Annotated in this window: 69 protein-coding genes, 2 tRNA genes and 1 pseudogene (1 of these 72 only partly in view); 42 read left to right on the top strand and 30 right to left on the bottom strand. The window is 68.3% G+C overall.

The window, feature by feature from the left end; genetic code table 11:
* Positions 1 to 143 precede the first annotated feature (143 nt).
* The gene (locus Q4A22_RS06340) at positions 144 to 1,016 is read right to left on the bottom strand and encodes a phosphatase PAP2 family protein (RefSeq protein WP_303177887.1); all 873 of its coding nucleotides are present in this window, start codon (positions 1,014 to 1,016) and stop codon (positions 144 to 146) included.
* Between the two features lie 413 nt (positions 1,017 to 1,429).
* Here Q4A22_RS06340 and Q4A22_RS06335 point away from each other — a divergent pair, with 413 nt between their 5' ends.
* Positions 1,430 to 2,596, top strand: a complete 1,167-nt coding sequence (locus Q4A22_RS06335) for an ROK family transcriptional regulator (protein ID WP_303177886.1) — start codon at positions 1,430 to 1,432, stop codon at positions 2,594 to 2,596.
* A 231-nt stretch (positions 2,597 to 2,827) separates the two neighbouring features.
* Positions 2,828 to 4,258: a sugar porter family MFS transporter gene (locus tag Q4A22_RS06330; RefSeq protein WP_303177885.1), complete on the top strand. Its 1,431-nt coding sequence runs from the start codon at positions 2,828 to 2,830 to the stop codon at positions 4,256 to 4,258.
* A gap of 109 nt (positions 4,259 to 4,367) precedes the next feature.
* Here the strand turns inward: Q4A22_RS06330 and Q4A22_RS06325 are convergent, their stop codons facing one another.
* A complete protein-coding gene (locus tag Q4A22_RS06325) occupies positions 4,368 to 5,678 on the bottom strand; it encodes an MFS transporter (RefSeq protein WP_303177884.1) in 1,311 nt (436 codons plus the stop codon).
* Between the two features lie 122 nt (positions 5,679 to 5,800).
* Here Q4A22_RS06325 and Q4A22_RS06320 point away from each other — a divergent pair, with 122 nt between their 5' ends.
* Positions 5,801 to 6,802 carry a zinc-binding dehydrogenase gene (locus Q4A22_RS06320; protein WP_303177883.1) on the top strand — a complete coding sequence of 334 codons (1,002 nt, stop codon included), beginning with the start codon at positions 5,801 to 5,803 and terminating at the stop codon, positions 6,800 to 6,802.
* Here the strand turns inward: Q4A22_RS06320 and Q4A22_RS06315 are convergent.
* Complete coding sequence (locus Q4A22_RS06315; protein ID WP_303177882.1) at positions 6,799 to 7,473, bottom strand: DedA family protein; 675 nt, start codon at positions 7,471 to 7,473, stop codon at positions 6,799 to 6,801. The genes Q4A22_RS06320 and Q4A22_RS06315 overlap by 4 nt on opposite strands.
* Positions 7,474 to 7,772: 299 nt before the next feature.
* Here Q4A22_RS06315 and Q4A22_RS06310 point away from each other — a divergent pair, with 299 nt between their 5' ends.
* Entirely contained in the window at positions 7,773 to 8,933 is a 1,161-nt protein-coding gene (locus tag Q4A22_RS06310) for an esterase family protein (protein WP_303177881.1), read from the top strand.
* A 7-nt stretch (positions 8,934 to 8,940) separates the two neighbouring features.
* On the top strand, positions 8,941 to 9,633 hold the full coding sequence (locus tag Q4A22_RS06305) for a hypothetical protein (RefSeq protein WP_303177880.1): 693 nt from the start codon (positions 8,941 to 8,943) through the stop codon (positions 9,631 to 9,633).
* A gap of 163 nt (positions 9,634 to 9,796) precedes the next feature.
* On the opposite strand, the gene Q4A22_RS06300 is transcribed toward Q4A22_RS06305, so the two are convergent.
* The 3 genes from Q4A22_RS06300 to Q4A22_RS06290 form a co-directional block, all read right to left on the bottom strand.
* Positions 9,797 to 11,047: an MFS transporter gene (locus tag Q4A22_RS06300; RefSeq protein ID WP_303177879.1), complete on the bottom strand. Its 1,251-nt coding sequence runs from the start codon at positions 11,045 to 11,047 to the stop codon at positions 9,797 to 9,799.
* A gap of 408 nt (positions 11,048 to 11,455) precedes the next feature.
* Entirely contained in the window at positions 11,456 to 12,253 is a 798-nt protein-coding gene (locus Q4A22_RS06295; protein ID WP_303177878.1) for a rhomboid family intramembrane serine protease, read from the bottom strand.
* Between the two features lie 101 nt (positions 12,254 to 12,354).
* Complete coding sequence (locus Q4A22_RS06290) at positions 12,355 to 12,909, bottom strand: peptidylprolyl isomerase (protein ID WP_303177877.1); 555 nt, start codon at positions 12,907 to 12,909, stop codon at positions 12,355 to 12,357.
* A gap of 158 nt (positions 12,910 to 13,067) precedes the next feature.
* Between Q4A22_RS06290 and Q4A22_RS06285 the strand changes: the two genes are divergently transcribed.
* Positions 13,068 to 13,982, top strand: a complete 915-nt coding sequence (locus Q4A22_RS06285; protein WP_303177876.1) for a hypothetical protein — start codon at positions 13,068 to 13,070, stop codon at positions 13,980 to 13,982.
* 191 nt (positions 13,983 to 14,173) lie between these two features.
* Here Q4A22_RS06285 and Q4A22_RS06280 read toward each other — a convergent pair.
* From Q4A22_RS06280 to dnaA, 11 genes and pseudogenes are all read right to left on the bottom strand, one after another.
* Positions 14,174 to 15,156: pseudogene (locus tag Q4A22_RS06280) on the bottom strand (Nramp family divalent metal transporter); the annotation flags it as partial.
* A gap of 77 nt (positions 15,157 to 15,233) precedes the next feature.
* Positions 15,234 to 15,306: transfer RNA gene (locus tag Q4A22_RS06275), tRNA-Ala, on the bottom strand.
* A 50-nt stretch (positions 15,307 to 15,356) separates the two neighbouring features.
* Complete coding sequence (locus Q4A22_RS06270; RefSeq protein WP_303177875.1) at positions 15,357 to 15,479, bottom strand: hypothetical protein; 123 nt, start codon at positions 15,477 to 15,479, stop codon at positions 15,357 to 15,359.
* A gap of 46 nt (positions 15,480 to 15,525) precedes the next feature.
* Positions 15,526 to 15,599 (bottom strand) — tRNA-Ile (locus Q4A22_RS06265).
* Between the two features lie 91 nt (positions 15,600 to 15,690).
* Positions 15,691 to 16,191, bottom strand: a complete 501-nt coding sequence (locus Q4A22_RS06260) for a DUF3566 domain-containing protein (RefSeq protein WP_303177874.1) — start codon at positions 16,189 to 16,191, stop codon at positions 15,691 to 15,693.
* The gene (gene gyrA, locus Q4A22_RS06255; RefSeq protein ID WP_303177873.1) at positions 16,188 to 18,875 is read right to left on the bottom strand and encodes a DNA gyrase subunit A; all 2,688 of its coding nucleotides are present in this window, start codon (positions 18,873 to 18,875) and stop codon (positions 16,188 to 16,190) included. The genes Q4A22_RS06260 and gyrA overlap by 4 nt, the downstream gene beginning before the upstream one ends.
* A gap of 77 nt (positions 18,876 to 18,952) precedes the next feature.
* Complete coding sequence (gyrB, locus tag Q4A22_RS06250) at positions 18,953 to 21,019, bottom strand: DNA topoisomerase (ATP-hydrolyzing) subunit B (RefSeq protein ID WP_303177872.1); 2,067 nt, start codon at positions 21,017 to 21,019, stop codon at positions 18,953 to 18,955.
* A 248-nt stretch (positions 21,020 to 21,267) separates the two neighbouring features.
* On the bottom strand, positions 21,268 to 21,861 hold the full coding sequence (locus Q4A22_RS06245; RefSeq protein WP_303177871.1) for a DUF721 domain-containing protein: 594 nt from the start codon (positions 21,859 to 21,861) through the stop codon (positions 21,268 to 21,270).
* Complete coding sequence (gene recF, locus Q4A22_RS06240; protein WP_303177870.1) at positions 21,858 to 23,090, bottom strand: DNA replication/repair protein RecF; 1,233 nt, start codon at positions 23,088 to 23,090, stop codon at positions 21,858 to 21,860. Before recF ends, Q4A22_RS06245 begins: the two co-directional genes overlap by 4 nt.
* 4 nt (positions 23,091 to 23,094) lie before the next feature.
* A complete protein-coding gene (gene dnaN, locus Q4A22_RS06235) occupies positions 23,095 to 24,219 on the bottom strand; it encodes a DNA polymerase III subunit beta (protein ID WP_303177869.1) in 1,125 nt (374 codons plus the stop codon).
* 591 nt (positions 24,220 to 24,810) lie between these two features.
* Entirely contained in the window at positions 24,811 to 26,448 is a 1,638-nt protein-coding gene (dnaA, locus tag Q4A22_RS06230) for a chromosomal replication initiator protein DnaA (protein WP_303177868.1), read from the bottom strand.
* A 425-nt stretch (positions 26,449 to 26,873) separates the two neighbouring features.
* Between dnaA and rpmH the strand changes: the two genes are divergently transcribed.
* The 8 genes from rpmH (at position 26,874) to Q4A22_RS06190 (ending at position 33,231) form a co-directional block, all read left to right on the top strand.
* The gene (gene rpmH, locus Q4A22_RS06225; protein ID WP_012399425.1) at positions 26,874 to 27,011 is read left to right on the top strand and encodes a 50S ribosomal protein L34; all 138 of its coding nucleotides are present in this window, start codon (positions 26,874 to 26,876) and stop codon (positions 27,009 to 27,011) included.
* A 30-nt stretch (positions 27,012 to 27,041) separates the two neighbouring features.
* Entirely contained in the window at positions 27,042 to 27,383 is a 342-nt protein-coding gene (gene rnpA, locus Q4A22_RS06220) for a ribonuclease P protein component (protein ID WP_303177867.1), read from the top strand.
* A gap of 68 nt (positions 27,384 to 27,451) precedes the next feature.
* On the top strand, positions 27,452 to 27,886 hold the full coding sequence (yidD, locus tag Q4A22_RS06215) for a membrane protein insertion efficiency factor YidD (RefSeq protein WP_303177866.1): 435 nt from the start codon (positions 27,452 to 27,454) through the stop codon (positions 27,884 to 27,886).
* Positions 27,883 to 28,866: a membrane protein insertase YidC gene (yidC, locus tag Q4A22_RS06210; RefSeq protein ID WP_303177865.1), complete on the top strand. Its 984-nt coding sequence runs from the start codon at positions 27,883 to 27,885 to the stop codon at positions 28,864 to 28,866. The genes yidD and yidC overlap by 4 nt, the downstream gene beginning before the upstream one ends.
* A gap of 13 nt (positions 28,867 to 28,879) precedes the next feature.
* Entirely contained in the window at positions 28,880 to 29,422 is a 543-nt protein-coding gene (locus tag Q4A22_RS06205) for a R3H domain-containing nucleic acid-binding protein (protein ID WP_303177864.1), read from the top strand.
* Entirely contained in the window at positions 29,419 to 30,150 is a 732-nt protein-coding gene (gene rsmG / locus Q4A22_RS06200; protein WP_303177863.1) for a 16S rRNA (guanine(527)-N(7))-methyltransferase RsmG, read from the top strand. Before Q4A22_RS06205 ends, rsmG begins: the two co-directional genes overlap by 4 nt.
* 269 nt (positions 30,151 to 30,419) lie before the next feature.
* Complete coding sequence (locus Q4A22_RS06195) at positions 30,420 to 31,274, top strand: ParA family protein (protein WP_368410601.1); 855 nt, start codon at positions 30,420 to 30,422, stop codon at positions 31,272 to 31,274.
* A 628-nt stretch (positions 31,275 to 31,902) separates the two neighbouring features.
* Positions 31,903 to 33,231, top strand: a complete 1,329-nt coding sequence (locus Q4A22_RS06190) for a ParB/RepB/Spo0J family partition protein (protein WP_303177861.1) — start codon at positions 31,903 to 31,905, stop codon at positions 33,229 to 33,231.
* Between the two features lie 162 nt (positions 33,232 to 33,393).
* On the opposite strand, the gene Q4A22_RS06185 is transcribed toward Q4A22_RS06190, so the two are convergent.
* The 6 genes from Q4A22_RS06185 to Q4A22_RS06160 form a co-directional block, all read right to left on the bottom strand.
* The gene (locus tag Q4A22_RS06185) at positions 33,394 to 34,566 is read right to left on the bottom strand and encodes an N-acetylmuramoyl-L-alanine amidase (protein ID WP_303177860.1); all 1,173 of its coding nucleotides are present in this window, start codon (positions 34,564 to 34,566) and stop codon (positions 33,394 to 33,396) included.
* A 154-nt stretch (positions 34,567 to 34,720) separates the two neighbouring features.
* The gene (trxA, locus tag Q4A22_RS06180; protein ID WP_303177859.1) at positions 34,721 to 35,056 is read right to left on the bottom strand and encodes a thioredoxin; all 336 of its coding nucleotides are present in this window, start codon (positions 35,054 to 35,056) and stop codon (positions 34,721 to 34,723) included.
* A gap of 76 nt (positions 35,057 to 35,132) precedes the next feature.
* On the bottom strand, positions 35,133 to 36,155 hold the full coding sequence (gene trxB, locus Q4A22_RS06175; protein ID WP_303177858.1) for a thioredoxin-disulfide reductase: 1,023 nt from the start codon (positions 36,153 to 36,155) through the stop codon (positions 35,133 to 35,135).
* A 188-nt stretch (positions 36,156 to 36,343) separates the two neighbouring features.
* A complete protein-coding gene (locus tag Q4A22_RS06170) occupies positions 36,344 to 37,921 on the bottom strand; it encodes a hypothetical protein (protein ID WP_303177857.1) in 1,578 nt (525 codons plus the stop codon).
* Positions 37,922 to 37,986: 65 nt separating this feature from the next.
* Positions 37,987 to 39,642: a murein biosynthesis integral membrane protein MurJ gene (gene murJ / locus Q4A22_RS06165; RefSeq protein ID WP_303177856.1), complete on the bottom strand. Its 1,656-nt coding sequence runs from the start codon at positions 39,640 to 39,642 to the stop codon at positions 37,987 to 37,989.
* 63 nt (positions 39,643 to 39,705) lie between these two features.
* Positions 39,706 to 40,206 carry an NUDIX hydrolase gene (locus tag Q4A22_RS06160; protein ID WP_303177855.1) on the bottom strand — a complete coding sequence of 167 codons (501 nt, stop codon included), beginning with the start codon at positions 40,204 to 40,206 and terminating at the stop codon, positions 39,706 to 39,708.
* Between the two features lie 229 nt (positions 40,207 to 40,435).
* On the opposite strand from Q4A22_RS06160, the gene Q4A22_RS06155 reads away from it, so the two are divergent.
* From Q4A22_RS06155 to dnaB, 10 genes are all read left to right on the top strand, one after another.
* Positions 40,436 to 41,860: a CCA tRNA nucleotidyltransferase gene (locus tag Q4A22_RS06155; RefSeq protein ID WP_303177854.1), complete on the top strand. Its 1,425-nt coding sequence runs from the start codon at positions 40,436 to 40,438 to the stop codon at positions 41,858 to 41,860.
* Between the two features lie 152 nt (positions 41,861 to 42,012).
* Positions 42,013 to 43,272: a glycosyltransferase 87 family protein gene (locus Q4A22_RS06150; RefSeq protein ID WP_303177853.1), complete on the top strand. Its 1,260-nt coding sequence runs from the start codon at positions 42,013 to 42,015 to the stop codon at positions 43,270 to 43,272.
* Positions 43,273 to 43,286: 14 nt separating this feature from the next.
* Complete coding sequence (locus Q4A22_RS06145; protein WP_303177852.1) at positions 43,287 to 44,450, top strand: hypothetical protein; 1,164 nt, start codon at positions 43,287 to 43,289, stop codon at positions 44,448 to 44,450.
* Between the two features lie 53 nt (positions 44,451 to 44,503).
* Positions 44,504 to 44,938 (top strand): TM2 domain-containing protein, encoded by a 435-nt coding sequence (locus Q4A22_RS06140; RefSeq protein WP_303177851.1) that lies wholly within the window; start codon positions 44,504 to 44,506, stop codon positions 44,936 to 44,938.
* A gap of 129 nt (positions 44,939 to 45,067) precedes the next feature.
* Positions 45,068 to 45,373, top strand: coding sequence for a 30S ribosomal protein S6 (gene rpsF / locus Q4A22_RS06135; protein WP_303177850.1), 306 nt, complete (start codon positions 45,068 to 45,070; stop codon positions 45,371 to 45,373).
* Positions 45,374 to 45,496: 123 nt separating this feature from the next.
* On the top strand, positions 45,497 to 46,129 hold the full coding sequence (locus Q4A22_RS06130) for a single-stranded DNA-binding protein (protein WP_303177849.1): 633 nt from the start codon (positions 45,497 to 45,499) through the stop codon (positions 46,127 to 46,129).
* 66 nt (positions 46,130 to 46,195) lie between these two features.
* A complete protein-coding gene (rpsR, locus tag Q4A22_RS06125; protein ID WP_303177848.1) occupies positions 46,196 to 46,432 on the top strand; it encodes a 30S ribosomal protein S18 in 237 nt (78 codons plus the stop codon).
* A gap of 20 nt (positions 46,433 to 46,452) precedes the next feature.
* Positions 46,453 to 46,902 carry a 50S ribosomal protein L9 gene (gene rplI, locus Q4A22_RS06120; protein ID WP_303177847.1) on the top strand — a complete coding sequence of 150 codons (450 nt, stop codon included), beginning with the start codon at positions 46,453 to 46,455 and terminating at the stop codon, positions 46,900 to 46,902.
* A 189-nt stretch (positions 46,903 to 47,091) separates the two neighbouring features.
* Positions 47,092 to 47,403 carry a hypothetical protein gene (locus Q4A22_RS06115; RefSeq protein ID WP_303177846.1) on the top strand — a complete coding sequence of 104 codons (312 nt, stop codon included), beginning with the start codon at positions 47,092 to 47,094 and terminating at the stop codon, positions 47,401 to 47,403.
* 417 nt (positions 47,404 to 47,820) lie between these two features.
* Positions 47,821 to 49,128, top strand: coding sequence for a replicative DNA helicase (dnaB, locus tag Q4A22_RS06110; protein WP_303177895.1), 1,308 nt, complete (start codon positions 47,821 to 47,823; stop codon positions 49,126 to 49,128).
* Between the two features lie 30 nt (positions 49,129 to 49,158).
* Here the strand turns inward: dnaB and Q4A22_RS06105 are convergent, their stop codons facing one another.
* Positions 49,159 to 50,097, bottom strand: a complete 939-nt coding sequence (locus Q4A22_RS06105; RefSeq protein WP_303177845.1) for a hypothetical protein — start codon at positions 50,095 to 50,097, stop codon at positions 49,159 to 49,161.
* 154 nt (positions 50,098 to 50,251) lie between these two features.
* On the opposite strand from Q4A22_RS06105, the gene Q4A22_RS06100 reads away from it, so the two are divergent.
* Positions 50,252 to 51,601: a threonine/serine exporter ThrE family protein gene (locus Q4A22_RS06100; protein WP_303177844.1), complete on the top strand. Its 1,350-nt coding sequence runs from the start codon at positions 50,252 to 50,254 to the stop codon at positions 51,599 to 51,601.
* Between the two features lie 3 nt (positions 51,602 to 51,604).
* On the opposite strand, the gene Q4A22_RS06095 is transcribed toward Q4A22_RS06100, so the two are convergent.
* Positions 51,605 to 52,108 carry an FBP domain-containing protein gene (locus tag Q4A22_RS06095; RefSeq protein WP_303177843.1) on the bottom strand — a complete coding sequence of 168 codons (504 nt, stop codon included), beginning with the start codon at positions 52,106 to 52,108 and terminating at the stop codon, positions 51,605 to 51,607.
* A gap of 507 nt (positions 52,109 to 52,615) precedes the next feature.
* Between Q4A22_RS06095 and Q4A22_RS06090 the strand changes: the two genes are divergently transcribed.
* Both Q4A22_RS06090 and recQ read left to right on the top strand, forming a co-directional pair.
* Entirely contained in the window at positions 52,616 to 53,206 is a 591-nt protein-coding gene (locus Q4A22_RS06090) for a hypothetical protein (protein WP_303177842.1), read from the top strand.
* 79 nt (positions 53,207 to 53,285) lie between these two features.
* Positions 53,286 to 55,130 carry a DNA helicase RecQ gene (recQ, locus tag Q4A22_RS06085; protein ID WP_303177841.1) on the top strand — a complete coding sequence of 615 codons (1,845 nt, stop codon included), beginning with the start codon at positions 53,286 to 53,288 and terminating at the stop codon, positions 55,128 to 55,130.
* Between the two features lie 23 nt (positions 55,131 to 55,153).
* Here the strand turns inward: recQ and Q4A22_RS06080 are convergent, their stop codons facing one another.
* The 3 genes from Q4A22_RS06080 to Q4A22_RS06070 form a co-directional block, all read right to left on the bottom strand.
* A complete protein-coding gene (locus tag Q4A22_RS06080; protein ID WP_303177840.1) occupies positions 55,154 to 56,044 on the bottom strand; it encodes a hypothetical protein in 891 nt (296 codons plus the stop codon).
* A gap of 50 nt (positions 56,045 to 56,094) precedes the next feature.
* Complete coding sequence (locus Q4A22_RS06075; RefSeq protein ID WP_303177839.1) at positions 56,095 to 56,949, bottom strand: alpha/beta fold hydrolase; 855 nt, start codon at positions 56,947 to 56,949, stop codon at positions 56,095 to 56,097.
* A 181-nt stretch (positions 56,950 to 57,130) separates the two neighbouring features.
* Positions 57,131 to 57,604 carry a MarR family winged helix-turn-helix transcriptional regulator gene (locus Q4A22_RS06070; RefSeq protein WP_303177838.1) on the bottom strand — a complete coding sequence of 158 codons (474 nt, stop codon included), beginning with the start codon at positions 57,602 to 57,604 and terminating at the stop codon, positions 57,131 to 57,133.
* Between the two features lie 174 nt (positions 57,605 to 57,778).
* Here Q4A22_RS06070 and Q4A22_RS06065 point away from each other — a divergent pair, with 174 nt between their 5' ends.
* Complete coding sequence (locus Q4A22_RS06065) at positions 57,779 to 59,008, top strand: MFS transporter (RefSeq protein WP_303177837.1); 1,230 nt, start codon at positions 57,779 to 57,781, stop codon at positions 59,006 to 59,008.
* A 117-nt stretch (positions 59,009 to 59,125) separates the two neighbouring features.
* On the opposite strand, the gene Q4A22_RS06060 is transcribed toward Q4A22_RS06065, so the two are convergent.
* Entirely contained in the window at positions 59,126 to 60,925 is a 1,800-nt protein-coding gene (locus tag Q4A22_RS06060) for a DUF262 domain-containing protein (RefSeq protein WP_303177836.1), read from the bottom strand.
* A gap of 173 nt (positions 60,926 to 61,098) precedes the next feature.
* On the opposite strand from Q4A22_RS06060, the gene Q4A22_RS06055 reads away from it, so the two are divergent.
* The 13 genes from Q4A22_RS06055 to Q4A22_RS05995 all read left to right on the top strand — a co-directional run bounded on the left by Q4A22_RS06055 (position 61,099) and on the right by Q4A22_RS05995 (position 85,777).
* Positions 61,099 to 63,972 (top strand): helicase-related protein, encoded by a 2,874-nt coding sequence (locus Q4A22_RS06055; protein WP_303177835.1) that lies wholly within the window; start codon positions 61,099 to 61,101, stop codon positions 63,970 to 63,972.
* 2 nt (positions 63,973 to 63,974) lie between these two features.
* Positions 63,975 to 68,762 carry a restriction endonuclease gene (locus Q4A22_RS06050; protein ID WP_303177834.1) on the top strand — a complete coding sequence of 1,596 codons (4,788 nt, stop codon included), beginning with the start codon at positions 63,975 to 63,977 and terminating at the stop codon, positions 68,760 to 68,762.
* Positions 68,759 to 75,304 (top strand): DEAD/DEAH box helicase, encoded by a 6,546-nt coding sequence (locus Q4A22_RS06045; protein ID WP_303177833.1) that lies wholly within the window; start codon positions 68,759 to 68,761, stop codon positions 75,302 to 75,304. The genes Q4A22_RS06050 and Q4A22_RS06045 overlap by 4 nt, the downstream gene beginning before the upstream one ends.
* The gene (locus Q4A22_RS06040) at positions 75,301 to 77,649 is read left to right on the top strand and encodes a 3'-5' exonuclease (protein WP_303177832.1); all 2,349 of its coding nucleotides are present in this window, start codon (positions 75,301 to 75,303) and stop codon (positions 77,647 to 77,649) included. Before Q4A22_RS06045 ends, Q4A22_RS06040 begins: the two co-directional genes overlap by 4 nt.
* Entirely contained in the window at positions 77,646 to 78,710 is a 1,065-nt protein-coding gene (locus tag Q4A22_RS06035; RefSeq protein WP_303177831.1) for a restriction endonuclease, read from the top strand. The genes Q4A22_RS06040 and Q4A22_RS06035 overlap by 4 nt, the downstream gene beginning before the upstream one ends.
* Before the next feature lie 81 nt (positions 78,711 to 78,791).
* Positions 78,792 to 79,409, top strand: a complete 618-nt coding sequence (locus tag Q4A22_RS06030) for a DUF4396 domain-containing protein (protein WP_303177830.1) — start codon at positions 78,792 to 78,794, stop codon at positions 79,407 to 79,409.
* 104 nt (positions 79,410 to 79,513) lie between these two features.
* A complete protein-coding gene (locus tag Q4A22_RS06025) occupies positions 79,514 to 80,152 on the top strand; it encodes a YdhK family protein (protein ID WP_303177829.1) in 639 nt (212 codons plus the stop codon).
* Between the two features lie 154 nt (positions 80,153 to 80,306).
* Positions 80,307 to 80,429 (top strand): type B 50S ribosomal protein L36, encoded by a 123-nt coding sequence (gene ykgO, locus Q4A22_RS06020; RefSeq protein WP_039100650.1) that lies wholly within the window; start codon positions 80,307 to 80,309, stop codon positions 80,427 to 80,429.
* Between the two features lie 354 nt (positions 80,430 to 80,783).
* Entirely contained in the window at positions 80,784 to 81,803 is a 1,020-nt protein-coding gene (locus Q4A22_RS06015) for an NADP-dependent oxidoreductase (protein ID WP_303177828.1), read from the top strand.
* A 20-nt stretch (positions 81,804 to 81,823) separates the two neighbouring features.
* Positions 81,824 to 83,959, top strand: a complete 2,136-nt coding sequence (locus tag Q4A22_RS06010; RefSeq protein WP_303177827.1) for a bifunctional chorismate-binding protein/class IV aminotransferase — start codon at positions 81,824 to 81,826, stop codon at positions 83,957 to 83,959.
* Between the two features lie 186 nt (positions 83,960 to 84,145).
* Positions 84,146 to 84,304, top strand: coding sequence for a hypothetical protein (locus Q4A22_RS06005; protein ID WP_303177826.1), 159 nt, complete (start codon positions 84,146 to 84,148; stop codon positions 84,302 to 84,304).
* Positions 84,305 to 84,404: 100 nt separating this feature from the next.
* Entirely contained in the window at positions 84,405 to 85,328 is a 924-nt protein-coding gene (locus Q4A22_RS06000) for an NAD(P)H-binding protein (protein WP_303177825.1), read from the top strand.
* Positions 85,325 to 85,777 carry a hypothetical protein gene (locus Q4A22_RS05995; protein WP_303177824.1) on the top strand — a complete coding sequence of 151 codons (453 nt, stop codon included), beginning with the start codon at positions 85,325 to 85,327 and terminating at the stop codon, positions 85,775 to 85,777. Before Q4A22_RS06000 ends, Q4A22_RS05995 begins: the two co-directional genes overlap by 4 nt.
* A gap of 46 nt (positions 85,778 to 85,823) precedes the next feature.
* Here the strand turns inward: Q4A22_RS05995 and Q4A22_RS05990 are convergent, their stop codons facing one another.
* Positions 85,824 to 86,405, bottom strand: a complete 582-nt coding sequence (locus tag Q4A22_RS05990) for a hypothetical protein (protein WP_303177823.1) — start codon at positions 86,403 to 86,405, stop codon at positions 85,824 to 85,826.
* A gap of 395 nt (positions 86,406 to 86,800) precedes the next feature.
* On the opposite strand from Q4A22_RS05990, the gene Q4A22_RS11830 reads away from it, so the two are divergent.
* A protein-coding gene (locus Q4A22_RS11830; RefSeq protein WP_368410595.1) for a YeeE/YedE thiosulfate transporter family protein crosses the window boundary here: on the top strand, positions 86,801 to 86,990 show its 5' portion. 1,268 nt of this gene lie beyond the right edge of the window; the window shows 190 of its 1,458 coding nt (coding positions 1-190); its start codon is at positions 86,801 to 86,803; its stop codon lies beyond the right edge, outside the window.

The raw sequence follows: 86,990 nt of genomic DNA, 5'->3' as shown, positions 1-86,990 counted from the left end.
CGCCGCGCCCCCCGCGGCCGGGGGGCGGCCGCCCCCCGGCGCGGGGCGGGGCGGTCGGGGGGCCCGCGCCCGCCGTCGTCCGTGGAACGGGGTCCGTGCATCCGAGCCGGGAGCGCCGCGGGGCACGACGCCGCGCGGTGTGCTCAGGCGGCGCGGTCCGCCCGATCGTCGTGCCGGGCGCTCGCGGGCCGGACTGTGCGCCGGTCGGCGTGCGAGGCCGTGGCAGACGCGGCTGCAGTTGCGGCGGCGGGTTGCTCACGCGCGGGAACCGGGGTGGTCCGCCGGGTGGCGGGGGCCGCAACGGTGGTGCCGGCCTGGTGCCACGAGAAGCCGTAGGCGAGTGCCGGGACCACCGTGTTCGCCACGGACGCGCCGGCCATGGTTCCCACGAACGCCACGGGCAGGGCCGCGAGGACGTCCAGGGGGTAGTGGGCCCCGGAGTACACGCGGGCGGCGGCCACCACCGCCACGGCCAGGGTGCCCCAGAGGAGGAGCGCACGGCGGCTGCGGGGCCGCCGGGAGACCAGTGCGAGGCCGAGCACGATCGCCACCACGGCACCGGCGTGGGAGGAGGGGAAGGACATGGACCCCGTGACCGCGCCCAGGGAGTCACCGCTCACGACGGGGCGGGGTCGGCCCACCGCGAGCTTCACCAGGCCGACGGCCGCCCACCCGCTCAGTGCGGTGATGCCGAAGCCCGTGGCGTCGAGCGGACGGCGCCTGAGCACGGCCAGCCACCCGATGACGGCCGCGATGATCAGTACCACCCCGCCGTTGGACAGCGCGAGCGCCGCCACGGTGGCGATGGCGTCCAGGAGGACGTTGCGATGCTGGGAGAGCCCCTCGAGCAACGCGGTCTCCCCGTCGGTGATCCGCGGTGAGAGCACCAGCAGACGACCAGCTGTCGCGGTCAGCAGCATCACGACCAGGGGAACGGCCACGCGATGGCGCAACTGCGGCAGGTGCCACGGGGACCCGCCCGGCGAGGGGGAAGAATACTGCGCCGGAGTGGTCATGGGTCAATGGTGACACGAGACACCGAGTGAAACCTGACACGGGCGCGCTGTGGGCCGTGTGGCGCGGACCCGCCGGTGTTCCACGTGAAACACTCACGCAAAAAACAAACAAATAGATTTTTATCACTGAATATTTATATGTATTCGCATTGTCTAGACACGGCTGACCGATGTGTCGAACGGTGGAGTCGCGCGCACGGTCCCTCTGGGCGGAGGGGTTGCGGTGGTCGAACGGTGACTACACTCAGGCCTCAGAAAATCTTCGAGAACGGAAGATGACGATGACGTCCTCTCCACGGTCGAGGCCCCACCGCACTGGCCCCGTCCCCGCCCGGGTTGCACCCGACCGCGCCGCCCCACCCGTCTCTGCATCCGTCCCCGCACCCAGCCCGGTGGGGCGCCCCGCCCATGACGTGGCCACGGCACCGCCCGCCTCCCCCGGCTCCCAGGCCGGGCTCCGGGTGGCCAACCGCCGCCGCGTCCTGGACGCCGTGCGCTCCACGGGAGCCGTGACCCAGGCGAGCATCGCACGGGAGACGGCCCTGGCGCCGTCGACCGTCTCCTCGATCGTCAAGGAGCTCACCGCGTGCGACCTCCTGGTCGCCGCCCCGGAGCACGGGGGGCGGCGCGGGCAGCGCATCCGCTTCAGCCCGGGCGCCGGGCACCTGCTGGGGGTGGACGTGGGTCACCGGCACGTGGAGGTGGCCGTGGCGGACCTCAACCTGGATCTTCCCGCCCGCCGACGCATCGACCTGCCGGGTGAGCACGGCGCCGAGGACGTCCTGCGCACCGTCCGGGAGACCGCGCGCGAGCTGCTGGAGGGGCTGGGCATCGACCCCGGCCGCGTGCTGCACGCCGGACTCACGCTGCCCGCACCCGTGCCCACCGGAGGGCGAAGTCCCCGGACACGCAGCATCCTGCCGGGCTGGGCCGGGACGGACGTGGCGGCCGGCGCGGCCGCGGCACTGGGCTGCCCGGTGGTCGTGGAGAACGACGCCAACGCCGGGGCCGTGGCCGAGCACGCCCTCGGTGCCGGGCGCGGCGTGCGCGACATGGCCTACCTCAAGGTCTCCCACGGCGTGGGCGCCGGACTGGTCCTCGGGGACAGCCTGTACCGGGGTGCCCACGGCTGCGCCGGTGAGATCGGGCACTTCACGCTGGACGAGGGTGCCGGGCTGTGCCGGTGCGGCAACCGGGGCTGCCTCGAGACCTTCGTGTCCGCCTCGGCGGTGCTGGACGTGGTGGCCACCTCCGGCCAGCCCCTTCCCGGGGTCTCCCAGGTGGTCGACGCCGCCCTGGCCGGCGATCCGGGCTGCCGCCGGGTGGTCGCGGACACCGGAGGGCTGCTGGGGGGCGCGGTGGCCCAGCTGTGCAACCTGCTGGACCCGGAGCTCGTGGTGGTGGGCGGTGATCTCGCCCGAGCGGGTGACATGCTGCTGGACCCGCTGCTGGCCGTGGTGCGGCGCCGCACACCGGAGGGCGGCACCCGCGTGCGCGCGGTCCCCTCTCTGCTCGGGGCGGACGCCCACCTGCTGGGCGCCCTCGTGCTGGCGCGAAGCCGAACACCGCTGCCGGTGTGAGGTGGCATCCGGTGACACGACGGCCTGAGTTGTCTTCGACTCGTGGACATTGCCCGGGTCGGGTCCTATCCTTGGGACACTGTCCTTCCCGGCAGCCGCTCCACCTGTTCCGACAGGCACCGCACACCGCCCCGGCGGGTGCAGAGAACCGCGACCAGATCTCCGACCGCGGCGCGTTCCCGGGCGGGGACTCGTGAGCATCGGACTTCAGGACAGCAAGGGAGCTGCGGGATGAGTCATCCGGCACAGGCACACGCACCGGAACGTCATCAGACGAACACCGGTGCGGTCGTGCGCATCACCACCGTGGCCGCGTTCGGCGGCCTCCTCTTCGGGTACGACTCCGCCGTGATCAACGGCGCGGTCTCCTCCATCCAGTCGACCTTCGACGTGGGACCCGGCCCGCTGGGCTTCGCAGTCGCCGCCGCCCTCCTGGGTGCCGCGGTGGGCGCGTTCTTCGGGTCGCGGATCGCAGACCGCGCCGGGCGCATCCCCGTCATGAAGGTCGCCGCGGTCCTGTTCCTGCTCTCCGCGATCGGCTGCGCGCTCACCCAGAGCATCGAGTGGCTCGTCTTCTGGCGCGTCGTGGGTGGCATCGGCGTGGGGGTGGCGTCCGTGATCGCCCCCGCCTACATCGCCGAGGTCTCCCCGGCCCACCTGCGCGGGCGGCTCGGCTCCCTGCAGCAGATGGGGATCGTACTGGGCATCTTCCTCTCCCTGCTCGTGGACGCCCTGCTGGCCAACTGGGCCGGGGGCGCCTCGCAGGAGCTGTGGCTGGGCCTCGCGGCGTGGCGCTGGATGTTCCTCATCATGGCCGTCCCCGCGGTGCTCTACGGCATCGGGGCCTTCATGATCCCCGAGTCCCCGCGCTTCCTGGTCTCGGCGGGCCGCGAGGACGAGGCCCAGGAGGTGCTCTCCCGGATCCACGGTGACGACGCCGTCCAGGCCCGCGTGGAGAAGATCCGCACCACCGTCAACAACGAGCGCAAGCCCCGCTTCTCGGACCTGCGCGGCTCCATGGCCGGCCTCAAGCCCGTCCTGTGGGTGGGCATCGGCCTGGCCGCGCTGCAGCAGTTCGTGGGCATCAACGTGATCTTCTACTACTCGAACGTGCTGTGGGAGTCCGTGGGCTTCAAGGAGTCCGACTCCTTCGCCATCTCCGTGGCCACCTCCGTGGTGAACGTGGTGGTGACCATCGTGGCCATCTTCCTGGTGGACCGCGTGGGACGCCGCCCGCTGCTGCTCGTGGGATCCGCGGGCATGGCCGTGACCCTGGGCGTCATGGCCATCGTGTTCGCCACCGCCAGCAAGGTCATGGTGGACGGTCAGCTCACCCCGGACCTCGGCCCCGTGGCGGGCCCCGTGGCGCTGATCGCCGCCAACCTGTTCGTGGTCTTCTTCGGCGTCTCCTGGGGCCCGCTCATGTGGGTCCTGCTGGGCGAGATGTTCCCCAACCACATCCGCGGTGCTGCGCTGGCCGTGGCCGGTGCGGTGCAGTGGATCGCCAACTGGGCCGTCACGGTCACCTTCCCGTCCCTCTCCAACTACTCGCTGGGACTGACGTACGGGATCTACGCGTTCTTCGCCCTGGTCTCGCTGGTCTTCACCGTCAAGATGGTGCGTGAGACCACCAACGTGGAGCTCGAGGACATGCACGACTAGTCCCCACGCTCCTCCCCACGACGCCCCGGCCCGCGCTCCCAGCGCCCCGGGGCGTCGTCGTGCCCGGGCCCCGCGGTCCGGTGTCGCGGGGCTGTGTCGCGGGAGGGTGTCAGCGCAGGGGGTGCTCGGCCTGGTCCCGGTGCATCCGGCCCGCGACGACCGCCAGCACCCCCAGGGCAGGGGTCAGCAAGGCAACTCCCCAGAAGATGGCGACCGGGGGGAGCACCTGGGAGACCGGACCCGCCACGGCCATGGAGACGGGCATCAGCAGCAGGGACACGAAGAAGTCCAGGGAGGAGATGCGGCCCAGCATGTGCCCCGGGACCCGGCGCTGCAGCAGCGTGCCCCAAATGACCTGGCCCGCACCGCCGGTGGCGCCGAACACGCACAGTGCGAGCGCCATGACCCACCAGGAGTGGGTCATGCCCACCAGACCGAACGGCAGGGTGCCGAAGCCCCAGAGCCAGACCATGGTGGTCAGGTACTTCCTGGGCAGCTGGAAGGACGCCATGATGCCGGACCCCACGGCCGTGGCGATCCCGTACAGCCCGAGCATGGCGCCGTAGCCCGCCACGGTCCCACCCAGCCGGTCCACCACGAGGAACGGGACGAGCACCTCGAGCGGCCCGGTGAACAGGAAGATGGCGCTCATGGCCCACAGCAGGGTCCACAGCAGCCACGGTGTCCGCAGGCAGTAGCAAAACCCCTCGACGATGTCACGCAGGATGCTCGACCCCGCACCGGACCCCTCGGGTGCCGGGGACGGCGGCCCGGGAACCGGTGACCCAGGGTCCGGTGCACCGTTGACCGGGACCGCACCAGCCTCCCGCCCCGGGAGCCGCAGGCGCAGCATGAACGTCAGGGCCACGGCGTGGCACACGGCGATGGCCAGCACGGATGCCCCGGGCAGTGCCAGACCGGCGAGCAGCCCTCCCACGGCGGGTCCGGCGGCGAGCTGCAGCAGCGGGCGGGCGGTGCCCTCCACGCCGTTGGCCGCCAGCAGCTGGCCGGGCGGCAAGATGCGGGGCAGCGCCGCCGAGTAGGCCGGGTAGAAGAACCCCACAGCCCCGGAGAACACGAAGGCGGCGGCGCCCAGGTGCCACAGGGCCAGGGATCCGGTCCAGATCAGGACGGACACCGTCAGGGCGGTGACCAGGTTGGCCGCCTCCACGCAGCGCAGGATGAGACCCAGCCGGAACCTGTCCGCGGCCGCGCCGCCCAGCAGCACGAAGATCACCATGCCCACCGCACCGGCCGCCGTGACCAGGGAGAGGTCCACCGCGGAACCACCCAGTGCCATCACGCGGGCCACGAGGGCCACCGCCCACAGACCGGACCCGAACACGCTGGCGGCCATGGCGGTCGCGAGCACCGTGTAGGCGGGGGACGAGAACGGTGCGAGGGCGCGGGGAAGTCTCACCGTCACAGGCTACCGGGGTCGCCTGTCACACCCCCGGTGCGATTCCCGCAACACCCGGAAGGTCGTACCGTGGGGACCGCCGGGGTCATCGACCCACCCGCCCGTCACGAAGGAGCACCCGCGTGCGCGCCTCACACGTCCCTTCCACCGGAACCGTACAGATCCAGCAGTGGCCGGACCCCCACCCCACCCGGGACGGTGAGTTCGTGGTGCGGATCGTGGCGGCGTCGGTCTGCGGATCGGACCTGCACTCGGTGTTCCACGGCACCCTCCACCCGGACGCCCCGAACCTGCCCGGCTACCCGGGGCACGAGGGCGTGGGGGTCGTGGTGGAGACCCGTTCCGACCTGTTCCCCGTGGGCACGGCCGTGCTGTGCCTGGCACCCGGTCAGCTCGGGGGAACGTTCGCGGAGCTCATGCTCCTGGACGAGGACCACGCCGTGTCGCTGCCGCAGGAGGTGGACCCCGAGGACCTCACGGAGATGCGCCGCTACCTCATGGCCCAGCAGATGGGCACGTGCCTCTACGCGATGAACCTCTACTGGCCCACGGAGGTGCCCGCCCGCCACGCCGGCACGTGCGTGGTCATGGGCGCGGGATCCGCCGGGTTGTTCTTCCTCCAGGACGCCCTGCGGCGGGGCTTCCAGCAGGTGGTCGTCTCCGACCGGGAGGAGTCGCGGCTGCGGATCGCCCGGGACCTGGGGGCGCGCACGGTGCGGGTGCCGGACGAGAGCCTGCCCGACGTCGTCGCCGAGCTCACGGACGGTGCCGGGGCGGACCTCGTGGTCGAGGCCGTCGGCTCGGACGCCCTGCGCGCGGAGGCCGTGGAGATCGTGGCGCACCGCGGCGTCGTGGGGTGGTTCGGGCTGTACGAGAGCTTCGAGCCGGCACCCGTGCCCGTCTACGAGGTGTTCCGCAAGTGCGTGCGCCTGCAGGGCTCCGTGGCCGCCCAGTCCGAACCCGGTCTCGTGAGCTTCCGCGAGGCGGTGCGCCGGATCCGGGACGGCGAGGTGGCGGTGGACTACTGCCTGGGTCCCGTGCACCCGCTGGAGGAGACGCTCCAGGTGATGCGCCTCGCCGAGCGCGGCGGGGGCGGAGCCGTGAAGTTCACCATCGTCCCCTAGCGGCGCCCGCCGGCGGTGTCCTCCGTGCCCTTGTCCCGCATGCTCACGAGGATCTGGATGCCCACGGGGATCAGTGACAGCAGCACGATCAGGATCGCGATCAGGTCCACGTGGTCGCGGATCAGGGGGACGCCGCCCAGCAGGGACCCGGCGACCACCATCACGGTCACCCACAGGAAACCGCCCAGCACGTTCCAGCCCACGAACTCGCGGTAGGGGTGGCGTGCGGCGCCGGCCACGAGCGGGACGTAGGTGCGCACGATGGGCACGAAGCGCGCCAGCACGATCGAGCGGCCGCCGTACTTGCGGAAGAACTCCTCGGTCTGCGCGAGGTACTTGGTCTTGAGGAACCGGGCGTCGTCCCGGAAGAAGCGGCGCCCGAACCTGTGGCCCAGCCAGTACCCCACCTGGTCACCCGCGACCGCCGCGACGAACGGCACCAGGACCATCAGCCACAGGGGGACGTGGAGCGCCTGGTGGAGCAGTCCGCCGGTGAAGAGCAGGGAGTCACCCGGCAGGAACGGGAACAGCAGTCCCGACTCGATGAACACGATCACGCTCATGCCCGCGAGCGCCCACGGGCCCAGCTGCTCGAGCAGCTGCTCGGGATTGCTGAGGGGCGGCAGCTGCGGCACCAGGAGCCCGGCCGTGTGGATCACATCGAACGTCATGGTGCCCCAGTATGCCCTGCCCGTCACGGCAGGCACGCATCGTCGCCTGCACATTCCCCGGCGTACGACGCCGTCCGCCCGGCTCCCGGCCGCAGGCGCTCCTGGGTGCGCCCCAGGCCCGCGGTGGCCTGCCACCTGGGCATCTCCCGGCAACTCGCTGTCCGCCGCACGGGGAGCACCAGGGACGGAACGGGGGTCCCTATGCTGTCCCAGTACGGTGTCGTCCCGTGCGCGAGCGGACCAACGGGCCCCGCAACGGGCAACCGCCACGGACGTCTACGGAAAACGAGCGGTCTGCAGTGGATTTCTTCGAGCTGACGAGCTGGCCCCTGTTCATCACCGTCACGGTGGCGGCGGTGCTCCTCCTGGCCTACACGGTGCTGGCCCTCCCCCGGAAGCGCAGGCCGGGGGTGGGCAAGTACCTGGTGCAGCTCGTGTGCGTGGTGCTCGTGGTGGTGCTCGCGCTCGCGGGCATCTTCCTGAAGATGAACATGGACAACCAGTGGTACTCGAGCTGGGGTGACCTCTTCTCCGACGGCGGGGGCCCGGTCACCACGGCGAGCGCGGGCGCCGCCCCGGCCGCGGTGACGGCGCTGCGGGAGCTGCCCCACCGGGCGTTCTCCTCCCAGCAGACCCGCCCGGTGGAGAACGCGTCCTTCGGATCGCAGCTGGATCCAGGCAACACCTCCGGCCAGTGGGTGAGCTTCACGATCGCCGGGGAGCGCTCGGGAATCACGCAGGAGGCCACCGCGTGGTTGCCGCCCTCCTACATGGCCCACCCCGAGCGGAGCTACCCCGTGATCACGGCGTTCACCGGCTTCCCCGGGGACGTGAGGACGTACACGAAGGCCATGGACATCGCCCACCACATCCGCGCCGCGGTCTCGGACGGCAGCATGCGGGAGTCCATCGTGGTGATCCCCGACGTCTACCCCGGCAACAACGACACCGAATGCGTGGACAGCACCCACGGGCGGTGGGAGACGTACGTGAGCCAGGACGTGGTCTCGTGGATCCGCGACAACCTCCGCGTCTCCACGGACCGCAGGGCGTGGTCCACCCTGGGCTACAGCGCCGGCGGGTGGTGCTCGTCCATGTTCACCGTGCGCCACCCCGAGATCTGGGCCACCAGCGTGAACCTCGCGGGATACTTCCGGCCCATGTACACGCCGGGCCAGCAGTGGAAGACCGCGGACCCCCGGGCATACGACCTCGCGGGGATCGTGCGCCGGGAGAAGCCGGACGTGCACATCTGGTTCTTCTCCGGCGGGGAGGACAGCATCTCCGTCAAGGCCGTGAAGGCGTTCGCGCCCGCGGTTTCGGCCCCCACGAGCCTGGTGTCGAACGTGTCACAGAGTGGAGGGCACCGGGTGGCGCTGTGGGAGGCGCAGCTCTCACCCGCTCTGCAGTGGCTGGGGCGCACCTCCCCCGCCTTCGCGGCCGCGCCCTCCCAGAGCTGAGGGAAACGTGAATCTCACGGAATATTTCGGCACCGTTCTGGCCACCGCAGCGGCGGGTTTCGACCCGGCGCCCATGGTCATCATGGCGGCTGCGCTGGGAACCGGGATCCGACGGCGCCACACCGTGGGCGCGTCCCTGCTGCTGCTGGGCGGGACCGCCGCGTGGGGCGTGGCGCTCACCCTCCTGGTGGGACCGGGGCTGCAGGGCGTGGACTGGTGGGGTCTTGTCCGCCACGGTGCAGTGGCCGCCTGGATCGAGACCGGCCTCGCCGTGGTGGTCGGCGGATATGCCATCTGGCGGGTGGTCGCACGCCGCCGGGCGCGCGAGAACCCGGCCCCGGAGAAGCCGGGGGCCACGAACCCCTGGGCCCTGTATGCCACGGCGCTCGTGTTCATCGGCATCGTGGTCTTCGACCTTCCGTTCGACGTCCACGTGGCGGTCGCGGCCGCCCAGCCATCCGCCGTGGTGGTGGCCGGATGGGTGATCTGGGCGCTGGTGAGCCAGCTGCCCCTGACCCTGCTGGTGCTCCTCACGCTGCTCGGACGCCAGGAGCGGTTCTCCCGCCTCATGCAGCGCGCATGGAAGAGGGTGTCCCCGTGGGTGAACTCCCTGGTCACCCTCTTGCTCGGAGCCGCCTCGCTGCTCATGCTGCTGGACGCCGGCCGTTTCCTGCTGGCGGGTCACTTCCTGATCGGATGAGACCGCGCGGCACATCCGCCGACGACGCCAGCCCCCTGCCGGGGCCCCTCGCCCCGGGTCTGCGCAGCCGTGGCCTCGGTGTCCGCGGACCCGCCTCAGCCGTGCGTGTCCGCCGACGTCCTCACCGGTGCCCGCAGGGCGTCGTGGGTGCGCACTCCGACACCTAGACGGCGGTCTGGGACGAGGTGACGGGATGCCCGGAGGCCAGGCGGCGGCGTCGGTCGGCCTTCTGACGCTGAACGCCCAGGAAGGCCAGGAGTGCGCCGGCCACGGCGAGCACGCAGGCCACGACAGCCGGGGAACGGTAGCCGAACCCGGCGGAGATCACGGCGCCGCCCAGGAGGGCACCGAGCGAGTTGGCCACGTTGAACGCCGCGTGGTTCAGGGACGCACCCATGAGTTCGGCGGGGCCGGCGGCCGTGATGAGCCAGCTCTGGATGCTGGGCATGATGTACGAGTTGACCAGGGACATCAGGAACCCGGCCACGAAGATTCCCACCGGGGACCCCCCGAGAGCGCCCATCAGCAGCAGGGCGACGGCCAGTGCCGGGAAGCCCACGGCCATGGTGCGCCGGGCGCTGCGGTCCGCACTGACACCCCCGATGACGTTGCCGATGGTCATGCCCACGCCCACCACGGCCAGCAGCCAGGGGATGGCGCCGGCGGGAAGACCCGCGAGCTCGCGTCCCATCTGGGAGAGGTAGGTGTAGATGGCGAAGAACCCGCCGAAACCCACGGCCGCGACCGCCATGACGATCCACACCTGGGGTCGGGAGAACGCGCGCAGCTCGCCGCGGCGGCTCGCCCCGAGCATGGGCTCCTGGCGGGGAACGGTGAGCCACAGACCCACCACCGTGACGGCGAAGATCACCGCCACCGCACCGTAGGCCATCCGCCACCCGTAGCTCTGGCCGATGGCCGTCATCACGGGCACGCCCACCACGTTCGCCACCGTGAGACCGGAGAGAGCCAGCGCCACGCCCTTGGCCTGGTTGCCGGGCCCCATCACGGTGGCCGCCACCAGGGAGGCCAGCCCGAAGTAGGCACCGTGGGGAAGACCGGCGAGGAAGCGCACCACCAGCAGGGACCCGAAGGTCGGCACGAGTGCCGAGGCCAGGTTCCCGGCCAGCAGGATCGAGGCCATCACCAGGAGCATCACGGTCCGGGAGGACTTCGCCGCCAGGAAGGAGATCAGGGGGGCGCCCACCACCACGCCCACGGCGTACGCGCTCACGAGCCACCCCGCGCGCGCGATCCCCGTCTCGGGCGAGGCCCCGAAGATGTCGGGCATGAGGTTCTGGGCGATCTGGGGCAGCAGCCCCATGGAGGCGAATTCCGTGCAGCCGATCCCGAAGCCACCCAGGGCGAGGGCGAACAGCGCGAGTCGACGGCGGGCGGGAGTCAGGTGGGTCATGACCGCGCGGCCTTTCGGGGATCGGGGACGGGAGCGCTCGGAGGGAGAGCGCGCCGAGCGGAGCGGGGGCTGGACGGAGACGATTGAGCAGCAGCCAGGCCCGCGCCGATCGCGCGGGATGCATCCACTCCGGGGCACGAATGGGTGCAACACCGCTTTTTCCTGAATTATTCGCTTCGTCCCTCGCCTGTGGGTGAGATCACCGCGAGGGGTTCTCCCCACCCGGTGCACGAAAGTTGTCCACAGGTGTGGAGAAAAGTGTGAATATCTCGACCAACATGTGCGCTTCTGGGGCCCTGCGGCGCCGGATCCCGTATCCACAGCCGTGTTCACAGCTGTGGAATTACACGTCTGTAAGTTGTTAACAGGTGTGGACAAGCCCTGTGGATAGTTCCGCGTGGATTGCCGCTAGCTGTGCTTTCGCAGCCCTGGCAGCATCAGCAGTCCCACCACCGCCCCGGTCACGAGCCCTCCCAGGTGGGCCTGCCAGGCCACGCCCCCCACCAGGAAGCCGAAGGCCAGGTTGATGGCGATCAGCACCGCGATGGGTGTGATGTCCTGCCGGAAGTGGCGCACGAACACGAACATGGCGCCGAAGAGGCCGAAGATGCCACCCGAGGCACCGATGACCAGTACCCACGGGTTGCCCAGCAGCAGGACGCCCACCGATCCGCCCAGCGCGGACAGCAGGAACAGTGCCGCGAAGCGCCACGCCCCCAGCAGGGGTTCGAGCATCCGCCCGAAGAGGTACAGCGTGTACATGTTGAGCAGCAGGTGCACGGGTGACGGCATGGCGTGGACGAAGGCGCTCGTGAGCAGCCGCCACGGCTGCACCTGGGTGAGGGCTGGCGCGTACCCCAGGATGGTCGAGAGGTCGTAGGGCGTGAACAGCCGGGTCAGCCACTGCAGGCCCCACACGAGCATGCAGAGCCCGATGATGACCCACGTGACGGGCCACCCGGTGCGACGCCGTGGCCGGTGGGGGCCCTGGAGCCCGGGACCCGCCCCGGTCCACTGTCCGGTGGGAACGGGTTCTCCCGTTCGTGGACTGGCGCCCGGAGTGCGCGAGGTCGTCTCCGCGGGACCCGTCCCCTCCCTGCCGGGGAGGTACTGCCCGTAGCGGGGCGCCGGAACGGGCCCGGCGTGGGAGTTCCCCGACCACGGGAGGTCGTGCCGGTCCTGCTCGTCGTGGGGTTCAGTGCTCATGTCTTCTCCGGCATGTGGTGTGGTCCGGGGGATTATTCTCCCGGAGATGGGAGAAGCCCACCCGGAGACCGGGTGGGCTTCGTGCCGTGGTGCGTGGTGGCTCAGAGGGCTTCCACGTCGATGGAGGTGATCACGCAGTCCTCCACGGGGCGGTCCTGGCCGCCGGTGCGCACGTTGTTGAGCTCGTCCACGACCTTCTTGGAGGCGTCGTCCGCGACCTCGCCGAAGATGGTGTGCTTGCCCTGCAGCCACGTGGTGGGAGCGGTGGTGATGAAGAACTGGGAGCCGTTGGTGCCCCGGCCGTTGCGGGTGCCGGCGTTCGCCATGGCGAGCATGTAGGGGGCGTTGAAGTTCAGCTCGGGGTGGATCTCGTCGTCGAAGTTGTAGCCCGGGCCGCCGATGCCCTGACCCAGCGGATCGCCGCCCTGGATCATGAAGTCCTTGATGATGCGGTGGAAGACCACGTCCTTGTAGAGGGGTCCGTCCTGCTTCTCACCGGTGCGGGGGTCGGCCCACTCCTGGGTCCCGTCCGAGAGGCCCACGAAGTTCTTCACGGTCTTGGGGGCGTGGTTGCCGAAGAGCTCCACCACGATGTCGCCGTGGTTGGTGTGGATGGTGGCCTTGTGCGTCGCGATAGCAGAAGTCATGGTTGTCATTCTGGCACGGGCCTCCCGAGGGCGTCAGTGGGGGCCGAACTCGTTCAGCGCACAGTGAAAAGCACCCCGGCTCCCGTAACACCCAGGAGCCAGGCGAACCGCAGAACGTATGCTGGCAGTGGAGATTTACGTGATCACCACCGTAGGAGGGAGACATCATGAGCTTGTTCAAGAGCAAGACCCAGAAGCAGGCCAAGGCGGCCAACAAGGCTGCCGAGTCCAAGGTCGTCAGCGCCGGGGAGTGGCTGTCCGAGGAGATCGGGGAGCTCGGCGAGAAGCTGCAGCACGGTGTCCAGGCCGGCGCCTCGGCACTGGCAAGCGGCGTGGAGGCCACCGGCCCGTACGTCCAGGACGGTCTGGGCCGCGCCCAGGACCTCGGTGAGGACGTCAAGAAGCGGAGCGAGAAGGCCAAGGCCGCGAGCGCAGCCGCCGCAGCCCCCCTCGCAGCCAAGGCCGCCAAGAAGACCGCCAAGGGTCGCGCCGCGGCCCAGGACAAGTACTCGGGCGCCGTGGCCGCGCTGGCCGGCAAGGTTGCAGACGCCGACACCTCCGACCAGTTCGACGCCCTCGTGGCCAAGCTGACCGGTGACAAGAAGACCGTCAAGCGCATCCAGAAGGCCGCCAAGAACTCGGCCAAGGAGTACGCGAAGCAGCAGAAGAAGGCCCAGGGCGGCCACAAGGGCCTGCTGGTCCTCGGCCTGCTCGTGGCCGGTGGTGTGGCCGGTGTCGCCGCGTGGCGCGCCTCCCGCCCGGTCCAGGACCCCTGGAAGACCCCCGCCACCGCCTCGCCGCGCGTGTCCGCCTCGCCGGTCAACACCAACTCCACCGTGGCCGCCGGCACCGGTGTGAAGGTGGACGACGTCAAGGACCCCGCCTCCTCCGTGCGCAAGGAGGGCACCGCCTCCCAGGCGGCCCACCGCGCCACGGACGGCGTGAAGTCGGTGGCCGAGGACGCCAAGCAGACCGTCAACGAGGTCAAGGAGCAGATCAAGGGCTCCAACAAGACCGATGACACCAAGCTCGGCTCCGCGGACAACAACTCCAAGCACAACCCGGGTGGTCCCAAGCACTGAGACCCCGTCCCTCGCCCTCACGGGCGGGTCTGACGAGCACCACGACGCCGCGCTCCTCCTTGCGAGGGGCGCGGCGTCGTCGTTCTCCGCGTGGGCAGAACCGCGCCACAACACGGTGAGAGGAAGATGATCGTCCGGGAGGGGCGGGGAGGCGACGGCGCCTGGAGGGTCGGGGGGGGTGGCGCCGGCACTCAGGACAGGACGCCGGCGATCGTGTCCCAGGTCTGGTAGACGCCCAGCACGATGAACAGCACGGCGCAGACCACGAGCACCACGTTGGTGAACGCCCCGTTGCGCCACTTCTTGGGGGTGCGCGAGGTGTTGAGCAGGCCCAGCAGGGTCACGGCGAGGAACGGCATGAACAGCGCCCCCAGCACCCCGTAGAGCAGGATCAGGAACACGGGCTTGTCCAGGAGCAGCAGGAGCATGGGCGGGAAGGTCAGCCACAGCAGGTAGAACTTGAAGTACTTGCCGCCGTTCCTGGTGTCCGGGTGGCCGCTGGGCTTGTGCCGCACGTTGCCCCAGTAGTCGGCGAACATCAGGGAGACCCCGGACCACACGCCCACCACGGAGGAGAACGAGGCGGCCCAGAAGCCCACCAGGAACGTGACACCGATGACGTCCCCGAAGCGTTCCCGCAGCACCTGGTCCAGGTCCAGCAGACCCTTGTCGCTGGCGCTCACGGCGTAGCCTGCCGAATACAGGACCTCGGCGCCCACCACCAGCATGGCGAGGACGAAGATGCCGGTGACCGTGTAGGCCACGGCGTTGTCCAGCTGCATGACCCGCATCCAGCGCGGCTGGTGCCAGCCCTTCTCCCGCAGCCAGTACCCGTACGCCGCCAGGGTGATGGTGCCGCCCACGCCGCCGGCGAGGGCGAGCGTGTAGACGACTCCCCCGTGGGGGATCACGGGGATCAGCCCGGTGAGCATCCGGGGGATGTCCGGCAGGGTGATCACGGCCAGGCCCACCATCACCAGGAACATGATCCCCACCATGGCGGCAGGACCGGGAACAGTGCGGCCAGGGGCAGTGCCGAGGAGGACATGGCCGTGGCCCCGTACACGAAGCCCCAGATCATGATGTACGGACCGAAGTACCAGGAGGTCCAGCGCTCCAGGGAGCGCCAGCCCTCGAAGATGGTGCGCCCACTCGCCAGGGAGTACCGCCCCGCCGCGCTTTGTCACGCCCGGCGGCAGGACGTGAAAAACCTCCGGGCCCTGCGACAGCAGGAACCCGGAGGTCACGGTGTGGAGCCTAGGAGATTCGAACTCCTGACATCTGCCTTGCAAAGGCAGCGCTCTACCAACTGAGCTAAGGCCCCGTATTCGGTTGTGGCGTCCGTCTCTGGGAAGGTACGCCGTGACCGTGGACTCAGTCCACGGAATCCACTGCGGAGTGCCACGCTTCGCGCTGGGACTCGGCCTGGCGCCAGGACTTGAAAGCTGCGACGGACAGGCCGGCCACGGCGATCACTGCTGCGATGCGGGACTTCACGTGGGGCCTCCGAACGAGTGTTCACTCGCGGTGGGAATTCGATGGGTGGGCGTACCAGGAATTGAACCTGGGACCTCTTCGTTATCAGCGAAGCGCTCTAACCGTCTGAGCTATACGCCCTCAGCGAGTGCCAGCACGATGATGCTCTGGCTGGCCACGCCAAGACTTTACCGGAGTTCCGGCCCCCACGCCAAATTGCGGGGTGCCGGGATCAGTCGTCGGTGAGGGTGACCCCGATGCCGCCGATCAGCGACGCCGCGATGTTGTACAGCAGGGCCGCGAGCACGGACAGCACGGACAGCAGGATCACGTTGACCACGGAGATCACCGTGGAGAACAGCGCCACGTTGCCGAGCGAGAGAATCTTCTTGATGTCTGCTTCCCCCGCGCTGCCGCCGAGCATGGACAGCAGCTCGTTGATGCCCTCGAACATGCCGGTCAGGTTCAGCACGAGCCACAGCACGATGGAGGCCACCACCGTGATGATGCCCAGTGCCACCGAGAGCAGGAACGCCAGCTTTAGCACCGACCACGTGTCCACCTTGGAGACCACCAGCCGGGCGCGGCGCACCTTGGCCCGGGGTGCGGGGCGCACGAGCCCCTTGCCGGAGGACTTGCCGCCGCTCTTGACCGGAGACTTTCCGGACGTCGACTTCTGGGGGGAAGAAGTCTTCGCGGGTTGACCCGCTTTCGAGGCCGAGCTCGCGCTCATGCGTCACCTCCGTTGTCGTGGGATTCCAACGCTACTGCATCGTCCTGTGCTGCGGACGCAGGAGCGCTCCGCCCGGAGTCGTCCCCGTCCCGCTCGACGCCGCCGTCCGGGCCCTCGGTCCCGGCGGCGTCCTCCTCGGCCACTTCTTTCTCGATCTCGCGCTCCGCGTTGCGGGCGACCCCCACGATGCTGTCGTTCGCGCCGGGCTTGGCGAAGATCACGCCCATGGTGTCGCGGCCGCGGGCGGGAACCTCGCTGACGTTGGAGCGGACCACCTTCCCGCTCTCCATGACCACGAGCACCTCGTCGTTCTCGCCCACGATGAGCCCGCCCACGAGGCCGCCGCGGACCTCCGCGAGCTTCGCGACCTTGATGCCGAGACCGCCGCGGCCCTGCACCCGGTACTCCTGGACCGAGGTGCGCTTGGCGTAGCCGCCCTCGGTGACCACGAACACGTAGGAGTCGTCGGTGACCACGTTGGCGGAGAGCAGCTCGTCCCCGGAACGGAACTTCATGCCCGTGACACCCGAGGTCGCGCGGCCCATGGGGCGCAGGGCGTCGTCGTCCGCCGTGAACCGCAGGGACTGGCCGTGGCGGGAGATCAGCATGATGTCGTCGTCCGTGTCCACCAGCATGGCGGAGACGAGCTCGTCGTCCTCCCGCAGGTTGATGGCGATGACCCCGGCGGAACGGTTCGTGTCGTAGTCCGTGAGCCGGGACTTCTTGATCAGTCCGCTGCGGGTGGCGAGCACCAGGTACGGGGCGTCCTGGTAGGAGTGCAGCTCCATGACCTGGGCGATCCGCTCGTCCGGCTGGAACTCCATGAGGTTCGCCACGTGCTGGCCCTTGGCGTCACGCCCGGCCTCCACGAACTCGTACGCCTTGACCCGGTAGACCCGGCCCAGCGTGGTGAAGAACAGGATCCAGTTGTGCGTGCTGGTCACGAAGAAGTGCTCCACCACGTCGTTCCCGCGCAGCTGGGCACCCTTGATGCCGCGACCGCCGCGGTGCTGGGCGCGGTACTCGTCCGCGCGGGTGCGCTTGACGTAGCCGTCGCGGGTGATGGTGACCACCACCTGCTCCTGGGGGATGAGGTCCTCCATGGAGACATCCCCGTCGAAGCCGTAGAGCACCTCGGTGCGACGGTCGTCGCCGTAGTGCTCCACGATGCCCGTGAGCTCCTCCGAGATGATCTCCCGCTGCCGGGTCTCGGAGGCGATGATGGCCTCGTACTCGGCGATCAGCCGCTGCAGCTCCGCGTTGCGGTCCTGGATCTTCTGCCGCTCCAGCGCGGCCAGGCGGCGCAGCTGCATGTTGAGGATCGCCTGGGCCTGCGCCTCGTCGATCTCCAGCAGCTCCATGAGCCCGGTGCGCGCCTCCTCCACGGTGGGCGAGCGGCGGATCAGGGCGATGACCTCGTCCAGCGCGTCCAGGGCCTTGAGCAGACCCATCAGGATGTGCGCCTCATCCTGCGCCTGCTTCAGGCGGTAGCGGGTGCGCCGGACGATGACTTCCATCTGGTGCGTGACCCAGTGGTGCACGAACGCGTCCAGGGACAGGGTGCGGGGCACGCCGTCCACGAGAGCGAGCATGTTCGCGGAGAAGTTCTCCTGCAGCTGCGTGTGCTTGTAGAGGTTGTTCAGCACCACCTTGGGCACCGCGTCCCGCTTGAGCACGATCACCAGGCGCTGGCCCGTGCGGCCCGAGGTCTCGTCCCGCATGTCCGCGATGCCCTGGACCTTGCCGTCCTTGACCAGGTCCGCGATCTTGACGGCCAGGTTGTCCGGGTTCACCTGGTACGGCAGCTCCGTGACCACCAGGCACGTGCGGTTGTGGATCTCCTCCACGCTGACCACCGCGCGCTGCGTGATGGAGCCGCGGCCCGTGCGGTAGGCCTGCTCGATGCCCTTGTGGCCCAGGATCTGCGCGCCGGACGGGAAGTCCGGGCCCTTGACCCGCTTGATGAGCTCCTCCAGCAGGGTCTCGCGGTCCGCGTCCGGGTGCTGCAGGTACCACTGCACGCCGTCCGCGACCTCGCGGAGGTTGTGCGGCGGGATGTTGGTGGCCATGCCCACGGCGATGCCGGCGGAGCCGTTCACCAGCAGGTTGGGGAACCGGGCCGGCAGCACGGTGGGCTCCTGCTGCTTGCCGTCGTAGTTGTCCTGGAAGTCCACGGTGTCCTCGTGGATGTCCCGGACCATCTCCATGGCCAGCGGCGCCATCTTGGTCTCGGTGTACCGGGGGGCGGCCGCACCGTCGTTGCCCGGGGAGCCGAAGTTGCCCTGCCCCAGCGCCAGCGGGTAGCGCATGGTCCAGTCCTGGATCAGGCGCACGAGCGCGTCGTAGATGGCGGAGTCACCGTGCGGGTGGTAGTTGCCCATCACGTCGCCCACCACGCGGGCGCACTTGTTGAACGAGCGGTCCGGGCGGTAGCCGCCGTCGTACATCGTGTAGAGCACACGGCGGTGCACGGGCTTGAGGCCGTCGCGGACGTCGGGCAGGGCACGCCCCACGATCACCGCCATGGCGTAGTCCAGGTAGGAGCGCTGCATCTCCGTCTGCAGGTCGATCTGCTCCACCCGGTCCCCGGTGGACGTGGTGTCCTGGATCACCGTCCCCTCGAGGGCCTCGGGGGTGGCCTCCGGGTCCACGGGGATGCTGCCGTCCTGCGTCTCGTCACTCATGCGTTGCTGTCCGTTCCTTCCGAGCTCTCACGATCCACTGTTCATGCCGGTGGGGGAATATCCGGCGGGTGACATGCCTAGATGTCGAGGAACCGAATGTCCTTGGCGTTCTGCTGGATGAACTCGCGGCGGGACTCCACGTCCTCGCCCATGAGCACCGAGAAGACCTGGTCCGCCGCCGCCGCGTCGTCCATGGTCACCTGCAGCAGGGTGCGGTGCTCGGGATCCATGGTGGTGTCCCACAGCTCGGTGTAGTCCATCTCGCCGAGACCCTTGTAGCGCTGGATGCCGTTGTCCTTGGGCAGGCGGCGGTTCTCCGCGAGGCCCCTCGCCAGGGCGGCATCCCGCTCCGCGTCCGAGAAGACGTAGTCGTGCGGGGCGTTGGACCACTTGATGCGGTACAGGGGCGGCTGGGCCAGGTACACGTAGCCGTGCTCGATCAGCGGCCGCATGAAGCGGAACAGCAGTGTGAGCAGCAGCGTGGTGATGTGCTGGCCGTCCACGTCGGCGTCGGCCATGAGCACGATCTTGTGGTACCGGGCCTTCTCGATGTCGAAGTCGTCCCCGATCCCGGCGCCGAAGGCCGTGATCATGGACTGCACCTCGGCGTTGGACAGGGCTCGGTCCAGCCGCGCGCGCTCCACGTTGAGGATCTTCCCGCGCAGCGGCAGGATCGCCTGGTGCGCGGGGTCCCGCCCCTGCACCGCGGAGCCGCCGGCGGAGTCCCCCTCCACGATATAGATCTCGGAGAGCGTGGGGTCCTTGGAGGAGCAGTCCTTGAGCTTGCCGGGCATCCCGCCGGACTCCAGCAAGCCCTTGCGGCGCGTGGTTTCCCGCGCCTTGCGGGCAGCCAGGCGCGCCTGCGAGGCGTAGATCGCCTTGCGGATGATGTCCTTGGCGGGGCTGGGGTTGCGCTCCAGCCATGCGCCGAACAGGTCGAACATCTCCCGCTGCACGAAGGTCTTGGCCTCGGAGTTGCCCAGCTTGGTCTTCGTCTGGCCCTCGAACTGCGGCTCCGCGAGCTTGATGGAGATCACGGCGGTGAGCCCCTCACGGACGTCCTCGCCCGTGAGGTTGTCGTCCTTGTCCCGCAGCAGCTTGTTCTCCCGTGCATAGCGGTTGATCAGCGTGGTCAGCGCGGTGCGGAAGCCCTCCTCGTGGGTGCCGCCCTCGTGGGTGTTGATGGTGTTGGCGTAGGTGTGCACGGACTCGTTGAAAGCCGTGGTCCACTGCATGGCCAGTTCCAGGGACATCTTCTTGTCCGGGTCGTCCACCTCGAGGGAGATGACGTCCTCGTGGATGAGCTCCGCCTTCTTGGAGGCGTTCAGGAACGTCACGTAGTCCAGCAGACCGTCCTGGTAGCAGTAGACCACCTGACGGGCGCCGGAAGGTGCCGCCGCGGCGTCGTCCGCGCCCGCGGTCCCACCGTCCTGGCCCTCGAGAGGACCGGCGGGGTCCGCGGGAGCGTCCCCCGCGATCTCCTCGCCCGTCTCGTCCGAGGCGCGCTCGTCCGTGAGCGTGATCCGCAGCCCCTTGTTCAGGAACGCCATCTGCTGGAAGCGGGCCCGCAGGGTCTCGAAGTCGAAGTCGACGGTCTCGAAGATCTCGGGGTCCGGGTAGAACGTCTGGGTGGTGCCCGTCTCGGACGTCTCCTCGCCGCGCACCAGCTCCCCCTGGGGGTGGCCCCCGTGGGCGAAGCCCATCCGCCAGACGTGGCCCTGGCGGCGGACCTCGGTGTCCACCCGGGAGGACAGGGCGTTGACCACGGAGATGCCCACGCCGTGCAGACCGCCGGAGACCGCGTAGCCGCCGCCGCCGAACTTGCCGCCGGCGTGCAGGATGGTCATGACCACCTCCACGGTGGGCCTGCCCTCCGTGGGGTGCATGTCCACGGGAATGCCGCGGCCGTTGTCGGAGACCCGCACGCCGCCGTCCGCCTGGAGGGTCACCTCGATGTGGTCGCAGTAGCCGGCGAGCGCCTCGTCCACGGAGTTGTCCACGACCTCGTAGACCAGGTGGTGCAGACCCCGGGGGCCCGTGGAGCCGATGTACATCCCCGGGCGCTTCCTGACCGCCTCGAGACCTTCCAGGACGGTGATGTCGCTCGCGCCGTACTCGTGCTGTAGGGGATCCTCTGTAGCCACGGGGTCTCCGGTCCTCCTGCGTAATCGATGGCGATCGTCGCCCCGCCCACATGAATGCAGCCGATGAGACGGCTCGCGGCTCATCGGCTGGCGGGACGAGAAGATCTGTGGCTTCCCATTCTAACGGATGTTGGTGCAGATGGGGCGCTCTGCGGCCCGCAGACGCCCCCGGACCCCATCACGCGGGGTGAGGCCATTTCCGGGGTGCGAACCGGCTCACGGGATTCTGGCGGGTTTTGAGGTTGTACTCACCCGTAGGTGTCCCGGGGTCCCCTCCCCTGCACGGTCCACCTGCCGCGCCGCCAGCTGGGCCCCACGGGCCCGTGGATCTCCAGCCGGGTGACGATCCCCTCCCCCAGCCGGTCCGCGATGCTGCGCAGGATCTGCGACTGGATGAGCCGCAGCTGCGTGGCGTACGCCGTGGAGTCGCAGCGCACCTGCACCACGGTGTCCGCGAAGTGCTCGGGCCACGAGTGCGCGGCGTTGCGCTCCCCCACCAGCGACGGCCAGTCCGCGAGCACGCTGCTCACGTTCACGGGCGTCTTCCACCCGCGGTGGGTCATCAGGGTGTCCACCACCGACCCCAGCGGCCTGGGGTCCCGCTGCGAGTGGCCGGGGCCCGTGAATCCGCCCATCTGCCGCGGGTCGGCGTCGAGGCGCTCCCTCGCGCGCAACGCCGGGGACCCAGTGCCCTCCTCCATCGCCGTGCCGAACGCGCGCATGTTCTTCGAGGCGGCCGCCGCGGACAGCGGCTTGTCCCCGCGGTCCTGGGCGGCCTTGCGCGCGCGCTGCAGGGCCACGGCCGCGGCGTCCACCACGTCCCTGTGGGGAGCCTCGCTCACGGTGCACCGCCCCCGGTGCCGGGCTGCGCGGCGTCGTCCTCGGATTCCGCGGTGGGCGACGCCGCCGCCGTCCTGACGTGCGCCGCCCCCGGTTCCACGTCCACCACCGTGTGCGAGTGCTCGAGCAGGGCCGCTGGCAGGTCCTCGTCCACGGCCGCCGTGACCAGGACCTGCTCGGCCTGCTGCACCAGGTCGGCGAGCCGGCGCCGACGTCGCGCGTCCAGCTCGGCGAAGACGTCGTCCAGGATGAGCACCGGGGCGGAGCCAGGACCGGGGTCGTCCGCGAGGTGGACGTACCACGACCCCAGGCGCAGGGCGAGCGCCGTGGACCAGGTCTCGCCGTGGGAGGCGTAGCCCTTGGCCGGGGTCTCGCCCAGCCGGATCACGAGGTCGTCCCGATGCGGACCCACCAGGGTGAGCCCTCGCTCGAGCTCCTGACGCTCCGTGCGCTCGAAGGCCTCCAGCATGAGGTCGCGAAGATCCGCCACCGAGAAGTGGCAGAGTGCTTCCTGATCCGCACCCGGGGCCACTGATGAGCTCTCGTAGCGGAGGCCGACGTGCTTGGGCCCGTCCGTGAGCTGCTGGTAGGCGCGGTCCACCTCGGGCTCGAGAGCCTTGAGCAGCTGGAGTCGGGCGCCCATCACGGCCGCGCCCGCCCGGGCGAGCTGCTCGTTCCACACCGCCAGGGTGGCACGGTCCGAGTCGGAGAACCGCCGCGAGCGCCGCGCCGACTTCAGCAGGGCGTTGCGTTGCCTCAGGGCGCGGTCGTAGTCGGATCGCGCCGCGGAGAGCACGGGCCGCATGGCCGTGGCGAGGTCGTCCAGGAAGCGTCGGCGGTGGGAGGGGTCCCCCTTGACCAGGGTGAGGTCCTCGGGGGAGAACAGCACGGTGTGCAGAGTGCCCAGGGCCTCTCGGGCACGCACCGGTGCCGCCCTGTTGATCTGGACCCGGTTCGCGCGGGCGGCGTTGAGCTCGTACTCCAGGACCGTGCGCTGGCCCCCGCGGTTCACCCGCACCCGGATCACCGCCCGCTCCGAGCCCGTGGCGATCAGCGGGGCGTTGCCCGAGACCCGGTGGGAGTCCAGTGCCGCCGCCCAGTCGAGCGCCTCCACGATGTTCGTCTTGCCCACGCCGTTGGGACCCACGAACACCGTGAGTCCCGGGGACAGCGGGAGGTCCAGAGCCGGGTAGGTCCGGAAGTCCAGCAGCGAGAGGTGGTCTACGAACACACGATCACTGGTTGGGCAGGCGGACCGGCATGAGCAGGTACTTGTAGTCCACGTCGTCGTCGCCTCCGGGCTCCTTCTGGGCGGAGAGGACGGCCGGCTTGGGGGGTGCCGTGAAGGAGAACCGGACGTAGTCGGAGTCGAAGGCGTGCAGGCCCTCGGAGAGGTACGTGGGGTTGAAGGCCACGGTGATGTCGTCCCCGTTGAGCTGGGCGTCCAGGACCTCGGAGGCCTGGGCGTCCTCGCCCGTTCCCGCGTCCAGGGCCACCTGGCCCTCGCTGAACGCCAGACGCACCGGGGTGTTGCGCTCCGCCACCAGGGACACGCGGCGCACGGCCTCCACGAGCTCCGAGGTGCGCACCACCGCGGTGATGGGGGTGTGCTCGGGGAACAGGGACCGGATCTTGGGGTACTCGCCGTCGATCAGCAGGCTGGTGGTCCGTCTGCCACCGGACTCGAACCCCACGAGCTCCGTGTTGGGGGCGAGTGCCATGTTCACGTCCCCGGAGGAGCCCAGCGTCTTGGCGATGTCGTTCAGGGTCTTGGCCTTGATGAGCGCCGCCGTGGAGATGGTCGGATCCGTGGGTCGCCAGGTGAGCTCGCGCATGGCCAGCCGGTACCGGTCGGTGGCCAGCAGGGTCATCTTCTCGCCCTCGATCTCCATCCGGATGCCGGTGAGGATCGGGAGGGTGTCGTCCTTCGAGGCCGCGATGTTGACCTGGGCTACCGCGTGCGCGAACTCGTCACCGGCCACCACACCCGAGAGCTCGGGCAGTCCGGGCAGCTGCGGGTAGTCCTGCACGGGCATGGCCGCGAGGTTGAACTTCGACGAGCGGCACGTGAGCGTGACCTTTCCGCCCTCAGCCTCCAGCTGCACCGGGGCGGAGGGCAGTGATCGGCAGATGTCCGCCAGCAGGCGGCCGGAGACCAGGGTGGTGCCCTCCTCGACGACGTCTGCCGTGATGGTCAGGCGCGCGGAGATCTCGTAGTCGAAGCTCGCGATGGACAGTGCGCCATCCTCCGCCTTGATCAGCAGCCCGGAGAGCACGGGCACGGGAGGGCGCGGTGACAGGGAACGGGCAGTCCAGGTGACTGCTTCAGCCAGGACGTCGCGCTCGACCGAGAACTTCACGGAGGTGCCCCTCTTCTGGTGGTGGACGGAAGTGTCGTGTGTGCATCGTATCCGGCCACTCCGTCCCGCCCCGAACATCCAGGACCGGGTGTGCAGCGCGAGCTGCCGGGCCGCTCCTCGGATTCGTGTAATTACAGAAGTTCCCGGAGTCCGGAACCAGCGTGCGCGGGAGGATTTTTGTTATTCGGTGGATCTTTTCTTAAAGGGTAGAAGTGTTAACAACCCCTGTGGATCCTGTGGAAAACTGCCCGCTCCCCAGTGCTTCCAGGGGTTCAGGGTGTTGACCTGGTGTGGAGGAAACGGTCTCCGGCTGTGTGCGCGGAGTGCGCAACTCCCGCGTGATTCCGGGGCTTCCACAGCTCTGCCCACCGTTGCCCCCGGGTTCTCCACCGCAGGTGTCTCGTTGTCCACAGATTTTTCCACATGCGTGCTTTTCCGGCCGTCCACACGGTGCCCACAGGCGCCGCCCATGTTGTGGATCACGGCCCCGCATCCCCCGGATCTCGCGGGTGGTGACTGTGGACGAATCACAGGAAAAAGGGCCCCGGACGGTCGGTCCGGGGCCCTGGGGCAGTGGGAGGACAGGGGGGTTCAGCCCTCCCGGGACTGCTGCTTGATCCTGTTGGTCAGCTCGGTGACCTGGTCGAAGATCTGTCGGCGCTCGGCCATCAGCGTTCGGATCTTGCGGTCCGCGTGCATGACTGTGGTGTGGTCCCGCCCACCCAGCTCTTGGCCGATCTTGGGCAGGGACATGTCCGTGAGCTCCCGCAGCAGGTACATGGCGATCTGCCGAGCCGTCACCAGGGTGCGGGTGCGGGACTTGGACTTCAGCTCGTCCAGCGTGATGTTGAAGAACGCCGCGGTCTGACCCAGGATCGACGCCGCCGTGATCTCCTGCCCGCCGTCGTCCGTGATGAGGTCCTTGAGCACCAGCTCCGCCAGCGGCAGGTCCACCGGCTGCTTGTTCAGGGACGCGAACGCGGTGACGCGGATCAGCGCGCCCTCGAGCTCGCGGATGTTGGTGGAGATGTGGGAGGCGATGTACTCCATGACGTCGTCCGGGGCGTCCATTCCCTCACTGATCGCCTTCTTGCGCAGGATCGCGATGCGCGTCTCCAGCTCCGGCGGCTGCACGTCCGTGATGAGGCCCCACTCGAACCGGGAGCGCATTCGCTCCGCGAAACCGGTGAGCTGCTTGGGGGGCATGTCGGAGGTGATCACGATCTGCTTCTCGTGGTTGTGCAGCGCGTTGAAGGTGTGGAAGAACTCCTCCTGCGTGTGCTCCTTGCCGGCCAGGAACTGGATGTCGTCGATCAGGAGCAGGTCCACGTTGCGGTAGATGCCCTTGAAGGACGAGCCTTCGTCGTCCCGGATGGAGTTGATGAAGTCGTTGGTGAACTCCTCCGAGTTCACGTAGCGCACCCGCAGCTTGGGGTAGAGACGCTTGGCGTAGTGGCCGATCGCGTGCAGCAGGTGGGTCTTGCCCAGCCCCGAGTCCCCATAGATGAACAACGGGTTATATGCCTTTGCCGGGGTTTCCGCCACGGCGAAGGCGGCCGCGTGCGCGAATCGGTTGGACTGGCCGATCACGAACGAGTCGAAGACGTACTTCGGGTTCAGGCGTGCGGAGCTGTCCCACTCGGAGTCCGCGGGGCTCGTGTCGGAGCCGCTGCCGGTGGTGAGCACCTCGCGCTGCTGGGGTGCGGGCGGGGCGGCGTCCGGGTGGCGCCTCGGGGGAAGGTCCCCGAGGTCCGCGGACGCCCCGGGGTGGGAGGGGGACGACCCGTCGTCGAACGGGGTGCCGGCGGGGCGTGCCTGGTCCTCGGCGCCGGTCCGCCGCCCGGCGGAGCCGGGGAAGGACCCGGGCGAGCGCTCAGCCTCGATGTCCGTCAGGGACGGGAGGGAGGTGTCGGTGGAACGGGAGTCGGTGGTGGGGCGGGGGGTGGCGGGCTGCACCTCGAGCTCCGGGTCCACCACGAACGCAACCAGCGTGTCCGCGCCGAACACGCGGCTCACACTCTCCTCCAGGACCTCCGAGATCGGCTTGTGCTGCAGGTAGCCACGGGTGACCTCGCTGGGAACGGCCATCAGGAGTGTGGTCCCCATGAGACCCCGGGGCTCGCACAGGGCGATGTTGCCCCGGGAGCGGCCGTTGACCCGGGGGTCCCCGTTCATGATGTGGAGGCACTCTGCCCACTGCTCCAGCAAATCCTGGTTCTCCTGCGGCATGAGCAACTCCTGACGTGACGGACCGGGACCGCCCAGTTTTCCACAGAGTTGTACACACCGGTGGATAAACTTCGTGGGGGCGGCCGGGAGACTCAGCGTAGAACATGTGTCCGGGCACTTCATAGCCCGGATTCGCGGCGCAGAGGAACTACACCACTGTAGTTCCCGCCTGGGGATAACGTGCCTCCGCGCGGGGCTCCGACGGCGTTTTCCACACCCCTGGGGGTTGCGGTGTGCACATCTGTGGAGGGCTCGGACACGGCTCCGGAATTTGACCCCCCGGACGCCTTTGACTACTGTGAATCAGTCTTGTGCGTGTAGGATCGCGATTTCTGCGTGTCCGCATGCCCCCAGAAACCTACCGCGTGCGCCCTCTGCGACGGATCGCAGCTGGCACACCGTAGTCCAACCTCATGGAGTGACTAATGCCCAAGCGGACTTTCCAGCCGAACAACCGCCGCCGCGCCCGCAAGCACGGCTTCCGTGCCCGCATGCGCACCCGCGCCGGCCGCGCCATCATCGGCGCCCGCCGCAGCAAGGGCCGCGCCAGCCTGTCGGCCTGAGCCCTTCCCCACCCTCGCGAGGTTCGCATCGTGCTGCCCACCAGGCATCGGATGCGGACCTCTGCGCTGTTTTCAGCAACCGTACGTTCCGGCGCCCGCAACGGCCGCCGGAACGTCGTCGTATCCGTTCGCGACGGCACCGGGGAGCCCACGCGCGTGGGATTCGTGGTGTCCAAGGCGGTGGGTAACGCCGTGACGCGCAACAGGGTCAAGCGGCGGCTCAGGGAGCTCAGCGCCGAGACGGTCCGCGATCGTCCCCACGGAACGGATCTCGTGGTTCGCGCCCTGCCGCCCTCCGCCGAGGCGTCCTGGCAGGACCTCGCCCGGGACTACCGCGCGGCGGTCGACGCCGCGGTGCGCCGTCTCCGGTGACGACCACCGCACCGAGGGTCCCCCATGCCGTAACGTTCTTCGCAGGAACCCGGGAAGGAGACGCGGACGTGACACCGGCAGTGTCCCCCGAGCAGCTCCTGGCCCGTGCGCCCCACGAGTACCACGTGGCCGGCGGCTTCTGGCGGGCCGTCCTGCATGCGCCGCAGAACCTGTGCATTGCCGTGCTCAAGCTCTACCGCGCGATCGTCTCCCCTCTCTACGGGGACGTGTGCCGCTACTTCCCCTCGTGCTCCGCGTATGCGCTGGAGGCCGTCACAGTGCACGGTGCGGTGCGAGGGCTGGGCCTGACCGTGAGTCGGCTGCTGCGGTGCCACCCGTGGGCCGCGGGCGGGATCGACAGGGTCCCAGGGGGAGGGCGGCAGTTCCCCTCGCTGGCCGCGACCCCCAAGATCGTTCTGCTCAACCACCCGAATCTCGCGCGTGAGCACATGCGCGACTGCCCGGACCGCCACCGCGCGTCTCAAGGAGCCAACGCTCGATGAACTTCTTCGACATCATCCTCTTGCCTTTCAAATGGATCGTGTCCGCGGTCCTGTGGGCCTTCCACGCGCTGTTCACACTGGTGGGTCTGGATCCGGCCTCGGGCTTCACCTGGGTGCTGTGCATCGTGGGTCTGACCCTGGTGATGCGCACGCTGACCATTCCCCTGTTCCTGAAGCAGATCAAGTCCATGCGCGGCATGCAGGAGCTGCAGCCGGAGATGGCCAAGCTGCAGGCCAAGTACAAGGGCAAGAAGGACCAGCTCTCCCGCCAGGCCATGGCGGAGGAGCAGATGGCCCTCTACAAGGAGCACGGCTCCAACCCGTTCGCGGCGTGCCTGCCCATCATCGTGCAGATGCCCATCTTCTTCGCCCTGTTCCAGGTGCTGCGCTCGGTGCCGCAGGCGGCCCAGAACAACGAGGCGATCCACCTGCTGACGCCCGAGATGGTGCAGCAGTTCGACCGGTCCACGATCTTCGGCGCCCCCCTGTTCTCCACCCTGATGCAGCCGGGCAACGGCAACCACGCGGCCACCATCATCCTGGCGGTCGTGATGATCGTGGCCATGAGCGCCACGCAGTTCATCACCCAGCGGCAGCTGACGGCGCGCAACATGAGCGACTCCGCGAAAGAGTCCCCCATGTACCGCCAGCAGCAGATGATGCTGTACCTGTTCCCCCTCATCTTCGCGATCGGCGGCATCAACTTCCCCCTGGGCGTCCTCGTCTACTGGACCATCTCCAACCTGTGGTCCATGGGCCAGCAGTGGTGGGTCATCCGCAACAACCCCACCAAGGGCTCCCAGGCGGAGCGTGAGCTCAACGAGCGCCGTGCGGCCAAGGGCCTGCCCCCGGTGGGCATGTCCAAGAAGGAGCACGAGGAGAAGCTCGAGGAGCAGCGGGAGCGTGCCGCCGCCGGCCAGCGCACCCAGCCGGTGTCCAAGAAGCGGCAGAGGCAGCAGTCCAAGAAGAACAACGGCTGAGAGGGCACACCCCATGAAGGACACGGACACCCCGCAGGACCCCGCCGCACAGGACACCCCGGCAGCCACCGAGGACTCCGAACTCTCGCAGCTCGAGGAGGAGGGGGAGGTCGCGGCCGACTACATCGAGGAGCTGCTCGACACCGCTGACATCGACGGCGACATCGAGATCGAGGTACGTGACGGGCGCACCTACGTCTCGGTCCTCGCCGAGGACGGGGACGACGCCGATCTGCGCACCCTCGTGGGCGAGCACGGGGAGACCCTCGAGGCCCTGCAGGAGCTCGTGCGCCTGGCCGTGCTCAGCGCCACCGACCGCCGCAGCCGCCTCATCCTGGACGTTGCCGGCCACCGTGACGTGCGTGCTGGTGAGCTTCGCACCATGGCGGACGAGGCCGTCTCCAGGGCCACGGAGGAGGGTGGGCGGGTCCACCTGCCGCCCCTTTCCCCCTATGAACGCAAGATCGTCCACGACGCCGTCGCCGAGGCCGGGCTGCTCTCGGTGTCCGAGGGTGAGGGCGCGGCCCGCCACATCGTGGTCTCGGTCGGCGAATGACCGGGAACACTCGCATGCCGGACCCTCGGGACGAGGGCCGTCCCGGTGTCGGTGTGTCGGACGGGACGGCCGCGCGTTCTGCCCCGGGTCCTCAGCCGGCCCCGGAACTCGGGGACCTGGAGGCGTCAGCCGAGCAGATCTTTGGTGACCGGCTGCCCCTGGCGCAGCGCTACACGGAGCACCTGGCGTCTTCCGGGATTGTCCGGGGTCTTATCGGCCCGCGTGAGGCACCGCGGCTGTGGGAGCGCCACGTGCTCAACTGCGCGGTGGTCCAGGAGCTGATCGCACCCGACGCTCGCGTGGTGGACGTGGGATCCGGGGCTGGACTGCCCGGGCTGTGCCTGGCCATCGCCCGGCCGGACCTGACAATCACCCTGGTGGAACCGCTCGAACGCCGCGTGGTGTGGTTGGAGGAGGTCATTGCGGATCTCGGACTGGAGAACGTTCGTGTGCTTCGCGCCCGTGCCGAGCAGGCCCGGAAGGACGTGGGGCCCGTGGACGTGGTGACCGCCCGCGCAGTCGCCGCCCTGGTGGGTCTCGTGGACATCACGCTTCCCCTGCTCAGGGGCACCGGTGAGCTCCTGGCGCTCAAGGGCCGCAGCGCAGAGACAGAGCTGCAGAAGGCGTCCAAGAAGTTCTCCCGCTTCGGTGTGAGGTCCTCCGAGGTCCTGACCGTGGGCGGGGATCTGCTGGATGAGCCCACCACCGTGGTCCGCCTGTCCCTGTGACCTGGGCCGTTGCCCGGCGGGCCCACCCGGGGTGTCGATAAGCTGTGCGGTGGAACGCACCGGCCACGGAAGGGACGTCGATGAGCACCCCGGAGCACTCTGAGAGAGCAGTCACCCGCGGACATGACTTCGGGTTGCCGCCTGATCCCGCCTCACAGTCGGAAAAAGTTGTTCCTGACCGTGGCAAGCATGTTTCACGTGAAACAGAAGGCCATGTTGGCCTTGCAGCACAAGACGCGGTGGCGGATACCGCCCTGGGGAGGAAACTCGTGGAAGAGAACACACGCCGCGCGAAGCTGAAAAACGTGCATCTCGAGCACCCTGCTGCCACGCGGTACATCACCATCAGCAACCAGAAGGGTGGCGTGGGCAAGACCAGCACGTCGGTCAATCTGGCCGTGGCCCTCGCCCAGCAGGGCCAGCACGTGCTGGTCGTGGACAACGACCCGCAGGGCAATGCCTCGACCGCTCTGGGAATCCCGCACGGGGCGGACGCCGACTCCGTCTACGACATTCTCATCGACGAGGTGCCCGTGGCCGACGTGGTCACCAAGTCTCCCGAGATGGAGAACCTCTGGGTGCTTCCGGCCACCATCGACCTGGCGGGGGCTGAGATCGAACTGGTCTCGGTGGTCGCCCGCGAGCAGCGGCTGCAGCGTGCGCTGGCCGAGTACGCCAAGGCCCGGGAAGAACAGGGGCTCCCGCGGCTGGACTACGTGTTCATCGACTGCCCGCCGAGTCTGGGGCTGCTGACCATCAACGCTTTTGTGGCCGCCACCGAGGTGCTGATCCCCATCCAGTGCGAGTACTACGCACTGGAGGGCCTCAGCCAGCTCCTGAACAACATCAAGATGATCCAAAAGCACCTGAACCCGGACCTCAAGGTCTCCTCCATCCTGCTCACCATGTACGACGGGCGAACGAACCTGGCCTCCCAGGTGGCGGACGAGGTGCGGCAGCACTTCCCCGAGGAAGTCATGGAGACCATGATCCCGCGCTCCGTCCGCATCTCGGAGGCCCCGAGCTACCAGCAGAGCGTCATCACGTACGACCCCAGCTCCACCGGAGCGCTCTCCTATCTGGAGGCGGCCGCCGAGCTGGCGAGTCGGGATCCGCGAGCCTGACTCGGCAGAGTCAGTCCCTTGCGGATTTGGCCCCGATGTTTCACGTGAAACATCGGGGCTTCTTCATGGGGGGCTTCTTTCGCACCACTCCGAGTAATCACAGGTGTCGCCGCTGCGAGCCACGAGATGCACAGCCCCATGCGGAGCCACCGCCCCGGCTACGATGGTGACGAACATCAGCGCGTGAAAGGACTCTCCTGTGGTGGAACGACGTCGCGGTCTGGGACGGGGTCTCGGGGCCCTCATCCCCAGTGGAACACCCGTGGAAGAAGAGGCGGGTGCCAAGGCGAACAGGACTGCGGAAGAAGATTCGACCGCGGAGCGTCGCACCCGTCCAGAGCGCGGAAGCGCTAAAAACTCGGGTGACCGCACTGGCGCGGCTTCCACGTCCAGTCGAGGGCGGGGTACCCGGCGTCAGAGCGCGGAAGCCGAGACGCCCCCCGCGCCGTCTGCATCCTCCACCGGGGCGGGAGCAACAGGTTCGATCGAGCCAGTGTCGGCGGCTGGCGCCGAAAGCGGGAGTGATGGAGGGTCGGATCGCCAGAGCGGCGATGTTTCACGTGAAACATCGCCCGCTGGCCGGAGTTCTTCCGCCCGCTCGGGTCAAGGGACGCGGCGGCGCCGGGACATGGGGCAGGCACTTCGCAGCACCACCTCAGTGAGCCGGCCTGTGGACATGTTCTTTCTTCCGTCGGAGGCCGAACCGGAGATTGAGGAGTCAGAGAGTGACTCACCGGGCACCGCAAGCGAAGCGCAGGAGACCCTTCCCATCAAGACAGGACGGGCCACACCGAAGCGCGAGTCAGCTGATGGCCCCGATGTTTCACGTGAAACATCGGCCCCCGCACCCGCCACGACGGCTGGGGCCGGGGGAGCAGTATCATCCGGGGCTGCGACAAGGAGTTCGCCTGTTCAGCGCGACAGCGCGCAGGAATCGCAGAACGCGAAAGCGGAGCAGGCGCATGAGCCCGTGAAGTCCACAACGGGGGCAGCCACGAAAGCGTCCCCCACCAGCTCGGAAGATGGTTCCGGCGCCCTTTCCAGCGCGGCGTCGGGGCAGCCTGGAGGGCGAGACGCGGGGGAGCCAGCGGCTCGCGAGAACACCCCCGAGGGAAATGCCGCTCTGCAAGCAGTCCCTGGAGCGGTCTTTGCGGAGCTCCCGGTCTCCGACATCCACCCGAACCGGAAGCAGCCACGCCAGGTCTTCGACGAGGACGAACTGGCCGAGCTGGCGTTTTCCGTGCGTGAGCTCGGGGTCCTGCAGCCCATCGTGGTGCGGCCGAGCCATGACGGCGGCGAGCAGTCGTACGAGCTGGTGATGGGGGAGCGTCGCTGGCGTGCCGTTCAGGAGGCAGGAATGAGCACCATCCCTGCCATCATCAGAGACACCGCGGACAACGACCTCCTCCGGGATGCCCTGCTTGAGAACCTGCACCGCGCCCAGCTGAACCCTCTCGAGGAGGCGGCCGCCTACCAGCAGCTGATGGAGGAGTTCGGCGCCACGCAGGAGCAGCTCTCGGAGCGCATCGGCCGGTCCAGGCCGCAGATCTCCAACACCTTGCGCCTGCTGCGTCTGCCCGCCCTGGTGCAGCGCCGGGTGGCGGCGGGCGTCCTCAGCTCCGGCCACGCGCGGGCCCTGCTCGGTCTGAGCGACCCGGTGGAGATGGAGCGGCTGGCTCAGAGGATCGTTGCTGAGGGTCTCTCGGTGCGGGCCACGGAGGAAGCGGTCGCTCTGTCTGGCGGATCCGCCAAAACTCCCAGCAGGCGGAAGGCTCCTGCCACGCGGCACGACGACCGGCTGGGGTACATCGCCGACGCCTTCTCGGACAAGCTCGACACCAGCGTGAAGATTCAGCTGGGAGCGCGGAAGGGAAAGATGACCATCGAGTTCGCCTCGGTGGAGGACCTGAACCGCATCATCGACGTCCTGGACCCGAAACTCGAGCCGGAGTCCTGAGGCAACGCACCGGCTGACCAGTGCGTCGGTGAACGTGCCTAGTCGGGCCGGGTAAGCGCCAAGGGCCGCGATGTTTCACGTGAAACATCGCGGCCCTTCGTCTTTCGGGGAGGAGGCCCCGCCACTCCTGATCCCATGAGTAGCGAGGAGGGCTCCCAGTGCTCATGGGTTCCGGCGGTAGTAGCTCTGGATGTCCTTGAGACTCATGGTGCCCGTGGCCGTGGACTCCGGGGATCGCGTCAGGACACGCTGCAGACCGCACAGAAGGGATTCCGCCAGTCGGGCCCGGTAGGTGTCGTCGCGGAGGTTCGCGGCCTCGTCCTGGTGGGAGAGGTAGCCGAGTGCCACCCACGCGGCAGCCGTTCCCCCGGAGCGCAGAGCGTGCCACTGGCGGCCGTGCGCTCCCAGGTCCTGGGCCCCCGTCCGGGCCACCAGCTCTCGGAGAATCATGGTGGAGGCCAGTTCGCCGATGGGGGCGTGGGGCTGCCCGGAGGCGGGGTCTCCCCAGAAGAACGTGGCAACTCCCTGGGCCTGGGGGGAGCGGTTCCAGTCGCACTGGAGGTACAGCACGAGGGCCGCCGGATGCTCGGCCAGAGCCTCCCCGGTGCTGCCCGCCACGGTCACCGAGGCCGAGGGGGTCTCTGCGGATGTCGTGACGGGGTCCACGAGCAGGGGGGCAGCGCCCACGGTCCGCAGCAGGTCACAGGTGCGCAGTGCAACGTCCCGCGTGATCTCGTCCTGGTCACGGTTGAAGAACTCAGGAGCGCCCTCTGGGTCCTCCTGCGTGATCGCCCCCGAAGGAACCAGGATCACCTCGCGGTCACGCAGGGCCTCGCTGAGGCTCTCGAGGCGACGGTGGTCGCGCAGCGAAAAGGCCTTGGACGAGGTGATCTTCTTGCTCACCCGGGCCAGGCCGGTGAGGGTGTCCAGTGCCACCACACCGTCCGCGGGAAGCCCCAGACTGCTCTGCAGCTCCCGCACGGCGTACTCCGTCTGACGGGTGAACGTGCCGTCCAGGTGGCCGTAGTAGAAACCCAACAGGGACAGGTTGGTCTGCAGCTCCGCCACGTCCTCGCCGTGCAGGGGATGCTCCTCCCGGAAGGAGAGGGGCCGGTCACCCAGACTGTACTGGGCGTCGTTGAGCGCCGACTCCGTCTCGGGGCCCACCACGCCGTCCACGATGAGGCCCTTGTGCTGCTGGAAACCCCGCACCGCGCGGTCCACGGGCCCGTCGAAGACGGAGGGGTCGGACACCGCATCCACTGCGATAGCGGTGTCCGTGGCGCCAGCGCGCAGCAGGCGCTCTCTGAGGCCCACCACCCGCCGGTCGGTCATGCCGTGGCGGAGAGCAGCTCCGTGAGGGGGGTGCGGCACGTGGTTCTCCTCTGGGTAGTGTTCCCGTCCCGGCGGACGGCGGTCTGACATGCATCGTCTCAGAGAAAACCCGGGCCCGTGTCACCGGAGGTGCGACGGGCCCGGGTCGTGGGTGTCACGCGGAGGGGGTGAGGTACTCCCCGAACTCCTTCTCGAGCGCGGACTTGGGCTTCGCGCCGATGGAGGTCTTGGCCACGTCCCCGTTGGCGAAGAGGTACACGGCCGGGATGGAGGTGATCCCGTACTGCGAGGCGATGGCGGGGTTGTCGTCCACGTTCACCTTCACCACGTCCACCTGGTCGGCGTACTCGGCCGCGAGGGCGTCGAGAACGGGTCCGAGCTGGCGGCAGGGACCGCACCACTCGGCCCAGAAGTCCACGATGGTGGGCTTGGAGTTCTCGAGGACCTCGGTGCGGAAGGTGGCGTCGGTGACGTCCTTGGCTGAGCTCATGGTCAGTTCCTTTCGATGGCTGCCACCCGGAGGGCTCCGGAGCGGCACGGGGTGGGTGGTGCGATTGGTTCTGGAATCAGCTGTCCAGGGCCGCGAGGTAGTGCTCCACGTCCACCGCGGCGACGCAGCCGGATGCGGCGGCGGTGATGGCCTGGCGGTAGGTGGGGTCCACCACGTCACCCGCGGCGAACACCCCGGGCAGGGACGTGGTGGAGGAGCGGCCGTCCACGGAGATCGTGCTGTCCACGGTGAGCTCCAGCTGGTCCCGGACCAGGTCCACACGCGGGTCGGAGCCGATGGCCACGAACACACCGGCCACGGGCAGCTGCGCGGTCTCGCCGGTGACGGTGTCCTGGAGGTCGAGCGCCTCCACCTTGTCCTCGCCGCGGATCCCGGTCACCCGGGTGTTCCAGAGGATCTCGATCTTGGGGTCGTCGAACGCACGCTGCTTCATGATGTCCGAGGCCCGGAACTGGTCGCGCCGGTGGATGAGGGTGACCTTGTCGGCGAACTTGGTGAGGAAGGTGGCCTCCTCGATCGCGGAGTCTCCACCGCCCACCACGGCCACCTCGCGGCCCTTGAAGAAGAACCCGTCGCACGTGGCGCACCACGAGACGCCGTGGCCGGACAGCCGCTCCTCGTCCGGAAGCCCGAGCTTGCGGTACGCGGAGCCCGTGGAGATGACCACGGCACGGGCGCGGAGCACGGTGCCGTCCTCCACGGTCACGGTCTTGACCTCCCCGTCCAGCTCCACCGACACCACGTCCTCGTACCGGATGTCCGCTCCGAAGCGCTCGGCCTGCTGCTGCATGTTCGCCATGAGCTCGGGGCCCATGATGCCGTCGATGAACCCGGGGTAGTTCTCCACCTCGGTGGTGTTCATCAGCTCGCCGCCGGCGGTCACGGAGCCCGCCAGGACCACGGGCTTGAGGTTCGCGCGGGCGGTGTAGATGGCCGCGGTGTATCCCGCGGGACCGGAACCCACGATGACGACGTCGTGGACGGCGTCGTCGCCCGCGGGGGCCGCGTCCGCGGGGGCGGACTGCGGGGTGACGTTGAGGTTGACGGCGCTCGAGAAGATGCCGGGCTGAGTGGTCACGGGTAGGAAGCCTTTCCACGGTTCACCGCGTGTGCGGAGGTCGACTACACCCCAGAACGTGGGGAGTGCCCGGAGATATTCCGGCCGCCCGGGGCAGTACCGCCGCGCGGGGTGGGGTGGTGCGTGCGGCGCCGGGCGGAGGCCGTGGGGCAGGTCCCGCGGCGCGGAGAAAGCGCCCCGGGGGCCTCTCAGCGCACCGAGATCTCGCTGATCCGCAGCCCGTACGGGTAGCCGCCGATGGGGTTGGTGAGCCGCGGCAGCTCGGTCCACACCACCAGGACGTAGCCGTGCGGGGTGGTGCGGGCGGCGTCGGAGAGCGGGACGGTGACCTCCGGGCCGGTGAAGGATCCCGAGCCCACCTGCTCCGCGCCGTCCAGGGAGGGCTGGTCCGCGACGTACACGGTGAACTGCCCGCCGCTGCCGTCCGCCTGCTGCACGGTGAGCTCCTGCGCGGCGGCGGGTTCCTTCAGCTGCACGGCCAGGCCCACCGAGTCGGTGAGGTTGCCGAACGTGGCGTTCGAGAAGCCGTAGCTGAGCCAGTACGTGGCGGGGTTGCCGTCCGTGGCCTGGTTCAGCGTGGCGTCCGTGTCCGCCATGAATGCGGGGTTGGGAGTGACCCGGCTCACCGCCGCGACCTCGGGCGAGGCACTGGGGGTCGGCCGCGACGACGTCGCCGCGGAACCTTCCGGCGCGGCCGGTGCGGCGTTCTGCTGCGGCGGTGCCTGCCGGGAGAACTGGGAGGAGAGCGATCCCAGACCGCGGAACCCCAGCACGATGGCCGCCACGAGCAGCAGGGTGAGCAGTGCCAGGAGCAGCCACCGCACGGGAGACCGGTGCTCGTCCCGGGTGGCACCCACGGCGGTGGCACCCGCGGGGCTGGGGTCCGCGGGCACGGGGGTGCTCTTCCGGGCGGGCGAGTCCGCGGCAGCGGCGGTGTTTCCCCGCGCGGGGGTGCCGGTTCCAGGGCGCGGTGACGCGGCGTCGTCGTCGAGCTGGTCGCCAGGGCGGCGGTCGTGCGGGGAGGAGGGGTCCGCACCGGTGGAGCCCGCGGACCGCGGGTCGTCCAGGTGGCCCGGCTTGCCCTCGGTGCGCTCGTAGCTCTCGTAGCGGTTGTCGCCGTCGTAGGTGGGGTCGATGGCCCCTGCGGCCACCGTGGCCCCGGCGGAGCCGTTGCGCGAGGCGGCGCGGTCGAAGAGGGTGGAGCGCACGGACCCGGGGGCGATCCTGCGGGCCATCCCGAGCCGGTTGCGCACGGACGGGGCGGCGGGGGCGTCGTCGTAGTCCTCGTCGGAGTCGTCCCACCGGGTGACGGCCGGGACGTCGCGGGCGGGGTCCTCGTGGGACACGCGCTGCTGCGGCTGCGTGGGGTCCGGCTCCTGGTAGATGTACGAGGAGGAGGACGTGGGGCGGGAGTCGCCGAAGATGTCGTCCGAGAGGGAGTAGTCGTCCGAGTCCTCGTCGGGGCGCAGCAGGGTGTCCAGGAGATCCGTGGCCGGGGCGTAGGAGGTGACCAGGTAGGTGGTGTCCTCGGTCTGACCCATGTCCAGGACCTGGAAGCCGCTGTGCCCCGCGCCCCCGGCCAGCGAGCGTGCGTTGTCCACCACCGTGGACTCGTGGGCCACGGCGGGCACGAGGATCGAGACGCGGCGGCGCAGGATCTGGTCCTCGCCCTGCAGCACGTGGTCACCCTCGGCGGTGCTGCGCAGCGACGCGCTGACCTTGTAGCGGCCCCCCAGGATGGTTCCGAGCGCGATGGGCTGGGACACGGTGGCTCCCTCTGCTTCGGGCGCCGCGACGGTCGCACGGGCGCGAGAACGGACTTTCGGGCAGTCTACCGACGGATCCTCGCGCGAAGCGGGGCCAGCAGCCCGGTGAACTCCTGGACCCGGAACAGCTTCAGCGCCACCGCGTAGACGAGCGCCATGGCGATCCCACCCACGGCGGTGCTCAGCAGGGCGGAGAGCTGCCCGTGCCACGGGAACCCGTCCGTGTTGTACCCGCCCAGCAGCCAGAGCACGACCGCCCCCGCCGCCGCGGAGACCAGGGAGGCCGCCAGGATGCGGGCGTGGGAGGCCACGATGCGGGACAGGCCGTAGTCGCCGATCCGCCGCTTCAGCGCGTAGTGGTAGACCACGGTGGCCAGGATGTTCTGCACCGCGTAGCACGCGGCGATGGCGAAGACCATGTGCTCCGGAGGGAAGACCCGGGCGATCACCACGGCACCCACCACCGTGAACGCGGACACCGCGAGCTGCACGAAGAACGGTGTCCGCGCGTCCTCGCGGGCGTAGAACGCACGGCCCAGCATGAACGCGGTGGACATGAACGGCGCCCCGATGGCGATGACCGTGATGACCTGCCCGATTACCGCGCCGGCGGCGGGCACGCCACCCGAGAACAGCATGCCCAGCGGACCGGCGTACACGATCAGCGCGACCATGCAGAAGACCGTGGCCACTCCCGTGACCCGCAGGCTGGAGGACAGGGAGGACACCAGGGACTCTTTGTCACCCTCGGTGGCGGCCGCGGCCATCCGGTTGAACAGCACCGTGGCAATGGACAGCCCGATCACTCCGTGGGGGAGGGCGTAGAGCATGGTGGCCTGGTCCAGCACCGCGGTGCCGGCCATGGGGGGCGGACCGCCGGGGCCGGGGGCGAGTTCGGGCCGGGCGCCCGTGGGGATGGCCGCGGTGCGGTACAGGGCCATGAACGCCAGGTTGGCGATCACCCCGGTGGCCAGCGTCCACCCACCCAGGCGCCCCGCCGTGGAGAGCCCGATGCCGCGCCAGCCGAAGCGGGGACGGATGTGCAGACCCAGCCGGGCCAGCGGCCAGAAGAGGACGAAGGCCTGCGCAGCCACACCAGCGGTGGCCATCCCCACGAGCCAGAAGGTCTGGGCGGTGCTCCAGTTCTCCAGGGAGTGGGGGTGGGTGCGGAACGGGCCGAACTGCTGGACGAACACCAGCAGGGAGGCGATCGCGATCACGTTGTTCAGCACGGGTGCCCACATGTAGGCACCGAACGCCCCCTTGGCGTTGAGCACCTGGCCCACCACCGTGTACAGGCCGTAGAAGAAGATCTGGGGGAAGGTGATCAGCGCGAACGTGGTGCCCATGGCCAGCTGGGCCTCGGACCAGCCGGGACCCATGAGACGCATGATGGGGCCCACGCACAGCAGCACCGCGCCGGTGATCACGAGCAGCGCGATGACCGCGAGCGTGAGCAGCCGGGAGATGTAGTCCGCGCCCTCGTCCTCCGCCTTGGAGGCCTTGATGATCTGGGGGACCAGCACGGCGTTGAACACACCGCCGGCGATCAGCACGTAGATCAGGTTCGGCAGCGTGTTGGCCAGCTGGAAGACGTCCGCCATGGTCGCGGCCGAGCCGATGGCCACGGTGATGAGGAAGGTCTTGACGAACCCCAGGATCCGGGACACCAGGGTTCCCGAGGCCATGATGGCGCTCGAACGCGCCCCGGAACTTGCCATGGGACAGTGCCTCCTGCACGAAGGGGGGAACCGCCTGCGGCGCAGAACGGCGGTCGGGACACCTTACAACTGGTGGATGATGTACTCCCGGGCGATGTCGGCGATGCGCCGCTCGTTCGGGAAGGAGAGCTTCCGGCCCAGGTCGTGGATGCCGGACCAGGCCACGTCCACGGCCTCGTGGTCAGGGTCGTTCTCGGTGGTCAGGTGACCCCCGGTGGCCTCGAGCAGGAAGTGGTGGACGGTCTTGTGCACGCGGTGCCCGGAGACGGTGAACCAGTAGTCGATGCTGCCCAGCGGGGAGAGCACGCGACCCATGATCCCGGTCTCCTCCTCGATCTCCCGCACGGCGGCCTGCTGGTTGGTCTCGTCCCCCTCGGGGTGGCCCTTGGGCAGGCACCACTCGAGCCGCCCTCCGCGGTTGATGCGCGCGATGATCGCCACCGGGTGCGTGGGATCGGAGAGGTTCACCACGATCCCCCCGGCCGAGACCTCTTCCACCGTGGGCAGCGCGGAGACCGGTTGGTTCGGTCGCCTCTTGGGCGCGCTGGGTACGGGGAAAGCCATGGCACCTACCTTAGCCACATTCCCCCGCCTCACCCCGAAGCGGGTGGCGGGCCCGGGGCGTCCCCTCCCCGTACCGTTCGTGGTGCCGCCGCACCCGCACGCCGGGGCTCGCCCCGCGGGCCCTCCCGGTCGACCGGGCCGTCCCTCTGCGGAGGGCGACGCCGCCGCCCCGCCACCGCGCCGAGCGCCCCGGGCGGGTCGCGCCGGTGGTGCGACAATGGTTGCCATCATGACGCAGCTGCTGGACACCTCCTCCCTCCACCCCGTCTCCCTCGAACTGGGGCGGCTCTTCGCGCGCGCCGGGCACGAGCTCTCCCTGGTGGGGGGACCCGTCCGGGACCTCGTGCTGGGCAGGGACGCCCTGGACCTGGACTTCACCACGGACGCGAGCCCCGACCAGACGCTGGCGCTCGTCCGGGACTGGGCGGACGCCCACTGGGAGATCGGCCGGGACTTCGGGACCATCGGGATGCGCAAGGCGGGGATGCAGCTGGAGGTCACCACCTACCGCGCCGAGGCGTACGACCCCGGGTCCCGCAAGCCCTCGGTGGCGTTCGGCGAGGACCTCGTGGAGGATCTTCGCCGCCGCGACTTCACGGTCAACGCCATGGCCCTGCGGCTGCCGGACATGGAGCTCGTGGATCCCTTCGGAGGCATCAGAGACCTGCACGCGGGAGTTCTGCGGACCCCCGGAACACCGGAGGACTCCTTCACGGACGACCCCCTGCGCATGATGCGCGCCGCCCGGTTCACGTCCCAGCTGGGGCTGACCGTGGCAGATCCCGTGCGGGCCGCGATGTCCGAGATGGCACCGCGGATCGAGATCGTCTCCGCCGAGCGGGTGCGGGAGGAACTGGTCAAGCTCGTCTGCGGGGCACATCCCCGGCGCGGCATCGAGCTCATGGTGGACACCGGGCTCGCGCAGATCGTGCTGCCGGAGGTGCCGGCCCTGCAGCTGGAGACGGACGAGGCGCACCACCACAAGGACGTCTACCAGCACTCCCTCACGGTCATGGAGCAGGCGGCCGAGAAGGAGACCGGCCCGGACGGTCCCGTGCCGGCCCCGGACTTCGCCCTGCGGTTCGCGGCCCTGATGCACGACGTGGGCAAGCCCGCCACCCGGCGCTTCGAACCCTCCGGCGCTGTGAGCTTCCGGCACCACGAGGTGGTGGGCGCCAAGCTCACCCGCAAGCGGATGAAGGCGCTGCGCTTCGACAACGACACCACCAAGCGCGTCACCCGTCTCGTGGAGCTGCACATGCGCTTCTACGGATACGGGGACGCGGACTGGACCGACTCAGCGGTGCGCCGGTACGTGCGGGACGCGGGGGAGGAGCTCGAGCGGCTGCACCGGCTCACCCGCTCGGACGTGACCACGCGCAACAGGCGCAAGGCGTCCCGCCTGGCCGGCCACTACGACGAGCTCGAGCGGCGCATCACCCAGCTGGCGGAACAGGAGCAGCTGGAGGCGGTGCGCCCGGAGCTGGACGGCCAGCAGATCATGGCGATCCTGGGCATCGGTCCCGGACCGAGCGTGGGGCGCGCCTACAAGTTCCTGCTCGAGATGCGCCTGGACGAGGGCGCGGTGGGGGAGGACGTGGCGCGCGAGCGGCTCCTGCGCTGGGCCCGGGAGAAGGGGATCGTGGACTCCTGAGGACCCGCACCGTCACCCCCGCACACATATGAACGCGTGAGCATCTGCTTCACGGGGCAGGGCGCGGCCCGTGCGTTGCGGTGTGACGCGGCGTTCGGGCAGACCCGTGGAACACTGGTGCCCACCCGTCACCGCATCCCAGGAGTCCCCGCATGAGCCTTGAAGGTGCGCGCAACAGGTCCGGAGGCAGCGCCGGACTGGTCCTGCTGGGCCTCGGCCTCTACACGGTCATGATGGCCTACCTGATCCGCATCCCGTGCCGGGTGCCGGACTGGCACGTGGCGGACCAGGTCCCGCAGCTGTGCTCCACCGTGATCGGCGCGGGGGACCTCGCGGTGCGCTCCTCGGACGTGGCGGGCGGATTCTTCACGGGTGGGCCAACCGGGGACCAGCCCGTGCTCGTGGGCATGATCACCACCATCATCGGGTGGTTCGCCTCCAACCTCTCCGCGCTCGTGGGACTGGACGTGGACAGGGGCTTCTACCTGGACCTCTCCCTGGTCCTGCTGGCCCTCGTGTGGCTGGCGGTCGTGGCCGTGGTCTCCTCCCTCAGCGGCAACCGCCGCACGGACGCCCTGGTGATGGCGCTGTCCCCCGTGATCGTGCTCGTGGGGTTCCAGTCCTGGGACCTGTGGGCCGTGCTGTTCATGATGCTGGCCCTGCTCGGCTACGTCCGCGGCAACCCGGCGGTGGCCGGGATCATGGTGGGCTTCGGCGCCTCCGTGGCCTTCTTCCCGGTGGTGGTCCTGCTGGCCGTGCTGATCATGGCCGCGCGGCACCGGTTCATGAAGGACATCGGCTCCGCGCTGCTCTGGGCGGTGGTCTCCTGGGCGGTGATCAACGGCACCTACATGGTCACCGCGTGGGACCGCTGGACGGCCCAGTTCCAGGACGTAGTGCACTCCGACACCGACCAGCCCTCCCTGTGGAACGTGTGGTCCGCCACCGTGGAGCCCCGGACGGGGATCTCGCTGGACACCGGGGGTGGCGCGCAGTTCGTGCTGCTGAGCATGGTCCTGGCCCTGGTGTTCGTCCTGCTGGTGGCGCTGCTCAGCAAGCGGGAGCCCTCCGCGGTGCAGGTGACCTTCCTGCTGCTCGCCCTCTACATCCTGCTGGCCAAGGAGTACTCGCTGACCTACGTGGTGTGGCTCGTGCCCCTGGTCATCCTGTGCCGCCGCAACTGGGTGGAGTTCGCGCTGTGGCAGGTGGTGGAGATGTTCTACTGGGCCACCGTGGTGCTCCCCGCCTCCGCGTGGCCCACCCTGCCGTGGGTGCAGGAGTTCGGGTGGAGCGCCCAGGACCTGCTCGCTGTGGTTCGCTACCTCTTCCTGGTCTACCTGGTGGTGGCGGTGGTGGTGGACGTCTTCCGGGGGCGCAAGGCCGCCGCCCTGGGCGCCTCCGCGGTGCAGTGACGGTGGTGCGCTGAATGACGTCACCCCGTTTCGAGGCGCCGCGGAACGTGGAGCCGCCCTCGTGGCGGAGCCTGCGCCGGCCCATGGTGCTCGTGGTGGTGCTCATGGTCCTCGGGGTCACCGCGTGGTCCTCAGCCGCGAACTACGTCCTCGTCTCCCGGGACCCCGAGCACCCCGTGGACACCTACCTGAGCCAGCTGGAGCGCGGCAGCGCCCGGCAGGTCGTCGCCCCTCTGCTCGTGGCGGGCGGCGCCGGCCTCGCCCAGCTGCCCGGCAACGCGATGTACCGGGCCGCGGCCGGCCGACCGAGCCACCACGAGATCGTGGGCACACACGTCACGGGGGATGTCGCCCGGGTGGCCGCGGACGTCCGCATGAACGACGGCGCCACCGTGCGGCGCGAGTACACGGTCCACCGGGTCGCGGCGTGGGGTCCGTTCAACGACTCGTGGCAGCTGCGGGAGCGCGACAACCGGAGCCTGTCCGTCCACCTCCCCGCCACGGTGGACGCCCTGTCCGTCAACGGCGCCACGGTGCACCCGGCGGCCGCCGACCTGGTGCCCGCCGACACCTCCGACCCCGCCTCCCCGGCCCGCACGTGGCGTCTGGAGGCGCTGCCAGGGGACTACGACGTCGCCCTGCCGCGGGACTCCTACCTCCTGGCCGAAAAACATGCCCCTGCGGTGATAGACATGGCGGACCCCCGGCCGGCCAAGACGGAGGTGAGCTACGAGGCCTCCCCGCGGATGTGGGAGGAGGTCGAGCGGATGGTGCAGCAGGCCGTGGGCCGGTGCGCCAGCGTGGTGCGCTTCGACGCGTCCCAGTGCCCGCTGCCCCCGGAGCTGGAGCGGGCGGCGTCGTCGGCGGGGGGTGGGGGAGCGCAGTCGTCCGTCGCCTCGGCTGCGGTGGCCCAGGGGTTCTCGGGAGTGCGGTGGAAGCTGGACTCCCGCCCGGCCCTGCTGCTGGAGCCGGACGCGCGGGACCCGCTCACGTTCCACGCCGCGCAGTGGCGCCCCGCCACCGCGACCGTGACCTGGCCGAGGGACGGGCGGCAGGTGGAGGCCACCGTGAGGTTCGAGATCCAGGTGAACGCCACGACCACCGGGGAGACGATGGACACCCAGGTGCAGTTGCGCTCAGCGCAGAGCCAGCGGGAGGACGCCCCCCGCCGCTCGTAGAATCGGGGGCAGCAGGCTGCGCTACGGCAGCCGGGGAGGGAAGAGGGTCCGAGATGGCCGAGGAACCGGAGTACTACCGCGCCCAGCCGCTGCCGCCCCGCGACGGCGCGTCCCAGGGGTACCAGCACCAGAGCTACCAGCAGAGGGCGCCGTTCGGTGCCGCTGGCAGTGGTGCCCAGTGGGATCGGCCCCGTCGCCCGGAGGCACCCATGATGGTGAACGTGGTGGGCGGGAGGTCCGCGCTGCTCGCCTACGTGCTGTGGTTCTTCCTGGGGCAGCTGGGCGTGCACAAGTTCTACCTGGCGCAGCCGTTCCAGGGTCTGCTCTACCTGATTCTGGGCGGTCTGGGCTGGGCCACGGTGGGGATCTTCATCGGGTGGTTCTTCCTCATCCCGCTGTGGCTGCTGCTGGTGGTGGATCTGTTCGTGATCCCCCTGCGCGTGGCCGTTCTCAACGCCCGCCTGGCGTACCGCACGGGTGGCTACTGAGTCCCCGCTGTAGTAATGTGGGAAAGTCTGTGTGCCGTGCGTCGTACTGTGCCGGCACCGACATACGCACAGAACCTCCTGCTGCGGAGGGACCGCAGCCGCTTAGCCCGAAGGAGGTGGGTTCTTTACATGCGTGAATACGAACTGATGGTCATCCTCAACCCCGAGGTGGAGGAGCGCGCCGTTGAGCCGACCCTCAAGAAGTTCCTCGAGGTCGTCACCAAGGACAACGGCACCGTCGACAAGCTCGACATCTGGGGCCGCCGTCGTCTCGCCTACGAGATCCAGAAGAAGTCCGAGGGGATCTACGCCGTGGTGAACTTCACCGCGGAGCCGCAGACCGCCAAGGAACTGGACCGTGTCCTGAGCCTGAACGAGGCCGTGATGCGCACCAAGATCATCCGCCCGGAAGAGCAGAAGATCCACGGCAAGTGAGGTGAGCGTGCGGTCCACCCGGACTGCACAGGGCACGCTCACGGCCATCCCTGCGGTGGCCCCGTGAGATGCTTTCCCACCCACTGAGTCTCGTATCCAGCGTCCACACACCCGGAGGTTCACATGGCTGGCGACACCGTCATCACAGTGATCGGAAATCTCACCGCTGACCCCGAACTGCGCTTCACGCCGTCCGGGGCCGCAGTGGCCAACTTCACCGTTGCGTCCACGCCGCGTGCTTTCGACCGGCAGAGCAACGAGTGGAAGGACCAGGAAACCCTCTTCATGCGCTGCTCCGTGTGGCGCGAGGCCGCCGAGAACGTCGCCGAGTCCCTCACCAAGGGCACCCGCGTGATCGTCCAGGGCCGCCTCAAGGCACGCTCGTACGAGACCAAGGAAGGCGAACGCCGCACCAGCACCGAACTGGAAGTGGACGAGATCGGTCCCTCCATGAAGTACGCGACCGCCAAGATCAACCGGAACTCGCGCGGTGGGGGCAACTCCTACGGCGGGAACCAGGGCTTCGGCGGCGGTCAGGGCGGCGGCTACAACCAGGGCGGCGGCCAGGGAGGCTTCAACGACTCCCAGGGCGGCGGCAACGGTTTCTCCCAGGGTGGCAACCAGGGCGGCGGGTTCAACGGGAACCAGAGCAGCCGTGGTGGCCAGCAGCGTCAGCAGAGCGGCGACCCCTGGGGCCAGTCCTCCGGTGGCAACTACGACTGGGGCGCCGACTCCGAGGACGAGCCTCCCTTCTAGACCCGACCAATCCACCCCATCCCGCAGGCACGCCTGCGGGCTCCGCACCAGAAAAGGAGCACCACGATGGCCAAGGCTGAACTCCGCAAGCCGAAACCAAAGCAGAACCCGCTCAAGGCGGCCGACATCACCGAGATCGACTACAAGGATGTCGCCCTTCTGCGCAAGTTCATCTCCGATCGCGGCAAGATCCGCGCTCGCCGCGTGACCGGCGTGTCCGTCCAGGAGCAGCGCAAGATCGCCCAGGCGATCAAGAACGCTCGCGAAGTGGCACTGCTGCCCTACTCCGGCGCCGGCCGCTGATCAGAGAGGACTGAGAATCCATGGCAAAGATCATCTTGACCCAGGAAGTCTCCGGGCTCGGCTCCGCCGGCGACGTGGTGGACGTGAAGAACGGCTACGCCCGTAACTTCCTGTTCCCTCGCGGTTTCGCCACCCCGTGGAGCCGCGGCGCCGAGCGCCAGATCGAATCCATCAAGCAGGCTCGTGCCGCCCGTGAGCTGTCCTCCCTCGAGGACGCCCAGGCGCTCGCCGCCAAGCTGACCTCCACCACCCTGACCGTTCCGGTCAAGTCCGGTGCCGAGGGTCGGCTGTTCGGCACGGTCCGCGCCGGTGACATCGCCTCCGCGGTGGAGAACGCCGGTCTGGGTTCCATCGACAAGCGTCGCGTGGACCTGACCCAGCGCATCAAGACCACCGGCCTGTACCAGGCCGTGGTCCACCTGCACGAGGACGTGAACGCGAACGTCGAGTTCGAGGTCGTCCCCGCCTGATCCCCGCGTCCGCCACGTACCCCCGGGTCGTGGCACGCCTCCCGGGCCCGTTCACCGCGGACTGGGGAGGCACGGACCGCGGATCGTGGGACGATTCGCGAGAACCCCGTGGAACATCCGTTCCACGGGGTTCTTCCATGTCCTGCTCCGTTCAGCGTGCCGACAGGCCCCCGTGGGAGGATGCACGCCATGATCACGAGTGAGAAGCGGGCCGGCACCGGCCGGGTGCTGTTCTGGGTGGGCGCGGCGAGTGTGGTGCTCACTGTGATGTTCTTCCTGGGCGGCTTCGCCCTGGGCAACTCCTTCGGTGCGCAGGCCGCCATGACGGTGCTGCTGACCGGGCTCATCCTCAGCGTGATTGCCTCCCTGACCTCGGCCGTCATCGCGGTGGCCGGCATCGTGGCCTTCCCGTTCCTGCGGGGGAGGTTCATCGGGCTCCTCGTGCTGGCACTGCTGTGCTCCCCCCTGCTGTGGCTCCTGTGCCTCGTGCTCCTCAGCTGAGTTCTCCACCGGACGGGGCCGTTTTCCACAGACGTCTCCACATGCTGTGCACACCGTCGCGCGGCGTGTTCCACACCTTCTCCACAAAGTTCTCCACAGGCAGTGGACAGCCGCTTCCGTGAGCCGTCCGGCCGGGGACGACGCCGCCCGGGCCGGTTCTCCTGCGGCCTCCGTGTCGCCCCTGGTCACGGACCCTGTGGCGGAAGATCCGCGGGGTGGGGTGCGGTGGGGAGGCGGGGCGCCGTCGTCGTCCGGTGCGGCGGCTGGGAGCAGGGGCGGAACAGTGCCGTTATGCGGGTCGGCGGGGGGTGGGAGAATGAACGGGTCCGCCGGGTACGGCGGGTGCTCCCACCGTGACGAAAGTGAGTAAGGGTGTCCGAATACACGTCCGGGCCGCGCGAGGACTACGGCCGCACCATGCCGCACGACAACCAGGCCGAGCAGTCGGTACTGGGCGGGATGATGCTCTCCAAGGACGCCATCGCGGACGTGGTGGAAGTGCTGCGGGGCGTGGACTTCTACAAGCCGGCGCACGAGAACATCTACGACGCCGTGGTCTCCCTGTACGGGCGCGGCGAGCCGGCGGACGCGATCACCGTGGGGGACGAGCTCACCAAGAACGGTGAGATCGAGCGGATCGGCGGAGTGGCGTACCTGCACTCGCTCATCGCATCGGTGCCCACCGCGGCGAACGCGGGCTTCTACGCGGAGATCGTGCGGGAGCGCGCGGTGCTGCGGCGGCTCGTGGAGGCCGGCACCAAGATCGTGCAGCTGGGCTACGCGCACGACGGCGAAGTGGACGACATCGTCAACGAGGCCCAGGGCGAGATCTACCAGGTGGCCGAGCGGCGCACGGCGGAGGACTACGTCCCGCTGAAGGACGTCATGGAAGCCACCGTGGACGAGATCGAGGCCGCGGGGAGCCGCTCCGGCATGCAGGGCGTGCCCACCGGGTTCCACGAGCTGGACGACCTCACCCACGGGTTCCAGGGCGGGCAGATGATCGTGATCGCGGCCCGACCCGCCATGGGCAAGTCCACGCTCGCGCTGGACGTGGCGCGCTCGGCGTCCATCAAGCACGGCATGGCCTCCGTGATCTTCTCCCTGGAGATGAGCCGCAACGAGATCGCCATGCGCCTGCTCTCAGCGGAGGGCACCCTGAACATGCAGGACCTGCGCGCCGGCACCCTGCAGGACGACCAGTGGGCCAAGATCGCGCAGATCATGGGCAAGATGAACGAGGCGCCGCTGTTCATCGACGACTCACCCAACATGTCCCTCATGGAGATCCGCGCCAAGTGCCGGCGGCTCAAGCAGAAGCACGACCTCAAACTGGTGATCCTGGACTACCTCCAGCTCATGAGCTCCGGCAAGAAGGTGGAGTCCCGCCAGCAGGAGGTCTCCGAGTTCTCCCGTGCCCTCAAGCTGCTCGCCAAGGAGCTGGACGTGCCCGTGGTGGCCCTGTCCCAGCTGAACCGTGGCTCCGAGCAGCGCCAGGACAAGAAGCCGCAGGTGAGCGACCTCCGCGAATCGGGCTCGATCGAGCAGGACGCGGACATGGTCATCCTCCTGCACCGTGAGGACGTCTACGACAAGGAGTCCCCGCGCGCGGGTGAGGCGGACGTGATTGTGGCGAAGCACCGCAATGGCCCCACCAAGACGATCGTGGTGGCGTTCCAGGGGCACTACTCACGGTTCGCGAACATGGCGCTCGAGGGTTTTTAGGCCTGGAGGGCATCCACCGGAAATCCCGGATCAGACCCGATAAACCTTGCCGGTCTCATTCCAGGTCCACAATTCCATATCTAAAGAATATACAAAATCTACAAGATCTTGCTCCGGGATGTGCGGAACCACGACGGCGCATTGAACCTCTGGGCCGTCAATGAAGCGTCGATAGTCTAAAAGTTGACCCACGGCCATGCGAATGTTCTGACGAGATGGGGAACTTTTGACCTCGAAAAGTATTCGTTCATCTGGGTCCCAAACGTCGGTGTAGAGGGTGTTGCGTGACCCCGGTGGCCGGATAGCCAACCGAAACTCGACCTGGAGGGCCTCTCTGAGGCGGTCCTCAATTTGCCGTTCCTTACGTTCCACGGACATGGCGGACGTCTCATTGCGATGGACAATAACTGCCTTCGTCTGCTCCGCGGGTACCTCGAGGGCAACGGGAGCGTCGGCAGGTCGAGGAACCCGATGGTTTTCGAAGTCAGGATCAGGTATAACCAACGTATCGTAGCGTTCAAGCGTAAATACTATGACTGAGCGCATCTTTCCATCTGAACCAACTGAGCGCTCTAACCGCCACCCCCGTGTTGAGTCGGTACGAAATCTCCCAACATATCGGTGTAATTTCTGTTGTGTCTTGCCGGCGGTACCTTCCGTGAGGAAAAGATGGATCTCCGCGCCAGTCGTTTCAGAGTTGGCAATAGCCTTGTTTCCCGCTGAAAACTTCTGGTCCCCTGAGGCGCCACGGCCCGTATAGTCAAATATTTGTTGATCTTCGGTGACCCACCCGTCATAGTTATAGCCGTGGTTTTTAACGACGGATGGATCTGAAAACAGAAATATCAACCGCCCCCCGCTAGGGGTGAGGATACCGCCCTGGATACCCCCGCCGTAATCATCATTAATCTGTTGCCGTGTGACTATTGATCCGGGGGGCAGGTCAAACGTTTTTTTCTTGCCGTTCATGCGGCGATTATATATATAAACCTTATTTACATGTACACGTCGACACGCCAGCGCGATTTTGCGGCCGTAGGGCCCGGGCCGGTGTGGCCAACCTCCCACCCAGGGCTCCCGCCTCACCTCGCCCGTCACGGGTCCACACCACTACGCTCGTCCAGTGCTCACCACCGAACAGGCTGCTTACAAGCTCGCTTTCCAGATCGCGGATGCCCTGATCCGCAGCGGCGCGGGGTCCGCGAACACCACCAAGTCCCTGCTGTCCATCTTCCGCAAGACCGACCTGCGGGACGTGACCGTGAGCGTCGCCCTGGGGCAGGTGACCATCAGCCACCAGGACGCGCCGGACAAGGCTCCCAGCACCCGGGTGTTCGAGAGCCAGCCCGGCACCCTGGACATCCAGCTGCGCACGGCCGCGGGGGAGGTGCTGGAGCCGTTCGTGATGGGTGAGCTCAGCGCGGACGAGGCCATCGAGCAGATGGACCGTGTGCTGTCCGAGTCGCGGGACATCGGGCACGGGCTGGTTCTGACCGGTTTCACGATGTTCGGCGTGGGGTTCGCGCTGATCCTCGGGGGCAGCTGGGGCACGACCGTCAGCGCGGGTGCGGTGTCCGCCGTGGTCTACGGTGTCTACGCCCTGGTCCAGCGCGTGAAGGCGCCGGAGATCTTCAGCCTGGCGGCCGGGGGCATCACCGCGGTGCTGGGCGCCACCGTGTGCGGGGCGATCTTCTCCATCACCCAGACCGCGGTGTGCATCGTGGCCGCGCTCGCCGCGTGGCTCGCGGGCATCGCCGCGTACGGGGCGGTGCACGACGTCATCACCGGCTGGTACGTCTCCGCGTCCGGCCGGATCCTTGAGGCCGTCACCAGCACGGCCGGTCTGGTGGCCGGGGTCACCATCGGCATCCACATGATGCGGCCGCTCGTGGGGGATTCGATGGACTACGTGGAGACGCTGGCGATGGACGACTCCCGCTGGGCGCTCACCGTTCTGGGGGCGGTCGTCGTCTCCGCGGGCTTCGCGCTCGCCTCGGGTGGGCGAGGGTGGAAGCTCGCGTCCCTGGGGCTTTTCGGTGGGCTGGTCCAGCTGGGGGTTCTGGGTCTCGGCGCCGTGGGGGTCAGCTCCTTCGGGGCCATCCTGCTCTGCTCGGTTGTCGCCGGTGTCCTCAGCGTCTCCCTGGTGCGCACCCTGGACCTCGCGTCCAATGCAACCCTGATGATCGTCCTGCTGCCCCTGTTCCCGGGCATGCTGGTCTACCAGGGGGTGCTGGGTGTGCTCTTCGGGCTGCCCGAGGCCGGGGACTCCCTGCTCGAGGCGGCCATCACGGCGTTCTGCCTCTGCATGGGCGGCATGCTGGGCCAGTACCTGGCCTCGGAGATCCTCTGGGCCGGGCGCCGCAGGCAGTTCGCCCTGAAGCACCCGGGCCAGAAGTTCCGCCGGGAGATGACGGACGAGGAGAACTTCAGCGACATCATGGTGCCGATCTTCTCCAAGCCCTTCACCAGCTGAGCCCTACCTGCCCATGGCCTCCGCAACGCGTTCCACGAGGCCCCGCACGTTGGCGAGGGTCCGCTCCGCGCGCTCGTCCGCGCTCATGGTCTCCTCCATCTGCCGCACGCCGTTCGGCTTCTTGCGCCCCAGCGTGTAGTCGCTGCACGCAAGGTCCGAGCACACGTAGGTCCCCACTGTGCTGTACCGGTCCTTTGCGGACTTCGAGCGCTGGACCGACACCAGTGACACCCCGCTGGCGGGATGCAGTGTCAGACAGATCTGGCACATCCGCGCGCCGCCGGTGGCCTTCTGCGCGCTCTTCTCCAGGACCAGGCCGCGCAGCCCCTCCTCGGTCTCCACCACCACGCAGCCGGCGCGCGGGGACTTGGGGTCGTACCAGCCCAGGAAGATCTGCGACTCCCAGTCGGTGTGGAGGACGTCCTGGGGAATGTTGATGCGCTGCGCGGCGCCCTTGGAGCAGTTGATGAAGCTCTTGCGGATCTCGGATTCTGTATGCGAATGCATAGTTCTGTGCTTTCGTTCTCGTGGTGGTTAGCCCCTGCGCGCACGACGGCGCTCGCGGCCTGCGCGGCGTGCACATGCCTGGGCGCGCGGCCGGGAGGTGCGGCACCGGCGTCGTCGGAGGAGCACGAGGGCGCGGCGACGGCGGGCCGGCGGGTGCGCGGATCGCGGCGGGCGCGGGGCAGGGGTTTGGGGCGTGACGAAGTGCGCGGCCCGGTCACTTGGGACGTGACGGCCGCGCGGGTCAGCGCTGTCTGGTGCCGGCGTGGGAGCCGGCTGCCTCCTTGCGCACGTGTGCCTCATTCCTCCGCTGGCGCGGACCGTGGGAACGTACCGCTCAAGTCTAGCCGGAGGGCAGGGTGGGGGGAGATGGCGGTTCGAGCGCAGGGGGGGGCGGACAGCGCCGCCGACTCGGCCGGTGCCTGTCACCTGTGGCTTCCCGGTCGCCGCGGGCGTGCCCTGATAAATTACACGCAGACGCACAGAGATTTCCTGCTCTGAAGGAGACCCATGGAACCCGCGCCGATCAATCGACGGACCCTGGCCAAGGGGGCTGTGTGGAGCGTTCCGGTGGTGGCGATGGCCAGTGCCGCTCCGGCCGTGGCGGCGTCCGCGGCTCCGGAGCTGCGGCCCAGCGGTCGTTTCTCCTACAACCAGGGGTGGGGTTCCACGCAGACGGACAATTCCACCGCCTACAAGGTCTTCTCCACGGCCTCGGGAGGCACTACCCCGGCGTCGGGCTTCTGCATTCTCAACACCAACACCTCCATGAGCATCTCCAACGCCGCGGTCACGTACTACTTCCCGCTGAGCAACCTGACCTTCAGCACCGAGGGCGGGCCGGGCGCAAACGGGTGGAGCCTGATGACTCGTGACACCACGAAGAGCACCAAGAGCTACAACGGGGTGACCTACTACCCCTACACCAGCCGGTACACGGCCGCCGTCACCGCGCGGACGAGCACCACCTGCTTTCCGGTCTACGGGTTCCAGAGCAGTTCCACCAGCACCCGTGCCTCGTACATCTACGTGGACCACTCCGTCGTGGTGGACGGTCAAACACTGACGGCGAACTTCGGGCCCCTCCAGTTCAATACCTGAACTCCGAGCGCAGGGAGCGGAGCCTCGTGCTTCGCGGTCCTCGACCGGCGGACTGCTTCCCCGCCTCTACCCTTGAGGCATGACCTCCACGCGCTCTACCTCCGAACCCCTGGCCGTCCTGCAGGAGGTCTTCGGCTACGAGGCCTTCCGCGGGGAGCAGGCCGAGATCATCGACCAGGTGGTCAACGGCGGGGATGCCGTGGTGCTCATGCCCACGGGCGGCGGGAAGTCCCTGTGCTACCAGATCCCCTCGCTCGTGCGGGAGGGCACCGGTGTGGTGGTGTCCCCGCTGATCGCCCTGATGGCGGACCAGGTGGCCGCGCTGGAGGCCGTGGGCATCCGGGCCGCCTACCTCAACTCCACGCTGGAGCCCCACGAGGCGCAGGCGGTGGAGCGCCAGCTGCGGGCCGGTGAGATCGACCTGCTCTACATGGCGCCCGAGCGTCTGGTCCTGCCCCGGACCGTCGAGCTGCTGCAGCGCTCGCGGATCGCCCTGTTCGCCATCGACGAGGCGCACTGCGTGGCCCAGTGGGGTCACGACTTCCGCCCGGACTACATGGGCCTCTCCGTGCTCGCGGACGCCTTCCCGGGTGTGCCCCGGATCGCGCTGACGGCCACGGCCACCCGTGAGACCCACCGGGAGATCACGGAGCGGCTGCGCCTGGAGGACGCGCGGCACTTCGTCTCCAACTTCGACCGGCCCAACATCCAGTACCGGATCGAGCCCAAGGACCGCGCCAAGGACCAGCTGCTGCGGCTCATCCGCTCGGAGCACCCCGGGGAGGCCGGCATCGTCTACTGCCTCTCCCGCAAGAGCGTGGAGTCCACCGCCGCGTGGCTCTCCGACCGCGGGGTCACCGCCCTGCCGTACCACGCGGGGCTCGACGCCGCGGTGCGCCAGGACACGCAGGTGCGGTTCTTGCGGGAGGAGGGAATCGTCGTCGTCGCCACGATCGCGTTCGGCATGGGCATCGACAAGCCGGACGTGCGCTTCGTGGCCCACCTGGACCTGCCCAAGAGCATCGAGGGCTACTACCAGGAGACCGGCCGCGCGGGACGCGACGGTATGCCCGCCACGGCATGGATGGCCTACGGCCTGGGGGACGTGGTGAACCAGCGGCGGCTGATCGACCAGGGTGAGGGGAGCGACCCCCACAAGCGCAACGCCCGGTCCCACCTGGACGCCATGCTGGCGCTGTGCGAGACCACCTCGTGCCGCCGGGTGCAGCTGCTGGGCTACTTCGGGCAGGACTCGGAAGCATGCGGGAACTGCGATACTTGCCTGAACCCGCCCAAGGTGTGGGATGCCACCGTGCCCGCCCAGAAGCTGCTGTCCACGCTGATCCGCCTGCACCGCGAGCGGGGGGAGCAGTTCGGCTCCGGCAAGGTATTCGACGTCCTACTGGGGCGCACCAACGAGCGCACCGAGGCATCGCGCCACCAGGAGCTGAGCGTGTGGGGGATTGGGCAGGTCCTCTCGGAGCGGGAGTGGCGCTCGGTGCTGCGCCAGCTGTTGGCCCGCCGCGTCGTGGAGGCGGTGGGGGACTTCGGCGTGCTGGTCCCGGGACCCGAGTCCGCCCCGGTGCTGCGCGGCGATACGGCCGTGGAACTCGCCGTGGACCGCGCACCGGCTTCCCGCGGGACCGGTCGCGTCCGCTCTTCCGGCGGTGGCTCCCGCGCGGCGGACACCCTGGAGGCCGCGGACCGGGAGCTCTTCGACGCCCTGCGCGAGTGGCGGACCTCCGTGGCCAAGGAGAAGCAGATCCCCCCGTACATGGTGTTCTCGGACGCCACCCTCGTGGGGATCATCGAGGCGGCACCCGAGTCCAGGGCGCAGCTCAGCGGCGTGAGCGGGGTGGGCGCGAAGAAGCTCGAGGAGTACGGAGACGCCGTGCTGGAGGTGCTCAGCTCCGGGGGTCGGTGACGGGCCCCGAGCCCCGCCCTGTTCTAGCGGTGGCCGCCTCCGAGGACCGGGAGGATGTCGGGGTGCTGCGCTACGTGGGGCAGGTACTTCAGCTGCAGGGGATGGAAGACGTCGGAACCCACGTCGATCCACCGCAGGGGATAGCCGGGGGTGTCCCCCCACACGCCACCCGGGTGCTGTGCGAGCTCCTCCTGGAAGTAGTCCAGCCGCCGGTCCAGTTCCTGCATCCACTCGTAGCCGAAGGGTGTGCGGCCCCGCATGATGAACCCGCCAAACCCTACGAGCGAGCCGTAGTGGCGGTGGATGTCCCGCCCGAGCCGCGTGTAGTCGTCGCCTCCGCAGGAACGGGACGACCGTTCGGGATAGCCCAGAAGCCATGTGTCGGGATGATGCTGCAGCGCGTCGAACGCGCCGGTCCACGGGCGTGTGGGGATCTTGATGTCCGCGTAGCCACCGCCGTGGTGCGTCATGAAGTATGCACGGAGGTAGTCGGAACGGTGCACCAGGGACAGGTGCTCGTAGGCGGGGTGCAGTGGGTGGCCCGGAACGAGCCACCGGTCGAGGGTCTCGGGAGTCACGAGGACCACCTCGAGGCCCTTGTGCACCGCGCGCATGCTGTGCAGACACCGTGCTCGGGCGTCGCTCATCGGATTCGCACCGGTCCAGAAGCAGAAGATCCGGCGCGGCACGTCCACGGAGATCGTGTCGGGCGCAGGTGCCTGCCGGTGCAGGAAGTACATGCGGGGATAGCTGCCGTAGCGGTCCCGGTGGGCCTCGGGGTCGAAGCGGTAGGGGAGTGCCCGGTCGTACGCCCTGAACCCGGTGTCCACCGCCCGTCGCAGTCCTCGGCCGATCAGACGTCTCGTGAGGAAGGCCTGGTGCTTGGCCTGCCGCAGCGGTTGGAGAGCATCCATGTGGGGTCCTTCGAGCGGGTGTGGGGGAGGGGGTGCGGTGCTGGAGGTGCTCAGCCCCGCGGGCCGGTGACCGAGTCGACGCGCTCCAGGATGGCCTCTGCCACCGCGGCGACCTCGAGCTCGGGGAGCCAGTGATCGGCGTCGAGCTCCACGAAGCGGTAGGGCGCGTGGACGTACACCTCGGTCTCCTCAGCGGCGGCCCGGCCCAGGGCCAGGTCCCGGTTGCCCCACACGAAGGTGGTGGGAACCGTGATGATGCCCTGCCCAGAGGCTGTAGCGGAGACGCCGTCCCGGCGCAGCATGGCCCGGTACCAGTTGACGGGGCCGCTCAGGTCCGCGGCGGTGGCGAAGCGGCGGTCGTAGCGGGAGCACGCCTGCTCCCCGAGCCCGGCCCGGCGCAGGAGACTGCCGATCCGCCCGGCCAGGAGGCGTTCGGGAAGACCCGGGATCTGGAACGCCCCGATGTACCAGGACTTCCGCAGCTGGCCCGCGGTCCGCATCGCGTGGCCCAGTGCGGAGGGGTGCGGCGTGGAGAGCACGGTGAGGGACTCGACCCGTTCCGGCGCCCGCAGGGCGATGTCCCACGCGAGCACTCCGCCCCAGTCGTGGCCCACCAGGTGGAACCGCTGCGCACCGGCGGCGTCGGCCAGGGCCAGGGCGTCCGCGCACAGCTCCTCACGACGGTAGTCGGCAACCTTCTGGGGCCGGGCATCCCGGGAGTAGCCGCGCTGGTCCGGGGCCAGGGTCCGCAGCCCGCGGGCGTTCAGGGCGGCAGCGACGTCGTCCCAGCAGTGGGCGTCCTGGGGGAAGCCGTGCAGGAGAAGGACCACGGGTCCGTCCTCCGGTCCCTGGTCGAGAACGTCGAAGCGGAGTCCCTGGCGGGTGAATTCGGTGAGGCGGGTCATGGGCCCAGCCTAGAAGAAGCCGGTGGTGGACCCGAGGACCGCCAGCACCACTTCCAGCGCCACGAGTTCTGCACCGTCATGCTCCCCGCCGACGGACGACGCCGCCCGCCGCCCACCCGGCCCCCGCCCCGGAGCGCGCGGGGGTGCCCTGGGCGCGGAGGCGGGAGGGCGGCGTCGTGCGCTACTCGCCCGCGGGGTAGTGCCTGGGCCAGCTGTGGCCCAGGGTGGCTTCGACGCTCTCGTTGAAGCGGCGTGCGAGGCGGGCCAGGGCCGTGACGTCCTCCCGGGGCCAGTCCTGCGTGAAGCGCTCGTAGGACTCGCGGCGTGAACGGAACTCCTCCTGCAGCCGCTTCACCCCTTCCGCAGTGGGCTGGTGCTTGCGGGCCACCCCGCCCTCGGGGTCCTTGATGCGTTCGATCAGACCGCTCTTCATGGCGGCGGCCACCTGCCGGTGGACGGTGGAGATGTCCAGACCGAAGGACTGTGCGAGCTCCGCCACGCTCATGGGGCCTCCCGCCTGGAGGCGCGCGAGCAGCACGGTGGAGCTGCGGTCCAGCGCCTCGGTGCGGGACTGCGGCGGGGTGCCCTGCAGCGCGTACCGGGAGAGCAGCATGTGCTCGTAGACCAGCTCGTTGACGGAATCCTCACTCTGCACGGCTCCATCCTTTCATTCCTGCCTGGCCGCGGCCGGGGATCGAGCTGACGGCGTGGAAATTGTACCCTGCAAATTGCATGGTACAATTTTGCACTATACAAATCTTGCGAGCAGGAGGCGCCCGTGTCGGTGGACACCGAGAACCACGTACCCACAGGTCAGATACCGGTGACGGTGGAACGCAGGACCCCCGGTCCGGCGCACTCCGCCGGCCCGGAGCGGCTGCTCACCCCCACCTTTGCGCTCGCGTGGGTGGTCAACTTCCTGCAGTACCTGACCTTCTACATGCTGGTCACCACCATGGCGCTGTACGCGGTGAAGAGCTTCGCGGCGTCGGACGCGGTGGGGGGCTTCGCGTCCAGCGCGTTCGTGGTGGGCGCCACCGTGGCGCGGCTGTTCTCCGGCTACCTGGTGGACGCGCTCGGGCGGCGGCGCATGCTGCTGATCTCCCTGGCGGTCGTGGCCGTGGCGTGTGCGCTGTACCTGCCCGCGGGCTCGCTGCCCGTGCTGATCGTGGTGCGCCTGCTGCACGGCTTCGGCTACGCCTTCGCGAGCACCGCGCTCATGACCATCGCCCAGTCCGTGATCCCCGACTCCCGCCGCGGCGAGGGCACCGGGTACTTCGCGCTGGGCACCACACTGGCCACCGCAATTGGTCCCGCTCTGGGGCTCTTCCTGGTGGGCTCGCTCGACTACGCCTGGCTGTTCTGGACCACGCTCGTCACCGCCGCCCTGGGCCTGGTGCTGGGTGTCTTCCTGCGCGAACCCCTGGCCCAGCGCGAGACGCAGGCGCAGGCGGAGCGCGCCAGGTTCTCCTTCCGGGACATCGCGCACCCGGCCGTGGTGCCGATCGGCTGCTTCATGCTCCTGGTGGGCATCTGCTACGCCGGCGTGATCACCTACCTCAACGCCTACGCGGAGAACCGCGGCGTCACCACCGGTGCGGGCCTGTTCTTCGTGGCGTACGCCGTGGCCATGCTGATCATGCGCCTGGTGCTGGGCAAGATGCAGGACCAGCGCGGTGACAACGTGGTGGTCTACCTGGGCCTCATCTGCTTCGCCGTGGCCCTGGGCATCCTGGCCGTGGCCTCACAGGACTGGCAGGTGATCGTGGCCGGCGCCATGACCGGCCTGGGCTACGGCACGCTCATGCCCGCCGCGCAGGCCATCGCCGTGAGCGCGGTGCCCGCCCACAAGCTCGGCACCGGCATCTCCACCCTGCTGCTGCTCACGGACGTGGGCATCGGTCTGGGCCCCGTGGTCCTCGGCCTGCTCCTTTCCGCCGCCGGCTTCGGCGCCATGTACACCGTGCTGGCCGTGGTGGTGGTTCTCGCGGCAGTGCTGTACCACGGCGTCCACGGGCGGCACCCGCACGCCAAGCGGGGGCGGCTGGCGGTGGACTGAGGTCCGGTTCTTCTCGGGCGTCCCCTTTGGGGGCGATTCCGGGTTTCCCTCCGGGGGATGACGACGGCGCGCGGCTTCGGCTGCGCGCCGTCGCTCCCTTTCGGCGTAGCTGGCTTCTTAAGCGACCGGGAGAGGGAAAAGAACCAGGGCGCGCTCGACCAGGTGCTGTGTCCGTTCCTGGATGTCGTGCGGGCCCCATGACTCCTTGTGCGCAAGATCTCGGTTCAGGGGGATACCGTTGCGGTAACCGATGTAGTTGCCGTTGCTGTCCTGATGATCGCGTTTGTCGAGAAAGCCCTTGTTCCCCAGGTTGCTGTTGTACCCGCTGAACGTCAGATTCCCCAGTTTGTGGGCGTACTCCTGTTGTGTCTGAGCGGCCGCTTCTTCCCCGCCGAGCATTTCGACCCATGCCGGGGGTAGGTGTTCGCCCTGGGGCAAGATGTGTTCGATGGTCCAGACGTAGCGGCCAGATTGGCGCTCCCACAGGTCCCTGCGGTTCTCGGTGGTCATTCCCTGCTCCGAGAGGGACGTGAGGACGAAGCGAGCGGCATCGACATTCTCTGTGTAGAGGTCCTGCTCGAGCCGCCACCGGAAGGTCTCGTCATCCGAGGAGTTCCGTCGCAGGGCGTCCGCGATGATGCGCAGGATTTCCGGGCCCTCTGCCTCCCTGGAATCCCTGATAATCCCCATGAACATACGCGAGAGCATGTACGTGGCCGGGTAACCGGTGACATTGCGCCGCGCGAAGAAGCTCACGAGCATGTTCGTCACGGTGATGAGGTCCGTTTCGCTGAGGTGCTTGTCCTCCTGGTGGGTTTCCAGCCACAGCAGCAACATGAAGGAGGGCGCCGCCTGGACCCTGTTGAGGGTGCCATACGCCGCATCCAGCTGGGTGGGATCCTCACGCTCCGTGGTGCACGCAATGCGTCCGAAGATCGCGCTCGCCGACACCAGTCGATGAATTTGTTCGGTGAGATTGCCCTTGAAGAGCGTCTCGTAGATGCGGATCAGGTTTTTCTTGGTCGCCACGCTCGCGTTCTGGACCGAGGGGAGTTCGGTGAGAAACGCGTTGTAGTAGTGCCGAAGGAACCGTTCGTGGGTGGTGTAGGAATCACCGAGGTTGCGAAGCATCCCATCCCACAGCGCGAAGGCATCCTCAACGCTCATGGCACCCCGAACATCCGAGAGAGCCAGGAACTGATTCTTGATGAGATCCACCGGGGACAGTGGGAGTCCTCGGTTGTTGAGGGACTCGAACAGCGTGAAGGCGTCCGACGCTGAGGAGACCTCGATCTTCACGACGAGGGCCTCATTGGCCGCTTCCATGACGCGCAGTGCGGCCCCCACAGCTGTCATGGGAGGCACGCCCGGCTCACCGGATTCCTCGGTGAGTTCCATAATGGCGTCCCGGAAGTACGAGAAGCACTTGGCGATCAGGCGGCGTCGGTCCATTCGGGTGTCGGGAGCATCCACCTTTACTCCGGCTTCACGCAGCATGCCGAGGTAGTCAAAGCGGTTGTTGCCCTGGGTTTGCAGCAACAGTCGCGGCGACTTGACGGAGGAGATCACCAACTGCCGGCCAACATCGCGGAAAAGGTCTTCCTGATCTTCATCGAGATCCTCCTGATGGTCCGCCAACACGCTGTAGCACGCCGTGAGCAGGATCGAGAGGGTGGTCAGTCGCTGCTGCCCGTCAATCAGCTCCAGACGGGGGTTCATGCTGTCCGTGGAGTTGTTGAGGGAGATGATGGTCCCCAGGAAGTGCTGACCTTCTGCCTCGACGAGGTCCTGGAAGAGGTTCTCCCACTGATCTCGCTTCCAGGAATACTCCCGCTGGTAGGGCGGAATCACGTACGTGAGCTTGCTCGGCGCCTCCAACAGCGTCCGAACCGGGTACTGCGTCGCAGACTGAATCATGGGGCTCACGGTACAAGTGACGGCCGACACGCTCAGCGGTCGTCCGGAGGGGGGATCGGGACCCGTCCGGGCGCCCCGTGGTTACCCCGCGACCGGCGGATGTGGCGGCGCGCACCCATGATGCGTTTGCATTTGTAGACTGCCAGGTAACTGTTCCCCACACGGAGTCGTCGATGACTGATCAAGCGCTAGACATTGCCCCCGGTGCCATCGTGGAGGTGCGGGATGAGCAGTGGCTAGTCTCAGCCGTGGAGCAGACTGCGGACGGGGAGCTACTCACCGTGCGCGGGGTGAGCGAGTTGGTGGAGGGGACCACCGCTCAGTTTTACCGGAGCATCGACGCCGTCCGCACGCAGGATCCCTCCCAGACCCGGGTGGTGGCGGACACCAGCTCTCACTACGCGAAGTCGAGGTTGTGGCTGGAGTCCACGCTGCGCAAGACCTCATTGCCCATCTCCGAACAGCGACCCGCCCTGACGTCCCATGCGCTCGCGGACGCGCTGACCTATCAGCGTCAAGCGGTGGAGAAGGCTCTGGAACCGGGGCGGTTGCGCACTCGGTTGCTTATCGCGGATGCCGTGGGTCTGGGAAAAACGTTGGAGATCGGCATGATCTTGGCCGAGTTGATTCGCCGGGGCCGCGGCCGGCGGATCTTGATTGTCACGCCCCGCCATGTGTTGGAGCAGATGCAGCACGAGCTGTGGTCGCGCTTTGCCATCCCGTTCGTCCGCCTGGATTCGGAGGGCGTGCAGAAGGTCAAGCAGAAGCTCCCGGCCACCCGGAACCCATTCACGTTCTTCGAGAAGGTCATCATCTCGATTGACACCCTCAAGCAGGACCGTTTCATCCACGATCTGCGCAAGCACCACTGGGACGCCGTGGTGATTGATGAATCCCATAACGTCACCAACCAGGCCACTCAGAACAACCAGCTGGCCAATATCTTGGCGCCCAACACGGATGCCTTGATTCTGGCCTCGGCTACCCCGCACAACGGCAACAGCTCCTCGTTCGCGCAGCTGCTCACGCTGCTGGAACCCACGAGCGTGAGCGCCCGGGGGGATATCAGCAAGGCCGCGGTGAGTAACCTCATGATCCGCCGCCACCGCTATTCGGAGGCCGTGAAGAACGAGGTGGGTGATCGCTGGGCTGAGCGCAAAGAGCCACAGAACCTCGTGGTGGAGCCCAGCCCCGAGGAGTTCGCGGTGGGGGAGGAGCTGTCTGCCACGTGGACGCACCCCCGGGGAAGTGCCCCGGTCACGGGCAAGGGGTCACGGCTGTTTCCGTGGACCCTGGCCAAGGCGTTCCTGTCCTCCCCGGTAGCTTTGCAGGCCACGATCGATGCGCGCCTGTGTTCGATCGAGGACAACGCCGCTGCCGGCGCGGAGCAGGAGGCGCTGCTGCGATTGCGGGGCCTCAATGCGGCGTGTTTGCCCGCGGACGGTTCCACACCCCGCTCCGGTAAGTACCGCGAACTCGTGGCGCAGCTGAAGCGCAAGAACGTGGGTCCGCGATCTGCCGAACGCGCCGTGGTTTTTGCGGAACGAGTCCCCACGCTGGAGTGGCTCCGGGAGCACCTGACCCGGGATTTGAAGCTCAAACCGAACCAGGTGCGTGTGCTGCACGGCGGCCTCACGGATGTGGAGCAGCAGGAACTCGTGGAGTCCTTCAAACAGGCCTCCAGCCCCATTCGTGTGCTGGTCACTGGTGATGTGGCCTCGGAGGGCGTGAACCTCCATCTGCAGTGCCACGAACTGATCCACTACGACATCCCGTGGTCCCTGATCCGTATTGAGCAGCGCAATGGACGTATTGACCGGTATGGCCAGCTGCACTCGCCGCAGATCACCACGCTGCTCTTGGACTTGGAAGGTGCGGGTGAGTTCTCCGGCGACATTCACGTGCTTACCCGCTTGATGGAGCGTGAGCGAGAGGCCCACGAAAAGCTCGGGGACGCGGGGTCGCTCATGGGCGCGTACTCGGGTGACGCCGAAGAAAAGGCCATCACCGAGGTGCTGCGCGGCGCCAAGGAGTTCGACGCCGTGGTTCCCGCCCCGGAACAGGCGGCCGGACAGGATGAGGGCTTCTGGATCGACCTCATGATGAACTCGGGCACGGACGAGGACACGTCCGAGGCGGACAACGAGACGCAGGACGCCGCTCAAAGCTCCGGCCTGTTTGCCTCGGACGTGGATTATCTCCGGGAGGGGCTCGCGGAGCTGTACGCCGAACCAGACCGGGCCCGGGACCATGGCGGGGTGGGGCTCACCATTGAGCGCAACAACGCGGGCCATCTGCAAGCTCTCGCGTTCGAGCCGAGCCCGGACCTGCGCCAACGCCTGCTGGCCCTGCCGCAGTCCTACTTGGAGGAGCGCGGGGTGTTGGATCGCATCCGGCTGACCCCGGACAAGCCTACGGCGGAGGAGCGGCTGAACGCCGCGCGCAATGACGCTAAGGGCACATCGTGGCCGGACACCCACTACCTCGCCCCGCTGCACCCGGTCCTGGACTGGGCCGCGGACCGCTCCCTGGCTCATCTGGGCAGGGACGAGATTTTCGCGGTGCAGGGCGCGGCTCAGCAGCCCACCTTGGTGATGCAGGGAATCGTGACCAACCGCCGCGGCCAGAACATCGCGGTCTCGTATATGAGGGTGCAGTTCATGGGGAATTACCCGATGGTGCAGCCCAGCGCTTCTCCCGCCGAGCTCTTCGCGGACCTGGGCCTCACCCCAGACATGGTGGGTGTGCCGGTGCAGGAGCCCGAGCAGTACGAGCCCCTGATCCCGCTTGCGGTCACCGCCGCCCGTGACTTCATGGAGCAGGGGGTGTCCGTGGCTGCCCATGACCAGGCGAAGGAACGCGTGGATACGTGGATGGATCGTATGGAGGCGTGGGAGAGCGCCGCGGAGGGCGTCTCCGCGCAAACCCAGTTGTTCAAACACACCCGTTCGGCGGTGGAGGGTGAGCGCCGACTGGCTCAGGAGATGCTGCCGGACCGCACGTACGTGCGCCCGTTGCTGGTGGTTGTGCCCAAGGGAGGGAAGTGATCATGCCGTCCAGCGATGCCCTGGTGGTAGTCAATGATTGGATCAGTGAGTTCTACTTCACGGCGGAGGAGAACTCCCGCACGTTCCTCGCGGAGACAAAAAAGCTCATCAAGGAGTGGAAGCAGGAGGGGGAGGACAACGAGTCCTTACGCAGCCCTCTGGAGCGCTTCACCTCCTCACGCCAGCGGGTGCTGTCCGAGTTGATTGCTCTGCATTCGGCGGCCGCGGAGTTGCCCGAGAGCGCCAGTGCGCAGCAACGGCGGGATGCGCTGGGACGCGCCTCAGCGGCGTCGGCAGCCATGCTGCGGGACGTTCTGGATTACGACGCCGCTCCCCACCGCGGTGGCGGTGCCGTGCGATGGTACTCGGCCATGGGCACCACCGAGCCGAGCGTGGTGGTGGTGGACGCGCTCGCCGCGGAGACCCCCGAGGAGCTGCTGTCCAAGCAGCACGGCCTGCTCACCGAGGACGTCACGCTGGACGAGGAGTCCGGGGATCCCGTCTCCAGTGTGAGCGAGCTGTTATCCGCGCTGGTGTCCGAGGATCAGCCGCCGCGGTACATGCTGGTGATGGCTGGGCGCACCGTGGTGCTCACCAGCGAGGACGGGTGGCCGCAGGGCCGTTACCTCGCGGTGGATGTTCAAACGATTGCGGAGCGCGGTGACACCAAATCCGGCGGCGAGATCCAGCGCATGCTCGCGTGTCTGTCCGCTGCCTCCGTGACCCCGGACGCGAACGGCATCATCCGGTGGGATGAGCGCCGCGAGGAGTCCGTGCGCAATGCCGTGGGTGTCTCCAAGGACCTGCGGGAGGGCGTGCGCGAGTCCATTGAGATCATCGCCAATGAGGTGGTGTCACGGCGCAAGGAACAGGGGCTGGCGCCGCTGCGGGATGACCAGGCACAGGTGCTTGCCGTGGAGTCCCTGCGCTATCTCTACCGGATCCTGTTCCTGCTGTACGCGGAGGCCAGTCCGGAATTGGGTGTGGTGCCCACGGGTGATCCCGAGTACGAGGCCGGCTACTCCATTGATCGGTTGCGCGAGCTTACTCTCAAGCAGCTCACGTCCCGCTCCGAGCAGGGTACGCACTTCTATGCCTCGCTCAAGGTGTTGTTCGACCTCGTGGAGAGTGGCCATAGCCCCCAGGAGGCGCCGGAGAACGACGCCGCCGCGCACGCCGCGCGCGAAGGCCTCACCTTCGAGGCGCTGCGTTCGGATCTGTTCCGGCCGTCCCGTACCCGTCTGATTGACGAGGTGCAGCTGGGCAATAAGGCCCTGCAGCGGGTGTTGCAGAACCTGCTGCTCACCAAGGAGCGCCGCGGTAAGGACCGCGGCTTCATCAGCTACGTGGCCCTGGGCATCAACCAGCTGGGCGCGGTGTACGAGTCCCTGATGAGCTATACGGGCTCGTTTGCCAGTGAGACCCTGGTGGAAGTGGCCAAGCGCGGCAACCCGGCGGATGGCTCGTGGGTGGTGCCCGAGGATCGCGTGGACGAAGAGCTGCGCGAGCACGTGGTCATGACGGAGGACGATCTGGGCCGGGAGTTTCCCCGCACCTATCACTTCGGGGAGTTCGTGTTCCGGCTCTCGGGGCGGCAGCGGCAGCAGTCAGCGTCCTACTACTCGCCCAAGGTGCTCACGGAGTTCACGGTGCAGCAGGGCCTGGAGGAGCTGCTCACGGATGACCTCTCCGCTCAGGACATCCTGGGCCTCTCGGTGTGCGAGCCGGCGCTGGGTTCCGGGGCGTTCGCCATCGAGGCAGTGGGTCAGCTCGCCGCCGCGTATCTGGAGCGACGGCAGGCGGAGCTCAATCAGAAGATCGACCCCGAGGATTATCCCCGCGAACTGCAGCGCGTGAAGGCCTACATTGCGCTCCACAACGTTTACGGCGTGGACCTCAACCCCACCGCCGTGGAGCTCGCGGAGGTGTCCCTGTGGTTGGACACCATGTCTCGGGGGCTGAAGGCGCCGTGGTTTGGTCTGCGCTTGCGCTCCGGCAATTCGCTGGTGGGCGCGCGGCATTCGGTGTACGACACCTCGGTGGTCACCAAGGCCACGCCCAAGGTCCGGATGACGACGACGCCGCGTCACGTCCCCCTGGATCGCACCGTGGACGCGACCACGGGGATCTTCCACTTCCTGCTGCCCGCGGAGGGCTGGGGTGCGGCTGGGTCTAACAAGGAAATCAAGAAGCTTGCTCCCGAGCAGGCCAAGGCGCTGCGGGAGTGGGCCAAGCGGGTGCATCGCAAGCCCACCAAGATGGAGATCAAGGAGCTCACGTCCCTCACGGAGCGCATTGACGAGCTGTGGCAGCTCGCCAAGCGCCGCATGGTGGAGGCGGAGCACCAGTCCCGCCGTTCCATCGAGGTGTGGGGAGCGGACGTGGAGCCGGGTGGCTCGGTCACGCGCGAGGAGATCGAGGCGTGGTTGGAGGATCCCAACTCTGCGTACCGCCGGCTGCGGCTCATCATGGATGCATGGTGCGCCCTGTGGTTCTGGCCCGTCACGCTGCGCGAGAACGCCCCCGAACCGCCAACGTTCGAGGAATGGCTCACGACTATCCGGGAGATCACGGGCAGCACGTTCACCGGTAAGAAGGGGTTGCAGTCGGAGTACTTCGGCCGGAGCGAGACCGAGTGGGAGACGCTCGAGGGCATCGAGGCGATGTTCCCCGCCGAGAACGCCGCGGATATTGACCGCCTCCTGGCAAACACGCCGTGGCTGCGCGAGGCTCAGCGCATCGCCAAGGAGCAGCGGTTCTTCCATTGGGAGTTGGACTTCGCGGCGGTGTTCTCGCGCGGAGGGTTCGATTTCCAGGTGGGGAATCCGCCCTGGGTGCGGCCCACGCTGGACGTGCCCGCCTTGCTGGGCGAGAGTGACCCGTGGTGGACCCTGACGGACAAGCCGTCCGAAACCGCGCAGAGGGCTCGACGGGAATGGACTGTGCAGCTGCCGGATGCCGTTAGCATCTTGCTGGCCGGCGCTACAGATACAACTGGGTTGGCCGAATACGTGGGGGCGGCAAGCGAGTACCCGGAGCTACTCGGCACGCAACCTGATTTGTACCGGGCTTTCATGGTCCAGACATGGCGCCATAGCTCCCGAGCCGGGTCCAGCGCGCTCATCCACCCGCCATCCCACTTGACGGACGCTAGGGGGTATGCGCTGCGGCGGCAAACGTACCGGCACCTACGGAGGCATTGGAATTTTATTAATGAATTAAAGTTGTTCAAGGAAATTCATGATCTTGTTTCATATAGTGTAAATATTTACTCCTTCCCACAAGACCCCGATTTTAAAAATGCTGTATCTATGTACCATCCCTCTAGTGCAATTGGTTCACTGGCGCACAATGGTGCTGGCCCGCAGCCAGGTTTTAGGGATGATTATGGGAAATGGGATCTGCGGCCCCATGCCTCACGGATAGAGCGCGTGGACCAGGATGTGCTGAAGACGTGGCACGCTTTAATGGAGGGCGGCTCCGAGGACGTTCCGGTGGAAGAAACTCGTATGGCGTTCTCCGTCAATCGAGCTGCAGGGGATGCACTTCGTCGACTGACCTTGGCTCCCATGTTAGGCGGCCTTCACCCCCACATGAGCAGTGGCTGGCACGAGACCGGTGGGCGGCGTGACGGATACTTCGAGTCCCGGTGGGGGCGAGCGACGTCGTGGCAGGACGTGATCTTGCAAGGGCCATACTTCCACGTGGGAAACCCGTTCTATGCCTCTCGGAATGCGACGATGAGCGGCAATCAGGACTACTCCTCAGTGGACCTTGAACTGCTCCCCGAGGATGCGTTGCCCGTCACGGAGTACAAGCCCATCTACGAGCGCGATGTGGATGGATCGGAATCCACCGTTCGGTATGACCGCGACTACGGCTCCTGGACAGTCAAAGATCCTCGCAACCCTGGCGAGACCGTGTCCGTGCGGGTTCGGGACCACTATCGGGTTATGTGGCGTGCGATGGCGGCGGGCACCGGTGAGCGCACACTCATCCCTGCCATATATCCTCCCGGGGTATCCACGGTCCATACGGTTTTCTGCCTCGGGCTCCCGGGATCCCACGCAGTAGATATAGCTCTCTGCGCCGCGAGTATGAGTTCCTTGATTTCCGACTTTCGGGTGCGGTCAACCTCAGCGAGCAACATCTTTGGCTCAGTCATTGAGGGTCTGCCGCTTATTCTCGAAGGGCATCCCCTGGCTCCAGCGGCGGCCCTCCGTATCCTCCGCCTGAACTGCCTCACCGAGGCCTACGCGGATCTCTGGCGGGACTACTGGACCCCTGCCATGGCTCAGGACTCATGGACGGGTGGTCGGGAGCGGGCTGACCGCCCGGCCCTCGGGGACGTGTCGTCGGAATGGTCGGCCGCCACGCCGTTGCGCCGTGACGAGGACCGCCGTCGGGCGCTCGTGGAGATCGACGCCATCATGGCCCACGTGACCGGGATCCCCATTGACGAACTCTGCACGCTGTACCGCACCCAATTCGGCGTGCTCTACACGTACGAGCGCGGTGAGGATAAGCGCGGCAAGGTCTACGACAGTAACGGTCGCCTGATCCCTTCCACCGTGCGCACCGCGTGGAACAAGGCCGGGCGCCCGGAGTACGGCCTGAGCATTGCGGACCGCACGTACGAAACCCCCGAGGGCCGCCAGATCACCGCTCCAGAACCCTTCCGGATCCTGGACCGCGAGGCGGACATGCGCGAGGCGTACGCCGCCTTTGCCGAGCGCATGGAGCAGGGTGTGTACCAACCGGGTGTCTACGAAGGAGACAACGGCGCATGAGTGAGCTGCTTCCCTCGCTGCAGGCCGAGGCCATGAAATCGGCCCTGGTGGAGTACGTCACCACGGCCATCGAGTTCTCGGACCGCTATGCGCGGGACGCGTTTGCGGACTTCCTGAGTGACAAGGACCGGGGCATTTTCCGGGGCCCGTTCCTGCGGATGCGGTTGCCCTTCCACACCGAACCCGGGGCATCCCCGCTGAGCGTGCTGCCGGACTGGTTCCAGCCGTACGCCCACCAGGCGGAGGCATTCCGCCGCCTCACCACGGACCCCTCCGTGGAAGGGCCGCAGGATCGCCGGGGATTGCGACTTCCGGAACCCACCATCGTGACCACTGGAACGGGATCGGGTAAGACCGAGGCGTTCTTGTACCCACTGCTGGATTACGCGGTCCGGGCCCGGAAGCAGGGCGTGCACGGGATCAAGGCGATCATCCTGTACCCCATGAACGCCCTGGCCAATGACCAGGCGGGCCGCTTGGCGCGAATGATCCACGAGAACCCGGCGCTGAACGGAGTAACGGCCGCGCTCTACACAGGTGAGCACTCGGGGGCGCCGCGCACGGTCATGTCCCCGGAGGGACTGATCGAGGACCGGCACACTGTTCGCTCCGCGGTCCCGGACATCATCCTCACCAACTACAAGATGCTGGACCAGCTTCTCTTGCGCTCGGCTGACCGCCCGCTGTGGGAGCACTCTGCCGAATCCCTGCGGTACCTGGTGCTGGATGAGTTCCACACCTACAACGGCGCCCAGGGAACCGATGTAGCCATGCTCATCCGCCGGCTGCGCCTGGTCCTGGAACGCCTGGCACCGCAGCGCACCGCCATGATCCCGGTGGCCACCTCCGCCACGCTGGGGGACGAGAGGGATATCGCCCCCGTGGCGGACTTCGCGAGCACCATCTTTGGCACTGCATTCGCCGTGGACTCCGTGGTCACGGAACGTCGCCTCACGCAGGACACGTTGCGTGATGCCGCGCTGGAACGCCTCCGCTCGGGGCCAGCCGTGGGGATCGAGGGTGCAGACCTGCAGGCGCAGGAACATCCCACGCTGACCCAGCTCCAACCGGTCCTAGAGATCCTGCCCGGTGCCACGGACGGGCAGCTGCCCGAGCCGGCCGAGCTCACCCGTCGCGTGCTCGCCGTGCTCTGGCCGTCCCTAGAGAGTCTGGGGGAGGACGCCGAGCTCGACGCCGCCACTCAACGAGACCTCTTCCTCGCCCACCCGCTCGTGAGCACGCTGCTGTCTACCGCGGCTCAGGCCACCTCGATCCGCGATCTCGCCGCAGTCCTTGTGCCTCACCTGGACCAGGACACCACCGGCGCCCGCTTCATCGAGGCACTGGCCGGCGCGCTGTCCCACGTGCGCTCGCGCGCGGAGCGCAATAGTTTCCCCAACGTGGAGCTGCACCTTTGGACGCGCGAGGTGTCCCACGTGGACCGGGCGACGTCGCCGGCCGTTGCGTTTGCCTGGAGCGATGATCGAGGCGTGCACGACGGCAGCTTCCTGCCCGCCATTTACTGCCGACATTGCGGACGCTCCGGGTGGGGTGTGGCGCTCACCGGCACGGGCGATCTGATCGTGAAACCCCAGACCATCCGTGAAGCGCAGGCCCGCAAGTCTGGGCGGTTCCGCGCCCTGATTTCTGTGCCCGGTGGAGACCCCGACGGGGATGCGCGCCTGTTCTACCTCAATCCGGAGCGGCACGCTATCGAGGACGAACTCCCGGACGAGGATGCCGGAGATGTGGATGCCCTCCCCGTGCGAATGCACGTGGGCCTGGAAGCGGACGGTCTGAGCACCAGGGACAACTGCCCGGTATGCCAGGAAAACGATGGCATCCGCTTTGTGGGTTCCCGGACCGCCACGCTGCTCTCCGTGGCGCTCTCCAGCCTGTTCGGTGCGGAGGGGCTGAACCTCCGCGAGAAAAAGTCCCTGGTATTCACGGACTCGGTGCAGGATGCCGCGCATCGGGCGGGATTCGTGGAGGCCCGCTCCTACTCGCTGGCGTTGCGTTCTGCCATCCAATCCGCGCTGACCGAGGAGCCCACTCCGGTGCGGGACGTCGTCACGCGCATGATGGATAAGGCCCGCACGTCGGAGGAGCGGTACCGGCTGCTTCACCCCTCGATTGCCGAAAACGCGCCCGTCCGCGGGTACTGGGATGACTCCGAGGACCGGAACAGGCGGCGTCGTGCCCGTGACCGCGTGGCCACGCGCCTGGAGTTCGATGTGGAACTCGAAGTGGGTCTTGTGGAGTCCTACGGGCGCACCCTGGCGGCTACCGGGACCGCCGCGGCCTCCGTGCAGGCGGCCGACGACGAGCTGGAGACCCTGGGTCATGATGTGCTGGAGCTGGCCGCGCGGGAACTGACCATCGACCTGCCCGGGATCGAAGCCCGCGGTGCCGCGCGGCCCGGCGCATGGGTGCGCGGAATCCTGGAGCGCCTACGCGTCGACGGTGCCATTGCCCATGAATGGCTGCAGCGATACCGCGAAAAGGGCGGAACTCGTTACGAGATCTGGGGCGGACGCCGGCCCAAGAACGTCATGCCCGCCTTCCCACGCGGGCGACGAGCGCCCGCGTTCCCTGCGACGGGCCGCTTCAAGGAAAATACCGGGTTCAGGGACCTCACCAACTCCAACAGTTGGTACGTGGACTGGACCTCACGCTGCCTGGGCGTAGACCAGCGCAGGGCGGGATACCTGCTCAAGCCCCTCTTCACCGCGCTCACCGAGCACCGGCTGACCGACACGGTGCCCGTGATGCAACGGGGTACCGTGACCACCGAAAGCTACGGCCTGCGCCCCGAGAACCTGGTGCTGGCCGCTCTCTCCGGTCCCGCCGGAATCCTGCGCTGTCCCGAGTGCGGGCAGGTGGTCACGGGACTTCCCGACGCCCTGAGCACCCTGGCGGGCGGGCCCTGCACGGCCTACCAGTGCAAGGGAACGCTCCACCCGGACACCCTGCGGGAGAGCTACTACCGCAGCCTGTACCGCGGTGACATGCGGCGCGTGATTGCCCGCGAACACACCTCTTTGCTTGCCGCGGACACGCGCCTGCAGTACGAGAACGAGTTCAAGAACAGCGAGACCACGCCGGGCGCCCCCAACGTGCTGGTGGCCACGCCCACGTTGGAAATGGGCATCGACATTGGTGATCTCTCCACCGTGATCCTGGCGTCCATCCCAGACACCGTGGCCTCGTACCTGCAACGCGTGGGACGCGCTGGGCGTCTGACCGGCAACTCCCTGGATCTGGCCTTCATGACCACGCGCGGCAAGGGCTCGGCGTTCATCGAACCGCAGTTCATGCTCAATGGCGGGGTGCGGCCCCCGGCCGCGTACCTGTCCGCGGAGGAGATTCTGCACCGGCAGTACACGGCGTTCCTCATGGATCGCATGGCGGGGGACGAGGGTACGCCGGATCCCGCGCGCGCAGCCTCCGTCATGAAGTCCAGTGATTCCGGGACGTTCCTGGGGACGCTGCTGGCTGATGCGCGTGAACACTCTCGGCAGCGACTGGACGAGTTTCTCTCCGCGTTCCAGGTGGGCGACGAACCCCGGCGGGGCATGACCCATGAAGCGGCGCAAGCCTTGCGCACGTGGGCGACGTGGCCGGACAACGGTGAGCCCAGCGGACTGGAACGAGCCGTCAAGGCCTCCGTGCAGCGTTGGCAGCATGAGAAGGCCGAGCTGCATCACCGCCGGGAACGCGTGGAAAAGCAGCTCCGGGCGATCGCCGATGGCACCGTGGTGATCACGGCGGAAGAAGACGGCAAGCTCGCTACAGAACTTGAGGGACAACAGCAGCTCCTCGATGAACAAGAGCAGAAGCTGGGTCTGACAGAGGACCCCGCCGCGCGCGAACGAGAGGAACGTCGGCTCAAGGGCAGCAGCGCGCGCCTGCGTGCGGAGTCCTCTCAGCTGAGCCACGAGCACTGGATTGGCGTGCTCGAACGCTTCGGTGTGCTGCCCAACTTCACGCTCTTCGATGATGCGGTGAGTTTGGAGGCCACGCTCACCTACCGGGATGAGCACGACAACTGGAAGCACATCCCCGCGGAATATGAACGCTCCGGGTTTACAGCCCTCACCGAACTGGCACCCGGCAACACCTTCTACGCCGGGGGACACGAGCTGACCATCGACTCCGTGGACGTGGGCAGTGACGGCGCCGGGGTCCGCCGGTTCGCCTTCTGCCCGGCGTGCGGGCACAGCCAGGAGATTGCTCCCACGGAGCGCATGGACTCGTGCCCCGCATGCCACAAGCCGGCGATTGCGGACTCCGGACAACACCTGAACGTGGTGGAACTGACCAAGGTGTCCTCCACCATGGAGCTGAACCAGGCCAAGATCTCGGACGGCCGGGAGGATCGCGAGAGCGCCTCGTACGACACCCTGACCATCCCGGACTTCACGGAGTCCGACACTCGGGCGGAATGGTCCATCGGGGGGACCGGGGTGGGCGTCACGTTCCGCCGCGGTTCACGCCTCACGCGAATGAACGTGGGCAAGCCGCGGGAGGGTGCCCGTGAGGCCACACTCGCGGGGCGCTCGCAGCGCATTGGGGGGTTCTTGATCTGCCCCGTGTGCGGTCACCAGGACGAAAACACGGATGAAAACAACGCACGTGAACACCAGGGCTGGTGCACGCAGCGCAGAGTGGAGAACCCGGAATCCGTGTCCGTGGTGTTGGCCCGAGAGCTGGTCACGGAATCCATCATGATCAGCCTCCCGCCGTCCATCACGGAAGACACCTCCGGGCGGTCCCTCTGGAGCTTCTACTGCGCCCTCATGCTCGGATTGCGGGAGCGATTCGGCGGAGAAATCAGCCACCTGAACATGGAGGTGGTTCCCGATGTCAGCCGGAACAACGCGGACTCGCTGCTGCTGTTCGATTCCGTGCCCGGAGGCACGGGCTACCTCGCGGAACTCGCCACCCCAGAATCCCTGTGGCATCTGCTACGCGGAGCCCATGAGTTCCTGGTGGGCTGCGTGTGCCAGGACGAGGACAAAGCGGCATGTTTCCGCTGCTTGATGCCGCACGTGCGCGCGTCCAAGCGCGAGTACCTGAGCAGGCAGCGCGCCGTCGAAATCCTAGGAACCATCCTGGGGGACGAAGTCCCCGGGGAGGAAATGACCTGGCGCGTGGAGGAAGGCCGTGCGCCCGTGGGGGACGACTTTGAATCGGCCCTCGAGCACCGCTTCCGTCGAGTATTCCGTGCCGCCGTGGGCGCTCTGCCCGGCGCGCAGGTGACGGACACGGTGAGTGACGGGGGCAAGGGGTTCTCCGTGATGCTGGGAGGCGTCCGCTACTCCTACACCCCTCAGGTGCTTCTCGGAGACACCCAGCCGGACGCGCTGCTCACCTGGCAAGGTCAGTTCGGTAGCCAGGGCGCTGCCATTTATCTGGACGGGCGCACGTACCACGCCTCCTCTGCGCATGGCCGGGTGGGCGACGACGCCGCTAAGCGCCGCGGTCTGCGCGAGCGCGACTACCTGGTGTACGCGGTGACTCACGCGGACTTGGACGCCTACGAAGCAGCACAGCGCGGGGAACCTGGCGAGGGAGTCCTCCAGGATATGTGGGTAGAAAAGTTCACGAAGGCCCTGCAGAGCCAGGGCGTAGTGGATGCCGCGGATCTGAGCTACCTGGACGCCAATCCCCTTGAGCAGCTGCTGAGCCTGATCAGCGACAGCAAGGCGGACCCGTTCAAGCGGCAACTCAGCGTGGCCAGGAAGCTGAATCTGCTGCTCTTCACGGGGAAGCCCACGCCGGTGAGTCTGGATGCCCTGGCCGACCAGGCTCGGGCCATCTTGAACACACCGCCGGGAACTCCACTTCCCGACCCACCGCGCACGCCGACAACCAAGGGTTTTGTCCGCCGCACGGGCCCCCTGGTGATCCTCGGGAACGTCACGCCCACCCACAGCCGGCTGGCCGTGGTTCTGGATGATCGGGACGCCGCCGTGGAATCGCCCTATTTCGCGGACTCCTGGCGCCAATGGTTGGCGTTGTCCAACCTCCGGCAGGACATGGAGCCCGGGGCCGTGACCATTCTGGAAACGTGGAAGTCCTCGGCCGAGCACGCGGCGGAGGAACAGGAGGAGAACCAGTGGCTGGAGTTCTTCTCCCATCTTCCCAGCGGGCAGGATGCCCCCGCGCCTTCTACCGGGAAGGAGCGCGTTGGATCGGGCGGCATGAACGTCCTTTACTCTCCCGGGCCCGTGGAGTTGCCCCCCGAGTGGAAGAACGCCGTCTCTCATGCCGATTCCCCCGATGAAGCGCACATCTTGACGCTTGCGGGTCAGCAAGGGCTGCCCTTCCCCGAGATCGGGGAAGAAATGCAGGGATATGTGGTCGATCTGCTGTGGATCGACCTCAAGCTCGCGTGGCTGGCCGAGGAGGAGAGCGCGGTGGCTTTTGCCGAGGTGGCGCCGCCTGACTGGACCGTCACCGGCCCCGGCATGGACACCATTCGAGAGATCCTGACCACCCACGGTGATACCACTCAACGGAAGACGGAGATGCAATGACTGCGCCGCAGAAACAGCTCATCCTGGACCGAGGGTTCCTGGGCAGCTACGAGAAATCCATTGCGGGCAAGGTGACTGCCACGCTGGAAAAGCTCATCAAGGACCCCACCACCAACGGCCTGCACGTGGAGCCCATCCAAAACTGTGCGGATGAACGCGTTCGCACGGCACGCGTGGACCAGTTCTACCGGCTTGTGCTCTTCGACATGGGCTCGCTGTGGTTGCTTTACGGTGTGTACGCGCACGATGACGCCTACCAGGTGGCGGCCAAGGCCTACGCGCGAGTGAACCCCACCAGCGGTGCGGCGGAGATCCGGCAGGTGGATTCCACCGCGGCCGACGGTTCGGAGCACTATACGGATGCTCAGCTCAAGGCACTGGTGGAAGCCCGCGCCGCCGAGATGGTGGCGTTGCAGCAGGAGGAGGGCACGGCGTCGTCGTCCCCCGAAGCCCAGCCCGAGACGGTGATTGTGGCACGCAACCCCCTGGCTGCCCTGGCCGTAGAGGAGCTCACCGGGCAACTGGGGGTGGACGAGTCCGTGGCCACGGTGGCCGTGCGCGCAGACTCAGAGGCGGACCTCATGGCCTTCCTGGGCCGAGTGGGTGGTTGGCAGGCGGACGCGCTGCTGGACCTCGCCACGGGGGAGACGCTGGAAACTGTGCGCGAACGGTACACGGCGGTGGACGAGCCCGTGACGGGTGGCACCGAGGTGGGCGTGCCGTCCGAGACCGACGCCGTGGTGCGCGCGGTGACCACCCCGCGGGCGGCATCCCAGTTCCACCTCATTGAAGACGACGCCGCCCTGGAAAAGGCCCTGGCCAGCGGCGACTTCGACGCGTGGCGGCTGTTCCTGCACCCCGACCAGCAGGACTACGTGGACAAGAAGACCTCCGGACCGTTCCGGCTCTCCGGTGGGGCGGGCACGGGTAAGACCGTGGTGCTGGTCCACCGAGCGGTCCGCTTGGCGCGAGAAAACCCGGACGCGCGCGTACTCGTGGTGTCCTACACGCGCAACCTGGTGGACATGATCGCGCAACAGATCCGCGCGTTGGATCCGCGCGTGCGGATGGCAGCGCAGCTGGGCCAACCCGGCATCACGGTCATGACACTGGACCAGGTGGCCCACCGGGTGCTGGGAGTCGCCAACGGGTCGCAGGGACTGTCTCAGGCCATGGAAGAGGTGGTGGGGTGGGGCGTCCAGCGCACCCCGGACTACCGCAGCTCCGGCGCGTACGGCGCGAGCCCGTGGGACGAGGCCATTGAGGCTGCAGGACCGGAGCTGCCCCACCAAGTGGCGGTGCCGGCATTCTTCCAGTCCGAATACCAAGAGGTGATCCTGCCGGCCCGGATCACCGAAGAGCGGGAGTACCTCCGCGCCCCGCGAATGGGGCGAGGAACACGACTGGGGCGCAACCAACGTCGAGCGGTCTGGGCGGCGGTACAGCGCTACCGGGCGGACGGCTTGGCCACCCAGTCCATTGACTGGGACGAGGCGGCGGCAATCGCTGCGGCCTTCTTGCGCCGGTCAGAGGGCCTGCTGCCCGCGGATCACGTGCTGATCGACGAGGGCCAGGACTTCACCCCCACGCGCTGGCAACTGGCCAGGGCGTGCGTGGCGGAGGGCCCCGATGATCTGTTCATCGCTGAGGACTCCAACCAGCGGATCTACGGTCAGCGGATTGTGCTGGGCCACTACGGCGTCAAAGTGGTGGGGCGCTCCCGGCGGCTCCGCCTGAACTACCGCACCACCGAACAAAATCTCGCGCTCGCCCTCAAGGTGCTCGAGGGCGGGGAGTACAACCTGGACGAGGTGGAGGGTGAGTCGGTGGACCACTCCCAGGAACGGTATGTTTCCAGTCGTTCCGGGCCCGTGCCCGTTCTGCTGCCCGCGCGGGATCTTGCCCACGAATACGGTCTCGTGGCCGGACTGGTGAAAAGGTGGCTCGATGAACTAGCGGACGAGGGCCTCTCCGCCAGCACCCTGGGAATCCTCACCCGCACCAAAAAGCAGCGCGACGCGCTGGTCCGCACCCTGGGAGAGCTGGGTGTCAACGCGGCACCGGTGGACAAGCAGGACATTCCGCAGGGAACCCCCGCGGTCATGACCCTCCACCGGGCTAAAGGCACCGAGTTCTCCCGCGTTCTGCTGTTCGACGTGAGCGAGGCATCCATCCCCCGGTTCTTCGCGGGCAGTGACTATGACGAGAAGGCCCACGAGGACAACGCCTTGCGGGAGCGCTCCCTGCTGTACGTGGGAGCCACACGTGCCCGTGATGTGCTGGCGATCTCGTGGAGCAGGAAAGCCAGCCCGTTCTTGCCGATGGCAGAGGAGGCCCGGTCATGACCATGTGGGGTATTCACAACGACGTTCTCGCCGATGAGCTGCTCTCCGAAGGGTTTTTCTCGATTGGGTGGGAGATTGGGGACATCTCCCTCATGGGGGATGACCCGGAACGGATCAAGGCCGCGTTGCTCGCCAGCGAACCCAACGCCAAGGCGGGGGCCATAGCTGTTTGGGCTGGGATTCAGCGGCGGTTTGCTTTCGAGATGGCCGTGGGAGATCTCGTCATATTTCCCAATAAGGCGGACCGGACCTTGAACTTCGGTGAGGTCGTGGGGGAGTACCGGTATCACTCCGACCAGAAAACCCACCGGCATCGACGTGCCGTGCGGTGGCTTAAGACCGGCGTCTCCCGCGGTATTTTCCCCAAACCCGCCCTCTATGAAATCGGGTCCGCGCTCACCCTCTTTCGAGTTAAACGCCACGAAGGCATCTTCCGCGATTTTTTGCAGGCGCCTTCCGAGGACGCCTTTGTAAGGTCGCTCCAGGCCCGGGAGGACGCGCAACCATTATCCACATCGCCGATAGGGGCTTTGCCTATGGTTGCTGAGTCAGACGAGGAGGCGAATGACGCGCTGCCCACGGCAGAGCAGATTCAGGTCAACACCAATGACTTCATCACGCGAACACTCCTGGAGGATCTCACGCACGAGGAGTTTGAGCATTTCGTCGCTGATCTTCTGAGGGCCATGGGCTACCAGGCGCGAGTGACGTCCTACTCGGCTGATGGGGGAGTAGACGTCCTGGCTCACAGGGACATTCTGGGGCTTGAACCGCCGCTCATCAAAGTGCAGTGCAAACACACATCGTCCACCAAGGGGCGCCCGGATATTCAAGGGCTCCTTGGAACGCTGGGCGTCAAAGATGAGCATGGCCTGTTCGTGACTCTGGGCTCTTACACCAGCGAAGCGGCTGCCCTGGAACGGGAGCGTCACAACCTTCGTCTGCTTGGGTACAAGGAGATCACCGACCTCACGCTGACGTACTACGAGTCCTTGCCATCGAGGTGGCGGGACAAGCTGCCCTTGAAGCGAATCTACGTTGTGGCCGAGAAGGTCTCATAGAGCTGTGTGGCGTCTGTGCCCCGATGGGAGGTGTAACGAGATGCACCCACCATATACCCCGTGGGGGTATATGGTGGGTGCATGAACACTGGCACTGATGTCCACCAGGGTGATCACATGGGCCCCCGCTGCGATCACGCAACAATCCCCCATGCTGCCCATGACCGCCCCACCCACGACATGTCCACCATGGCCGCCAGTGCCACCCTGCACTGCCTCACCGGCTGCTCGATCGGTGAGATCGCCGGGCTGATCCTCTCCACGATGATGGGGTGGGGTAACGTCCCCTCCACTGCGCTGGCGATCGCGCTGTCTTTCGTGTTCGGCTACGCCCTGTCCTCCCTGCCGCTGCTGCGCTCGGGGATGGGTCTCGGGCAGGCCCTGCGCCTCGTACTCGCCGCGGACACCGTCTCCATCCTCACCATGGAGGTCGTGGACAACCTCGTCATGTGGCTCGTCCCCGGCGCCATGGATGCCGGTCTGCTGGACGCCCTGTTCTGGGGCTCCATGGCCCTGTCTCTCGTGGTCGCGTACTTCGCGGCCTATCCCGTGAACAAGGCCCTGCTGCGCCGCGGCAAGGGGCACGCCATCACGCACCACGCTTCCGGCGGCGGTCCCATAGACAACCGCCCGTTGGCGTACGGCATCAGCGCGTTCATGCTTGGCGGCTTCGTCGCCTCGCTCGGCTCCCTGCTGTAGGGAACGAGCGCGGCGGGGTCTCGCTGCCACCGCGAATTCCAACCAGAAACCCGCCCGTACCCGAGCCCAGTAACCCGGATGGGCTCGCAGAAAGGATTTTCCCCATGCGCCGACTTCCCCTCACCCTCGCCGGCTTCACCATCCTGGTGACCGCCACCGCCTGCTCCGCCAGTTCCGATTCCACTGACCACTCTGCGCACGAGGGCCACGGGATCAGCGCGAGCTCCAGTGCGACGAGCCAGGCGGCGTCGTCGCCCGCGAGTGGCACGCCCAGTGCGAGCCAGGGCGGGCGCGAGCACGGACAGGAGCACATGCACGCCATGGACGGCGGCCCCGTCCCGGAGGGCATCGTCGCCGCGGAAAAGCCCACCTACCCCGTGGGCACCGAGGTCACGCTTACCACCGACCACATGGCGGGCATGAAGGGCGCGCCAGCCACGGTGGTGGGCGCCTACGACACGGTCACCTATGCCGTGGACTACACCCCCACGGACGGCGGGCCCAAGGTCGCGGACCACAAGTGGGTGGTCCAGGAGGAGCTCAAGGGCCTCGGTTCGGAGCGCCTCGCCGACGGTACCGAGGTGACCATCGAGGCCGACCACATGCCCGGCATGAAGGGTGCCCAGGGCACCATTGCGTCAGCTACCACCCAGAGCGTCTACATGGTCGACTACGAGGCCGACGGCATGACCATGAAGAACCACAAGTGGGTTGTCGAGGACGAGATGGCACCGCGCCGCTGACGCACCGCCATTTTCGAACGACGACGCCGCACGGCTCCTCTCCGTGCCCCACGCCCGGGTGCGGAGCACTCGGAGCCCGCGCGCGGCGTCGGCGGCGCGGGGGAATGTTATTCTGAGAATGATTCGCAAATAGCATCAGCTCAAGGAGGCCCCTATGAAGGTCCGCAACTCGCTCCGCTCCCTCAAGAAGATCCCCGGCTCGCAGGTGGTGCGCCGGCGCGGCAAGACCTACGTGATCAACAAGAAGAACCCGCGCATGAAAGCCCGCCAGGGCTGATCTGTTGGGCGCCCGGGGCCGCCCTCGCCCCTCCGCCGCGCGGGTCACGCTGTGGGCGACCACGCCCAGCACATACACGACATCCAGCACTGCAGGCTCCGTTCGAAAGGACGGCGACCGCGGGTTCGCGGCCGCTGGGCCCACGGGGGCGCAGAACCTCAGTAGACGCCCGCGGTGCCGGGCGGGACAGTGCCCCTCACGGAACCCATACGGGTCCCCTGCGGATTCTCACGGTTTCCTCACACCCGGGGGCGGCGAACGACAAGTTACCCATCAGTTATTCCCGTTCCACCCGCCGTCCGCTCCACGCGAATCCTTGCCGCGGCAAGCGTCTGTGCGTGCCACGATGGCCGCATGGCTACCAACGATTCCACCAGCACCCAGATCCAGCTCGTGTCCCGCCCGGAGGGCTGGCCCGAGCACGAGAACTTCCGCACCGTGACCGTGGAGCTGCCCGAGCTGCAGGACGGCGAGGTGCGCGTGCGCAACGAGTTCATCTCCGTGGACCCGTACATGCGCGGGCGCATGCGGGACGAGCCGAGCTACGTCCCGCCGTTCGAGCTGGACGAGACCATGACCGGTGGCGCCGTGGGCCGCGTGGTCGAGTCCCGCTCCGAGGAGCTGCCCGTGGGCACCCCCGTGCTGCACCAGGAGGGTTGGCGCGACCTTGCGCAGGGCCCGGCCGAGGACTTCACCGCCGTGCAGGAGATCCCCGGCACGCCGCTGTCCGTGTACCTGGGCATCCTGGGGATGACCGGCATGACCGCCTACACCGGCCTCACGCGCATCGCCGAGCTCAAGGAGGGCGACCGCGTGTTCGTGTCCGGCGCCGCCGGCGCCGTGGGCTCCGCCGCGGGGCAGATCGCCAAACAGCTGGGCGCGTCCTACGTGATCGGCTCGGCTGGCTCGGACGAGAAGGCGAAGCTGCTCACCGAGAAGTACGGCTTCGACGCCGTGCTCAACTACAAGGACGCCCCCATCCGTGAGCAGCTCGCAGAGGCCGTGGGCGAGGACGGCGTGGACGTCTACTACGACAACGTGGGCAGCGACCACCTGGAGGCCGCCCTGGACGTGCTCAACCGCCACGGCCGCGTGGCCGTGTGCGGCGCCATCAGCCAGTACAACTCCACCGAGCGCACCCCCGGCCCGGACAACATGGCCAACCTCATCAAGAACTCCCTGAAGCTCGAGGGCTTCACCATGGGCGACCACTGGGACATTGCCGGGGAGTACCTCTCGCGGATGACCGAGTGGTTCACCTCCGGGAAGATCGCGTACGACGAGACCGTGGTGGAGGGCCTCGACCACGCCGTGGACGCCTTCCTGAACATGATGAAGGGCGCGAACACGGGCAAGATGGTCGTGAAGATCTGATCCACCACTGAGAGGACCCCGTGCACCGAGTCTGCCTGCCGCACCGTGTGAGTCCCGTGCAGATGCTCCGGGCTCTGCGGGACCAGCCCGGCCTCACGGCACTGCTCGCGGACTGGGTGCACGGGGACGCCGTGATCGGCGTCCGGCCCACGCGCGTCCTGGGCCCTGACGAGGACCCGTTCGTCGCGCTGGGCGCCGAGGAGGGCACCGCCCCCGCGCCCACCGTCGACGGCCCCGTCCGGTTCGGCGGCGGGTGGATCGGGTACCTGGGGTACCAGCTCTCGCGCCGCCTGGAGTCCCTTCCACCCGCACCTCCGCGTTCCGGCGGCCTGCCGGAGCACCACCTGGCCCACTACGACCACGTCCTGGTGCACCACGCCGCCGCGGACCGCTGGTTCTGCGAGTCCCTCCCCGGCGCGGACCTGGCCCGCGTGAGAGAGACGGTCGCGGTGGTGGGGCGGGCGCTGGCAGCCGGCTCCGCGGCGTCGTCGTCCGAGGCGTGCGCGCCGCGCCCGTACCGGTGCGAGCCGTTCGAGGCCGCCGTGACCGGGGCCGCCCACGCCGCGGCCGTGCGGCGGGCACTGGAGCACATCCGGGACGGGGACGTCTTCCAGGCGAACGTCTGCCGCGAGCTCGCGGCGGGTTTCCACGGTGACCCGCTGGACCTGTTCTGCGCCGGGTACGAGCGGCTGCGGCCGCGCTTCGCCGCGTTCCTGCGAGTGCCCGGGGGCGCGGTGGCGAGCCTGTCCCCGGAGCTGTACCTGCGGCGCACGGGGGACGCCGTGCTCACCTCGCCCATCAAGGGCACCGCTCCCGCGAACACGGACCCCCGCGAGCTGCACGCCTCCGCCAAGAACCGCGCGGAGAACGTGATGATCGTGGACCTCATGCGCAACGACCTCTCCCGTGCGTGCGTGCCCGGCTCCGTGCTGAGCCCCGCCGTGCCGCGCGTGGAGCCGCACACGGGCGTCCACCACCTGGTCGCGGACGTCCACGGCACCCTGCGCCCCGGGTTCGACGACGCCGCCCTGCTGCGTTCCACGTTTCCGCCCGGCTCGTGCACGGGCGCGCCCAAGATCCGGGCCACCGAGATCATCAACGAGCTGGAGACCACCGCGCGGGGCGTCTACACCGGTGCCGTGGGGTGCGTGAGCCCGGTGGCGGGGCTGGTGGTGAACGTGGCCATCCGGACCTTCGAGTTCTCGGGCTCCACCGTGCGGCTGGGAGTGGGCGGGGGGATCGTCGCGGACTCGGACCCGGACGACGAGGCCTTCGAGACTCTGGTGAAGGCCGCCCCGCTGCTGGATGCCGTGGGTGCCGGGTTCGGTCCGGAGCTCTCCCGCGAGTGGCGGGAGCACGCTCGCCGCAGCGCACCCGAGTGGCCGGTTGTCCAGGGGAGGCCGGATCCCGCCCTCGGGGTGTTCACCACGATCTTGGTCCGCGAGGGGCACCCCGCGCAGCTGGCGGAGCACCTGGCCCGGCTCGGGGACAGCACCCGGGCGTGCTTCGGCCGTGACCTCCCCGGTGAACTGGGGGAGCGGATCACTCGTTGCGCGGCCGCGCTGGAGGGCCCCCACCGGCTGCGGGTCACCGCGGCCCCGGAGGGGGAGGGTGTGCGGATCGACCTGACGCCCGCCCCGCTGAACCCGCCCGGGGCGCACCCCCCGGTGGAACCGTGGGAGCTCGTGCCCGTGGTGGTGCCCGGTGGGTGGGGCGGGCACAAGTGGGCGGACCGCAGGCCCCTGGACACCCTGCCCGGGCCGTGGTCCCCGGTGTGCGACCCGCTGCTCACGGACCGGGACGGCACACTGTTCGAGACCGGGCGGGCCAACGTCTTCCTGGTGCTCGACGGCGCCGTGGTGACCCCGCCCGCGGACGGCCGGATCCTGCCCGGGGTGGTGCGCGCCCGGGTGCTCGCGCTGCTGCGGGACGCGGGCCACCGCGTCCTCGAACGTGAGGTCACCCTCGCGGAGGCCGCCGGTGCCTCGGAGGTCTTCGTGACCAACGCCCTGCGGGGTGCCCGCCCGGTGGGTGGCATCCGGGGCGTGGGCCAGTGGACCGAGGGGCCGGTGACCCGGTGGGTGCAGACCGCGCTCGCGGGCTCCGCGCGATCCGCGCCGGAGCAGGGTGAGGGGCGGGGCGGGCCCCTTCGGTGACACCGGTGTGGCAACGGGCGTCCTCGTTGACACGGAGAGACCCGTTGGGAATGCTCGGGAGCACGCCGCCGCCCGGACCACACGGTGCGGGGCGGTGGGAGACAGAACCTGACCGTGCGGCGTCGTTCCCCGGAACCGGAAGGTGACGGTGGGGCGGGAACCGCGGAACCACGAAGGAGCGCGGACATGAGCGATCAGCAGAACCAGAACCCCGACTCGGTGAGCCAGGTGGACTCGGACGAGCAGCGCCGCAAGGCCGCCGAGCAGGCGGACACCAAGGAGCAGCAGGAGTTCTTCGAGGAGCAGGCCGGCACCGAGGAGCAGTCCCAGGGCTACGGCCACTGAGCCCCGCGGCGCAGACCGCCGATACGCGAACCGCCCCGCACCACACCGTGCGGGGCGGTTCGTCTGCGTGTGACCGGGTGCTCGTGACAGGGTGGGGAGCATGACTGAGACGACATCCCGAAGCGTCCTGCTGGCAGGGTGCGGTGACGTGGGCGCAGCCCTCGGCCTGCACCTGGCGGGTCGGGGGTGGGCCGCCACGGGCGTGCGCCGCCACGCGGACCGGCTCCCCGCAGACCTGCCGGGTATCTCGCTGGACCTCACCGACCCCGGCTCCGCCGCCCTCCCGGAGGCCGACGCCGTGGTGGTCACGCTCACCGCGGACGGCCACGACGCCGCCGCCTACGAGCGCACCTACCTGGGCGGACTGCGGGGACTGCGGCATGCCCTGGGCGAGCAGAACCCGCGCGTGGTGCTCGTCTCCTCCACCGGTGTGCTGGGCGGGGGCGACGGCGAACGGGTCACCGAGTCCACCCCGGCCGACCCCCAGCGCTCCACCGCCCACGTGCTGCTGGCCGCCGAGGAGCTGGCCGCGGAGCTGTTCCCGGACCTGGTGGTCGTGCGGCCCGCCGGCATCTACGGGCCGGGGCGCACCTCACTGGTCGAACGGGTGCGCCGCGGCGCGCCCCTGAACCACCGGCGGGTCACCAACCGCATCCACCGGGACGACCTCGTGACGGTGCTGGCCACCGTCCTGGAGGCGGCCGAGCCACCCCGTCTGCTGCACGCGGTGGACCACTGCGCAGCCCAGCTGGGGGAAGTGGCCGCGTATCTCGCGCACCTGGTGGGTGTGCCCGTGCCCCCTGACAGCTCCGGGCCGGGGGAGGGGCCGCTGGGAAAGCTCGTGGACGGGACGCTGGTGCACTCGCTCGTTCCGCGCACCGAGTGGCGGTATCCCACGTTCCGGGAGGGGTACCGCGCGCTGGTGGCGGAGACTGTCGGGGACGGGAACGACGCCCGCGGTGCCGCTGCTCACGACGACGAGCCGGGAGCCGCGGACGTCCCGGGTGCGGAGTTGCGGCCATGAGCGGGGACACCCACTGGTTCCTGCCGATCAACCCCGCCGCGCACCCGGAGCATCTACCCGGGGACTGGCTGACCCGCGAGGACGCCACCGCCGTGTGGGAGGCCATCGGGCGCTCGCAGCCCATCGACCGCTGGTGCCTGCGCACGGGGTTCCGGACCATGCGGTCCGGGGACGTGATCTGGGCGTACCTGTCCCGGAGGCAGGAGCTGTGCGCGGTGGGCACCGTGCGGCGCACGGCGTTCGAGGTGGACGGCGTGGAAGTGCCGTCGCCGCCGGGTGCGGATCCCGCGGAGGGTGAGGGCGGCTGGCACGTCTACGTGGACTGGGACGAAAAGCGGACCGCGGAGCTGTGCGGCCACCCGGTGCCGCGGTCCGTGTTCGGGCAGGTGCCCATGTCCGTGTGCCGGGCGGGGAAGTCGAGCCCGGAACTAGCCCGTTACCTGGGCTGACGGAGGCACCTCCGCAGACGAAGAGCGGCCTGCCGCCACCGCGCGGCTAGTCCCGGCAGCCCCCGAAGTACATCTCGTGGGTCGCGGTGTCGTTGCTGGTGTTGTGGTTCTGGTCGGGAATGGAGGAGGTCAAGGACAGTGTCGTCCTCTGGCCCGTGATGAGCGCACCAATGTCCATGCTGAGGTTCAGGGTCCAGGTGGTGCTCGCCGGCATGGGGTTCTTGAGGGTGAACGTGATGGATCCATAGCGACCACCGTTCGTGCTGGTGTTGTTGCCGGGGGTGATGGCTGCCGTGCTGTTGGTGGCCAGCGTCCCGGACCATGTGGGGGTGGTGGATCCACCGGCGTAGTTCACGGTGAAGACCGTGCCCGCGGGGATCACTGCGCCGTTGACGGTGCTCACGGTGAACGGGATGTTGTTGAGGTTCCCCGAACCATCGGAGCACGAGGTCGTGCCCACCACCACGTCCTGGATGGAGGCGGCCGCGGCAGGGGCTGGCGCGGACAGCACAATGGTGGGAGCGGCCCAGGCCATGCCTTTCGCGAGTGTGCGGCGGCTGATGGGGGATGAGGCGCGCGGCTCGGGAGAGCTCGGGGTGGCGCCGGAAGGTGCGTGGGGGGATGGCATTGCTGTAGTGCTCCATTGTCTGAGGCGGGAAGGGGATTTTCCTGCTGTGCTACCGCTCTCGCACCACGGAGTGGACGCGGGCTCCCGTATCTCTGAGTGGGGGGTGGGGGATTTTCCAATCTACCACCCTCCACGGGAACCCCCGGGGTGGCGGACACCAGTCCAGTCCCCGCCCGCAGGGAGTCGCACCGGGTGGGTGGTGCCGCGGCCGCTCGCCAGGCGCCGTGCCGCGGGACCGACTCGCTGCAGGGGCGTCAGGTGTTGTTGCGGTCTGTGACAGGCCCCTGGACCTCCCCCGCCCTGGGGAGTTGACTGGCACCCCTCCCCGGTTCTTACCCCATCAACAGTTGCGCACGCCCATGTCCGGGGAGCGTGCGAGAAACAGGTGCACACCCATGATCCTCACCGGACTCGTCCTCGGTGCGCTGCTGGGCATCGTGATGCAGCGCGGCCGCTTCTGCGTGACGGGCATGCTGCGGGACGTCTTCCTGCAGCGCTCGTGGCGCACGTTCACTGCCCTGCTCGTGGTGATCTCCGTGCACGCCGTGGGGCTCGCGGCGCTCACCTCGCTGGGGGTGATCTCCC

This window comes from Kocuria sp. (assembly GCF_030530945.1).
Taxonomy (GTDB): domain Bacteria; phylum Actinomycetota; class Actinomycetes; order Actinomycetales; family Micrococcaceae; genus Kocuria.
Note: the sequence above shows the minus strand (reverse complement) of the source record. Positions and strands in the feature narration are given on the sequence as shown.

Bases quoted from the DNA above. Each gene is read 5' to 3' on its own strand.
- Q4A22_RS06340 (WP_303177887.1), bottom strand. From the start codon at position 1,016: ATGACCACTCCGGCGCAGTATTCTTCCCCCTCGCCGGGCGGGTCCCCG.
- Q4A22_RS06330 (WP_303177885.1), top strand. From the start codon at position 2,828: ATGAGTCATCCGGCACAGGCACACGCACCGGAACGTCATCAGACGAAC.
- Q4A22_RS06315 (WP_303177882.1), bottom strand. From the start codon at position 7,473: ATGACGTTCGATGTGATCCACACGGCCGGGCTCCTGGTGCCGCAGCTG.
- Q4A22_RS06300 (WP_303177879.1), bottom strand. From the start codon at position 11,047: ATGACCCACCTGACTCCCGCCCGCCGTCGACTCGCGCTGTTCGCCCTC.
- Q4A22_RS06295 (WP_303177878.1), bottom strand. From the start codon at position 12,253: ATGAGCACTGAACCCCACGACGAGCAGGACCGGCACGACCTCCCGTGG.
- Q4A22_RS06290 (WP_303177877.1), bottom strand. From the start codon at position 12,909: ATGACAACCATGACTTCTGCTATCGCGACGCACAAGGCCACCATCCAC.
- Q4A22_RS06285 (WP_303177876.1), top strand. From the start codon at position 13,068: ATGAGCTTGTTCAAGAGCAAGACCCAGAAGCAGGCCAAGGCGGCCAAC.
- Q4A22_RS06260 (WP_303177874.1), bottom strand. From the start codon at position 16,191: ATGAGCGCGAGCTCGGCCTCGAAAGCGGGTCAACCCGCGAAGACTTCT.
- gyrA (WP_303177873.1), bottom strand. From the start codon at position 18,875: ATGAGTGACGAGACGCAGGACGGCAGCATCCCCGTGGACCCGGAGGCC.
- dnaA (WP_303177868.1), bottom strand. From the start codon at position 26,448: ATGCCGCAGGAGAACCAGGATTTGCTGGAGCAGTGGGCAGAGTGCCTC.
- rpmH (WP_012399425.1), top strand. From the start codon at position 26,874: ATGCCCAAGCGGACTTTCCAGCCGAACAACCGCCGCCGCGCCCGCAAG.
- yidC (WP_303177865.1), top strand. From the start codon at position 27,883: ATGAACTTCTTCGACATCATCCTCTTGCCTTTCAAATGGATCGTGTCC.
- Q4A22_RS06205 (WP_303177864.1), top strand. From the start codon at position 28,880: ATGAAGGACACGGACACCCCGCAGGACCCCGCCGCACAGGACACCCCG.
- rsmG (WP_303177863.1), top strand. From the start codon at position 29,419: ATGACCGGGAACACTCGCATGCCGGACCCTCGGGACGAGGGCCGTCCC.
- Q4A22_RS06190 (WP_303177861.1), top strand. From the start codon at position 31,903: ATGGGGCAGGCACTTCGCAGCACCACCTCAGTGAGCCGGCCTGTGGAC.
- Q4A22_RS06185 (WP_303177860.1), bottom strand. From the start codon at position 34,566: ATGACCGACCGGCGGGTGGTGGGCCTCAGAGAGCGCCTGCTGCGCGCT.
- trxA (WP_303177859.1), bottom strand. From the start codon at position 35,056: ATGAGCTCAGCCAAGGACGTCACCGACGCCACCTTCCGCACCGAGGTC.
- murJ (WP_303177856.1), bottom strand. From the start codon at position 39,642: ATGGCAAGTTCCGGGGCGCGTTCGAGCGCCATCATGGCCTCGGGAACC.
- Q4A22_RS06160 (WP_303177855.1), bottom strand. From the start codon at position 40,206: ATGGCTTTCCCCGTACCCAGCGCGCCCAAGAGGCGACCGAACCAACCG.
- Q4A22_RS06155 (WP_303177854.1), top strand. From the start codon at position 40,436: ATGACGCAGCTGCTGGACACCTCCTCCCTCCACCCCGTCTCCCTCGAA.
- Q4A22_RS06150 (WP_303177853.1), top strand. From the start codon at position 42,013: ATGAGCCTTGAAGGTGCGCGCAACAGGTCCGGAGGCAGCGCCGGACTG.
- Q4A22_RS06145 (WP_303177852.1), top strand. From the start codon at position 43,287: ATGACGTCACCCCGTTTCGAGGCGCCGCGGAACGTGGAGCCGCCCTCG.
- Q4A22_RS06140 (WP_303177851.1), top strand. From the start codon at position 44,504: ATGGCCGAGGAACCGGAGTACTACCGCGCCCAGCCGCTGCCGCCCCGC.
- rpsF (WP_303177850.1), top strand. From the start codon at position 45,068: ATGCGTGAATACGAACTGATGGTCATCCTCAACCCCGAGGTGGAGGAG.
- Q4A22_RS06130 (WP_303177849.1), top strand. From the start codon at position 45,497: ATGGCTGGCGACACCGTCATCACAGTGATCGGAAATCTCACCGCTGAC.
- rpsR (WP_303177848.1), top strand. From the start codon at position 46,196: ATGGCCAAGGCTGAACTCCGCAAGCCGAAACCAAAGCAGAACCCGCTC.
- rplI (WP_303177847.1), top strand. From the start codon at position 46,453: ATGGCAAAGATCATCTTGACCCAGGAAGTCTCCGGGCTCGGCTCCGCC.
- Q4A22_RS06115 (WP_303177846.1), top strand. From the start codon at position 47,092: ATGATCACGAGTGAGAAGCGGGCCGGCACCGGCCGGGTGCTGTTCTGG.
- dnaB (WP_303177895.1), top strand. From the start codon at position 47,821: ATGCCGCACGACAACCAGGCCGAGCAGTCGGTACTGGGCGGGATGATG.
- Q4A22_RS06105 (WP_303177845.1), bottom strand. From the start codon at position 50,097: ATGAACGGCAAGAAAAAAACGTTTGACCTGCCCCCCGGATCAATAGTC.
- Q4A22_RS06095 (WP_303177843.1), bottom strand. From the start codon at position 52,108: ATGCATTCGCATACAGAATCCGAGATCCGCAAGAGCTTCATCAACTGC.
- Q4A22_RS06090 (WP_303177842.1), top strand. From the start codon at position 52,616: ATGGAACCCGCGCCGATCAATCGACGGACCCTGGCCAAGGGGGCTGTG.
- recQ (WP_303177841.1), top strand. From the start codon at position 53,286: ATGACCTCCACGCGCTCTACCTCCGAACCCCTGGCCGTCCTGCAGGAG.
- Q4A22_RS06080 (WP_303177840.1), bottom strand. From the start codon at position 56,044: ATGGATGCTCTCCAACCGCTGCGGCAGGCCAAGCACCAGGCCTTCCTC.
- Q4A22_RS06075 (WP_303177839.1), bottom strand. From the start codon at position 56,949: ATGACCCGCCTCACCGAATTCACCCGCCAGGGACTCCGCTTCGACGTT.
- Q4A22_RS06060 (WP_303177836.1), bottom strand. From the start codon at position 60,925: ATGATTCAGTCTGCGACGCAGTACCCGGTTCGGACGCTGTTGGAGGCG.
- Q4A22_RS06055 (WP_303177835.1), top strand. From the start codon at position 61,099: ATGACTGATCAAGCGCTAGACATTGCCCCCGGTGCCATCGTGGAGGTG.
- Q4A22_RS06050 (WP_303177834.1), top strand. From the start codon at position 63,975: ATGCCGTCCAGCGATGCCCTGGTGGTAGTCAATGATTGGATCAGTGAG.
- Q4A22_RS06045 (WP_303177833.1), top strand. From the start codon at position 68,759: ATGAGTGAGCTGCTTCCCTCGCTGCAGGCCGAGGCCATGAAATCGGCC.
- Q4A22_RS06040 (WP_303177832.1), top strand. From the start codon at position 75,301: ATGACTGCGCCGCAGAAACAGCTCATCCTGGACCGAGGGTTCCTGGGC.
- Q4A22_RS06035 (WP_303177831.1), top strand. From the start codon at position 77,646: ATGACCATGTGGGGTATTCACAACGACGTTCTCGCCGATGAGCTGCTC.
- Q4A22_RS06030 (WP_303177830.1), top strand. From the start codon at position 78,792: ATGAACACTGGCACTGATGTCCACCAGGGTGATCACATGGGCCCCCGC.
- Q4A22_RS06025 (WP_303177829.1), top strand. From the start codon at position 79,514: ATGCGCCGACTTCCCCTCACCCTCGCCGGCTTCACCATCCTGGTGACC.
- ykgO (WP_039100650.1), top strand. From the start codon at position 80,307: ATGAAGGTCCGCAACTCGCTCCGCTCCCTCAAGAAGATCCCCGGCTCG.
- Q4A22_RS06015 (WP_303177828.1), top strand. From the start codon at position 80,784: ATGGCTACCAACGATTCCACCAGCACCCAGATCCAGCTCGTGTCCCGC.
- Q4A22_RS06005 (WP_303177826.1), top strand. From the start codon at position 84,146: ATGAGCGATCAGCAGAACCAGAACCCCGACTCGGTGAGCCAGGTGGAC.
- Q4A22_RS06000 (WP_303177825.1), top strand. From the start codon at position 84,405: ATGACTGAGACGACATCCCGAAGCGTCCTGCTGGCAGGGTGCGGTGAC.
- Q4A22_RS05995 (WP_303177824.1), top strand. From the start codon at position 85,325: ATGAGCGGGGACACCCACTGGTTCCTGCCGATCAACCCCGCCGCGCAC.
- Q4A22_RS05990 (WP_303177823.1), bottom strand. From the start codon at position 86,405: ATGCCATCCCCCCACGCACCTTCCGGCGCCACCCCGAGCTCTCCCGAG.